Raw genomic sequence first — 81,817 nt, forward strand, 5'->3', positions numbered from 1 at the left:
GGTGCCGCCCAATTCCACGCCAGCCACGATGGTGTCGGAATGCATTCGGTCCTCTCCTTCAACTGGCCGGCGTTGTGCCGCACCACCGCGCGACATCGCAAGTAAAGCGCGCCACCGGAACCGGCTAACGTCTTTCACAATCGTTTGCAACGTTTGAATATGCGCGGATATTTTGCTGGCGGACCGCAAGATTTTGTTCGTACAAGCAGCCGCATGGAGCAAGATGCACAGATATCGCGGGTGCGAACCATTGCCGATCTGGCGCGGCTGGCGGGCGTGTCGCCGGGCACCGTATCGCGCGCGCTCGCGGGCAAATCGTTGGTGAATGCGGAAACACGGGACCGTATACAGGCGCTTGCCGCCGAACACAGCTTCCGCCCCAACCAGATGGCCAGCAGGTTGCGGACCCAGCGTACCGGGGTGATCGGCGTGGTCGTGCCGCTCGGGCATGAACGGCGCCAACATCTGTCGGACCCGTTCTTCATGACGATGCTTGGGTTTCTGGCCGACCGGCTGACCGAGGACGGTTATGACCTGATGCTGTCGCGGATCATTCCCGACGCGACCGACTGGCTGGAGCGGATCGTCGATTCGGGCATGATGGACGGCGTCCTGCTGATCGGTCAGTCGGATCAGGTCGATACGATCGAACGCGTTGCCCGCCGCTATCGCCCGCTCGTCGCTTGGGGCAGCAGCGATCTGCCGGGGCAGGTGCATTGTGCGGTCGGCTCCGACAATATCGCCGGCGGCAAATTGGCCGGCGAGCGCCTGATCGCGCGCGGCGCGCGGCGCATCGCGTTCCTTGGCGAACTCCGCGCACCGGAAATACGTCAGCGTTATGAAGGCGTTGCATCGGCTATGGCGACTGCGGGCATTGAACATCCGCCACTCCAACTCGACACCCACCTAGCCTCCGACATCATGGTGCAGGAAGTAACAGCGCATCTTGACCGCGTCGGTGGCGAGATCGACGGCATCGCGGCGGCGTCCGACGTGATTGCGCTGACGACGCTGCGGGTGCTGGCCGATCGCGGCATCCGCGTGCCCGACGACATGCCGGTCGTGGGATATGACGATCTGCCGCTGGCGCTCAGCGCGATGCCGCGCATCACGACCGTGCGACAGGATATTGCCCGGGGTGCCGATGCCATGGTGTCCGCGCTGTTCCGTCGTATCGCAGGGGAGGATGCACCCTCGGTCATGATGCAGCCGGTTCTGGTCGAACGGGATTCCGCGTAAAGGGCAGGGGCATCAACGCCCTTGCGCAGGCGTGGCCGGCGACGCTATCGCTGCGCCCGCAGGTGGGGCCTGTAGCTCAATGGTTAGAGCTGGCCGCTCATAACGGCTAGGTTGCGGGTTCGAGTCCTGCCGGGCCCACCAAATGCCTGCTTGCGTCGCGGCCGATACCGGCCTAGGCGCAACTCCTCGTCGGGGAGTGGCGCAGTCTGGTAGCGCGCCTGCTTTGGGAGCAGGATGTCGCAGGTTCGAATCCTGTCTCCCCGACCAACTGACACTAAGTTATTGATTTCACGTCGCCAACCCGGCGATCGGGAACCGTAGTACCCACGGTTGTACCCCTCGCTATACCCATTGGGGGCGATGACGTGGGATGCCGAACCTGAAACTGCGCGGCGGCAGCTATTATTGGCGGCGGAAAATCATGGTGGCCGGCCAGCCCCTTCCGCTCTCGATTTCGTTACGCACCGGGAATTTTTACCGCGCCCGCCTTATATCTGACCGACTGAGCGTCGCAGTCGAGGGTTTGCGCATGGCCTATGGTCAGTTCAGCGGCATGAGCCGCGAGCAGATGAAGCAGGTGTTCAGCGATGCCCTGCGCTAGCAGTTGCAGCTGATCGAACAGGATCAGACCGGCAGCTTGGCGGACCCGGGCGATCACGCCACGGCCAATTCGCTTAATGCCGAGCCCTGGGAGTTGCTTGCCCGCGGCGGGGGCGCAGCACGCTGGACGCTCGACGAGCATCAGCGCCTCGTTGCGAACGGCTGGAACCCGCGCAGGCCAAGGCCGTCGCGAACATCATCTTCGATCTCCAGAATGGCGGCACCATCTCCGGTGAACAGCTGGCGGACTATAGCGCGGCCTTCGGCTTCCCCGTCACGGCGGACAATGTTGGGCGCATTCAACGCCTGATCTGTAAGGCCAGGGCCGCGGCGTGCCGCGAGGCGACAGCGTGGCTATCCTGGCGCAAGGACGAAAGCGAGGCGTGGATCGACGAAGCACTCGGCGACGACGCCCCCTTCGCTTTCGGACGATCTGGGCCCGCCGCCGCGCCAGAGGTCGTCACGCCTGTCCCGTCTGCCCCGGCCGTGGAAGACGAACCGACGCCGCCCCCGATCCGTCCGAAGAAGGATCTGGTCGACGCCAGCGAGGACGCGATCGCCGAGCACCAGAAGGCCGGCGATTGGGACACCGACACGGTCAAGCAGGTGCGGACCGCGATCCGTCTGTTCGATTACCTGCTTCTGACGGAGCTGCCCCCCCCTCTACGTCGGCAATTGCGTAGTTTCCGAGGCTCGGCCCTCAAGCCTGTAGCGGCTATCCCAAGGTTTCCTTAGCGGGAGTCCGGCAAGTGCCCGAGCGGCTCATGCCGTCCGCCGCTGCTCCGAAAATGATCGGACACTATGATGCACATACAGGGGCCGGCCGTAGCCCAGGGCGGGCGGCATGCCGTCATCCTTTGTCATCCCGATCCGCACAGTTTCAACCGTGCGATCGCCAACTGCTATTGCAAGGAAGTTCGCGCGGCCGGGCAGGAAACGGTGCTGCGCGACCTGTATGCCATGCAATTCGACCCCGTACTGTATGCGAACGAGCGACCGACCCTTGCAACACCGGTGCTGGCAAAGGATGTGATCGCAGAAAGGAATATCCTGTGGGGCTGTGACGTCTTCGTCCTGATTTATCCGATCTGGTTTGGTTCGGCCCCTGCCATGATGAAGGGGTATGTCGAGCGCGTATTCGGCGCTGGTGTATCGCCGGAAGACGTACGGCGTCAGGACCGCGGCGTCCTGCTCGGCGGGAAAAGGTTGCTGAGCTTCACAACCTCGACCTTGTCGCAGTACTGGCTCAGCGAAGCAGGGCAGGAAACCGCACTGACGACGATTTTCGACGACTATATTGTGCATGCGTTCGGCATGCAGGCGAAGGAACATATGCGGTTCGCGCAAGTCACGGGCGAAATGAGGCAACCGTCGGCAGAGCAGCATCTGGCGAGGGTTGCAAGACAGGCCAGGCGAACCTGCGGGCAGGTTGCATCCGCCGCGAGGAGGCCGACGTCCTAGGTGCGTCGAAGCAGCAGAGAACGTCGGTACTGCGTTATCGCCAACGTCCCGGCACTCCGGACTGTCACCCCTATGTAGATCCCGACTGTCGCGGTTCGCCCCGCCAAGGCGTATCGCGATGGACAGCCGGTCGAGGACGATCATTCCGATCGTCTGGCGCACCGATCAGGAGATCGCGATGTACACGGACCCGGACGAAGCCGCCTATTGCATCACGCGCATCGCCCGTTATCGGGCGCTGGCGGCGGCGTCGATCGACAGCGGCGCGCGCGCTTCGCATGCCGGTATTGCCGATGCGTATATCGATCGACTGACGTCGCTGACCAGAACACCGGTCCGGATCACGCCCGATGTGTAAATCTGGCGTCCAGCCGACGGCTGCCGCGTTTCGCGCCGAAGCGCTTGCGCGTTGGGATAACGAGGGCGGGGCATTGTCTTACGGCGCGACGGTCGTACCGCCCGTCGTCGACGCCAGGCATCACTTGTCCGATGATGAGCTGGTCCATTTGCGAAGTCAGGTGATCGCGCTGGAACAGACAATGATCGCAATGATGGCCGGCGGCTCCGACGACCAGCGCGCGTTGATCCACGATATGGCTGCGTTCGTTCGACCGCCGATGGATGCCGTGCAGGACCCGCTGATGATCCACGCTGGCGATCTGATGGATCATATGGCCGATCGGGCGACGCTCCTTGCCCGCGTTCTCGGCTGAACGGGCTTTAGGCGGTCGTCACAGGCGGCGCGTGAGATTGGCGAGACTGGCGACCGGCGAAACCTTGCCCGCGATATCGCCGCATTCCTGCTCCAGATCGGATCGCACTTTCTCTATCTCACGATCGGTCAGGTGTTCGATCCCGATGAATTGCGATCGGGCCGCGTCGACGGCCCGGATCAATTCGTCCAGTTTGGCCTGCATGGCCGCTGCATCTCGGTTCTGTGAGTTCTGGATCAGGAAGACCATCGGGAACGTGACGATCGTCGTCGCTGTATTCACGACCAGCTCCCAAGTGTCGGAATAGCCGAAGAGTGGCCCGGTAAACGACCAGAGGAGGATGATCCCGACCGCTGTCGCGAAGGCACCAGGTTGGCCGGCGAACCCGGCGATCCGCGTAGCGGCAACCGTGAAGAGGCGGTCAAGCATCGTCGGCACTCGAAGGCGAACCGGCGGGCCTTCGCGCAGGGGCGTCGCCATTGATCGACGCGGCGATCGCGACCAGCAGCGCGCGATCGCCGATGCCGCGCTGGAGCACGGTGTCGCCGTGACGCTCGGCCTCGGTCAGCATCGGGCTGCCGGGGGCAAGACCGTCGAGCAACAACGCCCTGCCGCGCCAGCCACTGGTCCGCATTTCGCGCAGGAGGGCAAGGCCGTCGATTGCTTCCATTTCCATGTCGAGAATGATGCAGGGATAGTCCCGTGCGCGTGGATCGGCGAGCAGGGCGGCACAGGTTGCGTACGACCGAACCGCATAGTCTTCGGAACGGAGCATCAGCTGTCGGGCGTGACGAACCGCAGTGTCCCCATCGACGAGCGAAACGCCGATCGCACCCAGCGACACGGCGCTGGTTTCATTCTGCATGCAAATATCCTTGGGTTTCTGGATGGATCGCATGCCGGCAAGGTCATGTCTGTACGTAGAAGACGAGGGCGCGGCCGGCTATCGCTCGGGTCCGTCGTCGCCGAGGCCCGCCGCGAACGCGATCCGCAGGACATCGGACAGACTATGCGCGGAGAGCTTGTCCATCAGGTTGGCGCGATGTACCTCGACCGTCCGCGTGGCGATGCCAAGCTCGAACGCGATCAGCTTGTTTGGTCGTCCCAGTACCATGCCATCCAGCACATCGCGCTCGCGCGGCGTCAACGCCGCCAGTCGAACGGTCGCCTCGGCGGCGGCGATCCGGCTGCGGTCGGTCCGTCCGGCGAGTCCCAATGCTTCGTCGATCGCCGCCAGCAGCGCAGTCCGTTCGAACGGTTTTTCCAGAAACTCTACCGCGCCGGCCCTTACCGCGCGTACTGCAAGCGTCACGTCGCCATGGCCGGTCAGCATGATGACGGGCAGCGCGATACCCTGCCGGGCAAGCCTTGCCTGTATCTCCAGCCCGTCGATCTCCGGCATGCGGACGTCGAGCAGCGCGCAGCCGCTGGTTTCGCGGGTAACGGAGGCGAGGAATTCCGGGCCGGACACATAGCTCTTGACGCTGTAACCAGCCTTGCGAAGCAGGAAGCCAATCGACTGCCGGATCGCTTCGTCGTCGTCAACGATGTGGACCGTGCGGGCGGGATCAGACATCGCCGCCGCCTGCCAGCGGAACGCAGAAATGGAAGGCGGTTCCGGACAAAGCGCCGGCTTCCGCCCAGATCCGGCCGCCATGCGCTTCGACGATCGTCCGGCAGATCGACAGGCCGAGGCCCATGCCATCCTCCTTGGTCGTCGCGAAGGCTTCGAACAACCGGTCGCGAATGTCCGGGGACAGGCCGGTGCCCGTATCGGTCACGGTCACCCGCATCCAGCCATTGCGATCGGCCGCTGTCGCGATGATCAGCTCCTTGCGCGGCGACGACGCCATCGACTGAATTGCGTTGCGGATGAGGTTGACCAGCACCTGCTGGATCTGGACGCGGTCGACCAGCACCGTGTCGAGCCCCGCCGCGATCGTCATCGTCACATTGACCCCCGCCTCATGCGCGCCAAGCAGGGCAAGGCTGGTGGCTTCTTCCACCAGCATGTCGAGGCGTTCCGCCTTGAACCCGGTGTCGCCGCCATCGACGAATGCACGCAGCCGGTGCACGATCGTGCCGGCACGAAGCGATTGCGCCGCGGCGTGGTCGAGGGCTTCGGCGATCTCGCCGAGCAGGACATCGCTGGTATCGCCGATCATAGAGCGCATCGTTTCGAGATAAGCGGCGATGGCGGTCAGCGGCTGATTGATTTCGTGCGCCAGCGTCGAGGCCATCGTCCCCATCGCGCTGACGCGGGAGACATGGATCAGTTCCGACTGCAGTTCCTGCATCCGCCGTGCGGTTTCGTGGCGGTGGGTCAGGTCGCGAACGAAGCCGGTGAAGATCCGCTCGCCCGCGATCACGGCCTCGCCAACTGCCAGTTCGATCGGGAAGTTTTCGCCATTGGCGCGTTGTGCCGTCGCGAGGCGGACATTGCCGATATTGTGGGGAATGCTGGTCCGCAGATAGGTTCGGAGATGGCCGTCATGCTGGCGTCTGTCGGCAGGCGGCATCAGCATGCTGACATTGCGTCCGATCACGTCGGCCTTGACATAGCCGAACAGCCGTTCGGCAGTGGTGCTGAACGAGGATACGATGCCGCGTTCGTCCATCACGATCATGGCATCGGGAACGGTCGCGAGGATCGAGCGCAAATGATGTTCGCGCCGGACGACTGCCGCTTCCGACGCCTTCTGGTCGGTGACGTCGCGAATGACCTTGCCGAAGCCGCGCAATGCGCCCGCATCGTTGCGAAGCGCGGTGATCGTCACGCTGGCAAGAAACTCCGACCCGTCCTTGCGAAGCCGCCAGCTATCCTCCTCGATGCGGCCCAACGCCGCCGCCCGGATCAGGTCATCGGCCGGTTTTCCGACGGCGACATCGTCGGGGGTGTAGAAGATCGCGGAATCGACACCGATGATTTCCGCCTCGGTCCACCCCTTCATTCGCTCTGCACCACGGTTCCAGATCGTCACCCGCCCGTGCGCGTCCAGCATGTAGATCGCATAGCCCATCGCCCCGTCGATCAGCAGGCCCAGTTCCTCGGCCACGACCGCATTCCGGCGGGCGACGGCGTCGGCATCCGGTACGCTGCCGCAGGGCAGGGCGTCGTTCACGACGGCGGCGCGGTCTGTTTGCGGGTATGAAGATCGATCACGGGACGGGACGCCTCCGGCCGGGTCGTAACCCGAACCATCGGCAACCCATGGCGGCTCAACGCATCGCGACGCGATCGGGCGCAATATCAGGCCAGCGGCCGGAGCAGCGTCATGGTGATCTCGCCAGCAACGAGCAGCGAGAGCACGCTACCTCCGATCGAAACCCGTCGGTTGATATTGGCAATTGGCTGGAGAAAGGCGTGGAGTGCGTGGATCATGATCGTCATCCTCGATGTCTGACGGTGGCCTGCTCCATATGGCGGATCGATCCTATTGCGGTTTCACACATTGTCGGATGGACGCGAAGGCAAGCACGGCACGGGGATTTGCGCGGTCCACGTAGTTCCCGACGCTGGCGTCACACTCATAACCCGCTATGTCCGGCGTGTCGCCGTGTCGGCTCGTATTCAGATCGGGGTGGCAACCCATGTCGATGAACACGCCTATTTTGACAGAGATATTCCATGTCCGCTGACCCGCATCGCGAGGGGCATGTCGTCAACCGCATCGGATGGCTGCGTGCGGCGGTTCTGGGTGCCAATGACGGGATCGTTTCCACCGCAAGTCTGGTGCTCGGCGTCGCAGCCGCGAACGCCCGGACAACCGACATCGTGATCGCCGGCACTGCCGGACTGGTGGCGGGGGCGATGTCGATGGCCGCGGGCGAATATGTCTCGGTCAGTGCCCAGGCCGATACCGAACATGCGGAGATCGGGCGGGAGCGGCGCGAGCTTGCCGTCGATCCGGTCGGTGAACTGGCCGAGCTCGCCGGGATCTATGTCGAAAGAGGCGTCGACCACGCGACGGCGGTCGCGGTCGCTACGCAATTGATGGCGCGCGATGCATTGGGTGCGCATGCCCGCGACGAGCTGGACCTGACGGTGGGCGCCCGCGCCCGGCCGGTACAGGCAGCGCTGGCGTCGGCCGCGAGTTTCACGGTAGGCGCGGCGATGCCGTTGCTGGCAGTCTTTGCGATGCCGGCCGATCGGTTGATCGCGGGGGTGGCTGGTTCGTCGCTGCTGTTCCTGGCGGTTCTGGGGGCGCTGGGGGCGAGGGCGGGGGACGCCGCGGTATGGCGCGGCACCTGCCGCGTCACCTTCTGGGGGGCGTTCGCAATGGCAGTTACCGCCTTGATCGGTCATCTGATCGGCGGAACGATGTGATCGCATCTTTTGGCGGAGGTGGTCGTCACCAGCCCGGATCGCAGCTGCGTAATTTCCGATGCTGATGCCGGCTCGTTCCGGTCGATAGGGTCCGTTCACCGCTTGCGCCCGACCCGCCGGGATCGCGCAGGGTCGGCCGTCAGCATCGGATACGACTCATGATGACGATCACTCGCGCGACCGACGTCCGGAGCCGCGACAGGTCCGGCGCCATCGCCAGGCAGGCGTTCGGACTGTTGCTCGCCTTGTTGGCGCCAACCACCGCGTCTGCGCAGACCCCGCCGGTCGTCGTCGCCGATGGCCGGATCGAGGCGCTGAAGCCGGGGGGAATATCTTTGGGCACCCGGCATTTCGCCCGAGGGTCCGGTCACGATCATCGTCAGCCTCAAGACCCAGAAGGCCTATGCCTATCGCAACGGCGTAGCGATCGGCATGTCGACGGTTTCCACGGGCGCGAAGGGGTTCGCGACGCCAACAGAGGCCTTCGCCGTCCTTCAGAAGGACGCGGATGACGTGTCCAACCTGTACAAGGACGTTGCGATGCTGTTCATGCAACGGCTTGGCCGGGGCAGGGNCGCTTTTGGAAAACTGCCGTTCGGAATCACCCGAATGGGCATCACCGTCGTTATCCCCAACGACCCGCTGGTTCCGGTGATCGTTCAGGCCGGGACCCCCGATCGGCCCTGTTCTTCCATTTTAAGGAAATGACGATGAGAAACTACATTCCGGTTGCTGCCGCAGCTTTACTCGGGACAGGACGCGAACAAGCCCAGCTTCTGCAATCGGTGATGCTGTGACTACCCGCGCGGCAGCGCCATCTTCGAACAGGATCGCATTTATCGGCGCCGGCCATGTCGGTGCGACTGCGGCCTACGCAACGATGCTTCGTGCTTTGTTTCACGAAATCGTTCTGATCGACAGCAATGAAGCCCTGGCCGAAGCGGAAGCTGCCGATATCACGGATGCGAATGCACTGGCGAGACCGGCGCGGATCTGGGCTGGATCCTACGCGGACGCTGCAACGGCCGGGATTGCGGTCATCACCGCCGGGGCGGCGTCGCATGGCGGCGAAAGCCGCCTGTCCTTGGCTTCTGCCAGTGCGGCGATCGTAATCGAGTGCGTACAGCGTCTGGCGCGTGCCGGGTTCTCCGGGGTTCTCGTCATCGCTTCAAACCCGGTCGACATCATGACGACGCTGGCAATCCGCCATGCTGGACTTCCCCGGCATCGGGTGATCGGGACCGGAACGCTTCTCGACACCAGTCGCCTCAAGCAGGTTCTGTCTGCGGCGCTCGATGTATCGGCCAGCGCCATCGAAGGGTATGTTCTCGGCGAGCACGGCGATAGCGAGGTTGCCGTATTTTCAAGCGTTCGGATCGGCGGGCAATCGCTTCACGACTTTGATGACGCTGCCAAAGCGTTGGATCTACCGGCGATCGGAGCGCAAGTCCGTGACGCGGCATACGGGATCGTCCGAGGCAAAGGCTTCACATCATTCGGTGTCGCAACCGCCATCGTGCGTATCTGCGAAGCCGTTGTCCGCAACGAGCGTTGCGTGCTGCCTGTCAGCACATGGATCGATCGGCATTTTGGTCATAACGAACTATGTTCGAGCTTGCCGTGTATTATCGGTTCCGGCGGTATCGAACGCGTTATCGTACCGGCGTTGGATGCGAATGAGGAAGATGCGTTGTCATCCTCAGCTCGAAAGCTCGGGGAGGCACTTGATGCATTGGACGATGCAACAAGTTAGTAACTAGTAAAGAAAACGAATATTTTCAAATTCTACCTGCACGTGCCGTGTCATTGCATCCGATAGATCGAATCCGACGACAATTATGCTTACCTGACTCAGGTAACTTCAGCGTGGCTGGTACGTCGGGTCTATCTATCCGAGACAGAGCGTGCGTCTTTGAACGTCGAAATGCATCGACGATCCACCCCCGATGCAAAGGAGATTTCAGCATGTCCGTAAGGGGGCGGTTCAAGCGGGAGGCCGTCCCCCTGCTGGTGCCGGATGTCTGCCAGAAGGCGCATGGTTGAGGGGACAGCGATGCGGGTCATGCAGGTCGCGAGATGGTCGGCTTCGATCAGCCTGGACCGGTTCATTTCGCATTCCCCGGATCTGTCACCCGAGAATTTTGGAAAGGAGGTTGGTCCTTGGGCGGCTTCAGCGTCTGGCAAAGCGCCGGTCGTCCAGAACTGTCCGTGAACATACTGGAGCGTATAACAACTGACAATTACCCAGATCGCTAAGGCAATGGCAGGATGCTGCTAAGTGCTTGCAATCGCTGGTGACCCCTACGAGAATCGAACTCGTGTTTTCGCCGTGAGAGGGCGACGTCCTAACCGCTAGACGAAGGGGCCACTTGCGGGGAGGAGCGCTCGTACGCCGCAATGCGGACAGCGTCAAGCAGTGCCGCGTTGGTTTCACGACGGTTGCCGACGTTCATCGCAGCGAAACCTTTTGCCCGTTGCGGAATTGAGCCGACAACCTCTTCGAACAAAGGCATTCGTCATGGCCAAGGCTGTCCCACTGTTCCTGTCGCTCATCCCGCTGGCTGCCGTAATCGGAACATGTGTCGTATGCCCGTGATGGGGCGCCGCTGACCAGCGTCGTTCAACAATCGGCGCAAACGAAAAGGCCGCCGGATCGCTCCGGCGGCCTTTCGCTGTTGGTCGACGCGAAGGGGATCAGCCCTGCGCTTCTTCCGACGCTTCGTCGCGGGCGATTTCGCCCGGCTCGGCGTTGGGGTCATAGTCTTCGGTGAAGCCGGCGTCGTCACGCTCGAACATCGACGCCATGACGTCGACGCCCTGCGACTGCATCTCGGCTTCTTCCGGCGAACGGGCAACGTTCACCTTCACGATGGTGACGACTTCCGGGTGCAGCGCGACCTTGACTTCGTACAGGCCGATGGCCTTGATCGGACGGTCGAGGACGACCTGCGACTTGTCGACCTTATGGCCGTCGGCGACGAGCGCTTCGACCAGATCGCGAACCGCGACCGAACCGTAGAGCTGGCCAGTGTTCGACGACTGACGGATCAGCGTGACCGAAACGCCTTCCAGCGTCTTGGCTTCGGCTTCCGCGTCGGTGCGACGGGCGGCGTTGTCGGCAACGATCCGCTCGCGGTTCGCCTCGAACACCTTCTTGTTGGCTTCGTTGGCGCGCAGCGCCTTCTTGCGCGGCAGCAGGAAGTTACGGGCGAACCCGTCCTTTACCTTCACCACGTCGCCGATGGCGCCGAGCTTCTCGACGCGTTCCAGCAGAATGACGTCCATGTCGGGCGCTCCTTACTTAACGATGTAGGGCAGCAGGCCCAGATGGCGGGCGCGCTTGATGGCCTGGGCCAGTTCGCGCTGCTTCTTCGCGCTCACCGACGTGATGCGCGACGGGACGATCTTGCCGCGTTCGGACACGAAGCCCTGCAGCAGACGAACATCCTTATAGTCGATCCGGGGAGCATCCTTGGCGGAGAAGGGGCAGCTCTTGCGGCGGCGGAAAAACGGACGTGCCATGGGTGCTGTTCCTTACGCTTCGACTTCGGCCGACGGCTCGCGCTCACGGCGCGGACCACGGTCGTCACGATCACGGCCACCACGACGGTCGCCACGCTCCGAGCGCTCGCTCTTGCGCATCATCACGGTCGGACCTTCTTCATGGGTGTCGACCTTGACGGTCATGAAGCGGATCACGTCTTCGTTGATCTGGGTCTGGCGCTCCAGCTCGGCAACGACATCGCCCGGCGCGTCGATTTCGAGCATGACGTAATGCGCCTTGCGGTTCTTCGCGATGCGATAGGCGAGGCTGCGCAGGCCCCAGGTTTCGGTCTTGACGACCTTGCCGTTCATGTCCTGAACGATCTTGGTGGCGGTTTCCGCCAGCGCGTCCACCTGCGCTTGTGCCAGATCCTGGCGCGCAAGGAACACGTGCTCATACAGAGCCATATTCTTTTCCGTCTGTTGGCCGATCGCTGACGTCGCGCCAATCGCGAACGCCCCTCCGGCTGTCGTCTTCAAATGCAGTCCGGGGCGGCGGTCGCCCGTCACCCCGAAGCAGACGCCCTTAGCCGATTGGCCGTGAAACGCAAGCAGTCTTGCGCCCGATCACCCGGAGCGACTAGGCCGCGCGAAAGATTTCGGCAGGAGCATATGATGCGCGCATTCATCTTTCCAGGGCAGGGTAGCCAGTCGGTCGGCATGGGTGCGGCGCTCGCCGCCGCCAGCCCGTTTGCCCGCGAGGTGTTTCAGGAGGTCGACGAGGCGCTCGGCCAGCATCTGTTCCGCCTGATGGCCGATGGTCCCGATGCCGAACTGATGCTGACCGAAAATGCGCAGCCCGCGATCATGGCCAATGCCATTGCGACCCTGCGCGTGCTGGAGCGTGAGGGCGGGATGCGGCTGGCCGACAAGGCGGATTGCGTCGCGGGCCACTCGCTGGGCGAATATACCGCGCTGTGTGCGGCCGGTGCGCTCGACCTGTCGACGACGGCGCGGTTGCTGAAGCTGCGCGGACAGGCGATGCAGGCGGCGGTCCCGGTGGGCGAGGGGGGCATGGCCGCGCTGCTGGGGGCCGATCTGGTCAAGGCGCAGGCATTGGCCGAGGCGGCGGCCGAAGGCGAAATCTGCACCGTCGCCAACGACAATGATCCGTCGCAGGTCGTGATCTCCGGCGCGAAGGCCGCGATCGAGCGCGCCGTGCCGCTGGCGAAGGAAATGGGGATCAAGCGCGCGGTGGTCCTGCCGGTGTCGGCACCGTTCCATTGCCCGCTGATGCAACCGGCGGCCGATGCGATGGCGGCGGCGCTGGCCGATGTCGCCCTGTCGGCACCGGTCGTGCCGGTCTACGCCAACGTCACCGCCGCACCCGTCGCCGATCCGGAAGCGATCCGCAAACTGCTCGTGGAACAGATCACCGGCATGGTTCGCTGGCGGGAATCGATCCTCGCGATGCAGGAAGCGGGTGTCAGCGACTTCGTCGAACTGGGCGGCAAGGTGCTGGGCGCAATGGTCAAGCGCATTGCCCCGGACGCGACGGCGACCAGCGTAGTGGCGATGGCTGATATCGAGGCGCTGGTCGGGCGGTTGTAAGTTTAGGATTCAGTTTCACGCGAAGGCGCCAAGGCACGAAGATGAGGGATCGGGAGGATATCTGCCGCGACATCGTCGACGTCGCACTTCGCCTGCACCGCGAGTTGGGACCCGGGTTGCTGGAAAGCGTCTATGAAATGCTGCTTGCCGGTCGATTGGCGGCGATGGGATATGACGTCGTCCGGCAACATCCGGTCGACGTCATGTTCGATGGCATTCGGTTTGAGGCGGCATTTCGGATCGACCTGATCGTCGACGGATCGATACTGGTCGAGATCAAGTCGGTTGAACGGCTGAGCGCCGTTCACGCGAAGCAATTGCTGACGTATCTCCGCCTCACCAAGCAGCCCATCGGGCTGCTTCTCAACTTCGGCGGCGAAACGCTCAAGGAGGGGCTGCGCCGGATCGTCAATGACTATCGCCCCTCCGCGTTTTCGCGCCTTCGCGTGAATCAAAATCAGGAAGACTGACCAATGTTCGACCTATCGGGAATGACCGCCCTCGTAACCGGTGCCAGCGGCGGGATCGGTTCCGCCATTGCCAAGGCACTCGCGGCGCAGGGGGCGCGGCTTGCGGTGTCGGGTTCGAATGCCGACAAGCTGGACGCGTTCCGTGACGAACTGGGCGGCGACCATGTCGCGATCGCCTGCAACCTGTCCGATGGCGCTGCCGTCGACGGCCTCGTGCCGCAGGCGGTCGCCGCGCTCGGCAAGCTCGACATCCTCGTCAACAATGCCGGCGTCACCCGCGACAATCTCGCCATGCGGATGAAGGACGACGAATGGGATCAGGTGATCCGCGTCAACCTCGAAGCGGCATTTCGTCTGTGCCGCGCTGCCGCCAAACCGATGATGAAGGCCCGGTTCGGCCGCATCGTTTCGATCACCTCGGTCGTCGGACAGACCGGCAATCCGGGGCAGGCGAACTACGCCGCGTCGAAGGCCGGCCTGGTCGGCATGTCGAAGGCGATGGCCGCCGAACTGGCCAGCCGCGGCATCACCGTCAACTGCGTCGCGCCGGGCTTCATTGCGTCGGCAATGACCGAAGTGCTGCCCGACGCGCAAAAAACCGCCCTGCTGACCAGGATTCCGGCCGGGGCGTTGGGCACGGGCGATGACGTTGCCACGGCGGTTGCCTATCTTGCCAGCCGGGAGGCCGGGTATGTGACCGGCCAGACGATCCATGTGAACGGCGGGATGGCGATGATATGAGCATGATGCTGATGGCGGCGATGCTGGCGACCGGCGATGCGAATGTCGTCCGCTGCGTCGCGACCAAGATGCCGAAGGCCGACATGGCGCGTCTGCAACAGGGCATGATCGTCGGCGTGCTGGAGGGCAAGAAGCCAGCGCCCGCGACGGAGGCTCTGGTCAAGAAGGTGCGCGCCCACGCCGCCGCCTGCCAGCCCGGCACTGGCAAGGCCGATGCCCGTGCGGGCGAGATCGTCGTCACCAGTATCGCAGTCGAAGCGCTGGCGTCGGGTCTGAATGCTAAGGGTGTCGATCCGATCGCCGTCAACCGACAATTGAGCCAGACGCCGCCCGCCGTTCTGAATGCGTTTCTTGCGCGCAAGCAAACTGCGCAGGTCGACAGCTTCATGAGCGGCATGATGAATCTGGCCGGCGCGCAAAAGGGTGATACGCGAGTGCAGCGGCTGATGGGCGGCTATGCCTACAACGCCGCGACTCTGGCGCGATTGTTCGCTGCGAAGGCATAAGCCACGGACTTGCGCCGGAGCCGGACGGGCTTTAGGGGCGTTCAGGTACGATACACCCCGGATGTGAAGAGGGAATGAATATGAGCGAGACCGCCGAACGCGTGAAGAAGATCGTCGTCGAGCATCTCGGCGTCGAAGCGGAAAAGGTCACCGAAGACGCGAGCTTCATCGATGATCTGGGCGCGGACAGCCTCGACATCGTCGAGCTGGTCATGGCGTTCGAGGAAGAGTTCGGCGTCGAGATCCCCGACGATGCCGCCGAGAAGATCACGACCGTCAAGGACGCGATCACCTATATCGACGAGCACAAGGGCTGATCCGGCGGGGACGGCCCCGCCGTCCCGCTGCCTGGCCACAGTTTCACGGCCCCCCGTCCCGGCGAACAGCCATGGGCGGGGGGTCGTTCGTTAAGTATCTGAACGGAGAGTAATGCCATGCGCCGCGTAGTCGTGACCGGCCTCGGCCTCGTGACCCCGCTGGGTGCCGAGGTCGAAACCGCCTGGAAGAACCTGATCGCCGGCAAGTCCGGTGCCGGTCCGATCACGCATTTCGATGCGTCGAACCAGAAGTGCCGGATCGCGTGCGAGGTAAAGCCGGCCGACCATGAATATGGCTTCGATCCGAACAAGCGCGTCGATCACAAGGTTCAGCGGCAGGTCGATCCGTTCATCATCTATGGCATCGACGCCGCCGGGCAGGCGCTGGAAGATGCCGGTCTGACCGAGATGGACGAAGCGACGAAGCTGCGCGCCGGTGTCTCGATCGGGTCGGGGATCGGTGGCCTGCCCGGCATAGAGATCGAATCGGTCAACCTGCACGAGCGTGGCCCGGGACGCGTCAGCCCGCACTTCGTCCATGGTCGCCTCATCAACCTGATCTCCGGTCAGGTCTCGATCAAGTACGGGCTGATGGGTCCGAACCATTCGGTCGTCACCGCCTGTTCGACCGGGGCGCATTCGATCGGCGACGCGGCGCGGATGATCCGCGACGACGATGCCGATATCATGCTGGCCGGCGGTGCCGAAAGCACGGTCAACCCGCTCGGCGTCGCCGGCTTCGCGCAGGCACGCGCGCTCAACATGAGCATGAACGACCGCCCGACCGAGGCTAGCCGACCCTATGACAAGGGCCGTGACGGCTTCGTGATGGGTGAGGGCGCGGGCGTCGTCGTGCTCGAGGAATATGAGCACGCCAAGGCGCGCGGCGCGAAAATCTATGCCGAGGTCGTCGGCTACGGCCTGTCGGGCGACGCCTATCACGTCACCGCCCCGCATCCGGAGGGCAAGGGCGCGGAAATCTCGATGCGCATGGCGCTGCGCAAGGCGGGGATGGAGCCGTCGGACATCGATTACATCAATGCCCATGGCACCTCGACCATGGCCGACACGATCGAACTGGCCGCCGCCAAGCGCGTGTTCGGCGACGACTTGTCGGGTGCGTCGATGTCGAGCACCAAGTCGGCCATCGGCCATCTGCTGGGCGGGGCCGGCGCGGTGGAAAGCATCTTCTGCATCCTCGCGCTGCGCGACCAGATCGTTCCGCCGACGCTGAACCTCTACGACCCGGACGAGGGGACCGAGGGGGTCGACCTCGTGCCGCATGTCGCCAAAAAGCGGCAGGTCCGCGCGGTGCTGAACAATTCGTTCGGTTTCGGCGGCACCAACGCGTCGCTGGTGATGAAGGCGATCTGACGCGATGCGCCGGATCGGTTGTCTTGGCCTGATCGTCGGATTGCTCGCCATCGGCGCGCTGTTCCTCGTGATACAGAGCTGGGGCGGGGCCGGTCCGGCGCAGCGCACGCTGACCGTGACCGTACCGCAGGGCGCGAGCCTTGCGGCGGCGGCGGAGGAACTGGAGGCGGCGGGCGCGATCCGCTCGGCGGGGCGTTTCCGCCTGTTCGCACGGTTTCTCGGCGGCGACGAACCGATCCGCGCCGGCGAGTATCGGATTCCGAAGGGGTTGAGCCAGGCCGACGTCCTGAAGCTGTTGCAGGGCGGTCGCACGCTGCAACGCTTCGTCATGGTGCCTGAAGGCTGGCCATCGGTGCTGGTGCAGGAAGCTGTCGCCAGGGCGCCGCAGATGGAAGGCACCGCGCCGCTGCCGGGTGAGGGCAGCATCCTGCCCGACAGCTACAGCTATGCGCGCGACGGCGACCGTGCCGATCTGGTCGAGCGGATGCAGGCGGCGATGGATCGCTATCTCGCCGCCGCCTGGAAGAAGCGCAAGCCGACGACCGTCGTCAAGTCGCCGCGCGAGGCGCTGATTCTGGCCTCGATCGTCGAGAAGGAAACCGGCAAGCCGTCCGAACGCCGGATGGTCGCCGCGGTCTATTCCAACCGCCTGCGCGCGGGCATGCGGCTACAGGCCGACCCGACCGTCATCTATCCGATCACCAGGGGCAAGCCGCTCGGCCGCCGCATCCGCAAGTCGGAATTGCAGGCGAAGAACGGCTACAACACCTATGCCTCGGCGGGCCTGCCGGTTGGGCCGATCGCCAATCCGGGCAAGGCGTCGATCGACGCGGTGCTCGATCCGGCGGAAACGAAGGCGCTGTATTTCGTCGCGGACGGCACCGGCGGGCACGTGTTCGCCGACACGCTGGCCGAGCATAATGCCAATGTGAAGAAGTGGTACGACATCCGCCGCGCGCGGGGCGAGATGTAGTACCCGAATCCTCCCCATTCATGGGGAGGGGAACCATCCGAAGGATGGTGGAGGGGGTGGTCCGCGCACGCTGACGTTGCGAGTGTGGACGCCCCCCCCCCCCCCCCCCCCCCNACCAGCTGCGCTGGTCCCCCTCCCCGCGGAGCGGGGAGGATTTTACGCCCGCAGACCCGCCGCCGCGTGCGCGCGGGTTTCGGTTTCGGCATGGGTCGCGCCGACGATCCAGCTGCCACCGACACACAGCACCGGATCGAACGCCAGCCATTCGGGCGCGGTCGCTTCGGTGATGCCGCCGGTCGGGCAGAACTTCGCCTGATAGAAGGGCGCGGCGAGCGCCTTCAGCGCCTTCAAACCACCCGATGCTTCCGCCGGGAAGAACTTGAAATGCGTGAGGCCAAGGTCGAGGCCGCGCATGATATCGCCGGCATTGGCGATGCCCGGCAGGAACGGGACGCGGCTGTCGATGATCGGGCGACCGATGGTTTCGGTCAGGCCCGGCGAGACGATGAACTCGCTGCCGGCGTCCATCGCCTGCTTGAACTGATCGGCGCTGACGACGGTGCCGGCACCGACGATCGCGCCGTCGACCTTCTTCATCTCGGCAATGGCTTCCAGCGCGGCCGGGGTGCGCAGCGTCACTTCGAGAACGCGCAGCCCGCCCTTGACCAGCGCCTCCGCCATCGGGCGAGCGTCGGCGGCGTCGTGAATGACCAGGACCGGGATGACCGGGCTGGTCTGCATGATGTCGGCGATGGTGACGGTCATCGAGCGTGCTCCTGTGCAAAGGCGGCAGCGGCCCCGAACAGGCCGGGCTGGGGATGGGTGATGAGCTTGACGGGGATACCCGCCATCAGCGTCTGGAAACGGCCTTTCGAGGTGAAGCGGGTGCCGAATCCCGATTCGAGCAGGTGATCCTTCAGGCGCAGGCCAAGGCCGCCGGCGATGACCACCGCCTTCGCACCCTGCGCCAGCGCGAGGTCGCCGGCAACGGCACCAAGCGTCAGGCAGAAGCGGTCGAGCGCTGCGACGGCGATGCTGTCCGTGCCGTCGAGCGCGGCGGCCCAGATGGTCTTGTCGTCGCTGTGCGGCACCGACACGCCCTCGATCTCCGCCAGCGTCTCATACCACGCGACGATCGACGGCCCGGCACAGGCGCGCTCGTTCGATCCGCGGCCATGCGCCTTGCGCAACCGCTTGAGCAGCGCATCCTCGATACCGTCGAGCGGGGCGAAATCCTGATGCCCGCCTTCGGTTTCGAGGACATGATACCGCTCCGGGGTCCGCAGCAGTTGCGCGACACCCAGACCGGTGCCCGGACCGCAGATCGTGACGACGCCGCGCGTCGGCAGCGGACCTTCGGGACCACACAGATGGATGAAGTCGTCCTGGTCTACCTGCGCCACGGCATGGCCGACTGCGCCGAAATCGTTGATGATCGTCCACGTTTCGACGCCGAGCCGTTCCTGCATCAACGGCGGACGGATGATCCACGGATTGTTGGTGAACTTGATTAGCGTGTCGTTGACCGGCGAGGCGACCGCGAGGCTGGCGGCGGTGGGCAGCGGGCGGCCGAGGGTGCGCTCGAACGCACGCCATGCGAGTTGCAGGCTGCCATGTTCGGCGACCTTCTGCGTGGTCGGTTCGCCCAGATGGACCACCCGGCCGTCCTCGACCTCGGCGATCGCGAAGCGGGCGTGCGTGCCGCCGATATCTACCGCAACGACTTCCATGACCTCTCCCCTATATTCCTTTTGCGTATCCCCGCGCAGGCAGGGATCCAGAGTTGCGCAGGTCGACGCTGGTGGCTCTGGACCCCCGCCTGCGCGGGGGTACGTTTACCTGTCGTCCTACAGCCCCGCCGCCGCGAGCATCGCCGAACCGCCGGCTTCCGCCTCGCTCGCGCCCTGTCGCATCATCGCAAAGAGTTCGCGACCGGTGCCGTCCGCTGCGGGGGGGGTGGGCGCGTGGTCGCGCGCGGCCCATTCCTCCGCCGGAACCAGCGCCGCCAGCGTATTGGCATTCGCGTCGAGGCGGATGACGTCGCCGTCGCGCAGCTTGCCGATCGGCCCGCCGCCCAATGCTTCGGGTGAGAGGTGGATCGCCGCCGGCACCTTGCCGGACGCCCCGGACATGCGCCCGTCGGTGACCAGCGCCACGCGGAAGCCGCGATTCTGAAGCACGCCCAGCGGCGGGGTCAGCTTGTGCAGCTCCGGCATGCCGTTGGCGCGCGGCCCCTGATGGCGGACCACGACCACGACGTCGCGGTCGAGTTCGCCGGCCTTGAACGCCGCCTGCACCGATGCCTGGTCGCTGAACACGCGGCAGGGCGCTTCGATGACCCAGCGATCGGGGTCGACCGCCGACACCTTGATACAGGCGCGGCCGATATTCCCTTCGAGGATGCGGAAACCACCTTCGGGCGCGAACGGGGCGTCGACGGTCCGGACGATGGTGTCGTCGCCGCTCACCGGGGCATGGTCCTTCCAGACCAGCTTGTCGTCCTCGACGGTCGACTGGCGGCCATAGGCGGCCATGCCGTCCTTCGCGATGGTCAGCACGTCGCTGTGGAGCAGCCCGCCGCGCAACAGTTCGCGAATGACGAACGACGGTCCGCCGGCATCCTCGAACCCGTTCACATCGGCCGACCCGTTGGGATAGACGCGGGTGAGCAGCGGCACGACTTCGGACAGGCGGTTGAAGTCGTCCCAGTCGATGACGATCCCGGCACAGCGTGCGATCGCGGGCAGGTGGATCAGGTGATTGGTCGACCCGCCGGTCGCCAGCAGCACGATCGCGGCATTCACGATCGCCTTTTCATCGACCACCCGGCCGATCGGGCGATAATCGTCACCGTCCCAGCCGATTTCGGCGAGGCGGTGGACAGCGTAGCGGGTCAGTTCCTGCCGACGCTTGGTGCCCGGATTGGCAAAGGCGGCATCGGGAACGTGCAGGCCCATCGCCTCGACCATCATCTGGTTCGAATTGGCGGTGCCATAGAAGGTGCAGGTGCCCTTGCCATGATAGGCGGCGATTTCGGCGTCGAGCAGTTCCTCGCGCCCGACCTTGCCCTCGGCATAGGCTTCGCGGACCGCCGCCTTCTGCTTGTTGGGGATGCCCGATCGCATCGGACCGCCGGGGATCAGCACCATCGGCAGATGCCCGAAACGCAGCGCGCCCATCAACAGCCCGGGCACGATCTTGTCGCAGATGCCGAGCAGCGCCGCGCCCTCGAACGCGCCGTGGCTCAATGCCACCGCCGTCGACAGCGCGATCGTGTCGCGGCTGAACAGCGACAATTCCATGCCGGGAAAGCCCTGCGTCACGCCGTCGCACATCGCCGGCACCCCGCCCGCGACCTGCGCGGTCACGCCCGCTTCGCGCGCCCAGACCTTCATCTGTTCGGGATAGCGATAATAGGGGGCGTGCGCCGACAGCATGTCGTTGTACGCGGTGACGATGCCGATGTTCATCCGGTTGGCCGGACGCATCGCATCGCGATCCTCGTCTGTGCCGGCATAGGCATGGGCGAGGTTCGCGCAGCCGAGCATCGGCCGGTCGACGCCGCTTTCGCGCTCCCGGTCGATCAACGCGAGATAGGCGGCACGCTTGGTCCGCGACGCTTCGATGATGCGGTCGGTGACGGCGGCGATCGTGGCGTTGAGGGCCATTAGCGGCTCCAATGAATATCGACGGGAAGTTCGACTTCGGCCAGCACGCGGCCGATCGGATAGGCCGACGACGCGCCCTGATCGATCGCGCGTTCGAGCACCGATTTCTTTTCATCGCCGGTGATCGCGATCATCAGCGCGCGCGCCGAGGCGATCGCGGCGTGGCTCAACGTCACGCGGGCGACGGGTGCTTCGGGCGGCAGCGGGTCGGGCATGACACCCAGCGCGCGGCGTTCTTTGGGACCGGTCAGCGCCTCGGTCAGGTCGGGGCCGGGGAAGATCGACGCGGTATGGCCATCGGCACCCATGCCGAGCAGACAGAGGTCAAGCGGCCGGTGCAGGTCCTGCAACCGCGCATCGGCGGCGCGGCCGGCGGCTTTGTAATCCGGTGCCTTTTCGGCGGTCAGCGGAATGACTCGCGCGCCCTTGGGCAGGAACACCTTGGCAAGGCCGGTGACGTTCGACATCGCGTCGCCCATCGGCACGATCCGGTCGTCGGTGGGGACGATCGTCACACGCTTCCAGTCGAGCTTCGCCTTGATCAGCCGTTCATAGATCGGGGCAGGGGTGCGACCGCCCGCCAGCGCGATCACCGCCGCGCCGCGCGCGTCGATCGCCGATTCGATGATGAACTGGATATCGCCGGCCAGCGCGTCGGCGAATTCGGCGGGTTCGTCATATTCCCACCATTCGATCTCGGTCATGTGTCTCGTATCCTGCAAAAATCCAACCGGGGGACCGGAACGGGAGCGCGTCAGCCGCTCACTCGTTCCACGTCACCCCATCGCGTTCGGTCAGTGCGACGCTGGCATTCGGTCCCCAGCTTCCCGATGGATAGCCCTTGGGACTGGTCGCATTCGCTTTCCACCCCTCGCGGATCGCGTCGATCCATTGCCACTGCGCCTCCACCTCGTCGCGACGGACGAACAGCGTCGGATCGCCTTCGATCAGGTCGAGCAGCAGCCGCTCATAGGCGATCCGGCGGCGGGTGCCGGCAAAGGCGGTGGTCAGCGACAGGTCGAGCGGCACTTCGCGCAGGCGGATGCCGTCGCGGTCGAGGCCGGGTTCCTTGGCCATCACCAGCAGGCGGACATATTCCTCGGGCTGAAGGCGGATGACCAGCGTGTTGGGCTGCAACCGGCCGCCACGATCGGCAAAGATCGAATGTGGTACCGGCTTGAACTGGATCGAGATTTCCGAGTGGCGATCCTGCATCCGCTTGCCGGTGCGCAGGTAGAAGGGCACGCCCTGCCAGCGCCAGTTGTCGATATGCGCCTTCACCGAGACGAAGGTTTCGGTGTCCGAATCCTTGCCCAGTTCCTCGTCATATCCCCGGACGATCTCGCCCTTCACCGCGCCGGCGTCATATTGGCCGGTGACGGTGTGGGTGTTGACCTCGGCCGCACCGATCGGGCGCAGCGACCGCAGGACCTTGACCTTTTCGTCGCGGATCGAGGTGCCGTCGAACTTGGCGGGCGGCTCCATCGCGATCAGCGCGACCAGTTGCATGACATGGTTCTGGACCATGTCGCGCAGCGCGCCGACCTCGTCATAATAGCCCGCGCGCCCTTCGAGGCCGACCGTCTCCGAAATGGTGATCTGGACATGGTCGATGCCGCGCGCATTCCACACGGGTTCGAACATCGCATTGCCGAACCGCAGCGCCAGAATGTTCTGGACGGTTTCCTTGCCCAGATAATGGTCGATCCGGAAGGTCCGCTCCTCCGGAAAGGCGGCGGCGACCAGATCGTTGATCTCACGGCTCGATTCAAGATCCTTGCCGAGTGGCTTTTCGAGGCTGATGCGGACTTCGGGTCCGGTCAGGCCGGCGCTCTTCAGGCCGGTGATGGTCGGGCCGAACAGCCACGGCGCGGTCGACAGGAAGATCGCGAGGCCGCCCGAAATATCGCCGAGCTTGCGGGCAAGAGCGGCGAAACCGTCGACGTTCGATGCGTCGAGCGGCTGATATTGCAGCCGCGCGAGAAAGCCGTCGATTGCCGCCTCGTCCTTGCGATCGTCGGGCAGGAACTCGTCGAGCGCATGCTTGGCGAAGGCGCGGAAGCCGTCATCGTCATGCTCGTGGCGCGCGGTGCCGGTGATGGTCAGGCCGTTGGGCAACAGGCCATCGGCATGGAGGCCGTAGAGCGAGGGGAGCAGCATCCGTTGCGACAAATCCCCGGTCGCGCCGAACAACAGCAGCTTCCCTACCGCTTGCCTCGTCATGCGTGCTCCTATCTTCAAACTCGGTCCCGCGCGCTCCTAGCAGCCTATTTCGCAAACGCGAAGGCGGCATGGACATGCGACGCGAAACGATTGCGTGAAACGTCCGAATATTAGGTGCAGAAGACTGGCCGCGCTCAGAGCGTCAGGCCCGCCGTCTGGTCGAAACCGGCCATCAGGTTGAAGTTCTGAACCGCCGCACCGGCTGCGCCCTTGCCCAGATTGTCGAGCGTCGCGATCAGCCGGGCCTGACCCGTCTCCATATTACCGAACACGCGCAGCGACAGGCGATCGGTGCCGGCATCGGCCTCGATCGGGATCGCGCTGTCGTCACCGTCGAGGACGCGGACCACCGGCGATTCACGATAGGCCTCGCGCAGCGTCTGTTCGATCGCCGACAGGCTGGGGCGACGGTGGAACGCGAACAGCGGCAACGGGACCTCGACCACCATCCCGCGATAGGTCCGCGCGACCGACGGCTGGAACAGCGGCGGATGGGCGAGGCGGGCGTGACGCTGCATCTCGGGCACGTGCTTGTGCGCGAGCGACAGGCCATAGCCGAGCCATGCGGTATCGGTTTCGCCGTTCTCGAACGCCGCGATCATCGCCTTGCCGCCACCCGAATAGCCTGAGACCGCGTTGACGCTGACCGGCCATTCGTGCGGGATCAGCCCGGCCCGGACCAGCGGCCGCACCAGCGCGAGGAAGCCGGTCGGATAACAGCCCGGATTCGACACGCGCATCGCCGTCGCGATCGTGCCCGGCTGCGATGGCTCCAGCTCGGCCATGCCATAGGTCCAGCCATCGGCGACGCGGTGTGCGGTCGACGCGTCGATCACGCGGGTGCGGTCGTTGTCGATCAGCGACACCGCCTCGCGTGCCGCGTCGTCGGGCAGGCACAGGATGACGAAATCGGCATCGTTCAGCGCCTCGCGCCGCGCCGCCGCGTCCTTGCGACGGGTGTCGTCGAGCGTGATGAAGTCGATCTCGGTCCGGCCCGACAGCCGGTCGGCGATTTCGAGGCCGGTGGTGCCGGCGGCACCGTCGATGAAGACGCGAACGGTCATGCGGGGCGCCTCCGGGCGCGAATGGGGCCGAACCGGTCGAGCGCGGCGACGGGTTCGCACCGCACGACGTCGTCGGCATGGATGACGGTATCGGTATCGACCAGCATTGCGACATGGTCATTAAAGAAGATCAGGTCGCCGCGCTGCAATGGATCGCCGGCCGCCAACGGCGTGCCGATCGTCTCCGCCTGCAAGTCGACGAACCGTGCCGGCGGCGATCCGGCGAGCGACAACGCCAGAAAGATCAGGCCGGCCGCATCGACCCCGTCGCCCGATCGACCGCCGGGCAGGACGGGCACCCCCTTCAGGCGCAGTGCATAGGCAACGGCATCACCCGTTTCGTCCGACAGCGGCAACAGCGTCGTCGCGAGCAGATATCCGCCGTCAACCTCCGCCCATTCGTCGTTCGCAGGAACGGCTGCGACGCGACTGCCCATCGGCAGCGACAGCGGAAGCGGGCGATCGAGCGAACGATCGGCGTACAGGACGGAATTGGCGGTACCGACGACATGCGATGTGTCGTAGGCGTCGACCAGTGCGGCACGCGCCACGAATCCGACGCTACCGTCGACCGGCGAACGTCCCCAGCCATGGGTCGAGGTGAATTCGAGGACGTCGAACGGCTCGCCGGCCAATGCCTGCGATACGACATGTCCCGCGGGAGCGCCGAGAATGGCAGTCACCTGGCCGATGCTGCGTCGTGCCGGTACGGCGTAATGCGGCGCAAAGACCCGGTCGGCGAGGCGGATATCGGCCAGATCGCGGCGGACCGCGTCGATTCGGGAGTCGAGCGCGACCGAACGTTCGCGGAGCGCGAAGCGGCTACGCGCTGACCCGTCGTTGGAAGTCGCCGACGCCGTCGCCACCCATGAACTGCCCGAACTCTGCAAGAAAATTGGCCCCTTCGCTGGTCTGCGCAACGAAGATGTTCCGCTTGTCGGCATCGTCGCGTTGGCGGCGGAGATAGCCGAGCGTACCCAGACGATTCAAGGCGCGCGTTACGACGGGCTTCGATACGTTCAGCGCACGGGCAAGACCGCGCACGGTATGCGGGCCGGGTTGCAGATAGACGATCATCATCAGCGCCATCTGTCGGTTGGTCAGGTCCGGCTCGCCCGAACGGACATAGTCGACCAAGCCGTCCATCCATTTTTTCAGTGGAATAGTTGGAAACATCGCAGCAACCTAACGTCGATACAGGCCGTGAGGCGGGGTCGAAACATGAACGTCGCAGTTGCGCGCTTGGTTTCCCGGTCGATACGATAATGTGACGATCGGGTCGGTGGCGCTCGGTTGATTGGCGGGCCGCGCTCGCCTATGTGGCCCGCTTCGAACCCGCACTCCTTTCTTTCGGAAATGTTCCCCGACCATGTTCACCTTCCTGCTTGTCGTCCATGCGATCATTGCCGCGCTGCTCGTGACGGTGATCCTCATGCAGAAGTCGGAAGGCGGCGGGCTGACCACCGGCGGCAGCCCGTCGGGACTGATGTCGGCACGGGGTGCCGCCGATTTCCTGACGCGGGCGACCGCGGTCCTCGCCGGGCTGTTCATCGCGATGAGCATCGCGCTGGCGGTGATCGCGGCGAATCAAGGGGCTAATTCCATCGATACCTCGCTGGCACGGCCGACGACTCCGCCGCCCGCCGCCAGCGCACCGGCCAATCCGGCGGCCGATCCGATCGGCAACCTGACGGGTGCCGACAACGGTGCGGTCCCGCTGGCCCGCTAAACCACTTTCATCAACCGGTCCGTCGTATTTCGCGGGCGTGGGAGCAATCCCGCGCTTGGCGGCGATGGCGTTCGACGCTAGGCGATATCTCCCATGGCGCGGTATATCTTCATCACCGGCGGCGTGGTCTCGTCGCTCGGCAAGGGCCTCATGGCGGCCTCTCTCGCAGCACTCTTGCAGGCGCGGGGCTACAAGGTCCGCATCCGCAAGTTCGATCCGTATCTGAACGTCGATCCGGGCACGATGTCGCCCTATCAGCATGGCGAAGTCTATGTGACCGACGACGGGGCGGAAACCGACCTCGACCTCGGTCACTATGAACGCTTCACCGGCGTGGCGGCGCATCAGTCGGACAACGTCACCTCGGGCCGCATTTATCAGACGATCATCCAGCGCGAACGGCGTGGCGATTATCTGGGCGCGACGGTGCAGGTCGTCCCGCACGTGACCGACGCGATCAAGGCGTTCGCACAGGCCGATACCGTCGACGACGACGGTCAGGATCTGGATTTCGTATTGTGCGAGATCGGCGGGACGGTCGGCGACATCGAATCGCTGCCGTTCATCGAGGCGATTCGCCAGCTGAAGAACGAACTCGGCCGCGGCCGCTCGATCAGCATCCACGTCACGCTGGTGCCCTATATCGCGGCGGCGGGCGAGCTGAAGACCAAGCCGACACAGCATTCGGTGCGCGAACTGGCGGCGTTGGGCGTACAGCCCGACGTGCTGGTCTGCCGCTGTGAAAAGCCGCTGCCGGCGAGCGAACGGGCGAAGATCGCGTTGTTCTGCAACGTGCCGGCCGCTGCGGTCATTCCCGCCCTCGACGCGTCGAGCATCTATGCGGTGCCCGAGCAATATCATGCCGAGGGGCTCGACGCCGAGGTGCTGCGTGCCTTCGGGATCGAACCGGGCGACGCGCCCGACCTGTCGCGCTGGAGCGAAATCATGGACCGCCTCCAGAATCCCGAAGGCGAAGTCACGATCGGCGTGGTCGGCAAATATGTCGGGCTGCAGGATGCGTACAAGTCGCTCAACGAGGCGCTGGTGCACGGTGGCATCGCCAACCGGGTCAAGGTCAACATCCGCTGGATCGACGCGGAACTGTTCGAGGGCGATCACGACATGGTCGCCGCCGAGCTGGAGCCGTGCCACGCGATCCTCGTTCCCGGCGCGTTCGGCGAGCGGGGGGCCGAAGGCAAGATCGCCAGCGTCCGCTTCGCACGCGAGCGCAAGGTGCCTTACTTCGGGATCTGCTTCGGGATGCAGATGGCCTGTATCGAGGGCGTTCGCACCACCGGTAAGATTCCGGACGCGTCGTCGACCGAATTCGGCCCGACCGATCAGCCGGTGGTCGGCATGATTACCGAATGGATGAGCCCCGAGGGCATCCAGAAGCGCGAATCGGACGGCGATCTGGGCGGCACGATGCGGCTGGGCGCCTATGAAGCGACGCTGACGGGCAATTCGGTCGTCGCGTCGATCTATGGCGGGACGTCGATCAGCGAGCGGCATCGCCATCGCTATGAGGTCAACACCGGCTATCGCGAGATGCTGGAATCTGGCGGGCTGGTGTTCTCCGGCATGTCGCCCGACGGGATGCTGCCCGAAATCGTCGAGCGGCCCGACCATCCATGGTTCGTCGGCGTGCAGTTCCACCCGGAGCTGAAGTCCAAGCCGTTCGATCCGCACCCGCTGTTCGCGAGCTTCGTCGCCGCGGCGGTGAAGCAGTCGCGGCTGGTTTAATTCCACTCGTCCTTCCCGCGAAGGCGGAAATCCATATACGCTGACGTTTGGACGTCGATCACAAGCGTTGCGTTTGTGAATTCTCGCCTGCTCGAGAAGGACGACGTGGCAAGGGGCGTCTCACAAACGCGAACGGGCGCCCGAACCCATCCGGTTCGGACGCCCGCCCCCCGGCGCGCCAGCAAACAGCGCGCCGCAGGTTAGGCGGCGTGTGCCGATTCGTCGCTCCCGGCCGCGTCATTGGCGATGACCGGCTGTTCGGTCGTGCCGCCGATCGCGATGCGGCGCGGCTTCATCGCGTCGGGGATTTCGCGACGCAGGTCGATGGTCAGCAAGCCATCGGCAAGGTCGGCGTTTTCGACGACGATAAAATCGGCCAGTTCGAACCGGCGTTCGAAGCTGCGGTTGGCGATGCCCAGATGCAGGACCGCGCTCTTCTGTGCGTCGGTCTGCTCGGCCTTGCGACCCGACACCACCAGCAGGTTCTGCTGGGCGGTGATGTCCACCTCTTCGCGCTTGAAACCGGCGATCGCCAGCGTGATGCGATAGCGGTCTTCGGCCAGACGTTCGAGATTGAAGGGCGGATAGTTTTCGCCCGTCGTCGCGCGCGCGTTGTTTTCGAGCATGTCGAACAGACGATCGAAGCCGATGGTCGAGCGGCGATAGGGGGTGAAGTCGAAGCTACGCATGTCAAATCCTCCAACAGAAGCGAGTTGAACCGAGCGGCATCCACGAAGCGATGCCGGTTCGCGAACGGCCCGAAAGGCACCGTTCGTGAACCGATATGGTTCGCTGGTAAGGCGCTTCAAGAGGTTTCGCGGAACGACTTTTAAGGCCGTCGCCAATGTGGTGGTTCCACCATTTGGGTGTCGCTGCCTCCGCCGGCGAACCGCTGTCCTACAGCGTCTGCCCATGCCATCATTACGGTCCGGCGGTCCTCCTCCTCGCTATTTGACACCGTACACAGGTCGATCGACGTAACCCGCCAAAACGTGGCGAGTGTGACTTTCGTGACTTTTGAAGCGCAGCTGCCGACCATTCTTTTGATTTTGCGTTCGATCATAACGACTTACGCAGGAAGAGTTCGGCGAGAAGGGAAATGCGACCGGGAGCGGCAGCGGACGCATGTTTCCGGAGACGAGACCCTGAAACGGCAAACGGCCGGGCTGTTGCCAGCCCGGCCGCCTGCGTGACGATCGCTCGTCAGCCCCCTTGGTTGCCACCGCTTCTACGCCCCTTCCCCCCTTCCAGGGCGGAGCCGGTTGGCCTCCCCGAACCGTGGCCTTGCTTGCCTGCGCTTCGTACGATCTTCGATACGGAACCGGACCGAGTCTGTCACCGGCTTTGCGGCAGCTTTGCTACGGTTTTCGTAACCATGTGTCGATTTGGCAACAGCATGGATTGAAGTCGGACCAGCGCCTACCTACAGCCCCTGCAACGCCCCGTTCGAGGGGGCTCCGTTCGAGGACACCGACCGCCCCTATGCTGCTATCGCGTTACGAGCGGATGATCGCCCGCCGCTATCTGTTGCCCGGACGGGGTGAGGCGTTCATCGCGCTGGTCGCATCGATCAGCCTCGTCGCGGTGATGCTGGGCGTCGCCGCGCTGGTCATCGTCATGAGCGTGATGAACGGTTTTCGTGCCGAGCTGTTCGACAAGATCGTCGGGCTGAACGGCCATGCGCTGATCCAGGGATATAACAACCAGCTGCCCGATTGGCGGCGGATCGCGGCGGAGGCGCGGCGGACGCCGGGCGTGACCAGCGCGACGCCGCTGATCGAACAGCCGCTGTTCGCGACCTATAACGGCCGGTCCGAATTCATCCTGATGCGCGGCATGCGGGTCGAGGATATTCGCGACAACCCGACGATCCGCGACAATGTGAAGCAGGGCTCACTGAACGCCGTGACGCCGGGCAGCGGCAATGTCGTGATCGGCAGCCGGCTGGCGATGGCGCTGGGCGTGACGGTCGGCAGCGAGATCACGGTCATCAGTCCGCAGGGGCCGACGACGCCGTTCGGCACGATGATCCGGCAGGTGCCGTACCGCATCGCCGCGATCGTCGAGGTCGGCGTGTATGATTACGACAAGGCGTTCGTCATCATGCCGATCGAGGATGCACAGCAACTGCTGCTGACCGGCGATTCGGTCGGGTCGATCGAACTGGAGACGTCCGACCCCGACGATGTCGACCGCATCCTCGCGCCGCTGCGCCAGAAATTCGTGGCGAGCGCGCAGATCACCGACTGGCGACAACTCAATTCCGAATTGTTCCAGGCGCTGTCGGTCGACCGGATCGTCACCTTCACCGTGCTGTCGATCATCATCCTGATCGCGGTGTTCAATATCCTGTCGTCGCTCATCATGCTGGTCCGCGCCAAGACGCGCGACATCGCTATCCTGCGGACGATGGGGGCGACCCGCGGTGGGTTGCTGCGCATCTTCATGACCGTCGGCACGACGATCGGCGCGCTGGGCGTCGGCGCGGGGCTGCTCCTCGGCTTCGTGTTTCTGACGTTCCGGCAAAAGGTGGTCGAGGGGATCGGTGCGGTGACCGGCGTCGACATCTGGGACCCGACGATGCGCTATCTGACCGAATTGCCGTCGAAGGTCGATCCGGTCGAGGTGGTGACGATCGCGCTGGTCGCTTTGCTCTTCTCGTTCCTTGCCACGCTGTATCCGGCGTTCAAGGCGGCCAATACCGATCCCGTGCAGGTGCTGCGCTATGACTGAGCCCGTTCTCCAGACCCGCGGACTGAAGCGGAGCTTCACGCAAGGGGCGGTGACGATCGACGTGTTGCGCGGGGTCGACCTGACCGTCGCGCCGGGTGAGATCGTCGCGCTGCTGGGGCCATCGGGGTCGGGCAAGTCGACGCTGTTGCAGGCAGTCGGGCTGCTGGAGGGCGGGTTCGAGGGCGAGATCCTCGTCTGCGGCGAGCAGGTTGCGAAGGCCGGTGCCAACCGGCGCACCGTCGTGCGGCGCGACCGGATGGGCTTCATCTATCAGTTCCACCACCTGCTGCCCGATTTCAACGCGCTGGAGAATGTCGTCCTGCCGCAGCTGGTCCGCGGCGGTACGCGTGCGGAGGCGGATACGCGGGCGAGCGAATTGCTGACCGCGCTCGGGCTGGGGCAGCGGCTCGATCACCGGCCGAGCCAGTTGTCGGGTGGCGAACAGCAGCGGGTGGCGGTGGCGCGCGCGCTCGCCAATCGCCCGGCGCTGGTGCTGGCCGATGAGCCGACCGGCAATCTCGACGAGGCGACGGCGGACGTCGTCTTCGCCGAATTCATCCGGCTGGTGCAGGGGCAGGGGTCGGCGGCGCTGGTCGCGACGCACAACGAACGGCTGGCCAGCCGCATGGACCGGGTGGTGCGGCTGCGGGACGGGGTGCTGGTGTGAGCGACCTGTACGATCTGCCGGTGCGGACCGCCGATGGTGCCGAGACGACGCTGGCGGCGTATCGTGGCAAAGTGCTGCTGATCGTCAACGTCGCATCGAAATGCGGGTTCACCCCGCAATATGCCGGGTTGGAGGCGTTGCACCGCACGTTCGGCAAGCAGGGCTTTGCGGTGCTGGGCTTCCCGTGCAACCAGTTCGGCGGGCAGGAACCGGGCGATGCGGCGGAAATCGCGCAATTCTGCTCGCTAACCTACGACGTCAGCTTTCCGGTGTTCGGCAAGGTCGATGTGAACGGAGCCGACGCCGCACCGCTGTTCCGCGCGCTAAAACAGGCTGCCCCCGGCGTGCTGGGTAGCGAAGCGGTGAAGTGGAACTTCACCAAATTCCTGGTCGGGCGCGACGGCCAGGTCACCCGGTTCGCGCCGACGACCAGACCGGAGGACCTGCAAGGCGCGGTGCTGGCGGCGTTGGCGTAACGCTATCCGCCCCGAGCAGGGGTTCGCCTTACGCCGCCTGCTCGCGCCGGTCGTGCAGCGCCCCCATGATCCCGACGATGCCGCCGAACAGGAAGCTGGCACCGAGGATATAGCCCGGCAGGGTCAGCGCCGACCAAGGTACCGTCGTGTAGAGCAGGATCGCCAGCACGATGTTGAGCACACCCAGCAGCAGCATCGGCACCCGAAGCCGCTTGAAGCGGAAGCCGACGAACAACTCCATGATACCGCGCGCGCCGAGCCAGAGGATGATCATCAGCGTCAGCGACAGCGCGCCGCCGACCGGCACCAGCACCATATAGCCACCCGCGACCACCGAAAGCAGCCCGAACAGCAGCGCATAGCCGCGCCCGTTACGCCCGCGAACCGCGGCGATCAGCGACGCCACACCGCCGGCGAGGAACAGGAAGCCGACGATCATCGTCGCAGCCAGCGTCGCGGGGAAGGGGGCGGCAAAGGCGAGGATGCCGACCACGACCGACACGATGCCATAGGCGAGCGACCAGCCCCAGCCGGGGGTGGTGATACGGGGTTCGCGGGCGTGGTCGATCATGGGGTCCTCCTGTTGCCGCAGCGAACGGGCGCGGTTCGTCGTGGTTCCGTGTCCGCTCCACTGGTCGAATCAGCCGGCGATGGTTAGGTGCATCGGATGACGCATTCCGGGTTCGTGCCGCTTCGTATCTTTTCGTCCTACACCATGCTGGAGGGCGCGATCGAACCGAAGGCGATTGCCAAGGTCGCGCGCAAGCTGGGCTTTCCCGCCGCCGGCCTGTCCGATCGCAACGGACTCTATGCCGCAATGGCGTTTTCGGACGCATGCAGGGATCAGGGCGTCCAGCCGGTGGTCGGGACGCTGCTGGCGGTCGCGCGGCCGGGCGGTCTGGAGGGCGTGGAGCCGGAAATCGACTGGCTGCCGCTCTATGCGCAGGACGCGCGCGGCTATGACAATCTGTGCGCGCTGGTGTCGATGGCGCATCTCGACCGGCCGGTCGAGGTTCCCGCGCATGTGCCGATCGATGCGCTGATCGGGCGCAGCGACGGGCTGGTTGCGCTGACCGGCGCAGGCGACGGGGCGCTGGCGCGGCTGTTCGCGGCCGGGCGCGACGACGAAGCGACGGCCTATGCCGACCGGTTGCAGGCACTGTTCGGCGACCGGCTGTATGTCGAGATTGCGCGGCGCGACGATGCGGTCGAGGCCAGGGCCGAGGCACAGTTGCTCGACCTCGCTTATGCCCGCGACCTGCCGCTGGTCGCGACCAATCCATGCTGCTTCGCCGAGGCGGATTTCCACGACGCGCACGACGCCATGCTGTGTATCGCCTCGTCCAGCTATGTCGCGAGCGAGGATCGGCAGCGATCGTCGCCGCAGGCATGGCTGAAGCCCGCAGCGGTGATGCAGGAAATGTTCGCCGACCTGCCCGAGGCGCTGGCGAACACGCTGGTCGTCGCGCAGCGCTGCGCGGTGGCGGCGCCCAAGCGCAAGCCGATCCTGCCCAGCCTTGCCGGTGATCGCGAGGGCGAGGCGCTGAAGCTGCGGGTCGATTCGCGTGCCGGGCTCGTCGATCGCTTGCGCAAGATCGTCGCGCTGGAAGCGGGCATGGTTCAGGCCGAAGTCGCGGTCGATGCGCCCGCGCCGTGGGAAGATGCCCCGACGCCGGCGGCGACGGGCACCATCCCCGAACTGTCCGAGGCCGAGCTGCAAGCGAAGTTTCCGGACTATTTCGAGCGGCTGGACTTCGAACTCGACGTCATCTGCCAGATGGGGTTTCCGGGCTATTTCCTGATCGTCGCCGACTTCATCAAATGGGCGAAGGATCACGACATTCCGGTCGGGCCGGGCCGTGGGTCGGGCGCGGGATCGGCAGTGGCGTGGGCACTGACCATCACCGACCTCGACCCGATCAAGCTGGGGTTGCTGTTCGAACGCTTTCTGAATCCGGAACGCGTGTCGATGCCCGACTTCGACATCGATTTCTGTGAAACGCGGCGCGGCGAGGTCATCCGCTACGTTCAGCAGAAATATGGCCGCGATCAGGTGGCGCAGATCATCACCTTCGGTAAGCTTAAGGCGCGCGCGGTGCTGAAAGATACCGGCCGCGTGTTGCAGATGAGCTATGGGCAGGTCGATCGCCTCGCCAAGCTGGTGCCGAACCATCCGACCGATCCGTGGACGCTCGACCGGGCGATCAACGGCGTATCGGAACTGCACCAGCAATATACCGGCGAGAAGGACGTCCGGCGGCTGCTCGATCTCGCCATGAAGCTGGAGGGATTGCCGCGACACAGCTCGACCCACGCGGCGGGCGTGGTGATCGGCGACCGACCGCTCAGCGAGCTGGTGCCGCTGTACCGCGATCCGCGGTCCGACATGCCGGTCACGCAGTTCGACATGAAATATGTCGAGGGCGCGGGGCTGGTGAAGTTCGACTTTCTGGGCCTCAAAACCCTGTCGGTGCTCAAATTCGCGGTGGAATTGCTGGCGCGGCGGGGGATCGTCGTCGATCTCGACAGCCTGTTGTGGGACGATGTCGCCACCTATGACCTGCTGAAGCGCGGCGACACAGTCGGCGTGTTCCAGCTGGAATCGGAAGGGATGCGACGGACGCTGACCGCGGTGCGGCCCAGCAATTTCGGGGACATCATCGCGCTGGTGTCGCTGTACCGGCCGGGACCGATGGACAACATTCCGTCATTCGGCGCGCGCAAGGCCGGGCGCGAGGAGCTGATCTATCCGCACGACCTGCTCGAACCGATCCTGAAGGAGACCTACGGGATCTTCGTCTATCAGGAGCAGGTGATGCAGGCCGCGCAGATTCTTGCCGGCTATTCGCTTGGCGGCGCCGACATGCTGCGGCGCGCGATGGGCAAGAAGGTCAAGGCGGAGATGGACGCGCAGCGTTCGATCTTCGTGAAGGGCTGTGCCGAGATGAACGGCATCCCAGCGGCCAAAGCCAACGAGCTGTTCGACCTGATCGACAAGTTCGCCGGCTATGGGTTCAACAAGAGTCACGCGGCGGCCTATGCGTTGCTCGCCTATCAGACGGCGTGGCTGAAGGCGCATCACCCGCACGAATTCTATGCGGCGTCGATGGCGTTCGATTATGCGCAGACCGACAAGCTGGCGATCTTCGTCGACGATATGAAGCGGCTGCGCATCGAATGCCTGCCACCCTGCATCAACGCCAGCGACGCGACCTTCGGCGTCGAGGAAACCGGTGGCGACCTTGCGGTGCGCTATGCGCTGTCGGCGCTGAAGGGCGTCGGTGAGCGGGCGATGGAGCTGATGGTCGAGGAGCGGGCGGCGAAGGGGCCGTACAAGTCGCTCGACGATTTCGCGACGCGGGTCGACCCCAAGCTGCTGAACAAGCGGCAGATCGAGACGCTGGCGGCGGCCGGTGCGTTCGACTGTATCGCGCTCGACCGGGCCGGGGTCCATGCGCTGGCCGACACCCTGATGGCGACGGCGCAGCGGACCGAGGCGAACCGGTCGAGCGGGCAGGGCGGCCTGTTCGGCGAAGCGAGCGGCGCGACCGAGGCGGCGATCCGGATGCCCGACGTTCATTGGTCGCTGACGCAGGCGATCGCGGCGGAGAAGGACGCGTTCGGCTTCTATTTCTCGGCGCACCCGCTCGATCGCTACGCCCATCTCGCCAGTGCACATGGCGCGCGCAAAATCGCCGATCTGGCCGACACGCCCGTGCCGGAGGGTGGCCGGGTCGGTGCAACGGTGGCGGCACTGGTCGAGGATGCGCGCTGGCGGACCTCGGCACGCGGCAAGCGGTACATGATGGCCACGCTGTCCGATGCGACGGGGCAGGTGCCGGTGACGTGCTTCGATGAGGGGCCGGCGAACGATCTGGAAGCCGCCGGCAAGGTCGGCGGATGCGGCCTGTTCACGCTCGAACTCGATCGCCGCGCGGGGGATGAAAGCGCGCGGGCGACGGTCAAGTCGCTCAAACCGTTCGACCTGATCGCCCGTGACGTCCGGCTGCGGCTGGATCTGACCATTGACGATGCCGCCGCGTATCCGGCACTGGCGGGACTCGTCATGGGCGAGCGCGGCGGCCGTGGCGAAATCTGGGTGTCGATCCCCGCCATTGATGGAATCGAAGCTCGGGTATGCCTGGGCCGTGATTTCCAGCTGGATGGCGAGCTTGCCGAACGGGTCGGCAGGCTGCAAGGTGTCGCCAGCGCGGCGTTCGATACGGTGAAGCCATCGATCGCTGCCGTCGGATAGGGGCGGTACGGCCCCGTTCGCGAAGGAGAGTGCGCGTGCTGGGCGGAATGCAGGATTTCGAACTTCGAGTACCCCGGTTGCTCGACCATGCCGAGCGTGAGCATGGGGGTCGCGAGATCGTCACCCGCTGGGCGAACGGCAGCGAGACGCGGACGAACTGGGCGGGCATCGCGCACGATGCGCGGCGGTTGGCGCAAGCGCTGGAACGGCTGGGCATCCGGCCCGGCGACCGCGTAGCGACGATGGCGATGAACCACGCCCATCACCTGATCGCGTGGTATGGCGTGATCGGCATGGGTGGCATCATCCACACCATCAACCCGCGACTGTTCGACGACCAACTGGCCTATATCGCCGACCACGCCGGCGATCGGGTGCTGCTCTACGACGCAGTGTTCGCGCCGATCATCGAACGGATGAAGCCGCGCCTGTCCGGTATCGACCATTTCATCGTGATGGACGGTGATGGGCCGGACTCCTTCGCCACGCTGATCGCGCCCGAGACCGGCGACTATGCATGGGTCGAGGGCGACGAGCGCGACCATTGCATGATCTGCTATACCAGTGGCACGACCGGCGATCCGAAGGGCGTGATCTATTCGCACCGCTCGAACGTGCTGCACGCCATCGCCGAGTTGCAGCCCGACGAATTCGATCTGTCGCAGCGGGCGGTGTGCCTGCCGGTGGTGCCGATGTTCCATGCGGTCGGCTGGGGCCTGCCCTTTGCCGCGCCGGCGGTGGGGGCCAAGGTCGTGTTCTCGGCGGTCAACGAACCCGCCGTGCTGTGCGACCTGATGAACCGCGAACGGGTGACGCATTCGGCGGGCGTGCCGACCGTCTGGTTTGCGATGTTTCAGTATATGGACGCGACCGGCGCCGCGCCCGAACATCTGCAGGTCGTGACGATCGGCGGATCGGCGGCCCCGCGCGCGATGATCGAACGGATCATGCGGATGGGCGTCCGCGTCAACCATGCGTGGGGCATGACCGAAACCTCGCCGATCGGCACGATGGGCGCGGCCGGCGCGGACTGGGACGACCTCAGCTTCGACCAGCGCGTCGATCAGGTATGCCGACAGGGCAAGGTGCCGTTCGGCGTCGAACTGCGCACGGTCGATGAAGCGGGCGCGGTGCTGCCGCGTGATGGCGAGACGTCGGGCCAGTTGCAGGTGCGCGGCCCATGGGTGCTCAAACGCTATTTCCGCGACGAAAGCGGCGATGCGCTGACCCCCGATGGCTGGTTCGACACCGGCGACGTGGCGATGCTGCACCCCGACGGCACGATGCAGATTACCGACCGTGCAAAGGACGTTATTAAATCCGGCGGCGAATGGATCAGCTCGGTCGATCTGGAAAATGCCGCGGTCGGATGTCCCGGCGTGGCGGAGGCGGCGGCGATCGGCGTGCCGCATCCGCGCTGGGACGAACGGCCGGTGCTGCTGGTGGTCAAGCGGCCGGGCGCGGAGGTGACGGCCGAAGCGGTGCTGGCGCATCTGGCGACGAAGGTTGCCAAATGGTGGCTGCCCGACCGCGTGATCTTCGTCGACGCGTTGCCGCACAGTGCGACGGGGAAGTTGAGGAAGACGGCGTTGCGGGAGCAATATCGGGACGTGTTGGTCGGTACGTGAGCTGATCTACATAACGTGCCGTCGATCGGTATTCAATCTAGGCCGTCCGATACAACTGATCGCGGTATTCCATGATAAAACGGTGAACGTACATAGTGGATGTTGCCTTAGTATTGTCGGTATAAAACCAGTCGTCAAACGCGTCTGCCTCGACAGTTGGCGGATCGATGAAATCAAAAAAGCGTTCTCCGCCACTTTTTAATTCTCCTGACGCTACCGCTATCTGATATTTAAGTTCGATTTGCCATTCTGCGTCATGGCGTGCTTCGACAATCGCAATATCCCTCGCCGTTGTCGGTTGCCACCACCGCTTATGTTTGCGTGCGAGGTGACGGATCAATCGCTTGCGACTTGCGCGCCATTTTTCAGGATCATCGCTGAACGGAACCGGTTGCTGCCGCTCGGGTTCGGTTGCGTCACCGGCCTGTTCCGTCATTGCACGGCGAAACCGCTTGCGTAGCTCCGGCCACTCCAGAGTGTCGACCGCAGCGACGCCCAAGGCAAGGTCCTGAGCGTAATTATCGCAAAACTGAACGAAGCCGCCGTTACTTACCTGCCCCACGATATCGGACCACATCATGAGTGTGCGCTGTGCTGGCGTAAGCAAAAGGTTTCCGGGATGGCCGTAGGTGTTCCATCCTTCGATGGTCATGACGGCCGGGACATGGATCAGTCCTTCCCCTGTCATCCACCATCGTTCGTCTGCATAGGATGCAGATTGTTCGAATTCATCATCGGTCATTACTGGGCGGCTGTCGGTCATGTTTGCTCGAAACTGACTGGTTGTAAGTTATCGACGTATCTGCGGACCTACTAAAAGTCTTCCCATGAGTTGGACTGCCCGCTTACGAGTGTCCCTGTTTGAAAACATCACCGACCGATGGGTAATCAAGCCCCCGTTTGGCGCTACACGGAACGTGTCGTTCAAACCACCGGATCGTCAAACAATCCCGTCATCACCGTCGACGCATAGAAGCCCACCGCCCGTTCGCGCGGCATCGTCGCTGCCCAGTTACGCATGTCGAACGCGGCGTTTTGCAACGCCATCACCGCCTGTGCCGCGATCAGCGGGTCGACCGCGCGCAGCGAGCCTTCGGCGATGCCGTCGCTGATCGTGCCGGCGAAGCGGCGGGCGATGCGGTTGGAGCGGTCGACCATCGCCTGTCGTACGGTCAGCGGCAGTCCGGATAGGGCGGTGGTGCGCAACAACGGCCCCTGGTCCGTGAACTGTGCGTCGACCAGCAGCGCAAGCGTGCTCGACAGGCGCTGCCAATGGCTGCCGCCGGCGTGATCGGCGGCACGCTGGGCCGCGCTGATCGTGTCGAAGCTGCGGCGATAACAGGCGATGACAAGATCGTCCTTGGCATCGAGATGGTGGTAGAACGACCCCTTGGTCACGTTCAGTTCGGACGCGATCCGCTGGACCGAGGCACCGCGATAGCCGAGTTCGTTGATGAGCCGGGTGGCCGCGCGCAGAAAGGCGTCGCGCGCCGGTTCGGCATCGGCCTGTTCTGGGGCAAGCGGTCGCGGTGCCCAGCGCTGGCCGGGGCCGGCCATGCCGTGCAGGAACACGTCCATCAGTCGCGCTTCGACCCGGTCATATTGGTCGGGTTCGTAACGATCGAGCCAGACGGTCAACCAGAAGCAGTTTTCAAGCAGGACATGGGCGCGGGCGCTGAAGATATCCTTGGCGGTGCGGTCGGCGGGGTCGCCCCACAGGGTGCGCGTCTTGCGAAAGACGTCGCGCCAGCCGGACAGGAGGCGTGCCTTGAACGGGTCCTCCATCGCGCGCAGGTCGGACAGCATCGCGACGGGGCGTTCCTCGCCCGCTTCGATCCGGCGCTGCCGGTCGAAATGGACGCCCAAAAACTTTGCGACGCGGGCCTGCGGGGTGGGTTCGCGGAGCGCTTCGTCCAGCGTCGCCTGTAGCCAGTCGAGCGTATGGTCGAAGGCGGCGGCGGNAACGTCGGCAAAGGTCATGCCCTTGGCACTGGCTTCGTTGATCGCTTCCGCTGCCGCCGCAAGGATCGCGTCGCGTTTGGCGCGGTAGCGTTTGGTGGCCCCGTTCGTCGTCGTCATGGAAGCGACCCTAGCAGAACGGGTGTGGAGCCCAAGCCCAATTTTCGCTCTAGTACGCGACGTCATCGGCGCTTTACCGAATATGCGGTATGGCCTAAATCAATAAAAAAGGTTGCAGCGGGAGACGGATGTTGGACTTTTCGCTAAGCGAGCGCGAAACCCATTGGCGCGACCGGGTCACCGCGTTTTTGGCCGAGCATGTCGCTCCTGCCGACCATGACTATCATGTGGAAGTTGCGAGCGGTGATCGCTGGGCACCGGTGGCGATGCTGGAACCGCTGAAGGAACGGGCGCGGGCGGCGGGGCTGTGGAACCTGTTCATGCCGCCGCATTCGGGCGCGCCGATGGTCGATGACAGCTTTGCGTTCGAGGGTACGCAGTTGTCCAACCTCGAATATGCGCTGTGTGCCGAGGCGATGGGGCGGTGGCACTGGGCGAGCGAGGTGTTCAACTGTTCGGCTCCCGACACCGGCAATATGGAGGTGCTGCATCGCTACGGCACGCGTGAGCAGAAGGAGGCATGGCTGCGGCCGTTGATGGACGGGACGATCCGGTCGGCGTTCCTGATGACCGAACCGGCGGTGGCGTCGTCGGATGCGACCAATATCGAGACGCGGATCGTGCGCGACGGCGACGATTATGTGATCGACGGGCGCAAATGGTGGTCGTCTGGGACCGGCGATCCGCGCTGCAAGGTCGCGATCGTGATGGGCAAGACCGACCCGAACGCGCCGCGCTACCAGCAGCAGAGCATGATCCTGGTGCCGATGGATGCCCCCGGCGTGCGGATCGAGCGGATGTTGCCGGTCTATGGCTATGACCATGCCCCGCACGGGCATGGCGAGGTGGTGCTGGACAAGGTGCGGGTACCGGCGAGCAACCTGCTGCTGGGCGAGGGACGTGGGTTCGAGATCGCGCAGGGCCGGCTGGGGCCGGGGCGTATCCATCACTGCATGCGCACGATCGGCGTTGCGGAGATGGCGCTGGAGGCGATGGCGACGCGGCTGCAATCGCGCGTCGCGTTCGGGAAAAGGATCGCCGAACAGTCGATTTGGGAACAACGGGTCGCGCGGGCGCGGATCGATATCGAGATGACGCGGCTGCTGTGCCTGAAGGCCGCCGACATGATGGATCGCTCTGGGAACAAGGCGGCGCAGGGCGAGATCGCGATGATCAAGGTGCAGGCGCCGACCATGGCGCTGGCGATCCTCGACGATGCGATCCAGGCGCATGGCGGCGGCGGCGTGTCGGAGGACTTTCCGCTGGCCGCCGCATGGGCCGGGGTCCGCACGCTGCGTTTCGCCGATGGGCCGGACGAGGTGCACAACCGCGCGATCGCCCGCGCCGAGTTCGCGAGGGTGTCCGGTGGGCGGTGACGTCGACCTCGATCTCGACCGGCTGACGCCGTGGCTGGCGGCGACGGTCGGGGACGGGCCGGTCGCGGTGACGCGCTATTCGGGCGGGCAGAGCAATCCGACCTACCGGGTCGATGCGGCGCGCGGGTCCTATGTCCTGCGCCGCAAGCCGTTCGGGGTGTTGTTGCCCAGCGCGCATGCGATCGAGCGCGAATATCGATTGATCGCGGCACTGCACCCCACCGGCTATCCGGTACCGCGGCCGATCGCGCTGTGCGAGGATGCGGGGGTGATCGGCGCGCCCTTCTATCTGATGGAGCGGGTCGCGGGGCGGACGATCTGGAATGGTGCGATGCCCGACCTGTCGCCCGACGAACGGCGCGCGCATTACTGGGCGATGGTTGATGCGCTGGCGGCGCTGCACGCTATCGATCCGGTAACGGTCGGCCTTGGCGATTACGGCAAGCCGGGCAATTATTTCGAGCGGCAGGTGGCGCGCTGGACCCGGCAATATCGGGCGAGCCAGACCGACGATCTGGCGGATGTCGAGCGGCTGATCGAATGGCTGCCGTGCACGGTGCCGGCGCAGGAGCGGGTGGCGATCGTCCATGGCGACTACCGGATCGACAATCTGATCTTCGCCGAAGACAGCGTACGCGTCGCGGCGGTGCTCGACTGGGAGTTGTCGACGCTGGGCGATCCGCTGGCCGATTTCACCTATCTGCTGATGAACTGGATGACGCCGCCCGATGGTCGGTCGGGCATTGCTGGATTGAGCGGCGGCGACAGCGGCATTCCGGCGATGGAAGAGGTCGTGACGCGCTATTGCGCGGCGACCGGGCGGGACGGGGTGCCGGGGCTGGACTGGTATTTCGCCTATAACCTCTTCCGCCTGACCGGGATCGTGCAGGGGATCAAGCAGCGGGTGCGCGACGGCAACGCGTCGAGCGCGCAGGCGGCGCGGATGGCCGAGCGGGTACCCGAACTGGCAGCGGCGGCATGGCGGTTTGCGGAACAGGCGGGGGCATGATGCGGTTTGCGGGCAGGTCGGTGCTGGTCACGGGTGCCGGATCGGGGATCGGGCGGGCCTGTGCGCTGGCTTTCGCGCGGGAAGGCGCGGGGGTGGTTTGTGGCGACCGGTCCGATGCCGGGGCGACGGTGGCGCTGATCGAGGCGGCGGGCGGTCGGGCGGTGGCCTGTACGATGGATGCAGGCGCGGACGAGGATGTCGCAGGTGCGGTGGCGTTGGCGGTCGGACGCTTCGGCGGGATCGATATCGTTCATGCCAATGCGGGCATTTCGGGCGGACTGGCCGGGCTACTCGAGCAATCCGCCGATGACTGGGCGGAGATATTGCGGGTCAATCTGATCGGCCCGTTTCTCGCAATCCGTCACGCCGCACCGGTGATGGCGGCGGCGGGCGGCGGGGCGATCGTATGTACCGCCAGCGTCGCCGGGCTGCGGTCGGGCGCGGGCGGCGCTGCCTATTCGGCGTCGAAGGCGGGCGTCATCAATCTGGTCCAGACCGCCGCGCAGCAATTGTCAGGATCGGGTGTGCGCGTGAATGCGGTATGTCCGGGCCTGATAGAGACCGAAATGACGGCAATGGTCTATGACCACGCTCGCCAGTCGGGGAAGGAGGGGCGGATCGGTCGGCTGAACCCCTTGCGCCGCGGCGGCGAGGTTGAGGAGGTCGCCAATGTCGTCCTGTTCCTTGCGTCCGCCGAGGCCAGTTACGTCAACGGACAGGCGTGGGCGGTCGATGGCGGGCTGTCGTCGAGCCATCCGTTCACCCGGCAGGACTATGGGCGTACCGCCGTATAAGTCCCCGGAACGAATAACCTCCCCCGCACTTGTCGACATGAAGACAAGGGAGTTCCTGCAGATGACCGACATGCTGAAACCGCCGGTGCGCTACACCGCCGCACTCGAAACACCGGAGGCGGACGAGGCGGCGACGGTTGCCGAGATGGAGCAGGCGTTCGATACGATCCTCACGACCACCTCTGCGGATTACGGCAAAGCGGTGCGCGCGGTCCATGCCAAGTCGCACGGCATTCTGAAGGCCGAACTGAGCGTGCATGACGATCTGCCGCCCGAGCTCGCGCAGGGGCTGTTCGCGAAGCCCGGCGTTTATCCGGTGTGGATGCGGTTTTCGACGAATCCCGGCGACATCCTCGACGACGCGATCGGTTTGCCGCGCGGGCTGGCGTGGAAGGTGATGGAGGTCGAGGGCGAACGTCTGGCCGGAGCCGGCGGGCGGACACAGGACTTCGTGATGGTCAACGCGCCCGCCTTTGCCGCGCCGACGCCCGCGAAGTTCGCCAGCAACCTGAAACTGCTCGCCAGGACGACCGACAAGGCGGAATGGGCGAAGAAGGCGCTGTCCTATGTCTTGCGCGGGGCCGAGGCGGCGTTGGAGGCGGTCGGGAGCGAGAGTACGTTGTTGAAGACGATGGGCGGGTCGAAGAACGTGCATCCGCTGGGTGAGACCTATTTCTCGGCCACGCCGTTCCGTCACGGTTCCTATGTCGCCAAATATCAGGTGGTGCCGGTGTCGCCCGATGTGACCGCGCTGACCGATGTCGTGGTCGATACCAGCGGGCGTCCGAATGCGATCCGGGAAGATTTGCAGGCGTCGGCGGCGAAGGTGCGCGGCGAATGGGACGTGCGGGTGCAGCTGCTGCGCGATCCCGAAACCCAGCCGATCGAGGATGCGGCAACGCCATGGCCGGAGGATGTCAGCCCGTATCTGACCGTCGCGACGTTGCGCTGCGAGCCGCAGGATAGCTGGTCGGCGGACAAGGTTGCCGAGGTCGATGAGGGGCTACGGTTCAGCGTCTGGACCGGGCTGGCCGCACATCAGCCGCTGGGTGGGGTGAACCGGGTGCGCAAGCCGGTCTACGACCATTCGGCGCAGTATCGCGCGCGGTTCAATGGGTGTCCGTTGCACGAGCCGGGGTGAGGCTTTCCGTAGCCAACTATACCCCCGCCTTCGTACGGGAATGCCGGGGGAGGTGGACGGCGCCTATCCCCGCACCCGAACCAGCCCTTCCTGCGCCACGCTCGCCACCAGTCGCCCGTCGCGGGCAAAGATGCGGCCACGGTTGAAGCCGCGGGCGTGCCCGGCCCATGGGCTGTCGGTGACGTAGAGCAGCCAGTCGTCAGCGCGGAACGGTTCGTGCAGCCACAGTGCGTGATCGAGGCTTGCGGTCTGGACCCGATCCATCATCCAGTGAATGCCGTGTGGCAGCATACAGGTGCCGAGCAGCATCATGTCGCTGGCATAGGCGAGGACTGCACGGTGGAGCGTCGCGTCGTCGCCGAGCGGCGCGACCGCGCGGAACCAGCCATGCTGGATCGGTGTGCGCGGCGTCGGGTCGGTCAGGTGATCGGCCTCGACCGGACGGATTTCGATCGGGCGGGCGCGCAGGAACAGCCGGTGGAACTTGTCGGGGATACGGTCCTGCATCGCCAGCCGGAGGTCGCGATCGGAGCGTAATGCCTCGGGCGGGGGAACGTCGGGCATCGCGTCCTGATGCATCATGCCGTCCCCGGGCAACTGAAACGACGCCGCCATGTTCAGGATCGCCTGTCCGCGCTGCATCGCGATCACGCGGGCATTGGCAAAACTGCGTCCGGCGAAGTCGCGGACGACGCGGTAGAGGATCGGATGCTCCTCATCGCCCGCCCGCAGGAAATAGGCGTGGAGCGAGTGCGCGATCTTCGCCCCGCCGATCGAGCGTTGCGCCGCTTGCAAGGCCTGCCCGATCACCTGTCCGCCGAACACCCGGCCGACACCGCCAGGATTGCGCGCGCCGCGATACAGGTCGGTGTCGATCTCCTCGATATCGAGCAGCGCGACCAGTCCCGCGACCAGATCGGCGGGCGTCGGCTCCATCAATAGCCTCCGATCCGGGCTATGCGGTCGCTGTGATAGCCGATATCGCCGTACATCTCGGTCAGGACGCGGGCGCGCTTCATGAAGAAACCGATATCGGCATCGTCGGTCATGCCGATGCCGCCATGCATCTGCACCGCTTCCTGCACCGCCAGCGTCGACGCCATGCCCGCCATCGCCTTCGCGACTGAAACGGCGGCGTCGGCATCCGCCGCACCTTCGTCCAATAGTTGCTGCGCCTTCAGCACCGCCGCGCGCGCGACTTCGAGTTCGGAATAGAGGTGCGCGGCGCGGTGTTGCAGCGCCTGAAAACTGCCGATGGTCTGGCCGAACTGCTTGCGCTGCCGCAGATAGTCGAGCGTCCGCGTCGCCACGCCGTCACCGACGCCGAGCGATTCCGCTGCCGCCCCGGTCCGCGCGGCGGCGAGCAGGCGGTCGAGTGCGCCGCGACCATCGTCGACCGTGCCGACCACCGCGTCGCCATCGATTTCGACATGGTCGAAGGTCAGGCGGGCGGCGATGCTGCTGTCGGTAAGGCGGCGGGGATCGGCGGAGAGGCCGAGGGTATCGGCGGGGAAGGCGAACAGCGTCAGTCCCTCCGCATCGCGATCGCTGCCAGCGGTGCGGGCGATGACGAGGATCAGGTCGGCGACATGGCCGTGAGTGACGAACTGCTTGGTGCCGACCAGGCGAAAGCCGTTGCCCGATCGCTCGGCGCGCATCGCAACGGCATCGCCATGCTTCGCGCGTTCGTCGATCGCCAACGCCGCGACGGTTTCGCCCGCGGCGATGCGCGGCAGCCAGCGTTCGCCGGCACTCGTCCCCGACAGCGCGGCGACGGCGGCGACCGACGTGGTGAGGAAGGGCGAGGGCGACAGGTTGCGGCCGATCTCCTCCAGCACGATGCCGGCCTCGACATGGCCGAGGCCGAGGCCGCCCGTGCTTTCGGGCACCATCATGCCGGTAAAGCCCATCTCGGCAAACTTCGCCCACAGGCCGCGATCGAAGCCGGTTGGGTTGTCGGCGTCGCGCAACGCCCGCAAATGGGCAACGGGCGCGGCTTCGCCCAGAAACTCGCAGGCGGTGTCGGCCAGCATCGTCTGATCGTCGTTCAGAAACAGGGGCATGGAGGGTGTTCCTGACAGTTATCGCAGCGGCAGGTCGAGGATGCGGCGGGCGATGATGTTGAGCTGGATTTCGGACGTGCCGCCCTCGATCGAGTTCGCCTTGGTCCGCAGCCAGGCGCGCGCCGCCGCGCCGTTGTCGCTTTCGGCGCTTTCCCATTCGAGCGCGTCCGATCCGCCCGATGCCATCAGCAGTTCGTGGCGCGCCTTGTTCAACTCGGTGCCGACATATTTCATCATGCTCGGCTGCGCGGGATGCGCGCGACCGGCCTTCAACTCGTCGCGGAAACGTTCCGACATGGCGGTAAACGCGCGGGCGCGGACGTCGAAGGTCGCGATGGCGGACCGCAGCATCGGGTCGGCCAAACGGCCGGCATCGTCGGTGCCGATCGTCTCGAGCGCCTTCGCAATCAATGGGCCGTTGCCGGTGCCGCCCATGCCCGAAATCATTTCCCGCTCATGGCCGAGCAGATATTTGGCCACGTCCCAACCCTTGTTCAGGTCGCCGACCAGATTGGTCTTCGGCACGCGGACATCGTCGAAGAAGGTTTCGCAGAAGGGCGAGTTGCCCGAGATCAGCTTGATCGGGCGGGTGGTGATGCCGGGCGATGCCATGTCGAACAGCAGGAAGCTGATTCCACCCTGCTTGGTCGAACGGTCGGTGCGGACGAGGCAGAAGATCCAGTCGGCCTTGTCGGCATAGCTGGTCCACACCTTTTGCCCGTTGACGATGAAGTCGTCGCCGTCGGCAACCGCGCTGGTTTGCAGCCCGGCGAGGTCGGAACCGGCGCCGGGTTCGCTATAGCCCTGACACCAGCGGATTTCGCCGCGCGCGATCTTCGGCAGATGCGCCTGCTTCTGTTCCTCGGTCCCGTATTTCAGCAGCGCGGGGCCAAGCATCGAAATGCCGAACGAATAGAGCGGATTGCGTGCGCCTATTGCCGTCATTTCTTCGCGCAATATCTTGGCCTCGGCCGGCGACAGGCCGCCGCCGCCATAGGCGGTCGGCCAGTCGGGCACCGTCCAGCCGCGCTCCGCCATCCGGTCCAGCCACAGCTTCTGATCGGGATTGGCATAGGTCGGATTGCGGCCACCCCATGTCACGTCCTTGTCGGAACGGACCGGTTCACGCATCGATGGCGGACAATTCGCCTCCAGCCATGCGCGGGTGTCGGCGCGGAACGCGGCGAGGTCGGTCACTTGTTGAACCGCCCGCCGGTCTCCGCCTTTTCGCGCAGCAGCGGCGCGACGTCGAAGCCGTGCTTTTCGAGGCCCGCGACGATCTTCTTCGCGCCCTCGATATCGGCCCAGAACATCGGCCCGCCGCGATAGGGCGGCCAGCCATAGCCATAGATCCAGACCACATCGATATCGGACGCGCGCTGTGCCTTGCCTTCCGACAGGATCTTCGCGCCTTCGTTGACGATCGGGTAGAGGGTCCGTTCGACGATCTCCTCATCGGTGATCTCGCGCTGCGGGGTGTCGGTCTTGGTACGGAAATCGTCGATGATCTCGGCGACGCGGGCGCTGTTCGATGCCTGCCGCTTGTCGTCGTAATCGTAGAAGCCCGCACCCTTTTTCTGGCCCCAGCGACCCTCGGCGGCGAGGGCATCGCGGATATTCTCGATCCGGCTGGGATCACGATGCCAGCCGATATCGACGCCGGCCAGGTCGGCCATCTGGAACGGACCCATCGGCATGCCGAACTCGACATGGACGCGGTCGACCTGTTCGGGGGTCGCACCCTCCATCAGCAGTTTCATCGCCTCGACCTGCCGCGGTTCCAGCATCCGGTTGCCGATGAAACCGTGGCAGACGCCGGCCACGACCGCGACCTTGCGGATCTTCTTCGACAGCGCCATCGCCGTTGCCAGCACATCGTCGGCGGTCGCGTCGCCACGGACGATCTCCAGCAGCTTCATGATGTTGGCGGGCGAAAAGAAGTGCAGGCCGAGCACGTCCTGCGGCCGCTTGGTCGCGGCGGCAATGACGTTGACGTCGAGATAGCTGGTGTTCGACGCGAGGATCGCGCCGGGTTTGCAAATGGCGTCGAGCTTGCCGAAAATGTCCTGCTTGACCGACATTTCCTCATACACCGCCTCGATCACCAGATCGACCTCGTTAAGGTCGTCCATCGAGAGCGTGGGGGTCAGCAGACCCATCGCCTGCTCGACCTGCTCGGGCTTCATCCGACCCTTGGCGGCGGTCGCCTCGTAATTCTTGCGGATGATGCCGACGCCGCGGTCGAGCGCGTCCCGCTGCATCTCGACGATGGTGACGGGCACGCCCGCCGACAGGAAGTTCATGGCGATGCCGCCGCCCATCGTGCCCGCGCCGATCACGCCGATGCGCTGGATCGGGCGTAGCGCAATGTCGTCGGCGATGCCGTCGATCTTCGATGCCTTGCGCTCGGCGAAGAAGATGTGCCGCTGTGCCGCCGACTGGACGGAGAACATCAGCTTCATAAACTGCTGCCGCTCAAACGCGATCCCCTCGGCAAAGGGCGTCTCGCTGGCCTTCACGACGCAGGCGATGTTGGCGGCGGGCGCTTCGTAGCCGCGGAAGCGCCGGGCATTGGCCTTTTCGAAGGCGGCGACTGCTTCGGGGTCGGGCGAAACCGACTTTTCGGAGGTGCGGGGCAGGGGGCGGATGTCGGCGACTTCGCGGGCGAAGGCGATGGCTTCCTCCAGCAGATTGCCTTCGGTGGCGAGGCGGTCGACGATGCCGGCGTCTTTCGCCTTGCCCGCCGGGATCGGATCGCCCTTCGCCACCAGTTCGAGCGCGACCGCGACACCGGCGAGGCGCGGCAGGCGCTGCGTGCCGCCCGCACCGGGCAGCAGGCCGAGCTTCACCTCGGGCGTGCCAAGCTTCGCGCTGGGGACGGCGATGCGGTAATGGCTGCCGATGGCGACCTCGCACCCCCCGCCCAGCGCCGTGCCGTGGATCGCGGCAACGACCGGCTTGTCCGACGCCTCGATCATGTCGACCAGTTGTGGCAGCAGCGGTTCGACCGGCGGCTTGGTGAATTCGGTGATGTCGGCCCCGGCGAAGAAGGTTCTGCCGGCGCACGCGATGACGATGGCACGGACCGAATCGTCGGCCGCCGCTTCCTCAATCGCGGCCTTCAGTCCCAGCCGGACCGAAGCCGACAATGCGTTGACCGGCGGGTTGTCGGCCATCGCCACCAGGATGTCGCCATGACGTTCGGTGTGTACGGACATGTTCGGCCCTTCTCCAGCTTCTGCCATACCGGTAATTCTAAACCGGTAAGCGTTTGCCGCATTCTATTGCCTTTGCGGAATGGATAATCAATAACAACCTGCATGGAGGCGATCGATCGGGCAAACCCGATATTCTAGGGTCGGCGAACAGGAGCGGTGTCTTGCAGGCAGGCGAAGCGACGATTTCCATCGGGGCCGACTGGCCGCGCATGTCGATGGCGCAAGTACAGGCCGCGCTGACCGCGCCGGGTGCCCCGTTCGAAATGGCGACCGAGACGATCCGGGGCGTGCCGACGCGAATCTGGAAGAACGCTCCGGCAACCCTTGCACAACTGATTGCTTTCTCCCGTAGTCATGGCGAGCGGCTGGCGACGATCCATGAGGATCAGCGGGTAACGTTCGACGCGCAGTTTCGCGCGATCGCGACGCTGGCCAGGCATTTGCAGGACAGCGGGATCGGCAAGGGCGACCGGGTCGCGCTGGCGATGCGCAACATGCCCGAATGGCCGGTCGCATTCTTTGCGATCGTCGCGATCGGCGCGATCTGCGTGCCGCTGAACGCATGGTGGACGCCGCAGGAACTGGCGTTCGGGGTCGGCGATTCGGGGGCCAAGATGCTGATCGTGGATCGGCAGCGGCACGAACGGATCGGCAACGATTATGCGGCGATGCCGGGGCTGGAAACCGTCATCGTGGCACGGGCACGCACGCCGCTGATGGCACCGGCGCGAGCGCTGGAGGCCGTGATCGGCGGTTGCGCGGACTATGCGGCGCTGCCCGACGTCGCGCTGCCCAGCGTCGTGATCGCACCCGACGACGATGCGACGATCTTTTATACCAGCGGCACGACGGGCAAGCCCAAGGGCGCGCTCGGTACGCATCGCAACCTTGCGACCAACGTTTATTCCAGCGCGTATATCGCCGCGCGGGCGCAGCTTCGCCGGGGCGAGATGCCGCCGCCCGTACCCCAGCCCAAGGTCGGGTTGCTCGTCATCCCGTTCTTCCACGTCACCGCGTGCAGCGCGTCGCTGATGGGGGCGATGGCGAGCGGGACGACGCTGGTGCTGATGCGTAAATGGGACACCGCGCAGGCGCTGGCCCTGATCGAACGCGAGCGGGTACAGGTAACCGGCGGGGTGCCGACGATTGCGTGGCAGTTGCTGGAGCATCCCGACCGGGAGCGATACGACCTGTCGTCGCTGGAAATCATCCAATATGGCGGCGCGCCGTCCGCGTCTGATCTGGTGCGGCGTATCCATGAGGTGTTCGGCGCGATGCCCGGCAATGGCTGGGGCATGACCGAGACGATGGCGACGGTCACCCAGCATAGCGCCGAGGACTATCTGAACCGCCCGACCAGTTGCGGCCCGCCGGTACCGGTCGCCGATCTGAAGATCATGGCACCCGACGCGCCAATCGAATTGCCGGTGGGTGGGGTCGGCGAGTTATGGGCGCGCGGGCCGATGATCGTGAAAGGCTATTGGAACTGTCCGGAGGCGACCGCGGAGACGTTCGTCGATGGCTGGGTACGTACCGGTGATCTGGCGCGGCTGGACGAAGAAGGCTTTTGCTTCATCGTCGACCGCGCCAAGGATATCATCATCCGGGGCGGCGAGAACATCTATTCGATCGAGGTCGAGGATGTGCTGTACGCGCACCCGTCGGTCACCGACGCGGCGCTGATCGGCGTGCCCGACCGGGTGCTGGGCGAAGTGCCGGTGGCGGTCGTGCATCTGTGCCCTGGTTGTTTCGCAAGCGAGAGCGAGTTGCGGGCGTTCGTGCGAGCCCGGCTGGCGGCGTTCAAGGTGCCGGTAGCGGTGCGCTTTTCCGACACGATCCTGCCGCGCAATGCGAACGGGAAGATCGTAAAGAGCGAGTTGCGCGCACTGTTCGCGGCCGGTTGAGCGAGCCAAAGGTCACGAAAGTCACACTCGCGCGCAATTTGTCGCTGTTTGCGATTCGTTTGCAACAGTCGCTGTCACAGGCGGACCGAGCTTGCGCCGTAGAAGGGCGATCGGACGTTTCAAAGAGCGGGTCGGGTTCAGGCGGGCAGTGATCTTGTCGGACGATGCGCGGGTAGGAAAGCCGTTTCGCGCCGCTCTTCGCAAACGCGGCAAAAAATGCTACGCGCCGCGCCATGCTCAATCTGAACGGTATCACGGTGCGCCTTGGCGGGCGGACGATCCTCGACAATGCCAGTGCGGCGCTGCCGCCGGGTAGCCGGGTCGGGCTGATCGGTCGCAACGGTGCCGGCAAGTCGACGCTGGTGCGCGTGATCGCCGGGCAGCTGGAACCGGACAACGGCACGGCGGAAATGCCGCGCGGGTCGCGGCTCGGCTATGTCGCGCAGGAAGCGCCCGCCGGACAGGCGACGCCGTTCGATACGGTGCTGGAGGCCGATGTCGAGCGCGCGCGGCTGATGCACGATGCCGAGACGGTGACCGATCCCGACCGGCTGGGCGATATTCACGAACGGTTGCTAGCGATCGACGCCTATGGCGCGCCGGCGCGGGCGGCGCGCATCCTCGTCGGATTGGGATTCGACGAAGAAATGCAGCAGCGGCCGCTGGAAAGCTATTCGGGCGGCTGGCGGATGCGCGTTGCGCTGGCGGCGCTGCTGTTCAGCCAGCCTGACGTGCTGCTGCTCGACGAACCGTCGAACCACCTCGATCTCGAAGCGGTGATGTGGCTGGAGGATTTCCTCAAAGGATATAAGGCGACGATCGTCGTCGTCAGCCACGAACGCGATTTCCTGAACAACGTCGTCGACCACATCCTGCACCTGCAACAGGGCAAGATCACGCTGTATCCCGGCGGCTATGACGCGTTCGAAAAGCAGCGGGCCGAACGGCTGGCGCAGATTGAATCGGCCCGGGCAAACCAGGCGACGCAGCGCGCCAAGTTGCAGGAATATGTCGCCAAGAATTCGGCGCGGGCGTCGACCGCCAAACAGGCACAGTCGCGCATGAAGATCCTTGCCAAGATGAAGCCGATCGCGGCAGTGGCCGAGGATCCCAGCCTGACCTTCGATTTTCCTGATCCCAGCGAGCTGCGCCCGCCGCTCATCACGCTCGACATGGCGAGCGTGGGGTACAGCGATACCCCGATCCTCAAGCGGTTGAATCTGCGGATCGATCCCGAGGATCGCATCGCGCTGCTCGGCCGCAACGGCAACGGTAAGACGACGCTGGCGCGGCTGCTGGCGGCGCAGCTGGCGCCGATGGACGGCGACATGAACGCGGCGGGCAAGATGAAGGTCGGATACTTCACCCAGTATCAGGTGGAGGAGTTGAGCACCGACGACACCCCGCTGGAGCATATGACGCGCCAGATGAAAGGCGCGTCGCCCGCCGCTGTCCGGGCGCAACTCGGCCGGTTCGGCTTTTCGGGGGACAAGGCGATCACGCTGGTCGGTAAGCTGTCGGGCGGCGAGCGGGCGCGGCTGGCGTTGGCGCTCATCACCCGCGATGCGCCGCATATGCTGATCCTCGACGAACCGACCAACCACTTGGACGTCGATGCGCGCGAGGCGCTGGTGCAGGCGCTCAACGCCTATACCGGTTGCGTGCTGCTGGTCAGCCACGATCGTCACATGCTGGAGGCGACCGCCGACCGGCTGGTACTGGTCGACGAGGGGACCGCCAAGGAATTCGACGGGACGATCGATGATTATATCGCGCTGATCCTCGGCAATTCGGCAAAGGAAAAGGCGAAGAAGGCCAACAAGAAGGACGACCGCAAGGCCGCCGCCGAAGCGCGCGAAAAGGCGCAGGTGCTGAAGAAGGATGCGCAGGCGATCGAGCGCGATCTGGCGCGGCTGACCGAACAGCGCGATGCGCTGGATGCGGCGATGGCGGGGAAGGCGACGCCGGCGCTGGCGAGGTTGACCATGGCGCAGTTGATGAAGCGGCGCGCGAGCCTCGACACCGAGATCGAGGTGGCGGAGATGAAGTGGATGGAGGCGAACGAGGCGTTGGAGGCTTTGGCGGCTTAGGAAGTTTGTATCCGTCGAGTAGGCGGGAATGAGGCCGGGTTATGGAATATGTCACCGACGACACGCCCTTCGACCGGTTGTACCTTCGCGGTTTAGCGATCCGGTATGAGGGGCATCGTGGGTTGTGGATGCCAATCATGTGGCATTTGGCCCTGCGCGGTTACCCGGGTGCCATGATCGAATTAGCCGATTGGTTCTCTGATGGTGCCAGCGGCGAAGGCATGGGTACCGCAGCCGACGCCTTCAGTGCGGCCGGCCTTTACCGACGCGCCTACTTGAAGGGCGACGCACGCGCAGCGAAAAACTTTGCAGTCAGTCATTTTAACCGAGGCGATCTACACGGATACCGAACTTGGCTTCGGCGTGCTGCGATTGCAGGAGACACCGACGCGATGGCCGAGCTTCGGTATTTTGAGTTGCGCCTTCCGCATCGTCATGCCCGAAAGGTTGGTCGACTGCGGCCGAGACAGAAGCGCGACGACGTTCTCTGACCGTTTGTCTTGGGCCACCGGTATGACAGGCGACACCGCCGCTACCACCCGCTAAGACACGAGCAATGTCCGAATCCTTCCTCGCCCTCGACATCCCCGAACAGCCTGCCGCCGCGCAGCCGTACCGCGTGCTCGCGCGTAAATATCGGCCGCAGACGTTCAGCCAGCTGATCGGGCAGGATGCGATGGTCACGACGCTGGGCAACGCGATCAAGCGCGGGCGGCTGGCGCATGCGTTCCTGCTGACCGGGGTGCGCGGGGTCGGCAAGACGTCGACCGCGCGGCTGATCGCCAAGGCGCTGAATTGTATCGGGCCGGACGGGGACGGCGGGCCGACGATCGATCCGTGCGGGGTGTGCGAGCCGTGCCGGGCGATTGCCGAGGGGCGGCATATCGACGTGATCGAGATCGACGCGGCGTCGAACAACGGCGTCGACAGCGTGCGCGAGATGACCGAGGCGGTGCGCTATGCCGCCGTGTCGGCGCGCTTCAAGATCTACATCATCGACGAAGTGCACATGATGTCGACGCCGGCGTTCAACGCGCTGCTGAAAACGCTGGAAGAGCCGCCCGCGCACGTCAAATTCCTGCTGGCGACGACCGAGGTCCACAAGGTGCCGGTGACGGTGCTATCGCGTTGCCAGCGCTTCGACCTTCGGCGGATTCCGGCCGATCTGCTGGCCGGACATTTCGCGAAGGTCGTCGAAGCGGAGGGCGTCGAGGCCGAGCCGGAGGCGCTGCAACTGATCGCGCGCGCGGCGGAAGGATCGGCGCGCGACGGGCTGTCGATCCTCGATCAGGCGATCGCGCATGGCGGCTTGGAGGGCGAAGGCGTGCGCGCCGATGCGGTGCGGCAGATGCTGGGCCTGTCGGATCGCGGGGCGATCCGGGCGTTGTTCGATTTGTTGCTGAAGGCCGATGCGGCGGGTGCGCTCAAGGCACTGCGGGCGCAATATGATCTGGGCGTTGATCCGGCATCGGTGCTGCGGACGCTGCTCGAAACCGTGCATGCGGTGACGATCGTCAAGGTCGGCGGGGACCGTGGGCCGGGCCAGTCGGCCGAGGAGCGCGCCGCGTTCGGTGCGTGGAGCGCGCTGTCGTTTCCGATGCTGCACCGGTTGTGGCAGTTGTTGCTCAAGGGCCATGAGGAGGTTTTGCGCGCGGCATTGCCGATCGAGGCGTGCGAGATGGCGTTGCTGCGCATCGTCCATGCGTCCTCGCTGCCCGATCCGGGGACGCTGGCCAAGCAACTGGCGGCGGGGCAGGTGCCGGCGATGACGCCTGCCGCGGCTCCGTCTGCGCCGGCTGCGGCCGAAGTCGCCGTCGATCCGGTGCCCGAGACGATGGAGCAGGTCGCGAACCTGTTGTCGAAACATGGCCGCCATTCGCTGGAGGCGCAGTTCCGCAATTGCGCGCGCATGATCCGGCTGGAGCCGAACCTGATCGAGCTGAGCGGATCGCGACCGCTGCCCGCCGATTTTCCCCGCGACGTCGAAGTCGCGCTGAAAGGGATCACCGGCAGCCATTGGCGCGTTCTGATCGGCGAGGGGGCGGGTGCGCCCACCTTGCGCGAGCAGGAAACGGCCAAGGCGGAATCGGAGCGCGAACAGGTTTTGCATTCGCCGCTGGTACAGGCGGCACTGGCGGCGTTTCCGGACGCCACCCTCGATCATTGGCAACGCAGCGACGGGAGTATCGCGCGATGAAGAATCTCGACGACATCATGGCTATGGCGCAGAACGTGCAAAGCGAACTGACCAAGGCACAGGCGAACCTCGACACGATCGAGGTCGACGGACAATCGGGCGGTGGACTGGTCAAGGTCCGCGCATCGGCCAAGGGCCGCATCCTCGGCGTCGACATCGACGACTCGTTGTTGCAGGCATCGGAAAAGCAGATGCTCGAAGACCTGATCGTCGCCGCGTTCAACGATGCGCGGGCAAAGGCGGATGCGGCGAGCTCGACCGAAATGTCGAAGCTGACCAGTGGCCTGCCGTTGCCGCCGGGGTTCAAGCTGCCGTTCTGATCGATCGGAACGCTGCTGGAACAAGCGCTTCGACGGGTGGTTCTTGGGCGATCGAACTTTTGGGAGATCGTCCATGGACCAGGATCGCATCGAAACCACCACCAACGGTGCGCCGCATACCGTGATCGTGGAACGGCGTGGATCAGGCGGCGGGCTGCTGATCGGGTTGGCCGTGTTGATCGCGGTAATCGTCGGTGCCTATTTCCTGCTGAACAACGCCAAGAACGACAATGCCCGGACCGGTGCGGTCACGTCGGCGGCAAAGCGCGTGGGTTCGGCAGCGGACAAGGCCGGGGACGCGGTCGAACGGGCGACGAAGTAACGTCGTTCTTTTCGTCGTCGTTCCGAATTCTGTCCGGGGTAACGAAATCCTCGAAAGGGTCAGTTGAGGCAGCGATCCAGTCGTTCGCGGCGAACGATGGCAATGCGGCGTTCGATCGTGCGGGCGTAGCGGCCTGTGAATCCGGTCGGGGCGATGCCAGCGCGTTTTTTGGGCAAGGGCAGCACGGCGGCAATCTGCGCGGCTTCGCGACCGGAGAGTTTGGTCGCGCCATGTTTGAAGTAACGCTGCGCGCCAGCCTCGATGCCATAGGTGCCGATCCCGGTTTCGGCCACGTTGAGATAGACCTCCATGATCCGCCGCTTGCCCCACAGCGCCTCGATCAACACGGTGAAATAGGCTTCCATGGCCTTGCGGAAATAGCCGCCGCCCTGCCAGAGGAACACGTTCTTGGCGGTCTGCTGACTGATCGTCGAGCCACCACGGATGCGGCCGCCCTGCGCGTTGCGGCGGGCAGCGTTGGCGATGGCGGCATAATCGAACCCGTTATGACCGCAGAAGCGACTGTCTTCGGCGGCGATCACCGCGCGGGGCATATCGGGATCGATGCTCGACAGGCCGCGCCATGATTTGGTGACGCCGTGTCCGGTCGGTACGTCGCCGAGCATGGTCAGCGTGATGGGGGGCGGGACGAAGCGCAGCAGCAGCACCCACAGCACCGACAGCACGATAAAGCCGAGCAGCGCCTTGATCGCCCAGCCGATAAGGCGTCGGCCCACGCCGCGGGGGGCTGTGGCAGGTTTGGGGCGGGGGCGTTGGGTGGTGCGGGCGGCCATAGTGGCTCGCTACGATGGTGCGGCGGGGTTGGGCAAGGGGACGACCGGTCTTCTGTTGTCGAAGGGGACATTATGCGAGTGCGGGGTGATCTTGCGCTTTGCGGCGGGATCGTCGCAGCTGATGCACCAGTCTTCGCCGCCGCGACGTCTGGGGCGGCCGGGCGTGACGTGTGCGTTGTGGCAGGAGCCGTTGATGGCATCGGTTATGGATCCCGGCCTTCGCCGGGATGACGATTGGGGGTGCCGGAATGACGATTGGGGGTTGGGGCAGGGATGACGAGTAGGGGGACGGTTTGGCTCGCCCCCCCCTGTCGCGTCAGACTGCGGCCAGCATCCGGCGGTCGCCGGCGAGGCGCATCATTGCTTTTTGCAGTTTTTCGAAAGCGCGGACTTCGATCTGGCGGACGCGTTCGCGGCTGACACCGTATACCTGGCTCAGCTCTTCCAACGTCTTGGGATCATCGGTCAGGCGGCGTTCGGTCAGGATGTGCTTTTCGCGGTCGTTGAGGTCGTCCATCGCCTCGACCAGCATACCGTGGCGGACATCGGCCTCCTGCGCCTCTGCGACGACCGAGTCCTGCAAGGGGCCGTCATCGGCCAGCCAGTCCTGCCACTGGCTTTCGCCATCCTCGCGCATGGGGACGTTGAGCGACGTGTCGCCACCCATCGCCATGCGGCGGTTCATCGACGTTACCTCGTCCTCGGTCACGCCGAGATCGGTCGCGATCTTGGCAAGATGCTCGGGGCTGAGATCGCCGTCCTCGAACGCGTCGAGCTTCGACTTCATCCGGCGCAGGTTGAAGAACAGTTTCTTCTGCGCGGCGGTGGTGCCCATCTTCACGAGGGACCACGACCGTAGGATGAATTCTTGGATTGAGGCGCGGATCCACCACATCGCATAGGTGGCGAGGCGGAAACCGCGATCGGGTTCGAATTTCTTCACGCCCTGCATCAGCCCGATATTCCCTTCGGAAATCAGTTCGCTGACGGGGAGGCCATAGCCGCGATAGCCCATCGCGATCTTGGCAACGAGACGCAGGTGCGAGGTGACGAGCTGCGCCGCCGCTTCCGGATCGCCATGTTCCTGAAACCGTTTGGCGAGCATATATTCCTGCTCGGGCGCGAGGATCGGAAATTTGCGAATTTCGGAGAGATAGCGGTTGAGGCTCGCCTCGCCGCCGAGCGCCGGGATCGTCGCCGGGACGTTGCTGCCAGTTGCCATCGTCAAAACTCCCTTTGTCGTGGGCCACGCCGCATTGCGGCATCACCGTAATCTATACGTGAAGATGATCCAACAGTTCCTGCATGTCTGCCGGAACGTCGCTATCGAACGCCAAAGCGTTGCTTGTCACGGGATGGATGAACCCCAGATGTGCCGCGTGCAACGCCTGTCGCCGGAAATCGAGCCGTTCGAGTTCGGCGCGCAACGCCGGCCGCCGCCCCGCATAGACCGGGTCGCCGAGCAGGGGATGGCCGATCGACGCCATGTGCACCCGCACCTGATGCGTGCGGCCCGTTTCCAGCCGGCATTCGATCAACGACGCGTCGCGCAACTGGCGCAGCTTGCGCCAATGAGTCACCGCATGCTTGGCGAGTGGGGAGCGGACGATCGCCATCTTCTTGCGATCATTGGGGGATCGCGCGAGCGGCGCGTCGACGGTGCCCGCCGACGTCAACACCCGTCCCGCCGCGATCGCCAGATAGCGGCGGTCGATGCTGTGGTCCTTGAACTGCCGTGCCAGCCCCTCATGCGCGACGTCGTTCTTGGCGACGACGAGCAGCCCGGACGTATCCTTGTCGATGCGGTGGACGATGCCGGGCCGCGCGACGCCGCCGATCCCCGACAGATTGCCCGCGCAATGATGCAGCAGCGCGTTGACCAGCGTGCCGTCGAGATTGCCGGCGGCCGGATGCACGACCAGCCCGGCGGGTTTGTCGACGACGATCAGATGGTCGTCCTCATAGGCGACGACGAGTGGAATATCCTGCGCCACCGTATCGAGCGGCACCGCCGGCGGGAGGGTGATGACGAACTGCTGTCCCGCTGCAACCTTGCGCTTGCCATCGGAGACCAGACCGTCGGGACCGGCGACATGGCCCGCCGCCATCAGCGCCTTGACCCGTTCGCGCGACAGATCGGGCACGACCTCGGCCAGCGCCTTGTCGATCCGAAGCCCGTGCGCGGCATCGGTGATGCGCGCCTCTATCGTGGAAACCCCCCGGTCCATTGCCTACAAAGATGGGCATGAGGCCAAGTTTTACAAGCGAAACGATCCAACGGTTGCTGATCGAGGCGGCGGCGAACCGGCATGAAATCTGCGGATTGCTGCGGGGCACGGGCGTCGCGATCGAGGCGGCCGAACCAGCCCGCAACGTCGCCGCCGATCCGGCACGCCATTTCGAGATCGATCCCGCGATCCTGCTCAACGCCTATCGCGATGCCCGACAGGGCGGGGCGGCGGTGCTCGGCTGGTATCATTCGCATCCGGTCGGCAGCGCCGATCCGTCGCCGACCGATGCGGCGCAGGCGGCGGCAGACTGGCGGCTGTGGCTGATCCTCGGGCGCGGTACCGCCCGGCTGTGGCGGGCGGTCGCGAACGGTGAACGCCATGGCCGATTCGACCCGGTTTCCTTCGATGTCCGCCATGCCGGCCACGTTGAAAAAAATTGCGGGGCGGTGCACATGGACGCCAGCAGCCGGACGATGACGTTCGTCGCTGCACAGGGATCGCCGCTTTGAACATCAGCCCAGCCGACTTCGCCAGCCTGATGTGTTCGCGATTGTGCCATGACCTGCTCAGCCCGGTCGGCGCGCTCAACAACGGCCTCGAACTGCTGGCCGACGAGACCGATCCCGACATGCGTGCCCGCTGTCTCGAACTGCTGACCGACAGCGCGCGGGCATCGGCGAACAAGCTGAAATTCTTCCGCCTCGCCTTTGGCGCCGCCGGCGGCTTCGGCGATTCGATCGACACGCGGGAGGCGCGGGCGGCGCTGGAAGGATTGTTCGGCGATCATCACAAGGTGAAGCTCGGCTGGATGGTCGAGGCACCGTCGCTGCCCAAGCCGGCGGTGAAGGTGTTGCTGAACCTCGCGCTGATCGCGGGCGACGCGCTGGTGCGCGGCGGGCAGCTGGATGTCGGGGCGGAGGTCACCGCGACCGGCATCGATATCGCGGTGCGCGGTGACGGGCCACGGATCGTGCTCGACGCCGAGCTGCGCGGCGCGTTGCTGGGCGATGCGGCGATGATGACGCCGCGTGCGGCGGCGGCGTGTCTGGCGCGCGAGCTGGTCGAGCAGGGCGGCGGGACGTTGCAGGTATCGCCGACCGATTCGCCGGTGCTGCTGTTCGGAGCTTCGTTCGCAGGCCGATAGAGTTCGGATGCCGCGCGGGTTTCGACACCCGCGTGTATTCGGGAGGCTAGACCACCCGATCCGTACCGCCATCGCTTCACTAACGGCTTCTTAACCTGCCTGCCGCCATGGTCGTGTCCATAACCGGGCGGGGCCGCATGGACGATCTGTTACAGGAATTCATTGCCGAGACCCGCGAGACGCTGGAAGCGTTGTCGTCGGAGATCGTCGCGTGGGAAGCCGCGCCCGACGATCGCGCCCGGCTGGACGCCATTTTCCGCTTCGTCCACACGGTGAAGGGCAGCTGCGGCTTCCTCGATCTGCCGCGCCTGTCGCGCCTCAGCCATGCCGCCGAGGACGCGCTGTGCGGGGTGCGCGACGGCAAGCGACGACCCGATAGCGGGCTGGTCGATGCGGTGCTGGCGATCGTCGACCGGATCGGCGAACTGGTGGAGGCGATCGATGCCGGATTGCCGCTGACCGATGAGGGCGAGGACGAGCTGATCGCCGCGCTTTCGCCGAAAATTGGCAACCCGACAGCAGCGGCGACGCCGGTGGCGGCGGCGGCGATAGCAGCGGGGCGGGCGCCGCTGCGCAGCGTGCGGCTGAACGTCGATCTGCTCGACCGGATGATGAGCGGCATGTCGGACATGGTGCTGGTCCGCAACGAACTGGTCCGGCGGTTGCGCGATATCGCGCTCGACCCGGCGGTCGAGGCGGCGCTGGACCGGCTGTCGAGTTCGGTGGCGGATATGCGTGACGCGGTGACGCGGACGCGGATGCAGAAGATCGAAACGCTCTTCTCGCCCTTGCCGCGCATCGTGCGCGATACGGCGGCGGCGGTGGGCAAGGCGGTGATGCTGACCGTCGATGGCAGCGACGTCGAGCTGGACCGCGAGATGATCGAGGTCATGCGCGACCCGCTGGTCCATATCGTGCGCAATGCCATCGACCATGGCATCGAACAGCCCGCCGACCGCCGCGCGATCGGCAAGCGCGAAAGCGGCCGGCTGCATATCTCCGCACGGCAATCGGGCAACCAGATCGTCATCGAGGTCATCGACGATGGTCGCGGCATCGACACCGAACGGCTGATGGCGAAACTGGCGGCAAGCGGGCAGCGCAGCGAGGCCGAACTGCGCAAGCTGACCGATCGCCAGCGGTGCGAACTGGTCTTCGCGCCGGGCCTGTCGTCGCGCGATACCGCAACCGAGATTTCGGGGCGCGGCGTCGGAATGGACGTGGTGCGCGCCGCGATCGACCAGATCGGTGGACGGATCACGCTGGACAACAAGCCGGGGCGGGGGCTGCGCATCGCGGTACAGGTACCGCTGACGCTGTCGATCGTGTCGACGATCGTGGTGCGCGCCGGCAGCCATCGCTTCGCCGTTTCGCGCCAGACGATCGGCGAGATCGTCAACGAACGCGCCGCGAATATCCGCGTCGACCAGCTGGGCGACAACCGGATCGCCCGCATCCGCGACCGGCGTATCCCGGTCGTCGACCTGTGCGACGTGATCGGCGTCGCGACCGAGACGCCCGCCGCGCCCAAGATGCTGGTGGTAGTGACGATCGGTGCAGGCGACTTCGCGATCGCGGTCGATGAAGTGCTCGATACCGAGGAACTGGTGGTCAAGCCCGCCGCGCCGGCGGTGATGGCGACGGGGCTGTATGCCGGGCAGACGCTGCCCGACACCGGGCGGCCGATGCTGATGCTCGATTGCGCCGGGGTGGCGCAGGCGGCGGGGCTGAGCTTTGCCGACGCCATGGATCTGGAGATCGAGGCGGAGGAAGCGGCGGAGGTCGACGACCGGGTTACCGCGCTGCTGCTCAACGATCTGGACGGGCGGCAGCGGGTCATTCCGCTGGCGGTGATCGACCGGATCGAACGTATCCGTGCCGGATCGCTCCGGCAAAGTGCCGGCCGCATCCGGCTGGCGATCGACGGGCGGATAATTCCGGCAGAGGCGAGCGATCCTGCGGCGATCGACCGGGTGACGACCGTACTGCGCCTGACCGACGGGGTGATGGAGGTCGCCTATGCGATCGTCGATGCCGTCGACATCGTGATGCTGCCCGAACTAGCCCCGGTCGGCGACGTACCGGGGCCGATCGCCGGGATCGTGCTGCTGGACGGCGAGCAGATCGAGCAGGTCGATCCGCTCTGGCTGTTCGAACGCCATGCGCGCGAGGCGGCGTCGGCGCTGATCACGCAGAGCCGGCCGACCTGCCTGTTGGCGGATGGCGGCAGCGGTTGGATGCGGGCGTTCCTGCGGCCGATGCTGGAGCACGCGGGGTATCAGATCGTCGAGCGGGTCGATGCGGGCGAACGGCCGACGCTGGTGCTGGCACAGGCGGACGTCGCGGTGCCGACCCCCGCCGCCGACGTGCCGGTGGTGCGGCTGCGCGCGTCGCCGGCCGATATCGGCGACGGCAGCATCTATCGATACGACCGCGAAGGCGTGCTGCGCGCGCTGCGCATGGCGGCGGGAGGTCGGGCGTGAGTGAATTGTTTCTGCTGGCCACGATCGTCGGACAGGATGTCGCCATCCGGTCCGACCATGTCGAATCGGTGGTCGACATCGGCGAGATCACGCCGGTCGCGCGCACGGCACCCGCGGTGCGGGGACTGGCGGCGCTGCGCAGCCGGGTGGTGACGGTGATCGACACCGCGATCGTGATCGACCCCGTGCCGCCCCCGGCGAACCGGCGACGCGCGGTGGTGACGCAGGTCGACGGGCATCATTACGCGTTGCTGGTTGATACGCTGGACGATGCGCATCGTTTCGTGCCGAAACCCCTGTCCGCCGGGCTGTTGCCGGGCGCGGCGTGGGCGGCGATCGCCAGCGGCCTGATCGAGCATGACGGGCGCGCTGTCCTGATCCTCGACCTGCCCGCCATCGTCGCGCGTGCGGCCGATGCAGGCCGCGTGGCCGCATGAGCATTAACGCGGTGGTTACACGCGCGGGCTACACCCGGGCGTATCAAGATGGGGTATCGTGATGAAGAATTGCCTGGTCGTCGATGATTCGAAGGTGATCCGCAAGGTCGCCCGGCACATTCTCGAAACGCTCCAGTTCGAGGTGCGCGAGGCGGGGGACGGCCGCGAGGCGCTCGACCAATGTGCCAAGGCGCAGCCCGACGTGATCCTGCTCGACTGGAACATGCCGGTAATGAGCGGCATGGATTTCCTGCGCGCGCTGCGCCAGAGCGAGGGCGGCATGCAGCCCAAGGTCGTATTTTGCACGACCGAGAACGGCATGGCCTATATCCGCGCCGCGATCGAGGCCGGGGCCGACGAATATGTGATGAAGCCGTTCGATCGCGAGACGCTGGAAAGCAAGCTGCAGATCGTCGGCGTCGCCTGATCCGATCCGAATACAGCCCGTGAACGCGCCGTTCACCCGAATTGCCGCAGCCGACGGAACGGCCGTCCGGGTCCTGATCGTCGACGATTCGGCGGTCACCCGGGCCGTGCTGGCCCGGATCGTCGAAGCGATGCCCGGCCACCGGGTCGTCGCCGCGGTCGGGGGCATCGCGCAGGCGACCGGCAGCCTGTCAGGACAGTCCGTCGACCTGATCCTTCTCGACATCAACCTGCCCGGGATCGACGGTCTGTCGGGCCTGCCTGATCTGATGGCGGCGGCACCGGGGGTGCGGGTCATCGTCCTGTCGGGTGACTGCGCCGACGGGTCGCCGACGGCATGCCACGCGCTATCGCTGGGTGCGGCGGCGACGCTGGCCAAGCCCGAATCGTCGCCGCTGGCCGGCGGGTTTGGGACGAGGCTGGCGACACTGATCGAACGGGTGATGCGGACGGTGCCGAGTGGGGCCGGAACCGGCACCGCCGGCCGCAGCGATGTTTTCGATGTCATTGCGATCGGCGCGTCGACGGGCGGCATTCACGCGCTGGCGCCGTTGCTGGCGGCGATCCCGCCCGATTTCGACATACCGATCCTGGTCACCCAGCACCTGCCGGGGACGTTCACCGACTATTTTGCCCAGCAACTGGCGGGGCTGGCGCGACGTCCGGTCGATGTGGCGCGCGACAGTTTGCGCATCCAGCGCGGGCGACTGATCGTAGCGCCCGGCGATGCACATATCCGGGTGGTACCGACCAGCGAAGGTGCCGCGACCCGGCTCGACCGGTCACCGTCCATCAGCGGATGCACGCCATCGGTCGATCCGATGTTCGATTCCGTGGCGCAGGTATATGGCGCGCGGGCGCTGGGGATCGTCCTGTCGGGGATGGGCCGCGACGGCGCGCGGGGTGCTGCAAACATCCGGGCGGCGGGGGGGATCGTCGCGGTGCAGGATCAGGCGAGTTCGGTCGTATGGGGCATGCCGGGGGCGGTGGCCGAGGCGGGGCTGGCCAACACGATCGGTACGCCGGCACAACTGGGGGCGCTCGTCGCGCGCCGGCGGCGGCCGGCATGACCGTACAGCGTCCTGCCGGTCCGCTCGGCCCCGCCGCCAACACGATCGTCGCGCTGCTCGAACAGCGGACCGGGCAGCAGCTCGACGCCGGGCGCGCATGGCGGATCGACAGCGCGTTGCAGCCGATGCTGCGGGAGCGCGGTTTGGCCACGCTCGACGAACTGGTGGCGCGGATCAACGGCCGGGGTTCGAACGAGGGCGGGCTGGCCGATCTGGTCGTCGACGCGCTGCTCAATCAGGAAACGTCCTTCTTTCGCGACGCGGCGACGCTCGATACGGTCGTGCAGGCGGCGATCGACATGGTCGCCGAGGCACCGCGCCGGTTGCGGGTCTGGTCGGCGGCGTGTTCGACCGGGCAGGAACCGTTGTCGATGGCGATGCTGTTCGCCGAGGCGAGCGAGCGGACCGGAATGCAGCTGCCGGAAATCCGGGCGACCGACATTTCGCTGCGCGCGCTGATGCGTGCGCGCGAGGCCCGTTATACCCAGTTCGAGATTCAGCGCGGGCTGCCGATCCGGCGGATGATGCAGTGGTTCGAACCGCGCGACGATTTGTGGGAGGCGAAGGCCGAGCTGCGGTTCCGCTTGCTGTACGGGCAGCAGAACCTGATCGCCGATCCGATGCCGGGGGGCAAGTTCGACATCGTGCTGTGTCGCAACGTGCTCATGTATCTGTCGCCGGCGATGCGGGGGCAGGTGCTCAACCGGATCGCCGGCGTCATCCGCCCCGGCGGGCTGCTGGTGCTGGGCGCGGGCGAGACGGTCATCGGCCATACCGATGCGCTGGTACCGTCGGAGCGCTATCGCGGACTGTACCGGCCGGCGGCGCACTGACCTTGCCTTTCCCTGCGTCCCGCCGCAATCGGGACGCAGTGGCGTGAGGGGAAAGAGTCGCGTGCAGATGATCGAGACGCCGTCGCCGAACTTCGGCGAACGTTTGCTGCCCGTCACCATGCTGGTGCTGCATTATACGGGCATGACCGACGCGGCGTTCGCGATCGCAAGGCTGACCGATCCGCGGGCCGAGGTGTCGGCGCATTATGTCATCGACGAAGACGGCACGATCTACCGACTGGTCGCCGAGGACAAGCGCGCGTGGCATGCCGGCAAGTCGCACTGGCGCGGGGTCACCGACGTCAACAGCGCGTCGATCGGCATCGAACTGGTCAATCCCGGACACGAATTCGGCTATCGCGATTTCCCGGAGGCGCAGATCGATGCGCTGATCCCGCTGGTCCACGATATCAAGGACCGGCATCAGATCACGCGCGGCAATGTCGTCGGCCATTCGGATATCGCCCCGGCGCGCAAGCAGGACCCGGGCGAGCTGTTTCCATGGAACCGGCTGGCGCGGCTGCGCCTCGCGCTGCCACGGCCGACCCGCAACCTGATGGACCCTGGATGGAGCGATGCCGGGTTTCTGCTCGCGCTCGAACGCTTCGGTTACGACGTGTCCGACCGGGATGCGGCGGTCACCGCGTTTCAGCGGCGCTTCCGGCCCGAAATGATCGACGGCATCGCCGATGGCGAATGCCGGATGCTGTTGCTGGCGCTGTTGCTGCCCAAGCCGCAAGGCGACGATTGAACCGGCGCGCTCCGTCCGCTAGGGGCGGGTGCGTCAGAGGGTCGGGCGGCCGCGTCACGCGCAAGCGTGCCGAGGAAAGTCCGGGCTCCACGGAAACGACGGTGCCGGGTAACGCCCGGCGGGCTTTCGGCTTCGGCCGGGCGTTCAGGGACAGTGCCACAGAGAGCAGACGGCCTTTGGCTTCGGCCGGGTTACGGTGAAAGGGTGCGGTAAGAGCGCACCGCGCGGCCGGTAACGGCAGCGGCATGGCAAACCCCACCGGGAGCAAGACCGAATAGGGGCGGCAAGGAGCGCGGCAACGCGTTCCGGGGCATGTTCCGGCCCGCTGCCCGGGTTGGTTGCTGGAGACGGCGCGCAAGCGTCGTCCAAGAGGAATGGTCGCCTATCCTGTTTCGGCAGGTGGACAGAACCCGGCTTACAGACCCTCTGACATTCGCGCGCGACAATGGGTTGCGCGAGCGCACCGGCGGCTTATTTCGAAAACAATGGCACGATATACGCGATCGAACGACTGGGGCTTTCCACGCTGGCGCGGCTATAGCGAGGGCCGCGAGGCACAGACGGTGAAACTGTGCGATCGCCATGGCTGCACCGAACCCGGCAAATGCCCCGCGCCCAAATCGCCCAACAGCCCCGATCGCTGGTATTTCTGCGAAGCGCATGCCGCCGAATATAACAAGGGCTGGAACTACTTCGAAGGGTTGAACGAGGAAGAGGCCAAGGCGCGGGAAGCGGACGAACGCCGCACCGCCAACGGCTATGCTGCATCGGCATCGAACGCCTGGGCCGGATCGGGCGACGGCACGCGTTCGCGCGACGAGATGCGCGCTCTCGACGTCCTCGAATGCGATCCGGACGCCGATTTCGATACGATCCGGCTGGCATGGCGCAAGCTGGCCAAGGTGAATCATCCCGATGTCCGGCCCGGCGACGCCGATGCGTCAAAGAAATTCCACGCGATCCAGGCAGCCTATGACGTGCTGCGGACGGCGGAAGAACGGCGGAACTGGAAACCGGCATGAGGGCCCCCGTGTGAGGACCGCCGTCCGGTCGCGCTGGGACAAGGCCGTGCTGGTCTGCGCCAAATGTTCGAAAAAGCTGGACGGTGGGTTCGGTGAGTCGGGCAAGCCGCTGGCCAAGGCGTTGCGCAAGCATCTGAAGCTGAAGAACGGCCCGAAGTCGCGAGCGGGCGTGGTCGAGGTGAAGTGCCTCGACGTGTGTCCCAAGGGCGCGGTGGTCGTTGTCGACAGCGAACGGCCGGGGGACTGGCTGCTGGTGCGGCCGGGCGATGATCTGGACGCGGTGGCGGCTCGGTTAGGGCTCGATCAGGGCGCCTGAGTCGCTCGGGCCGTATTCGGAGAACAGCGCGAGGATCGCCTCGTTCATGTTCACCTCGTCGCGCCGTTCCTTTACCGGACATTCGCCGATCCGGGTGGCGCTGACCTGCCAGCGATAGCCGACCTGTCTCGCGGGGTTCCAGCCCGCGCCCCCGCCACGTTCCGGGCCGTCCTGATCCTGTTCGACGACATAGTTCAGCGTCAGCTGTCGTTTATCGTAGCGACCGGTCATTTCCAGCCGGCGCTGGGTCCGGGCATTGATGCACGAGCGCGACGCATCGATGCGGCCGTGGGCCATCTTCGTCCGCAGCCGCCCGCACTGCGCCCCGGCGAGAAGGCCGGTCATCATGTTGCCTTCCCCCGCAGCGCGCCGCAGCGTGGCTTCGATCGTGCCGTCGGGCAGGCACTGGGTAAACCGTACCGGGCGCGCGCCGCCGCCGCCGGCGAGGGCGAGCGTCGCGCTGCGCCGGAACTGCCACAGGCCGCCACGCAGCGAGGGGATATTACCCACCACGACGATATCGGCCGGCGCACCGCGGACGACGATATCCGACCCCCCGCTGTTCGACATCGGCGGAGTGCTTTGCGCTACCGGCGGCAGGTCCGGGGGCGGCGGTGCAGCGGCCACGTCAACCGGCGCAGGTACGCCGTCGACCAGCTGGTCGATCCGGCCGGCGACACAGGCTTGCGTTTCCTTCGCCTCGCGATTGCCCTCGCGAACGCAGGCCTTCACGATCGCGCACATGATCCGGTCGATGCGGGGATCGCCACTCGATACCTCGGCTTCGCATTTCGTCACCCATTGCCCGCGCGTCGCGTAGTTCAGCCGCACCTTGCGCAGCTTGCGGGCGATAACGACGATCTCGTCATCGGCAGTCGCGTCAGGCGAAGCAGGGGTCTGTCCGGGCAAGGGTACGGCGACCAGTCCGGCGAACAGCAGCGGGTTTATCCATCGCACGTGCTTCATGCCAACGGCACTCCCCCCGGACCTGCCGGTTCTGTCGGCGTTCGGCTCGATGCTAACGAAAGGCGGCACCGGCCGCCAGTGGCGTCACGCCAACCGCGCCGCCGTCTCCCGGATCAGCGCGATCATGTTCGGTATCCCCTGCGTCCGGTTCGAACTCAACTGGTTGCGCAGGTCGAACGGGGCGAGGGTCGCGTCGATATCGGTGGACAGGATGGTCGGTGCTTCGCGGTCCTGCACGGTCGCCAGCACCAGTGCAATGATCCCCTTGGTGATCGCAGCGTTGCTGTCGGCGAGGAAGTGGAGCGTGCCGTCGGCCTGTTGCTGCGGATAGACCCAGACCGATGCCGAACAACCGCGCACCAGCGTCGCATCGGTCTTGAGGGGATCGGGCATCGGCTCCAGTTGCCGGCCCAGGTCGATCAGCAACCGGTAGCGGTCGTCGCCGTCGAGGAATTCATATTCTTCGCGGATATCGTAGATGCTCTGCATGACGCCGCTATAGGCATTCGACGTCAGAGTTCCACCCCGGCGGCGATCGCTTCGAGCTTGCGGATGCGTTCCTTGAGGTCGGCGATTTCGATCCGGGTGCCGACATTGGGGGCGGGCTGGGTCATCGGTTTGTCGCCGAGCCGTTGCTGTTGCAGCGCCAGCCAGCCGCGCCAGCCCGACAGCAGCGTGACCGATACGATCGCGACGGCGGCAAGGGTGGTGGCGGCGAGTGCAAGGGTAAAAGTAAGGTTCATCGGACTGCCCTTCTCGTCGGGTTTGTCAGTTGAGCGGTTTGTCGCGGAGGCGTTCGATCTCGTCGGACAGGTCGACACCGCGGTCGGTGATGATCCGTTCGAGGACGCGGACGCGCTGTTCCAGCCGTTCGGTCTGCGCGGCATATTGCGCGGCCTTTTCGGCGGACTCGGTGCCGCGGATTTCGAGTTCGCGTTCCTTCAGCGCCATCCAGGGTTTGAAGACGTGGTTGGCGAGGATCGCGATGACCGGGATCGACACGCCGAGAATGGGAATCCAGAGCGGGCTCATGGTCGTTCCTTTCAGTTCGTCCGGCCGCGCAACAACTCGATCTCGCGGTCGAGCCCATGCGAACTGTCGGTCACGATCCGCTCGACATTGGCGAGGCGGTCCTTGATCGACCCCAGCTCGGCCTTCAGTCGGGCGTTTTCCTGGCTCAGCAGCTTCACCCGCTCGACCGTTTCGTCGTCGCGCTTCGGGTAGATCGCCTGTCCCCATGCACCGTCGAGGGGGTAGCCGTTCTTGACGCGAAGCCAGGTGGTGAAGATCCAGCCGCCGATGGCAGAGAGGCCGACGACAGCGGCGATGACGATGAGCATTGTGGGAGGCATGATCGATACTCCTGATCGGTTCAGCGCAGCGCGTCGATTTCGCGCGCGGTGCGGGTGGCAGGATCGGTGGCGATGCGTTCGAGAACGGCGATGCGCTCTTCGAGGCGCAGGACCTTGCCCTGCAACTGTTCGTTCTGCTGCGCCATCAGCTGCGCCTGCCGGATCGCGTCGATCTGTTCATGGCGGCGCCTGCCCTTGCGTTTGCCGTCGCATCCTTCGTCGTCCAGCGGATAACCGTGCTTCGCACGGATCGCGGTCTTGACGATGCTCGCTGCCATGACGATCGCGATGATCGCCAGCACGAACCCCGGTCCACCCCAATTCATCGTCTCTCTCCCTCATCGGCCCCGGCGGGGATCGGTTCAGCGCAGGCTGTCGATCTCGTCCGCCAGACGGGTGTTGCGGCTGGTATAGTACATTTCGATATCGGCGAGGCGACGGTCGATGTCGCGGAACGTCGATCGCATTTCCGACGCGGTGCGGGTCGGGTTCGACCGTACGCCCTGCCAGAATTTCTCGTCCTCGCGGCTTTCGTACAGGCCGACCGGCTTTTTCTGCGCCATCCAGGCGATCATGAAATAGGCGATCACTGTCCAGGGGAAGCCACCGGCCAGCGTCAGCAACACCGTGCCGATGCGGATCCACATGACCTCGACACCGGTGTAGTCGGCGATGCCGGCGCACACGCCCGACACCTTGCCATTCGCTTTGTCGACATAGAATTTGGTGCGTGCGCTGGACATCAGAGCCTCCGGTTAAAGTCGTTGTCGCGATAATCGCGGGTGGGCAGGTCGCGGTCGGCGGGGCGGAAGTCCGGATGATCGGCGGCGATGATCCGCTCGATCGTCTGGAGCCGCTCCTCGAGCCGGCGGGCGGTGAGGTGCATGTCGTCGAGCAGTCGCTCGTCCTCGTTGGTCAGCGACGGCGACTGTTTCCACTTGGTGATATAGTGGAGGATCAGCCACGGCAGTCCGATGAAGAGGACGCCGAGCGGCACGGCGATGCCGAAGAAATCCTCCACGCTCAGCCCTCCCGGTTGAGCCGCGCCTTCAGCGCGGCAAGTTCGGCATCGATCTTGTCGGACGACCGCAGTTCGGCGATCTCTTCCTCAAGGCTCTTGCCCGGCTGGCCCATGCCGGCGGCGTCGGCGCGACCTTCGGCCAGATCGGCACGGCGTTCCAGCACGTCGAAGCGGCTGAAGGCGTCGGCGGTCTTGCTGCCGGCATACATCTCGCGCAGCTTGGTGCGGTTGTTGGCGGTTTCCATCCGCGTCTGGATGGCGCTCTGCCGGGTCCGCGCCTCGCGCAGCTTGCTCTGGAGCTTGGCGATATCGACTTCCGAAGCGCGCAGCGCGTCGTCGAGCACGACGATCTCGCTGTTGAGCTGTTCGGCCATGTCGACCGCCTTCTGTCGTTCGACCAGTGCTGCCTTGGCCAGATCCTCGCGGTCCTTGCTCAGCGCCAGTTCGGCCTTTTCGGTCCAGTTTTCCTGCAGCTTGTCCAGCTTGCCGATATGGCGGCGCATTTCCTTCTGGTCGGCGATGGTGCGCGCGGCAGAGGCGCGGACCTCGACCAGCGTTTCCTCCATTTCAAGGATGATCATGCGGATCATCTTCGCCGGATCCTCGGCCTTGTCGAGCAGGTCGGTGACGTTGGCAGCGATGATGTCGCGGGTGCGGGAGAAAATACCCATCGGTTACTCCTGAAGAATTCTCGGGTGGCCGGGACGGAACGGGGCAGAACCGCCCCGGCCTGCCACCTTACGCGATTGGCGCGGTGGCATGGGTGGCGGCGGTCGGACCGGTCGTGGTCGTCGCGCCAAGGACGAACAGGCTCACCAGCAGCGCGGCGGCCATGCTGGCGACCGATTGCGAGAGCGAGAGGTTCGATTGGTTGCGCATGAGGAAAACTCCCTGAAGCCTTGTGTTCTGCGCCCTGTGTCGGGCTTGCTGACTACCCTGCAGGAGCCGTGCCAATTTCGAAAATGACGGATTTACGTCACTTTCCGGAGATTGGGTGTCCTCTGGCATTTGGCCTCTTGCGAATTATTGGGAAAATACGCCACATGATCGGCATGGAGCGCGCAACCCAGGTCGTCGGCCAGTCCGGTCCGTTTTTAGATGCCCTCGAACGGGCCAGCCGGGCCGCCGCGCTCGATCGCCCGGTGCTGGTGATCGGCGAACGGGGGACCGGCAAGGAGCTGGTGGCCGAGAGGCTCCACCGCCTGTCGGCGCGCTGGGATCAACCGCTGGTGGTGATGAACTGCGCCACGCTCCCCGAGACGCTGATCGAGGCCGAATTGTTCGGGCACGAGGCGGGCGCGTTCACCGGCGCGACCAAGGCGCGGACGGGGCGGTTCGAGGAGGCCGATGGCGGCACGTTGTTCCTCGACGAACTGGGCACACTGTCGATGGGTGCGCAGGAACGGCTGTTGCGCGCGGTCGAATATGGCGAGGTGACCCGGATCGGATCGTCGCGGCCGATCCGGGTCGACGTCCGCATCGTTGCGGCGACCAACGAACATCTGCCCGACCGGGTCGAGTGCGGCACGTTCCGCGCCGATCTGCTAGACCGGTTGAGTTTCGAGGTGGTGACGCTGCCCCCGCTACGCGCGCGGCCGGGAGACATCATGGTACTGGCCGATTTTTTCGGGCGGCGCATGGCGGCCGAGATCGGGCGCGACGAATGGGTCGGGTTCGGACCCAACGCCGTCGACCAGCTGATGGAGCATCGCTGGCCGGGCAATGTTCGCGAGCTGCGCAACGCAGTCGAACGCTCGGTCTATCGCTGGGAACGGCCGGGGGCGATCGATCTGATCGAGGTCGATCCGTTCGCCTCGCCCTTCCGCCCGCGGGGCGGCGCTGCCCCGGCGGCTGGTGCTGCCGCTCCGGTCGCGGGTGCCCCGATGGCCGAACCGGCTGCTCCGGACGATTGCGGCGAGGATTTCAAGACGCGGGTCAACCGGTTCGAACGGCAGTTGTTGACGCGGGCGATGGCGGAGGCGCGCTACAACCAGCGGAACTGCGCCGACGCGATCGGCCTGACCTATGACCAGTTGCGCCACGCGCTGAAGCGACACGGTATGCTCGGGCAGGGCGGCTGACCCCTTTTCGCCACCGCCCGGCCCGCCTATGGGTTCGCAGGCGTAACGATCGGAGCCAAGCGGCGCGTACGGCGTTCGGTCGCACGAGTTCTTTGTTACCCAAGGAGGATTGCCATGGCGTTCGAACTTCCGCCGCTGCCCTATGCCTATGATGCGCTGGAGCCGACCATCGACAAGGAAACGATGACGCTGCACCACGACAAGCATCATCAGGCCTATACCGACAAGCTGAACGAAGCGGTGTCGGAAGACACGAGCCTCGAAGGCAAGTCGATCGAGGAGCTGCTGGCCAACATCGGCAGCGGTTCGGCCAAGCTGCGCAACAATGGCGGTGGCTTCTGGAACCACACCTTCTTCTGGGAAACCATGAAGGGCGGCGGATCGCAGCCGTCGGGTGCGTTGAAGGACGCGATCGACCAGCAGTTCGGCGGGCTCGACCAGCTGAAGGAGCAGTTCAACACGGCGGGCGCGAACCAGTTCGGGTCGGGCTGGGCGTGGCTGATCGTCGGTCAGGACGGCAAGCTGGCCATCACGTCGACCCCGAACCAGGACAATCCGCTGATGGACGTCGCCCCGGTCAAGGGCACGCCGATCCTCGGCAACGACGTGTGGGAACACGCTTATTACATCACGTACCGCAATGCGCGTCCGGCGTATCTGAAGGCGTGGTGGGACGTGGTCGACTGGGACAAGGTCGGCCAACGCTATGACGCAGCGGTGAAGTAATCCGCCGATAGCCCTCTCCCCTTCAGGGGAGAGGGTTGGGAGAGGGGTCTGTCCGCAAGGGCGGCCCTTTTTTCATGCGCGCGACGCTCGGGACTCCCCCCCCCCCCCCCCCCCCCCCCCNTCTCCCCATGGGGGAGAAAGAGATTAGTCTGCCGGCGGCAACGGCGCGTCTTCGCCCATTTTCAGTCCATGCCTCAACAGCATCGGAATATTCGCCAGCGCGAACAACAGGGTCAGCGGGACTGCGCCCCACAGCTTGAACCCGACCCAGAAATCCCAGCTCGAATGCCGCCACACGACTTCGTTCAGCACCGCCATGAAGGCGAAGAACGCCGCCCAGTTGATCGTCAGCTTGCGCCACCCCAGCGCGCTCAGCCCCGGATAGGCGGTTTCCAGCAATTGCTGCAGCAACGGCCGCCCGGTGACGAGGCCGAAAGTCAGGATCGCCGAGAACATCGCATAGACGATGGTCGGCTTCATTTTGATGAAGGTATCGTCGCGGAAATACAGCGTCAGCGCACCGAACACGACGACCAGCCCCGCCGACAGCCACAGCATCGGCGAGATATGGCCGGTCTTACATTTCGACACGATGATCGCGATCACACTGGCGATCATGAACGCGGTGCTGGCGATGATGACCTGCGCCAGCGAATCCATCATGTCGGGAAGGCCGATCTTTCCGGCAAGCAGATTGGCGACGAAGAACACCACCAGCGGCCCGTAATCGAGCGCCATGCGGAACAGCGGCGAGGTGGGCTTGCGATCGACGGTCATTTGCGCACCCGTTCGACACCGGCGATGATCCGCGAGACTTCGTTGGCGTCGAACCCGCGCAGGTCGTCGGCGGTCTCGCCGACTCCGATTGCATGGATCGGCAGCCCGAACCTTTCCGCCGCCGCGACCAGCACGCCGCCGCGCGCCGTGCCATCCAGCTTGGTCATGACGAGGCCGGTGACGCCCGCCATCTCCTTGAACACCTCGATCTGGTTCAGGGCGTTCTGCCCGGTTGTCGCATCGAGCACGAGGACGACGTCGTGCGGGGCTGCCGGGTTCAGGCGGCCAAGGACGCGGCGGACCTTTGCCAGTTCGTCCATCAGTTCGCGCTTGTTCTGCAGGCGACCGGCGGTGTCGACGATCAGCACGTCGATGCCGGTCGCCGTCGCCTGCTTGACCGCTTCATAGACGATGCCTGCCGCGTCGCCGCCCTCGGCCCCGCTGACGATCGGCACACCGATCCGCTCGGCCCAGGTCCTGAGCTGACCGATGGCGGCAGCGCGAAACGTGTCGCCCGCCGCCAGCATCACGCCATAATCCTGCTCGACCAGTGTCTTGGCGAGCTTGGCGATGGTGGTGGTCTTGCCCGATCCGTTGACGCCGATGACCAGAATGACTTGCGGCCGTGGAAAGGCCTCGATTTCCAGTGGCTTGGCAACCGGTGTTAAGACCTTTTCGATCTCTTCGGCGACGACCAGCCGGATGCCGAGTTCCTCCATGTTGCGCTCATATTGCCCTTCGGCGAGACGCTGGCGGACCCGCGCGGCAGTGGCGGGGCCGAGGTCGGAGGCGATCAGCGCTTCCTCGATATCGTCGAGTTGCGCGTCATCGAGCCGCGCGGCGGACAACCCGACGAGATTGCCGGTCAACCGGTCGGAGGTCTTCTTGAGACCGCCGAGCAGGCGTTCGTGCCACGAAAGGCTCATAGGGGCATTCCGATCAACTGATTGCCTTCGATATGGGTCAGCCGCGCGGTCACGATCGAACCGGGCGGGCAGGGGGGAAGCGAAACATCGGCGAAACCGGGGCTGTGCCCGCGCGTGCCGGGGCGTTCGACGAGGATGTCGGCGGTGGTACCAACCTGCCGTTGCAGCCAGTCGCGGTGGCGGCGTTCGGCGGCGGCGCGTAACGCCTGCGCGCGCGCCTTGCCGATCGGCGGCGGCACCTGCGGCATCCGAGCTGCCGGGGTACGCGCGCGCGGGCTGTAGGGAAAGACATGGGCATGGACGATATCGCAATCGTCGATCAGCGCGAGCGTGTTCGCCGCCATCGCATCGTCCTCGGTCGGAAAGCCGGCGATGAGATCGGCACCGATCGCGATTTCTCCGCGCGCCGTCTTCAATCGATCGACCAGCGCGACCGCATCGGCGCGGCTGTGGCGGCGGCGCATCCGCTTGAGGATCATGTCGTCGCCGGCTTGAAACGATAGATGGACGTGCGGCATGACGCGTGGCTCTTGCGTCAACAATTCGAACAGCTTGGTATCGAATACTGCCGGATCGAGTGAGGATAGCCGCAGCCGTCGCAAGCCGGTGCGGGCAAGGATCGCCTCGACCAGATCGCCCAGCTTCGGGGTATCGGACAGGTCGTCGCCATAGCTCGACACGTCGACACCGGTCAGCACGATTTCGGCATGACCAGCCAAAACGAGGCCGGCGACCTGCGCCACTACGTCATCGATCGTCGCCGATCGCGAGGGGCCACGACCGGCCGGGATCGCGCAGAAGGTGCAGCGGTGGTCGCACCCGTTCTGCACCTCGACAAAGGCGCGGGTCTGCCCTTCGAACCTGCCGGCCAATTGCGGCGCGGTGTCGAGGACACGGGCGATGTCGCGGACCACGACCGGATCGGTGGAACTCCACGCTGCCGGGTTCAGCTTATCCGAATTGCCGATGACCCGGTCGACTTCGGGCATCGCCGCGAAACTTGCCGGATCGATCTGCGCCGCGCAGCCGGTAACGATCAATGCCCCCGTCGGCCGGTCGCGGCGGGCGCGGCGGATCGCGCGGCGGGTGGCGGCTACCGCGTCGTTGGTGACCGCACAGCTATTGACCACGGTCACGTCGCGGTCGACCAGCAACCCGCGGATCGCATCGCTTTCGGCGATGTTCAGCCGGCAGCCGAGCGTGATGATGGTGGGACCAGCGGAGGATGGCATGGGCGGTGATCTAGGGACAGGGACACGCGAAGTCCACGCGAACGCGCGGGCGGTGCTCGACTTCTGGTTCGACGAGGTCGGGCCGGACCGGCATTTCGCCAAGGATGCGGAGTTGGATGCGACGATCGCCGACCGGTTCGGCGGCCTGCGCGACGCGGTGCTGGCGAGCGAGGCGGCGGGATGGCGCGAAGAGGAACATCTTCTATTGGCGGCGGTAATCCTGCTCGATCAGTTTTCGCGCAACATCCATCGCCGCACCGCCGATGCGTTCGCCGCCGACCCGCTAGCGCTCGAACTGGCACTGATCGGGATTGCGCGGGGCGACGATCGGGAATTTCCGCCGCTCGAACGCTCGTTTCTCTACATGCCGCTGATGCACTGCGAGGACGCCGGGGTCGCGCGATTCTCGCTGCGCTGTTTCGAATGGCTCGGCAATCCGCTGAACCTGCAATTCGCGCGCGATCATGCGGCGGTCCTTGCGCAATATGGTCGGTATCCGTCGCGCAACGCCGCGCTCGGCCGGGAATCGACCGAGGCGGAGCGCGCTTATCTCACCCGGCCCGACGCCGGTTGGTGACGTCGGTCGTGTCGGCGTCGGCCGATCCGCCGCTATGCAGCAGCCCGCGCGCGGCTAGCATCCGCCGCGTGTCGGCTACGGTCAGCGGCCGGCTATAGGCCCAGCCCTGCGCCTTCGCACACCCCAGCGCGGCCAGTCGCTCCGCGATCGCGTCGGTTTCGACGCCCTCGGCGGTGATCGGCAGGTTCAGGCTTTCGCCAAGGCCGATGATCGCGTGGACGATCGCCGCCGAATCTGCATTGTCGAGCAGCGACAGGACGAAGCTCTTGTCGATCTTGATCCGGTCGAACGGCAGTGCCCGCAGATGCGCTAGGCTCGAATAGCCGGTACCGAAATCGTCGAGCGACAGGCGCACGCCCTGATTCTTGAGCGATCCGACGATCGACTGCGCCAGCGGCAGGTTGTCGAACAACGCGCTTTCGGTGATCTCGATCTCTAGTCGGTTGGGTGCGAAACCGCATTCGACGGTCGTCTTGATGATCTTCTGCGCCAGCCATGCGTCGCGCAGCTGCCATGGCGAGATGTTGACCGACAGGGTGATGCCCGGATCCCAGTCGCGCGCGGCGGCGAACGCCTGTCGCATGATCGACAGCGACAGATCACCGATCAGCCCGGCTTCCTCCGCCACCGGAATGAAGCGATCGGGCGGAATCGGCCCCTGCGTCGGATGCGTCCAGCGTGCCAGCACCTCGAACCCGCACAACCGGCCGGTCGCCAGATCGACCTGTGGTTCGAAATACGGCACGACCTGTCCGGCGGGGATTGCGAGGCGAAGGCCACTTTCGATGTCGTTGCGGTCGATCAACGCATGTTCCATCGCCCGGTCGAACCAGGTGAAGTCGCCGCGACCCGATTTCTTGGCCGAATACATCGCGATATCGGCGGAACGCAGCAGCGTGTCGATCCCGCCGCCGTCGAAGTCCGACCGGGCGATGCCGATCGAGCAGCTCAGGTGAATGCGCAGGTCGTCGACGAACATCGGTTGCGACAGTGCGGTGATGACGCGGTTCGCGATGCGTTCGACGACCGACGGATCGCGTGCGTCGAACACGAAGGCGCAGGCAAAGGCGTCGCCGCCGAATCGGGCGGTCAGTGCAGCGGGTGGCATCGCACCGGCGATTTCCAGCGCGACGCTACGCAGCACGCTGTCGCCAGCGGCATGGCCGTGCATGTCGTTGACCATCTTGAAATGATCGAGGTCGACGATCAGCAGCGCCACGGCCTGATCGCGCTTCGTCGCCGATCGCAGCAGCGCGGCACCGGCCTCGCTGAGACTGCGGCGGTTGAGGAAGCCGGTTAGCGGATCGCGCGACGCCAGCAGCCGTGCGCGCTCCTCGGCGGCGGAACGGCCATGCATCTCGACCCGGACGGCACGGTGGCGTCGCCAGCCGAAGATGACCAGCGCAGCATTGATCAGCAACGCCGTCACCAGCGGCTGCGCGACCGGCTCACCGCCGTAGAAGCGGTGGTCGAGCAGCCCCGATATGACGGCGAAGCTCAGGCCTACGAACAACAGGATCGCGCCGGCGCAGATCGCCAGGGTCCAGCGTTCGCCGCGTTCCCGAGGTTCCGCCAGAGCGGGGCCGATGCCCTCGGTTCCTTTTTGACGATCCCATTCCATCACCATCGTTTATCAGGGTCATCGGTGTAGAAGCGGTTAAAGCCGACCGGATGTCCGCCCCGGAAGCCCCGCCGATCGCCATGACTTGCGCTGAACCGAGTTTCGGGGTAAGGGCGCGGATCGTTTCTGCAGGGAGACGTTCAGCATTGCCGCCCGCGGGCGACGCCGGCCGACGAGGTTTCGTCCGCCGGCGTGTTTTGCTTGAGCGTTTTTCACGCGGCAAGGTTGGAGTGGTAGCGTGTTCGAGAGTCTGAGTGACCGGCTGGGAGGGGTGTTCGATCGTTTGCGCGGTCGCGGCGCACTGACCGAAGCCGACGTTCGCACCGCGATGCGTGAAGTCCGCGTCGCCCTGCTCGAAGCGGACGTGGCGCTGCCGGTCGCCCGCGATTTCGTCGAGAAGGCGACCGAGGCCGCGGTCGGCCAGAATGTTCTGCGTTCGATCACGCCGGGGCAGCAGGTCGTCAAGATCGTGCACGACGCGCTGATCGACATGCTGGGGTCGGACACCGCCGAACTCGATGTCGCGGTCACCCCACCGGCGGTCGTGATGCTGGTCGGCTTGCAGGGTTCGGGCAAGACCACCACGACGGCCAAGCTCGCCAAGCTGCTCGCCAAGCGCGAGGGCAAGAAGGTGATGATGGCGTCGCTCGACGTCAATCGTCCGGCGGCGCAGGAACAGCTGGCGGTCCTTGGCACGCAGGTCGAGGTCGCGACGCTGCCGATCGTGCAGGGCCAGCAGCCGGTCGATATCGCGCGGCGCGCGCTGCAATCGGCGAAGTTGCAGGGCTATGACGTTGTCATGCTTGATACGGCGGGCCGCCTGCACGTCGATCAGGCGCTGATGGACGAGATGAAGGCCGTGGCGGACATTGCCCGGCCGAACGAAATCCTGCTCGTCGTCGACTCGCTGACCGGTCAGGACGCGGTCAACGTCGCGCAGAACTTCTCCGAACAGGTGCCGCTGACCGGCGTCATCCTGACGCGGATGGACGGCGATGCGCGCGGTGGCGCCGCGCTGTCGATGCGCGCCGTTACCGGCAAGCCGATCAAGTTCGCGGGCACCGGCGAAAAGCTTGACGCGATCGAGCCGTTCCACCCCAAGCGCGTCGCCGGGCGTATTCTCGGCATGGGAGACGTCGTCTCGCTGGTCGAAAAGGCCGCGCAGTCGATCGAGGCCGAAGATGCCGAGCGCATGGCCGGTCGCCTTGCCAAGGGTCAGTTCGACATGAACGACCTGCGCGGGCAGCTGGCACAGATGCGGCGCATGGGTGGTCTGGGCGCGCTGGCGGGCATGATCCCCGGCATGAAGAAGGCGCAGGCGGCGATGGCGTCGGGTGCGGTGGATGAAAAGATCCTGCTGCGCATGGACGCGATGATCACGTCGATGACGGTCAAGGAACGCGCCAGGCCCGAACTCATCAATGCCAAGCGCAAGATCCGCATTGCCAAGGGGTCGGGCACCACGGTGCAGGACATCAACAAGCTGCTGAAGATGCATCAGGAAATGCAGTCGGCCATGAAGAAGCTCAAGAAGATGGGCGGAATCAAGGGCATGATGTCGATGCTGGGCAAGGGCGGCATGGGCGGCCTCGGCAATGCGCTGGGCGGCCCCGGCCTTGGCGACCTGATGAGCAAGGCGGGTGGCGAAATGCCGGGCCTGCCAGGGCTCGGCGGCATGGGCGGGAAGGGCGGCGGTATGCCGCAACTGCCCCCCGGCTTCGAAAACCTTATCAAGAAGAAGTAATTGCCGGTCGGAACCGGCTTACACGAACCAACGAAGGAAGAAGAATAATGGCAATCAGCATCCGTCTGTCGCGTGGTGGCTCGAAGAAGCGTCCGTACTACCGCATCGTCGTCGCCGATGCGCGCAGCCCGCGTGACGGCCGCTTCATCGAGAAGATCGGCACCTACAACCCGCTGCTGGGCAAGGAAGACGAAAAGCGCGTCGTGCTCGACGCCGAGCGTGCGACCCACTGGCTGAGCGTCGGCGCGCAGCCGACCGACCGCGTCGCCCGCTTCCTCGACAAGGCCGGCGTGAAGGAACGCGCTGCCCGCAACAACCCGAGCAAGGGCAAGCCGGGCGAGAAGGCCGTCGAGCGCGCCGAGGAACGCGCTGAAAAGGCCAAGGCCGCTGAAGAAGCCGCCGCCGCGCCGGCCGAAACCGCCGAAGCATAAAATATTGTGCCGGCGCGTCTTTCGGGACGTGCCGGCACCTTTTGATCGGCATCATGCGTTCCGGGTCGACCTGACCAGGAGCATGACCGATGATCGATCCCGAACAGCAGCCGCACCATGACGAAGACGCCACCAACCTCGGCCAATCGGCGGAAGAACCCGCCGAAGGCCGCGACGACGCCCCCGCCGGCGGCGAAGGCTCGCCCGACGCCTGATCCGGCGGACCGTAACCGTGTCGTGCTGGCGGCGATCGCCGGCGCGCACGGGCTGAATGGCGAGGTGCGGCTGAAGCTTTTCACCGACGATCTGTCGGCCTATCCGGCGCTGAACGGCGGCGCACTG

88 protein-coding genes, 3 tRNA genes, 1 other RNA gene and 1 pseudogene are annotated in these 81,817 nt (G+C 65.3%); 50 read left to right on the forward strand and 43 right to left on the reverse strand.

Annotated elements, in window-relative coordinates; all coding sequences use genetic code 11:
• Window positions 1-213 precede the first annotated feature (213 nt).
• The 3 genes from ASE91_RS13125 to ASE91_RS13135 all read left to right on the forward strand — a co-directional run bounded on the left by ASE91_RS13125 (window position 214) and on the right by ASE91_RS13135 (window position 1,506).
• The gene (locus ASE91_RS13125) at window positions 214-1,239 is read left to right on the forward strand and encodes a LacI family DNA-binding transcriptional regulator (protein ID WP_055995170.1); all 1,026 of its coding nucleotides are present in this window, start codon (window positions 214-216) and stop codon (window positions 1,237-1,239) included.
• 65 nt (window positions 1,240-1,304) lie between these two features.
• Window positions 1,305-1,380: transfer RNA gene (locus ASE91_RS13130), tRNA-Ile, on the forward strand.
• 49 nt (window positions 1,381-1,429) lie between these two features.
• Window positions 1,430-1,506: transfer RNA gene (locus ASE91_RS13135), tRNA-Pro, on the forward strand.
• A gap of 190 nt (window positions 1,507-1,696) precedes the next feature.
• Here the strand turns inward: ASE91_RS13135 and ASE91_RS19685 are convergent.
• Window positions 1,697-1,981 carry a hypothetical protein gene (locus ASE91_RS19685; protein WP_156357832.1) on the reverse strand — a complete coding sequence of 95 codons (285 nt, stop codon included), beginning with the start codon at window positions 1,979-1,981 and terminating at the stop codon, window positions 1,697-1,699.
• A 344-nt stretch (window positions 1,982-2,325) separates the two neighbouring features.
• Between ASE91_RS19685 and ASE91_RS13145 the strand changes: the two genes are divergently transcribed.
• The 4 genes from ASE91_RS13145 (at window position 2,326) to ASE91_RS13160 (ending at window position 4,013) form a co-directional block, all read left to right on the forward strand.
• The gene (locus ASE91_RS13145; RefSeq protein ID WP_056626821.1) at window positions 2,326-2,574 is read left to right on the forward strand and encodes a hypothetical protein; all 249 of its coding nucleotides are present in this window, start codon (window positions 2,326-2,328) and stop codon (window positions 2,572-2,574) included.
• A gap of 66 nt (window positions 2,575-2,640) precedes the next feature.
• Window positions 2,641-3,300: an NAD(P)H-dependent oxidoreductase gene (locus tag ASE91_RS13150; protein WP_235530478.1), complete on the forward strand. Its 660-nt coding sequence runs from the start codon at window positions 2,641-2,643 to the stop codon at window positions 3,298-3,300.
• Between the two features lie 118 nt (window positions 3,301-3,418).
• On the forward strand, window positions 3,419-3,658 hold the full coding sequence (locus tag ASE91_RS13155) for a hypothetical protein (protein ID WP_056626823.1): 240 nt from the start codon (window positions 3,419-3,421) through the stop codon (window positions 3,656-3,658).
• On the forward strand, window positions 3,651-4,013 hold the full coding sequence (locus tag ASE91_RS13160) for a hypothetical protein (RefSeq protein ID WP_156357834.1): 363 nt from the start codon (window positions 3,651-3,653) through the stop codon (window positions 4,011-4,013). The genes ASE91_RS13155 and ASE91_RS13160 overlap by 8 nt, the downstream gene beginning before the upstream one ends.
• Before the next feature lie 18 nt (window positions 4,014-4,031).
• On the opposite strand, the gene ASE91_RS13165 is transcribed toward ASE91_RS13160, so the two are convergent.
• The 5 genes from ASE91_RS13165 to ASE91_RS20870 form a co-directional block, all read right to left on the reverse strand.
• On the reverse strand, window positions 4,032-4,442 hold the full coding sequence (locus ASE91_RS13165) for a low affinity iron permease family protein (protein ID WP_056626829.1): 411 nt from the start codon (window positions 4,440-4,442) through the stop codon (window positions 4,032-4,034).
• Entirely contained in the window at window positions 4,435-4,878 is a 444-nt protein-coding gene (locus ASE91_RS13170; RefSeq protein WP_056626830.1) for a response regulator, read from the reverse strand. Before ASE91_RS13170 ends, ASE91_RS13165 begins: the two co-directional genes overlap by 8 nt.
• Window positions 4,879-4,956: 78 nt before the next feature.
• A complete protein-coding gene (locus tag ASE91_RS13175; protein WP_056626831.1) occupies window positions 4,957-5,589 on the reverse strand; it encodes a response regulator transcription factor in 633 nt (210 codons plus the stop codon).
• Window positions 5,582-7,135 carry a PAS domain-containing sensor histidine kinase gene (locus ASE91_RS13180; RefSeq protein ID WP_235530479.1) on the reverse strand — a complete coding sequence of 518 codons (1,554 nt, stop codon included), beginning with the start codon at window positions 7,133-7,135 and terminating at the stop codon, window positions 5,582-5,584. The genes ASE91_RS13175 and ASE91_RS13180 overlap by 8 nt, the downstream gene beginning before the upstream one ends.
• A 128-nt stretch (window positions 7,136-7,263) precedes the next feature.
• Window positions 7,264-7,395, reverse strand: a complete 132-nt coding sequence (locus tag ASE91_RS20870; RefSeq protein ID WP_268795963.1) for a hypothetical protein — start codon at window positions 7,393-7,395, stop codon at window positions 7,264-7,266.
• A 246-nt stretch (window positions 7,396-7,641) separates the two neighbouring features.
• Between ASE91_RS20870 and ASE91_RS13185 the strand changes: the two genes are divergently transcribed.
• Window positions 7,642-8,340 (forward strand): VIT1/CCC1 transporter family protein, encoded by a 699-nt coding sequence (locus tag ASE91_RS13185; RefSeq protein ID WP_056626834.1) that lies wholly within the window; start codon window positions 7,642-7,644, stop codon window positions 8,338-8,340.
• Between the two features lie 793 nt (window positions 8,341-9,133).
• A complete protein-coding gene (locus ASE91_RS13200) occupies window positions 9,134-10,093 on the forward strand; it encodes an L-lactate dehydrogenase (RefSeq protein ID WP_056626840.1) in 960 nt (319 codons plus the stop codon).
• A 539-nt stretch (window positions 10,094-10,632) separates the two neighbouring features.
• On the opposite strand, the gene ASE91_RS13205 is transcribed toward ASE91_RS13200, so the two are convergent.
• The 4 genes from ASE91_RS13205 to rpsF all read right to left on the reverse strand — a co-directional run bounded on the left by ASE91_RS13205 (window position 10,633) and on the right by rpsF (window position 12,291).
• A tRNA-Glu gene (locus ASE91_RS13205) sits at window positions 10,633-10,707 on the reverse strand.
• A 327-nt stretch (window positions 10,708-11,034) separates the two neighbouring features.
• The gene (rplI, locus tag ASE91_RS13210) at window positions 11,035-11,625 is read right to left on the reverse strand and encodes a 50S ribosomal protein L9 (RefSeq protein WP_056626842.1); all 591 of its coding nucleotides are present in this window, start codon (window positions 11,623-11,625) and stop codon (window positions 11,035-11,037) included.
• Between the two features lie 12 nt (window positions 11,626-11,637).
• Window positions 11,638-11,862, reverse strand: coding sequence for a 30S ribosomal protein S18 (gene rpsR, locus ASE91_RS19705; RefSeq protein WP_010543816.1), 225 nt, complete (start codon window positions 11,860-11,862; stop codon window positions 11,638-11,640).
• Between the two features lie 12 nt (window positions 11,863-11,874).
• Window positions 11,875-12,291: a 30S ribosomal protein S6 gene (gene rpsF, locus ASE91_RS19710; protein WP_055997064.1), complete on the reverse strand. Its 417-nt coding sequence runs from the start codon at window positions 12,289-12,291 to the stop codon at window positions 11,875-11,877.
• Between the two features lie 207 nt (window positions 12,292-12,498).
• On the opposite strand from rpsF, the gene fabD reads away from it, so the two are divergent.
• From fabD to mltG, 7 genes are all read left to right on the forward strand, one after another.
• The gene (fabD, locus tag ASE91_RS13225) at window positions 12,499-13,434 is read left to right on the forward strand and encodes an ACP S-malonyltransferase (protein WP_056627202.1); all 936 of its coding nucleotides are present in this window, start codon (window positions 12,499-12,501) and stop codon (window positions 13,432-13,434) included.
• 41 nt (window positions 13,435-13,475) lie between these two features.
• Window positions 13,476-13,904: a GxxExxY protein gene (locus ASE91_RS13230; RefSeq protein WP_055995001.1), complete on the forward strand. Its 429-nt coding sequence runs from the start codon at window positions 13,476-13,478 to the stop codon at window positions 13,902-13,904.
• 3 nt (window positions 13,905-13,907) lie between these two features.
• Window positions 13,908-14,645, forward strand: a complete 738-nt coding sequence (fabG, locus tag ASE91_RS13235; RefSeq protein ID WP_056626844.1) for a 3-oxoacyl-[acyl-carrier-protein] reductase — start codon at window positions 13,908-13,910, stop codon at window positions 14,643-14,645.
• Window positions 14,642-15,151 (forward strand): hypothetical protein, encoded by a 510-nt coding sequence (locus ASE91_RS13240; protein ID WP_156357836.1) that lies wholly within the window; start codon window positions 14,642-14,644, stop codon window positions 15,149-15,151. The genes fabG and ASE91_RS13240 overlap by 4 nt, the downstream gene beginning before the upstream one ends.
• A gap of 80 nt (window positions 15,152-15,231) precedes the next feature.
• Window positions 15,232-15,468, forward strand: a complete 237-nt coding sequence (locus ASE91_RS13245) for an acyl carrier protein (protein ID WP_055760552.1) — start codon at window positions 15,232-15,234, stop codon at window positions 15,466-15,468.
• 117 nt (window positions 15,469-15,585) lie between these two features.
• Window positions 15,586-16,842, forward strand: coding sequence for a beta-ketoacyl-ACP synthase II (gene fabF / locus ASE91_RS13250; RefSeq protein ID WP_056626848.1), 1,257 nt, complete (start codon window positions 15,586-15,588; stop codon window positions 16,840-16,842).
• Between the two features lie 4 nt (window positions 16,843-16,846).
• On the forward strand, window positions 16,847-17,815 hold the full coding sequence (gene mltG / locus ASE91_RS13255; RefSeq protein ID WP_056626849.1) for an endolytic transglycosylase MltG: 969 nt from the start codon (window positions 16,847-16,849) through the stop codon (window positions 17,813-17,815).
• Between the two features lie 156 nt (window positions 17,816-17,971).
• Here the strand turns inward: mltG and eda are convergent, their stop codons facing one another.
• The 8 genes from eda to ASE91_RS13295 all read right to left on the reverse strand — a co-directional run bounded on the left by eda (window position 17,972) and on the right by ASE91_RS13295 (window position 25,916).
• Complete coding sequence (gene eda / locus ASE91_RS13260) at window positions 17,972-18,580, reverse strand: bifunctional 4-hydroxy-2-oxoglutarate aldolase/2-dehydro-3-deoxy-phosphogluconate aldolase (RefSeq protein WP_055994986.1); 609 nt, start codon at window positions 18,578-18,580, stop codon at window positions 17,972-17,974.
• A complete protein-coding gene (locus ASE91_RS13265) occupies window positions 18,577-19,545 on the reverse strand; it encodes a glucokinase (protein ID WP_056626851.1) in 969 nt (322 codons plus the stop codon). The genes eda and ASE91_RS13265 overlap by 4 nt, the downstream gene beginning before the upstream one ends.
• A 117-nt stretch (window positions 19,546-19,662) precedes the next feature.
• Window positions 19,663-21,483 (reverse strand): phosphogluconate dehydratase, encoded by a 1,821-nt coding sequence (gene edd, locus ASE91_RS13270; RefSeq protein WP_056626853.1) that lies wholly within the window; start codon window positions 21,481-21,483, stop codon window positions 19,663-19,665.
• The gene (pgl, locus tag ASE91_RS13275; RefSeq protein ID WP_056626854.1) at window positions 21,483-22,187 is read right to left on the reverse strand and encodes a 6-phosphogluconolactonase; all 705 of its coding nucleotides are present in this window, start codon (window positions 22,185-22,187) and stop codon (window positions 21,483-21,485) included. Before pgl ends, edd begins: the two co-directional genes overlap by 1 nt.
• Before the next feature lie 58 nt (window positions 22,188-22,245).
• Window positions 22,246-23,706, reverse strand: a complete 1,461-nt coding sequence (gene zwf, locus ASE91_RS13280) for a glucose-6-phosphate dehydrogenase (RefSeq protein WP_055994974.1) — start codon at window positions 23,704-23,706, stop codon at window positions 22,246-22,248.
• A 134-nt stretch (window positions 23,707-23,840) separates the two neighbouring features.
• Complete coding sequence (argC, locus tag ASE91_RS13285; RefSeq protein WP_056626855.1) at window positions 23,841-24,770, reverse strand: N-acetyl-gamma-glutamyl-phosphate reductase; 930 nt, start codon at window positions 24,768-24,770, stop codon at window positions 23,841-23,843.
• The gene (locus tag ASE91_RS13290; RefSeq protein WP_056626857.1) at window positions 24,767-25,636 is read right to left on the reverse strand and encodes a C40 family peptidase; all 870 of its coding nucleotides are present in this window, start codon (window positions 25,634-25,636) and stop codon (window positions 24,767-24,769) included. Before ASE91_RS13290 ends, argC begins: the two co-directional genes overlap by 4 nt.
• Window positions 25,593-25,916 (reverse strand): MarR family transcriptional regulator, encoded by a 324-nt coding sequence (locus tag ASE91_RS13295; protein ID WP_055994965.1) that lies wholly within the window; start codon window positions 25,914-25,916, stop codon window positions 25,593-25,595. Before ASE91_RS13295 ends, ASE91_RS13290 begins: the two co-directional genes overlap by 44 nt.
• Before the next feature lie 223 nt (window positions 25,917-26,139).
• On the opposite strand from ASE91_RS13295, the gene secG reads away from it, so the two are divergent.
• Together secG and ASE91_RS13305 are read left to right on the forward strand one after the other, a co-directional pair.
• The gene (gene secG, locus ASE91_RS13300; protein WP_056626859.1) at window positions 26,140-26,499 is read left to right on the forward strand and encodes a preprotein translocase subunit SecG; all 360 of its coding nucleotides are present in this window, start codon (window positions 26,140-26,142) and stop codon (window positions 26,497-26,499) included.
• A gap of 93 nt (window positions 26,500-26,592) precedes the next feature.
• A complete protein-coding gene (locus ASE91_RS13305; RefSeq protein WP_056626865.1) occupies window positions 26,593-28,242 on the forward strand; it encodes a CTP synthase in 1,650 nt (549 codons plus the stop codon).
• 200 nt (window positions 28,243-28,442) lie between these two features.
• Here the strand turns inward: ASE91_RS13305 and ASE91_RS13310 are convergent, their stop codons facing one another.
• Entirely contained in the window at window positions 28,443-28,931 is a 489-nt protein-coding gene (locus tag ASE91_RS13310; protein ID WP_056626866.1) for an Hsp20 family protein, read from the reverse strand.
• A gap of 793 nt (window positions 28,932-29,724) precedes the next feature.
• Between ASE91_RS13310 and ASE91_RS13315 the strand changes: the two genes are divergently transcribed.
• The 3 genes from ASE91_RS13315 to ASE91_RS13325 are packed head-to-tail and all read left to right on the forward strand — an operon-like array spanning window position 29,725 to window position 32,118.
• Window positions 29,725-30,975: a lipoprotein-releasing ABC transporter permease subunit gene (locus tag ASE91_RS13315; protein WP_056626867.1), complete on the forward strand. Its 1,251-nt coding sequence runs from the start codon at window positions 29,725-29,727 to the stop codon at window positions 30,973-30,975.
• Entirely contained in the window at window positions 30,968-31,642 is a 675-nt protein-coding gene (locus ASE91_RS13320) for an ABC transporter ATP-binding protein (RefSeq protein ID WP_056626869.1), read from the forward strand. Before ASE91_RS13315 ends, ASE91_RS13320 begins: the two co-directional genes overlap by 8 nt.
• The gene (locus tag ASE91_RS13325) at window positions 31,639-32,118 is read left to right on the forward strand and encodes a glutathione peroxidase (protein ID WP_056626870.1); all 480 of its coding nucleotides are present in this window, start codon (window positions 31,639-31,641) and stop codon (window positions 32,116-32,118) included. The genes ASE91_RS13320 and ASE91_RS13325 overlap by 4 nt, the downstream gene beginning before the upstream one ends.
• A gap of 28 nt (window positions 32,119-32,146) precedes the next feature.
• Here ASE91_RS13325 and ASE91_RS13330 read toward each other — a convergent pair whose 3' ends face one another.
• Window positions 32,147-32,689 (reverse strand): HdeD family acid-resistance protein, encoded by a 543-nt coding sequence (locus tag ASE91_RS13330; RefSeq protein WP_056626872.1) that lies wholly within the window; start codon window positions 32,687-32,689, stop codon window positions 32,147-32,149.
• A gap of 96 nt (window positions 32,690-32,785) precedes the next feature.
• On the opposite strand from ASE91_RS13330, the gene dnaE reads away from it, so the two are divergent.
• Window positions 32,786-36,373, forward strand: coding sequence for a DNA polymerase III subunit alpha (gene dnaE, locus ASE91_RS13335; protein ID WP_056626873.1), 3,588 nt, complete (start codon window positions 32,786-32,788; stop codon window positions 36,371-36,373).
• A 47-nt stretch (window positions 36,374-36,420) separates the two neighbouring features.
• Complete coding sequence (locus ASE91_RS13340) at window positions 36,421-38,001, forward strand: long-chain fatty acid--CoA ligase (protein WP_056626874.1); 1,581 nt, start codon at window positions 36,421-36,423, stop codon at window positions 37,999-38,001.
• 37 nt (window positions 38,002-38,038) lie between these two features.
• On the opposite strand, the gene ASE91_RS13345 is transcribed toward ASE91_RS13340, so the two are convergent.
• Window positions 38,039-38,764 carry a DMP19 family protein gene (locus ASE91_RS13345; RefSeq protein WP_156357838.1) on the reverse strand — a complete coding sequence of 242 codons (726 nt, stop codon included), beginning with the start codon at window positions 38,762-38,764 and terminating at the stop codon, window positions 38,039-38,041.
• A gap of 161 nt (window positions 38,765-38,925) precedes the next feature.
• The coding region (locus ASE91_RS13350) for a TetR/AcrR family transcriptional regulator (RefSeq protein WP_235530480.1) at window positions 38,926-39,962 on the reverse strand (1,037 nt) is incomplete at its 5' end.
• Between the two features lie 249 nt (window positions 39,963-40,211).
• Between ASE91_RS13350 and ASE91_RS13355 the strand changes: the two genes are divergently transcribed.
• The 4 genes from ASE91_RS13355 (at window position 40,212) to ASE91_RS13370 (ending at window position 44,400) form a co-directional block, all read left to right on the forward strand.
• Window positions 40,212-41,456 (forward strand): acyl-CoA dehydrogenase family protein, encoded by a 1,245-nt coding sequence (locus ASE91_RS13355; RefSeq protein ID WP_056627205.1) that lies wholly within the window; start codon window positions 40,212-40,214, stop codon window positions 41,454-41,456.
• Complete coding sequence (locus tag ASE91_RS13360) at window positions 41,446-42,465, forward strand: phosphotransferase family protein (RefSeq protein WP_056626877.1); 1,020 nt, start codon at window positions 41,446-41,448, stop codon at window positions 42,463-42,465. The genes ASE91_RS13355 and ASE91_RS13360 overlap by 11 nt, the downstream gene beginning before the upstream one ends.
• Entirely contained in the window at window positions 42,462-43,259 is a 798-nt protein-coding gene (locus ASE91_RS13365) for an SDR family NAD(P)-dependent oxidoreductase (RefSeq protein ID WP_056626878.1), read from the forward strand. Before ASE91_RS13360 ends, ASE91_RS13365 begins: the two co-directional genes overlap by 4 nt.
• A gap of 61 nt (window positions 43,260-43,320) precedes the next feature.
• Window positions 43,321-44,400 (forward strand): catalase family protein, encoded by a 1,080-nt coding sequence (locus ASE91_RS13370; protein ID WP_327196786.1) that lies wholly within the window; start codon window positions 43,321-43,323, stop codon window positions 44,398-44,400.
• Window positions 44,401-44,463: 63 nt separating this feature from the next.
• On the opposite strand, the gene ASE91_RS13375 is transcribed toward ASE91_RS13370, so the two are convergent.
• From ASE91_RS13375 to ASE91_RS13390, 4 genes are read right to left on the reverse strand one after another with little or no spacing between them, the layout of a single operon-like run.
• Window positions 44,464-45,336 carry an acyl-CoA thioesterase gene (locus ASE91_RS13375; RefSeq protein WP_200911259.1) on the reverse strand — a complete coding sequence of 291 codons (873 nt, stop codon included), beginning with the start codon at window positions 45,334-45,336 and terminating at the stop codon, window positions 44,464-44,466.
• A complete protein-coding gene (locus ASE91_RS13380; protein ID WP_056626884.1) occupies window positions 45,336-46,463 on the reverse strand; it encodes an acyl-CoA dehydrogenase family protein in 1,128 nt (375 codons plus the stop codon). The genes ASE91_RS13375 and ASE91_RS13380 overlap by 1 nt, the downstream gene beginning before the upstream one ends.
• A gap of 18 nt (window positions 46,464-46,481) precedes the next feature.
• Complete coding sequence (locus ASE91_RS13385; protein WP_056626886.1) at window positions 46,482-47,660, reverse strand: acyl-CoA dehydrogenase family protein; 1,179 nt, start codon at window positions 47,658-47,660, stop codon at window positions 46,482-46,484.
• Window positions 47,657-49,681 (reverse strand): 3-hydroxyacyl-CoA dehydrogenase NAD-binding domain-containing protein, encoded by a 2,025-nt coding sequence (locus ASE91_RS13390; RefSeq protein ID WP_156357839.1) that lies wholly within the window; start codon window positions 49,679-49,681, stop codon window positions 47,657-47,659. The genes ASE91_RS13385 and ASE91_RS13390 overlap by 4 nt, the downstream gene beginning before the upstream one ends.
• 209 nt (window positions 49,682-49,890) lie before the next feature.
• On the opposite strand from ASE91_RS13390, the gene ASE91_RS13395 reads away from it, so the two are divergent.
• The 6 genes from ASE91_RS13395 (at window position 49,891) to ASE91_RS13420 (ending at window position 56,514) form a co-directional block, all read left to right on the forward strand.
• The gene (locus tag ASE91_RS13395) at window positions 49,891-51,585 is read left to right on the forward strand and encodes a class I adenylate-forming enzyme family protein (RefSeq protein WP_056627210.1); all 1,695 of its coding nucleotides are present in this window, start codon (window positions 49,891-49,893) and stop codon (window positions 51,583-51,585) included.
• 233 nt (window positions 51,586-51,818) lie between these two features.
• Window positions 51,819-53,675: an ABC-F family ATP-binding cassette domain-containing protein gene (locus ASE91_RS13400; protein ID WP_056626895.1), complete on the forward strand. Its 1,857-nt coding sequence runs from the start codon at window positions 51,819-51,821 to the stop codon at window positions 53,673-53,675.
• A gap of 41 nt (window positions 53,676-53,716) precedes the next feature.
• A complete protein-coding gene (locus tag ASE91_RS13405) occupies window positions 53,717-54,166 on the forward strand; it encodes a hypothetical protein (protein WP_056626896.1) in 450 nt (149 codons plus the stop codon).
• Between the two features lie 65 nt (window positions 54,167-54,231).
• On the forward strand, window positions 54,232-55,872 hold the full coding sequence (locus tag ASE91_RS13410; RefSeq protein WP_056626897.1) for a DNA polymerase III subunit gamma/tau: 1,641 nt from the start codon (window positions 54,232-54,234) through the stop codon (window positions 55,870-55,872).
• On the forward strand, window positions 55,869-56,192 hold the full coding sequence (locus ASE91_RS13415) for a YbaB/EbfC family nucleoid-associated protein (RefSeq protein ID WP_056626898.1): 324 nt from the start codon (window positions 55,869-55,871) through the stop codon (window positions 56,190-56,192). Before ASE91_RS13410 ends, ASE91_RS13415 begins: the two co-directional genes overlap by 4 nt.
• Window positions 56,193-56,265: 73 nt before the next feature.
• Window positions 56,266-56,514, forward strand: coding sequence for a hypothetical protein (locus ASE91_RS13420; RefSeq protein WP_056626899.1), 249 nt, complete (start codon window positions 56,266-56,268; stop codon window positions 56,512-56,514).
• Between the two features lie 59 nt (window positions 56,515-56,573).
• On the opposite strand, the gene mtgA is transcribed toward ASE91_RS13420, so the two are convergent.
• The 3 genes from mtgA to ASE91_RS13440 form a co-directional block, all read right to left on the reverse strand.
• Complete coding sequence (gene mtgA, locus ASE91_RS13425; protein ID WP_082454019.1) at window positions 56,574-57,308, reverse strand: monofunctional biosynthetic peptidoglycan transglycosylase; 735 nt, start codon at window positions 57,306-57,308, stop codon at window positions 56,574-56,576.
• A gap of 316 nt (window positions 57,309-57,624) precedes the next feature.
• On the reverse strand, window positions 57,625-58,530 hold the full coding sequence (rpoH, locus tag ASE91_RS13435) for an RNA polymerase sigma factor RpoH (RefSeq protein ID WP_055994898.1): 906 nt from the start codon (window positions 58,528-58,530) through the stop codon (window positions 57,625-57,627).
• A 52-nt stretch (window positions 58,531-58,582) separates the two neighbouring features.
• A complete protein-coding gene (locus tag ASE91_RS13440) occupies window positions 58,583-59,536 on the reverse strand; it encodes an RluA family pseudouridine synthase (RefSeq protein ID WP_056626917.1) in 954 nt (317 codons plus the stop codon).
• A 17-nt stretch (window positions 59,537-59,553) separates the two neighbouring features.
• On the opposite strand from ASE91_RS13440, the gene ASE91_RS13445 reads away from it, so the two are divergent.
• From ASE91_RS13445 to ASE91_RS13490, 11 genes are all read left to right on the forward strand, one after another.
• Window positions 59,554-60,048: a M67 family metallopeptidase gene (locus tag ASE91_RS13445; RefSeq protein WP_082454021.1), complete on the forward strand. Its 495-nt coding sequence runs from the start codon at window positions 59,554-59,556 to the stop codon at window positions 60,046-60,048.
• The gene (locus ASE91_RS13450) at window positions 60,045-60,683 is read left to right on the forward strand and encodes a histidine phosphotransferase family protein (protein WP_055994890.1); all 639 of its coding nucleotides are present in this window, start codon (window positions 60,045-60,047) and stop codon (window positions 60,681-60,683) included. The genes ASE91_RS13445 and ASE91_RS13450 overlap by 4 nt, the downstream gene beginning before the upstream one ends.
• 137 nt (window positions 60,684-60,820) lie before the next feature.
• On the forward strand, window positions 60,821-63,166 hold the full coding sequence (locus ASE91_RS13455) for a chemotaxis protein CheA (RefSeq protein WP_056626918.1): 2,346 nt from the start codon (window positions 60,821-60,823) through the stop codon (window positions 63,164-63,166).
• Window positions 63,163-63,603, forward strand: a complete 441-nt coding sequence (locus ASE91_RS13460) for a chemotaxis protein CheW (RefSeq protein ID WP_056626920.1) — start codon at window positions 63,163-63,165, stop codon at window positions 63,601-63,603. The genes ASE91_RS13455 and ASE91_RS13460 overlap by 4 nt, the downstream gene beginning before the upstream one ends.
• A gap of 61 nt (window positions 63,604-63,664) precedes the next feature.
• Window positions 63,665-64,030: a response regulator gene (locus ASE91_RS13465; protein WP_055994883.1), complete on the forward strand. Its 366-nt coding sequence runs from the start codon at window positions 63,665-63,667 to the stop codon at window positions 64,028-64,030.
• A gap of 19 nt (window positions 64,031-64,049) precedes the next feature.
• Complete coding sequence (locus tag ASE91_RS13470) at window positions 64,050-65,099, forward strand: chemotaxis protein CheB (RefSeq protein WP_235530481.1); 1,050 nt, start codon at window positions 64,050-64,052, stop codon at window positions 65,097-65,099.
• Window positions 65,096-65,932, forward strand: a complete 837-nt coding sequence (locus ASE91_RS13475; RefSeq protein WP_055994880.1) for a CheR family methyltransferase — start codon at window positions 65,096-65,098, stop codon at window positions 65,930-65,932. Before ASE91_RS13470 ends, ASE91_RS13475 begins: the two co-directional genes overlap by 4 nt.
• A 67-nt stretch (window positions 65,933-65,999) precedes the next feature.
• On the forward strand, window positions 66,000-66,683 hold the full coding sequence (locus tag ASE91_RS13480; RefSeq protein WP_056627215.1) for an N-acetylmuramoyl-L-alanine amidase: 684 nt from the start codon (window positions 66,000-66,002) through the stop codon (window positions 66,681-66,683).
• 33 nt (window positions 66,684-66,716) lie between these two features.
• An RNA gene (gene rnpB, locus ASE91_RS14450) (RNase P RNA component class A) lies at window positions 66,717-67,117 on the forward strand.
• Between the two features lie 51 nt (window positions 67,118-67,168).
• Entirely contained in the window at window positions 67,169-67,705 is a 537-nt protein-coding gene (locus ASE91_RS13485; protein ID WP_056626932.1) for a J domain-containing protein, read from the forward strand.
• Between the two features lie 10 nt (window positions 67,706-67,715).
• Window positions 67,716-68,021 carry a (2Fe-2S) ferredoxin domain-containing protein gene (locus ASE91_RS13490; RefSeq protein WP_235530482.1) on the forward strand — a complete coding sequence of 102 codons (306 nt, stop codon included), beginning with the start codon at window positions 67,716-67,718 and terminating at the stop codon, window positions 68,019-68,021.
• On the opposite strand, the gene ASE91_RS13495 is transcribed toward ASE91_RS13490, so the two are convergent.
• The 10 genes from ASE91_RS13495 to ASE91_RS19715 form a co-directional block, all read right to left on the reverse strand.
• Window positions 67,998-68,987, reverse strand: a complete 990-nt coding sequence (locus tag ASE91_RS13495) for a hypothetical protein (protein WP_056626935.1) — start codon at window positions 68,985-68,987, stop codon at window positions 67,998-68,000. The two genes, ASE91_RS13490 and ASE91_RS13495, sit on opposite strands and share 24 nt — an antisense overlap.
• 84 nt (window positions 68,988-69,071) lie before the next feature.
• Window positions 69,072-69,476: a SufE family protein gene (locus ASE91_RS13500; RefSeq protein ID WP_056626937.1), complete on the reverse strand. Its 405-nt coding sequence runs from the start codon at window positions 69,474-69,476 to the stop codon at window positions 69,072-69,074.
• 23 nt (window positions 69,477-69,499) lie between these two features.
• Window positions 69,500-69,730 carry a hypothetical protein gene (locus ASE91_RS13505; RefSeq protein ID WP_056626938.1) on the reverse strand — a complete coding sequence of 77 codons (231 nt, stop codon included), beginning with the start codon at window positions 69,728-69,730 and terminating at the stop codon, window positions 69,500-69,502.
• Between the two features lie 25 nt (window positions 69,731-69,755).
• A complete protein-coding gene (locus tag ASE91_RS13510; protein ID WP_055994860.1) occupies window positions 69,756-70,019 on the reverse strand; it encodes a hypothetical protein in 264 nt (87 codons plus the stop codon).
• Between the two features lie 11 nt (window positions 70,020-70,030).
• Window positions 70,031-70,339 (reverse strand): hypothetical protein, encoded by a 309-nt coding sequence (locus ASE91_RS13515; RefSeq protein ID WP_082449285.1) that lies wholly within the window; start codon window positions 70,337-70,339, stop codon window positions 70,031-70,033.
• Window positions 70,340-70,359: 20 nt separating this feature from the next.
• Entirely contained in the window at window positions 70,360-70,665 is a 306-nt protein-coding gene (locus tag ASE91_RS13520; RefSeq protein WP_055994855.1) for a hypothetical protein, read from the reverse strand.
• A gap of 36 nt (window positions 70,666-70,701) precedes the next feature.
• Complete coding sequence (pspC, locus tag ASE91_RS13525) at window positions 70,702-71,082, reverse strand: envelope stress response membrane protein PspC (protein WP_055994852.1); 381 nt, start codon at window positions 71,080-71,082, stop codon at window positions 70,702-70,704.
• Complete coding sequence (gene pspB / locus ASE91_RS13530) at window positions 71,082-71,360, reverse strand: envelope stress response membrane protein PspB (protein WP_055994849.1); 279 nt, start codon at window positions 71,358-71,360, stop codon at window positions 71,082-71,084. Before pspB ends, pspC begins: the two co-directional genes overlap by 1 nt.
• A 2-nt stretch (window positions 71,361-71,362) precedes the next feature.
• Window positions 71,363-72,031 carry a phage shock protein PspA gene (gene pspA, locus ASE91_RS13535; RefSeq protein ID WP_055994846.1) on the reverse strand — a complete coding sequence of 223 codons (669 nt, stop codon included), beginning with the start codon at window positions 72,029-72,031 and terminating at the stop codon, window positions 71,363-71,365.
• 67 nt (window positions 72,032-72,098) lie between these two features.
• Entirely contained in the window at window positions 72,099-72,239 is a 141-nt protein-coding gene (locus ASE91_RS19715) for a hypothetical protein (protein ID WP_156347458.1), read from the reverse strand.
• Between the two features lie 173 nt (window positions 72,240-72,412).
• On the opposite strand from ASE91_RS19715, the gene pspF reads away from it, so the two are divergent.
• On the forward strand, window positions 72,413-73,441 hold the full coding sequence (gene pspF, locus ASE91_RS13540; protein ID WP_056627217.1) for a phage shock protein operon transcriptional activator: 1,029 nt from the start codon (window positions 72,413-72,415) through the stop codon (window positions 73,439-73,441).
• Window positions 73,442-73,555: 114 nt separating this feature from the next.
• A complete protein-coding gene (locus ASE91_RS13545; protein WP_055994843.1) occupies window positions 73,556-74,167 on the forward strand; it encodes a superoxide dismutase in 612 nt (203 codons plus the stop codon).
• A 144-nt stretch (window positions 74,168-74,311) separates the two neighbouring features.
• On the opposite strand, the gene ASE91_RS13550 is transcribed toward ASE91_RS13545, so the two are convergent.
• From ASE91_RS13550 to mtaB, 3 genes are read right to left on the reverse strand one after another with little or no spacing between them, the layout of a single operon-like run.
• Window positions 74,312-74,944, reverse strand: a complete 633-nt coding sequence (locus ASE91_RS13550; RefSeq protein WP_082454022.1) for a septation protein A — start codon at window positions 74,942-74,944, stop codon at window positions 74,312-74,314.
• Window positions 74,941-75,870, reverse strand: a complete 930-nt coding sequence (ftsY, locus tag ASE91_RS13555) for a signal recognition particle-docking protein FtsY (protein ID WP_055994840.1) — start codon at window positions 75,868-75,870, stop codon at window positions 74,941-74,943. Before ftsY ends, ASE91_RS13550 begins: the two co-directional genes overlap by 4 nt.
• Window positions 75,867-77,102: a tRNA (N(6)-L-threonylcarbamoyladenosine(37)-C(2))-methylthiotransferase MtaB gene (gene mtaB, locus ASE91_RS13560; protein ID WP_056626940.1), complete on the reverse strand. Its 1,236-nt coding sequence runs from the start codon at window positions 77,100-77,102 to the stop codon at window positions 75,867-75,869. The genes ftsY and mtaB overlap by 4 nt, the downstream gene beginning before the upstream one ends.
• Between mtaB and ASE91_RS13565 the strand changes: the two genes are divergently transcribed.
• Window positions 77,101-77,679 carry a DUF924 family protein gene (locus tag ASE91_RS13565; RefSeq protein WP_056626941.1) on the forward strand — a complete coding sequence of 193 codons (579 nt, stop codon included), beginning with the start codon at window positions 77,101-77,103 and terminating at the stop codon, window positions 77,677-77,679. The two genes, mtaB and ASE91_RS13565, sit on opposite strands and share 2 nt — an antisense overlap.
• Here ASE91_RS13565 and ASE91_RS13570 read toward each other — a convergent pair.
• A complete protein-coding gene (locus tag ASE91_RS13570) occupies window positions 77,654-79,306 on the reverse strand; it encodes a putative bifunctional diguanylate cyclase/phosphodiesterase (RefSeq protein WP_235530483.1) in 1,653 nt (550 codons plus the stop codon). The genes ASE91_RS13565 and ASE91_RS13570 overlap by 26 nt on opposite strands.
• Window positions 79,307-79,538: 232 nt before the next feature.
• Here ASE91_RS13570 and ffh point away from each other — a divergent pair, with 232 nt between their 5' ends.
• The 3 genes and pseudogenes from ffh to ASE91_RS21065 all read left to right on the forward strand — a co-directional run.
• Window positions 79,539-81,044: a signal recognition particle protein gene (ffh, locus tag ASE91_RS13575; protein WP_055994829.1), complete on the forward strand. Its 1,506-nt coding sequence runs from the start codon at window positions 79,539-79,541 to the stop codon at window positions 81,042-81,044.
• 47 nt (window positions 81,045-81,091) lie between these two features.
• Window positions 81,092-81,475, forward strand: coding sequence for a 30S ribosomal protein S16 (gene rpsP / locus ASE91_RS13580; protein WP_055994826.1), 384 nt, complete (start codon window positions 81,092-81,094; stop codon window positions 81,473-81,475).
• 117 nt (window positions 81,476-81,592) lie between these two features.
• A pseudogene (locus ASE91_RS21065) lies at window positions 81,593-81,817 on the forward strand (hypothetical protein); the annotation flags it as partial.

It is taken from the genome of Sphingomonas sp. Leaf62, from assembly GCF_001421915.1.
Lineage (GTDB): Bacteria > Pseudomonadota > Alphaproteobacteria > Sphingomonadales > Sphingomonadaceae > Sphingomonas.

Coding starts and splice junctions, on each gene's coding strand:
- ASE91_RS13125 (WP_055995170.1), top strand. CDS start 214: ATGGAGCAAGATGCACAGATATCGCGGGTGCGAACCATTGCCGATCTG.
- ASE91_RS19685 (WP_156357832.1), bottom strand. CDS start 1,981: ATGCTCGTCGAGCGTCCAGCGTGCTGCGCCCCCGCCGCGGGCAAGCAA.
- ASE91_RS13150 (WP_235530478.1), top strand. CDS start 2,641: ATGATGCACATACAGGGGCCGGCCGTAGCCCAGGGCGGGCGGCATGCC.
- ASE91_RS13155 (WP_056626823.1), top strand. CDS start 3,419: ATGGACAGCCGGTCGAGGACGATCATTCCGATCGTCTGGCGCACCGAT.
- ASE91_RS13160 (WP_156357834.1), top strand. CDS start 3,651: ATGTGTAAATCTGGCGTCCAGCCGACGGCTGCCGCGTTTCGCGCCGAA.
- ASE91_RS13165 (WP_056626829.1), bottom strand. CDS start 4,442: ATGCTTGACCGCCTCTTCACGGTTGCCGCTACGCGGATCGCCGGGTTC.
- ASE91_RS13170 (WP_056626830.1), bottom strand. CDS start 4,878: ATGCAGAATGAAACCAGCGCCGTGTCGCTGGGTGCGATCGGCGTTTCG.
- ASE91_RS13175 (WP_056626831.1), bottom strand. CDS start 5,589: ATGTCTGATCCCGCCCGCACGGTCCACATCGTTGACGACGACGAAGCG.
- ASE91_RS20870 (WP_268795963.1), bottom strand. CDS start 7,395: ATGATCCACGCACTCCACGCCTTTCTCCAGCCAATTGCCAATATCAAC.
- ASE91_RS13185 (WP_056626834.1), top strand. CDS start 7,642: ATGTCCGCTGACCCGCATCGCGAGGGGCATGTCGTCAACCGCATCGGA.
- rplI (WP_056626842.1), bottom strand. CDS start 11,625: ATGGACGTCATTCTGCTGGAACGCGTCGAGAAGCTCGGCGCCATCGGC.
- rpsR (WP_010543816.1), bottom strand. CDS start 11,862: ATGGCACGTCCGTTTTTCCGCCGCCGCAAGAGCTGCCCCTTCTCCGCC.
- rpsF (WP_055997064.1), bottom strand. CDS start 12,291: ATGGCTCTGTATGAGCACGTGTTCCTTGCGCGCCAGGATCTGGCACAA.
- fabD (WP_056627202.1), top strand. CDS start 12,499: ATGCGCGCATTCATCTTTCCAGGGCAGGGTAGCCAGTCGGTCGGCATG.
- ASE91_RS13230 (WP_055995001.1), top strand. CDS start 13,476: ATGAGGGATCGGGAGGATATCTGCCGCGACATCGTCGACGTCGCACTT.
- fabG (WP_056626844.1), top strand. CDS start 13,908: ATGTTCGACCTATCGGGAATGACCGCCCTCGTAACCGGTGCCAGCGGC.
- ASE91_RS13240 (WP_156357836.1), top strand. CDS start 14,642: ATGAGCATGATGCTGATGGCGGCGATGCTGGCGACCGGCGATGCGAAT.
- ASE91_RS13245 (WP_055760552.1), top strand. CDS start 15,232: ATGAGCGAGACCGCCGAACGCGTGAAGAAGATCGTCGTCGAGCATCTC.
- fabF (WP_056626848.1), top strand. CDS start 15,586: ATGCGCCGCGTAGTCGTGACCGGCCTCGGCCTCGTGACCCCGCTGGGT.
- mltG (WP_056626849.1), top strand. CDS start 16,847: ATGCGCCGGATCGGTTGTCTTGGCCTGATCGTCGGATTGCTCGCCATC.
- eda (WP_055994986.1), bottom strand. CDS start 18,580: ATGACCGTCACCATCGCCGACATCATGCAGACCAGCCCGGTCATCCCG.
- ASE91_RS13265 (WP_056626851.1), bottom strand. CDS start 19,545: ATGGAAGTCGTTGCGGTAGATATCGGCGGCACGCACGCCCGCTTCGCG.
- edd (WP_056626853.1), bottom strand. CDS start 21,483: ATGGCCCTCAACGCCACGATCGCCGCCGTCACCGACCGCATCATCGAA.
- pgl (WP_056626854.1), bottom strand. CDS start 22,187: ATGACCGAGATCGAATGGTGGGAATATGACGAACCCGCCGAATTCGCC.
- zwf (WP_055994974.1), bottom strand. CDS start 23,706: ATGACGAGGCAAGCGGTAGGGAAGCTGCTGTTGTTCGGCGCGACCGGG.
- argC (WP_056626855.1), bottom strand. CDS start 24,770: ATGACCGTTCGCGTCTTCATCGACGGTGCCGCCGGCACCACCGGCCTC.
- ASE91_RS13295 (WP_055994965.1), bottom strand. CDS start 25,916: ATGGACGGCTTGGTCGACTATGTCCGTTCGGGCGAGCCGGACCTGACC.
- secG (WP_056626859.1), top strand. CDS start 26,140: ATGTTCACCTTCCTGCTTGTCGTCCATGCGATCATTGCCGCGCTGCTC.
- ASE91_RS13305 (WP_056626865.1), top strand. CDS start 26,593: ATGGCGCGGTATATCTTCATCACCGGCGGCGTGGTCTCGTCGCTCGGC.
- ASE91_RS13310 (WP_056626866.1), bottom strand. CDS start 28,931: ATGCGTAGCTTCGACTTCACCCCCTATCGCCGCTCGACCATCGGCTTC.
- ASE91_RS13315 (WP_056626867.1), top strand. CDS start 29,725: ATGCTGCTATCGCGTTACGAGCGGATGATCGCCCGCCGCTATCTGTTG.
- ASE91_RS13320 (WP_056626869.1), top strand. CDS start 30,968: ATGACTGAGCCCGTTCTCCAGACCCGCGGACTGAAGCGGAGCTTCACG.
- ASE91_RS13330 (WP_056626872.1), bottom strand. CDS start 32,689: ATGATCGACCACGCCCGCGAACCCCGTATCACCACCCCCGGCTGGGGC.
- dnaE (WP_056626873.1), top strand. CDS start 32,786: ATGACGCATTCCGGGTTCGTGCCGCTTCGTATCTTTTCGTCCTACACC.
- ASE91_RS13340 (WP_056626874.1), top strand. CDS start 36,421: ATGCAGGATTTCGAACTTCGAGTACCCCGGTTGCTCGACCATGCCGAG.
- ASE91_RS13345 (WP_156357838.1), bottom strand. CDS start 38,764: ATGACCGACAGCCGCCCAGTAATGACCGATGATGAATTCGAACAATCT.
- ASE91_RS13365 (WP_056626878.1), top strand. CDS start 42,462: ATGATGCGGTTTGCGGGCAGGTCGGTGCTGGTCACGGGTGCCGGATCG.
- ASE91_RS13370 (WP_327196786.1), top strand. CDS start 43,321: ATGACCGACATGCTGAAACCGCCGGTGCGCTACACCGCCGCACTCGAA.
- ASE91_RS13375 (WP_200911259.1), bottom strand. CDS start 45,336: ATGGAGCCGACGCCCGCCGATCTGGTCGCGGGACTGGTCGCGCTGCTC.
- ASE91_RS13380 (WP_056626884.1), bottom strand. CDS start 46,463: ATGCCCCTGTTTCTGAACGACGATCAGACGATGCTGGCCGACACCGCC.
- ASE91_RS13390 (WP_156357839.1), bottom strand. CDS start 49,681: ATGTCCGTACACACCGAACGTCATGGCGACATCCTGGTGGCGATGGCC.
- ASE91_RS13395 (WP_056627210.1), top strand. CDS start 49,891: ATGTCGATGGCGCAAGTACAGGCCGCGCTGACCGCGCCGGGTGCCCCG.
- ASE91_RS13400 (WP_056626895.1), top strand. CDS start 51,819: ATGCTCAATCTGAACGGTATCACGGTGCGCCTTGGCGGGCGGACGATC.
- ASE91_RS13405 (WP_056626896.1), top strand. CDS start 53,717: ATGGAATATGTCACCGACGACACGCCCTTCGACCGGTTGTACCTTCGC.
- ASE91_RS13410 (WP_056626897.1), top strand. CDS start 54,232: ATGTCCGAATCCTTCCTCGCCCTCGACATCCCCGAACAGCCTGCCGCC.
- ASE91_RS13415 (WP_056626898.1), top strand. CDS start 55,869: ATGAAGAATCTCGACGACATCATGGCTATGGCGCAGAACGTGCAAAGC.
- ASE91_RS13420 (WP_056626899.1), top strand. CDS start 56,266: ATGGACCAGGATCGCATCGAAACCACCACCAACGGTGCGCCGCATACC.
- mtgA (WP_082454019.1), bottom strand. CDS start 57,308: ATGGCCGCCCGCACCACCCAACGCCCCCGCCCCAAACCTGCCACAGCC.
- rpoH (WP_055994898.1), bottom strand. CDS start 58,530: ATGGCAACTGGCAGCAACGTCCCGGCGACGATCCCGGCGCTCGGCGGC.
- ASE91_RS13440 (WP_056626917.1), bottom strand. CDS start 59,536: ATGGACCGGGGGGTTTCCACGATAGAGGCGCGCATCACCGATGCCGCG.
- ASE91_RS13445 (WP_082454021.1), top strand. CDS start 59,554: ATGAGGCCAAGTTTTACAAGCGAAACGATCCAACGGTTGCTGATCGAG.
- ASE91_RS13455 (WP_056626918.1), top strand. CDS start 60,821: ATGGACGATCTGTTACAGGAATTCATTGCCGAGACCCGCGAGACGCTG.
- ASE91_RS13465 (WP_055994883.1), top strand. CDS start 63,665: ATGAAGAATTGCCTGGTCGTCGATGATTCGAAGGTGATCCGCAAGGTC.
- ASE91_RS13475 (WP_055994880.1), top strand. CDS start 65,096: ATGACCGTACAGCGTCCTGCCGGTCCGCTCGGCCCCGCCGCCAACACG.
- ASE91_RS13480 (WP_056627215.1), top strand. CDS start 66,000: ATGATCGAGACGCCGTCGCCGAACTTCGGCGAACGTTTGCTGCCCGTC.
- ASE91_RS13485 (WP_056626932.1), top strand. CDS start 67,169: ATGGCACGATATACGCGATCGAACGACTGGGGCTTTCCACGCTGGCGC.
- ASE91_RS13495 (WP_056626935.1), bottom strand. CDS start 68,987: ATGAAGCACGTGCGATGGATAAACCCGCTGCTGTTCGCCGGACTGGTC.
- ASE91_RS13500 (WP_056626937.1), bottom strand. CDS start 69,476: ATGCAGAGCATCTACGATATCCGCGAAGAATATGAATTCCTCGACGGC.
- ASE91_RS13505 (WP_056626938.1), bottom strand. CDS start 69,730: ATGAACCTTACTTTTACCCTTGCACTCGCCGCCACCACCCTTGCCGCC.
- ASE91_RS13510 (WP_055994860.1), bottom strand. CDS start 70,019: ATGAGCCCGCTCTGGATTCCCATTCTCGGCGTGTCGATCCCGGTCATC.
- ASE91_RS13515 (WP_082449285.1), bottom strand. CDS start 70,339: ATGCCTCCCACAATGCTCATCGTCATCGCCGCTGTCGTCGGCCTCTCT.
- ASE91_RS13520 (WP_055994855.1), bottom strand. CDS start 70,665: ATGAATTGGGGTGGACCGGGGTTCGTGCTGGCGATCATCGCGATCGTC.
- pspC (WP_055994852.1), bottom strand. CDS start 71,082: ATGTCCAGCGCACGCACCAAATTCTATGTCGACAAAGCGAATGGCAAG.
- pspA (WP_055994846.1), bottom strand. CDS start 72,031: ATGGGTATTTTCTCCCGCACCCGCGACATCATCGCTGCCAACGTCACC.
- ASE91_RS19715 (WP_156347458.1), bottom strand. CDS start 72,239: ATGCGCAACCAATCGAACCTCTCGCTCTCGCAATCGGTCGCCAGCATG.
- pspF (WP_056627217.1), top strand. CDS start 72,413: ATGGAGCGCGCAACCCAGGTCGTCGGCCAGTCCGGTCCGTTTTTAGAT.
- ASE91_RS13545 (WP_055994843.1), top strand. CDS start 73,556: ATGGCGTTCGAACTTCCGCCGCTGCCCTATGCCTATGATGCGCTGGAG.
- ASE91_RS13550 (WP_082454022.1), bottom strand. CDS start 74,944: ATGACCGTCGATCGCAAGCCCACCTCGCCGCTGTTCCGCATGGCGCTC.
- ftsY (WP_055994840.1), bottom strand. CDS start 75,870: ATGAGCCTTTCGTGGCACGAACGCCTGCTCGGCGGTCTCAAGAAGACC.
- ASE91_RS13565 (WP_056626941.1), top strand. CDS start 77,101: ATGGGCGGTGATCTAGGGACAGGGACACGCGAAGTCCACGCGAACGCG.
- mtaB (WP_056626940.1), bottom strand. CDS start 77,102: ATGCCATCCTCCGCTGGTCCCACCATCATCACGCTCGGCTGCCGGCTG.
- ASE91_RS13570 (WP_235530483.1), bottom strand. CDS start 79,306: ATGGTGATGGAATGGGATCGTCAAAAAGGAACCGAGGGCATCGGCCCC.
- rpsP (WP_055994826.1), top strand. CDS start 81,092: ATGGCAATCAGCATCCGTCTGTCGCGTGGTGGCTCGAAGAAGCGTCCG.